Annotated in this window: 109 protein-coding genes, 2 pseudogenes, 1 riboswitch and 1 other annotated feature (1 of these 113 only partly in view); of the genes and pseudogenes, 38 read left to right on the plus strand and 73 right to left on the minus strand. The window is 43.7% G+C overall.

Translation table 11 applies throughout. The features are described from left to right. Positions 1-834: a sequence feature (16S ribosomal RNA rRNA prediction is too short), on the minus strand. A gap of 525 nt (positions 835-1,359) precedes the next feature. The 3 genes from perR to COP04_RS16540 form a co-directional block, all read right to left on the minus strand. Further along, positions 1,360-1,794, minus strand: a complete 435-nt coding sequence (perR, locus tag COP04_RS16530) for a peroxide-responsive transcriptional repressor PerR (RefSeq protein WP_420852795.1) — start codon at positions 1,792-1,794, stop codon at positions 1,360-1,362. Between the two features lie 454 nt (positions 1,795-2,248). Then, positions 2,249-2,716 carry a thioredoxin-dependent thiol peroxidase gene (bcp, locus tag COP04_RS16535; protein WP_100489021.1) on the minus strand — a complete coding sequence of 156 codons (468 nt, stop codon included), beginning with the start codon at positions 2,714-2,716 and terminating at the stop codon, positions 2,249-2,251. 78 nt (positions 2,717-2,794) lie between these two features. Then, positions 2,795-3,793, minus strand: coding sequence for a zinc-binding dehydrogenase (locus COP04_RS16540; RefSeq protein ID WP_100489022.1), 999 nt, complete (start codon positions 3,791-3,793; stop codon positions 2,795-2,797). Positions 3,794-3,900: 107 nt separating this feature from the next. On the opposite strand from COP04_RS16540, the gene COP04_RS16545 reads away from it, so the two are divergent. The 9 genes from COP04_RS16545 to COP04_RS16585 all read left to right on the plus strand — a co-directional run bounded on the left by COP04_RS16545 (position 3,901) and on the right by COP04_RS16585 (position 11,157). Continuing rightward, entirely contained in the window at positions 3,901-4,539 is a 639-nt protein-coding gene (locus COP04_RS16545; protein WP_239984909.1) for an NUDIX hydrolase, read from the plus strand. 151 nt (positions 4,540-4,690) lie between these two features. After that, positions 4,691-5,983 carry a glutamate-1-semialdehyde 2,1-aminomutase gene (locus COP04_RS16550; RefSeq protein WP_100489024.1) on the plus strand — a complete coding sequence of 431 codons (1,293 nt, stop codon included), beginning with the start codon at positions 4,691-4,693 and terminating at the stop codon, positions 5,981-5,983. A gap of 110 nt (positions 5,984-6,093) precedes the next feature. After that, positions 6,094-7,179: an FUSC family protein gene (locus COP04_RS16555; RefSeq protein WP_100489025.1), complete on the plus strand. Its 1,086-nt coding sequence runs from the start codon at positions 6,094-6,096 to the stop codon at positions 7,177-7,179. Positions 7,180-7,336: 157 nt separating this feature from the next. After that, positions 7,337-7,675: a lmo0954 family membrane protein gene (locus tag COP04_RS16560; protein ID WP_100489026.1), complete on the plus strand. Its 339-nt coding sequence runs from the start codon at positions 7,337-7,339 to the stop codon at positions 7,673-7,675. Positions 7,676-7,714: 39 nt separating this feature from the next. Continuing rightward, positions 7,715-8,356: a PspA/IM30 family protein gene (locus COP04_RS16565; RefSeq protein WP_100489027.1), complete on the plus strand. Its 642-nt coding sequence runs from the start codon at positions 7,715-7,717 to the stop codon at positions 8,354-8,356. Between the two features lie 110 nt (positions 8,357-8,466). Continuing rightward, positions 8,467-9,198: a cell wall-active antibiotics response protein LiaF gene (gene liaF, locus COP04_RS16570; RefSeq protein WP_100489028.1), complete on the plus strand. Its 732-nt coding sequence runs from the start codon at positions 8,467-8,469 to the stop codon at positions 9,196-9,198. Further along, positions 9,195-10,238, plus strand: coding sequence for a sensor histidine kinase (locus COP04_RS16575; RefSeq protein WP_100489029.1), 1,044 nt, complete (start codon positions 9,195-9,197; stop codon positions 10,236-10,238). Before liaF ends, COP04_RS16575 begins: the two co-directional genes overlap by 4 nt. Next, positions 10,231-10,863: a response regulator transcription factor gene (locus tag COP04_RS16580; protein WP_100489030.1), complete on the plus strand. Its 633-nt coding sequence runs from the start codon at positions 10,231-10,233 to the stop codon at positions 10,861-10,863. The genes COP04_RS16575 and COP04_RS16580 overlap by 8 nt, the downstream gene beginning before the upstream one ends. A gap of 15 nt (positions 10,864-10,878) precedes the next feature. Further along, a complete protein-coding gene (locus COP04_RS16585; RefSeq protein ID WP_162297118.1) occupies positions 10,879-11,157 on the plus strand; it encodes a hypothetical protein in 279 nt (92 codons plus the stop codon). A 118-nt stretch (positions 11,158-11,275) separates the two neighbouring features. Here the strand turns inward: COP04_RS16585 and COP04_RS16590 are convergent, their stop codons facing one another. The 7 genes from COP04_RS16590 to mutY all read right to left on the minus strand — a co-directional run bounded on the left by COP04_RS16590 (position 11,276) and on the right by mutY (position 18,383). After that, positions 11,276-12,880: an ABC transporter substrate-binding protein gene (locus COP04_RS16590; protein ID WP_100489032.1), complete on the minus strand. Its 1,605-nt coding sequence runs from the start codon at positions 12,878-12,880 to the stop codon at positions 11,276-11,278. A 114-nt stretch (positions 12,881-12,994) separates the two neighbouring features. Continuing rightward, positions 12,995-13,894 (minus strand): ABC transporter permease, encoded by a 900-nt coding sequence (locus tag COP04_RS16595; RefSeq protein WP_100489033.1) that lies wholly within the window; start codon positions 13,892-13,894, stop codon positions 12,995-12,997. Between the two features lie 18 nt (positions 13,895-13,912). Then, a complete protein-coding gene (locus COP04_RS16600; protein ID WP_100489034.1) occupies positions 13,913-14,917 on the minus strand; it encodes an ABC transporter permease in 1,005 nt (334 codons plus the stop codon). A 20-nt stretch (positions 14,918-14,937) separates the two neighbouring features. Next, positions 14,938-15,906, minus strand: a complete 969-nt coding sequence (locus COP04_RS16605) for an ABC transporter ATP-binding protein (RefSeq protein ID WP_100489035.1) — start codon at positions 15,904-15,906, stop codon at positions 14,938-14,940. A gap of 15 nt (positions 15,907-15,921) precedes the next feature. Beyond that, entirely contained in the window at positions 15,922-16,893 is a 972-nt protein-coding gene (locus COP04_RS16610) for an ABC transporter ATP-binding protein (RefSeq protein ID WP_100489036.1), read from the minus strand. A gap of 199 nt (positions 16,894-17,092) precedes the next feature. Further along, on the minus strand, positions 17,093-17,248 hold the full coding sequence (locus COP04_RS16615; RefSeq protein ID WP_100489037.1) for a gamma-type small acid-soluble spore protein: 156 nt from the start codon (positions 17,246-17,248) through the stop codon (positions 17,093-17,095). Positions 17,249-17,294: 46 nt separating this feature from the next. Then, the gene (gene mutY, locus COP04_RS16620) at positions 17,295-18,383 is read right to left on the minus strand and encodes an A/G-specific adenine glycosylase (protein WP_239984910.1); all 1,089 of its coding nucleotides are present in this window, start codon (positions 18,381-18,383) and stop codon (positions 17,295-17,297) included. A gap of 183 nt (positions 18,384-18,566) precedes the next feature. On the opposite strand from mutY, the gene COP04_RS16625 reads away from it, so the two are divergent. After that, a complete protein-coding gene (locus COP04_RS16625) occupies positions 18,567-19,553 on the plus strand; it encodes a metal-dependent hydrolase (RefSeq protein ID WP_100489039.1) in 987 nt (328 codons plus the stop codon). Between the two features lie 144 nt (positions 19,554-19,697). Here COP04_RS16625 and COP04_RS16630 read toward each other — a convergent pair whose 3' ends face one another. From COP04_RS16630 to COP04_RS16655, 6 genes are all read right to left on the minus strand, one after another. After that, positions 19,698-20,003, minus strand: a complete 306-nt coding sequence (locus tag COP04_RS16630) for a YfhH family protein (protein ID WP_100489040.1) — start codon at positions 20,001-20,003, stop codon at positions 19,698-19,700. Positions 20,004-20,065: 62 nt separating this feature from the next. Further along, positions 20,066-20,881 (minus strand): RecX family transcriptional regulator, encoded by an 816-nt coding sequence (locus tag COP04_RS16635; protein WP_100489041.1) that lies wholly within the window; start codon positions 20,879-20,881, stop codon positions 20,066-20,068. Positions 20,882-21,501: 620 nt separating this feature from the next. Further along, entirely contained in the window at positions 21,502-22,281 is a 780-nt protein-coding gene (gene pdaA, locus COP04_RS16640) for a delta-lactam-biosynthetic de-N-acetylase (RefSeq protein ID WP_193437430.1), read from the minus strand. A 51-nt stretch (positions 22,282-22,332) separates the two neighbouring features. After that, the gene (locus COP04_RS16645; RefSeq protein ID WP_100489042.1) at positions 22,333-22,536 is read right to left on the minus strand and encodes an SE1561 family protein; all 204 of its coding nucleotides are present in this window, start codon (positions 22,534-22,536) and stop codon (positions 22,333-22,335) included. A 122-nt stretch (positions 22,537-22,658) separates the two neighbouring features. After that, entirely contained in the window at positions 22,659-23,438 is a 780-nt protein-coding gene (locus COP04_RS16650) for a YfkD family protein (RefSeq protein WP_100489043.1), read from the minus strand. A gap of 113 nt (positions 23,439-23,551) precedes the next feature. Beyond that, entirely contained in the window at positions 23,552-24,727 is a 1,176-nt protein-coding gene (locus COP04_RS16655; protein ID WP_100489044.1) for a pyridoxal phosphate-dependent aminotransferase, read from the minus strand. 236 nt (positions 24,728-24,963) lie between these two features. Between COP04_RS16655 and COP04_RS16660 the strand changes: the two genes are divergently transcribed. The 3 genes from COP04_RS16660 to COP04_RS16670 all read left to right on the plus strand — a co-directional run bounded on the left by COP04_RS16660 (position 24,964) and on the right by COP04_RS16670 (position 27,581). Beyond that, positions 24,964-25,740: a carbon-nitrogen family hydrolase gene (locus COP04_RS16660; RefSeq protein ID WP_100489045.1), complete on the plus strand. Its 777-nt coding sequence runs from the start codon at positions 24,964-24,966 to the stop codon at positions 25,738-25,740. An 80-nt stretch (positions 25,741-25,820) separates the two neighbouring features. After that, complete coding sequence (locus COP04_RS16665) at positions 25,821-27,035, plus strand: MFS transporter (protein WP_100489046.1); 1,215 nt, start codon at positions 25,821-25,823, stop codon at positions 27,033-27,035. 105 nt (positions 27,036-27,140) lie between these two features. Continuing rightward, the gene (locus COP04_RS16670) at positions 27,141-27,581 is read left to right on the plus strand and encodes a TlpA family protein disulfide reductase (RefSeq protein ID WP_100489047.1); all 441 of its coding nucleotides are present in this window, start codon (positions 27,141-27,143) and stop codon (positions 27,579-27,581) included. Here the strand turns inward: COP04_RS16670 and COP04_RS16675 are convergent. The 4 genes from COP04_RS16675 to COP04_RS16690 form a co-directional block, all read right to left on the minus strand. Further along, positions 27,573-28,019: a VanZ family protein gene (locus tag COP04_RS16675; protein WP_100489048.1), complete on the minus strand. Its 447-nt coding sequence runs from the start codon at positions 28,017-28,019 to the stop codon at positions 27,573-27,575. The genes COP04_RS16670 and COP04_RS16675 overlap by 9 nt on opposite strands. 81 nt (positions 28,020-28,100) lie before the next feature. Further along, a complete protein-coding gene (locus COP04_RS16680; RefSeq protein WP_239984912.1) occupies positions 28,101-28,961 on the minus strand; it encodes a YihY/virulence factor BrkB family protein in 861 nt (286 codons plus the stop codon). A 33-nt stretch (positions 28,962-28,994) separates the two neighbouring features. Continuing rightward, positions 28,995-29,549 (minus strand): hypothetical protein, encoded by a 555-nt coding sequence (locus COP04_RS16685; protein ID WP_239984913.1) that lies wholly within the window; start codon positions 29,547-29,549, stop codon positions 28,995-28,997. A 108-nt stretch (positions 29,550-29,657) separates the two neighbouring features. Then, a complete protein-coding gene (locus COP04_RS16690) occupies positions 29,658-30,140 on the minus strand; it encodes a low molecular weight protein-tyrosine-phosphatase (protein WP_100489050.1) in 483 nt (160 codons plus the stop codon). A gap of 203 nt (positions 30,141-30,343) precedes the next feature. On the opposite strand from COP04_RS16690, the gene COP04_RS16695 reads away from it, so the two are divergent. The 6 genes from COP04_RS16695 to COP04_RS16720 all read left to right on the plus strand — a co-directional run bounded on the left by COP04_RS16695 (position 30,344) and on the right by COP04_RS16720 (position 39,218). Then, positions 30,344-32,131, plus strand: coding sequence for a M3 family oligoendopeptidase (locus COP04_RS16695; RefSeq protein WP_100489051.1), 1,788 nt, complete (start codon positions 30,344-30,346; stop codon positions 32,129-32,131). A 252-nt stretch (positions 32,132-32,383) separates the two neighbouring features. Next, positions 32,384-33,061, plus strand: a complete 678-nt coding sequence (locus tag COP04_RS16700) for a VIT1/CCC1 transporter family protein (RefSeq protein ID WP_100489052.1) — start codon at positions 32,384-32,386, stop codon at positions 33,059-33,061. Between the two features lie 388 nt (positions 33,062-33,449). Next, positions 33,450-35,192 carry an adenine deaminase gene (ade, locus tag COP04_RS16705; RefSeq protein ID WP_100489053.1) on the plus strand — a complete coding sequence of 581 codons (1,743 nt, stop codon included), beginning with the start codon at positions 33,450-33,452 and terminating at the stop codon, positions 35,190-35,192. A gap of 30 nt (positions 35,193-35,222) precedes the next feature. Then, on the plus strand, positions 35,223-36,599 hold the full coding sequence (locus COP04_RS16710; protein WP_100489054.1) for an RsmF rRNA methyltransferase first C-terminal domain-containing protein: 1,377 nt from the start codon (positions 35,223-35,225) through the stop codon (positions 36,597-36,599). Positions 36,600-36,620: 21 nt separating this feature from the next. Continuing rightward, positions 36,621-37,481, plus strand: coding sequence for an LD-carboxypeptidase (locus COP04_RS16715; protein ID WP_100489055.1), 861 nt, complete (start codon positions 36,621-36,623; stop codon positions 37,479-37,481). A 126-nt stretch (positions 37,482-37,607) separates the two neighbouring features. Then, positions 37,608-39,218 carry an MFS transporter gene (locus COP04_RS16720; protein WP_157800353.1) on the plus strand — a complete coding sequence of 537 codons (1,611 nt, stop codon included), beginning with the start codon at positions 37,608-37,610 and terminating at the stop codon, positions 39,216-39,218. A gap of 63 nt (positions 39,219-39,281) precedes the next feature. On the opposite strand, the gene COP04_RS16725 is transcribed toward COP04_RS16720, so the two are convergent. Together COP04_RS16725 and hypB are read right to left on the minus strand one after the other, a co-directional pair. Beyond that, positions 39,282-39,572 (minus strand): DUF5316 domain-containing protein, encoded by a 291-nt coding sequence (locus COP04_RS16725; RefSeq protein WP_100489057.1) that lies wholly within the window; start codon positions 39,570-39,572, stop codon positions 39,282-39,284. A 220-nt stretch (positions 39,573-39,792) separates the two neighbouring features. Then, the gene (gene hypB, locus COP04_RS16730) at positions 39,793-40,455 is read right to left on the minus strand and encodes a hydrogenase nickel incorporation protein HypB (protein ID WP_100489058.1); all 663 of its coding nucleotides are present in this window, start codon (positions 40,453-40,455) and stop codon (positions 39,793-39,795) included. 112 nt (positions 40,456-40,567) lie between these two features. Here hypB and COP04_RS16735 point away from each other — a divergent pair, with 112 nt between their 5' ends. Further along, complete coding sequence (locus COP04_RS16735; RefSeq protein WP_100489059.1) at positions 40,568-41,032, plus strand: DUF3842 family protein; 465 nt, start codon at positions 40,568-40,570, stop codon at positions 41,030-41,032. Positions 41,033-41,393: 361 nt separating this feature from the next. Here COP04_RS16735 and COP04_RS16740 read toward each other — a convergent pair whose 3' ends face one another. After that, complete coding sequence (locus tag COP04_RS16740) at positions 41,394-42,041, minus strand: pentapeptide repeat-containing protein (protein WP_100489060.1); 648 nt, start codon at positions 42,039-42,041, stop codon at positions 41,394-41,396. A 602-nt stretch (positions 42,042-42,643) separates the two neighbouring features. On the opposite strand from COP04_RS16740, the gene COP04_RS16745 reads away from it, so the two are divergent. Next, a complete protein-coding gene (locus tag COP04_RS16745) occupies positions 42,644-43,438 on the plus strand; it encodes an arginase family protein (protein WP_100489061.1) in 795 nt (264 codons plus the stop codon). Then, on the plus strand, positions 43,345-44,043 hold the full coding sequence (locus COP04_RS16750) for a hypothetical protein (RefSeq protein WP_162297119.1): 699 nt from the start codon (positions 43,345-43,347) through the stop codon (positions 44,041-44,043). The genes COP04_RS16745 and COP04_RS16750 overlap by 94 nt, the downstream gene beginning before the upstream one ends. Before the next feature lie 445 nt (positions 44,044-44,488). Here COP04_RS16750 and COP04_RS16755 read toward each other — a convergent pair whose 3' ends face one another. Then, complete coding sequence (locus tag COP04_RS16755) at positions 44,489-44,998, minus strand: type 1 glutamine amidotransferase domain-containing protein (RefSeq protein ID WP_100489063.1); 510 nt, start codon at positions 44,996-44,998, stop codon at positions 44,489-44,491. Positions 44,999-45,376: 378 nt separating this feature from the next. Here COP04_RS16755 and rplK point away from each other — a divergent pair, with 378 nt between their 5' ends. Then, entirely contained in the window at positions 45,377-45,829 is a 453-nt protein-coding gene (rplK, locus tag COP04_RS16760) for a 50S ribosomal protein L11 (RefSeq protein WP_100489064.1), read from the plus strand. Between the two features lie 84 nt (positions 45,830-45,913). Further along, a complete protein-coding gene (locus COP04_RS16765; protein ID WP_100489065.1) occupies positions 45,914-46,687 on the plus strand; it encodes a MerR family transcriptional regulator in 774 nt (257 codons plus the stop codon). A gap of 104 nt (positions 46,688-46,791) precedes the next feature. On the opposite strand, the gene COP04_RS16770 is transcribed toward COP04_RS16765, so the two are convergent. The 5 genes from COP04_RS16770 to COP04_RS16790 form a co-directional block, all read right to left on the minus strand. Continuing rightward, positions 46,792-47,568: a CAP domain-containing protein gene (locus tag COP04_RS16770; protein ID WP_100489066.1), complete on the minus strand. Its 777-nt coding sequence runs from the start codon at positions 47,566-47,568 to the stop codon at positions 46,792-46,794. Positions 47,569-47,618: 50 nt separating this feature from the next. Next, positions 47,619-47,704, minus strand: a riboswitch (cyclic di-GMP riboswitch). A gap of 419 nt (positions 47,705-48,123) precedes the next feature. Next, positions 48,124-48,480 (minus strand): DnaJ family domain-containing protein, encoded by a 357-nt coding sequence (locus tag COP04_RS16775; protein WP_193437487.1) that lies wholly within the window; start codon positions 48,478-48,480, stop codon positions 48,124-48,126. A gap of 32 nt (positions 48,481-48,512) precedes the next feature. Next, on the minus strand, positions 48,513-50,084 hold the full coding sequence (locus COP04_RS16780; protein ID WP_100489068.1) for an FAD-dependent oxidoreductase: 1,572 nt from the start codon (positions 50,082-50,084) through the stop codon (positions 48,513-48,515). Between the two features lie 142 nt (positions 50,085-50,226). Beyond that, on the minus strand, positions 50,227-50,478 hold the full coding sequence (locus COP04_RS16785; protein ID WP_100489069.1) for a hypothetical protein: 252 nt from the start codon (positions 50,476-50,478) through the stop codon (positions 50,227-50,229). Positions 50,479-50,498: 20 nt separating this feature from the next. Continuing rightward, entirely contained in the window at positions 50,499-51,968 is a 1,470-nt protein-coding gene (locus tag COP04_RS16790) for an MDR family MFS transporter (RefSeq protein ID WP_100489070.1), read from the minus strand. A gap of 204 nt (positions 51,969-52,172) precedes the next feature. Between COP04_RS16790 and COP04_RS16795 the strand changes: the two genes are divergently transcribed. Further along, the gene (locus COP04_RS16795; RefSeq protein WP_100489071.1) at positions 52,173-52,781 is read left to right on the plus strand and encodes a TetR/AcrR family transcriptional regulator; all 609 of its coding nucleotides are present in this window, start codon (positions 52,173-52,175) and stop codon (positions 52,779-52,781) included. Positions 52,782-53,287: 506 nt separating this feature from the next. On the opposite strand, the gene COP04_RS16805 is transcribed toward COP04_RS16795, so the two are convergent. From COP04_RS16805 to COP04_RS16825, 5 genes are all read right to left on the minus strand, one after another. Next, positions 53,288-54,232, minus strand: a complete 945-nt coding sequence (locus COP04_RS16805) for a DUF4097 family beta strand repeat-containing protein (protein ID WP_100489073.1) — start codon at positions 54,230-54,232, stop codon at positions 53,288-53,290. A 2-nt stretch (positions 54,233-54,234) separates the two neighbouring features. Next, the gene (locus tag COP04_RS16810; protein ID WP_100489074.1) at positions 54,235-54,786 is read right to left on the minus strand and encodes an HAAS signaling domain-containing protein; all 552 of its coding nucleotides are present in this window, start codon (positions 54,784-54,786) and stop codon (positions 54,235-54,237) included. Continuing rightward, positions 54,773-55,102 (minus strand): PadR family transcriptional regulator, encoded by a 330-nt coding sequence (locus COP04_RS16815; RefSeq protein WP_100489075.1) that lies wholly within the window; start codon positions 55,100-55,102, stop codon positions 54,773-54,775. Before COP04_RS16815 ends, COP04_RS16810 begins: the two co-directional genes overlap by 14 nt. Positions 55,103-55,279: 177 nt before the next feature. Continuing rightward, positions 55,280-56,146: a DUF4097 family beta strand repeat-containing protein gene (locus tag COP04_RS16820; RefSeq protein WP_100489076.1), complete on the minus strand. Its 867-nt coding sequence runs from the start codon at positions 56,144-56,146 to the stop codon at positions 55,280-55,282. A 147-nt stretch (positions 56,147-56,293) separates the two neighbouring features. After that, on the minus strand, positions 56,294-57,280 hold the full coding sequence (locus COP04_RS16825; protein ID WP_193437431.1) for a Gfo/Idh/MocA family protein: 987 nt from the start codon (positions 57,278-57,280) through the stop codon (positions 56,294-56,296). A gap of 283 nt (positions 57,281-57,563) precedes the next feature. Between COP04_RS16825 and COP04_RS16830 the strand changes: the two genes are divergently transcribed. The 4 genes from COP04_RS16830 to COP04_RS16845 all read left to right on the plus strand — a co-directional run bounded on the left by COP04_RS16830 (position 57,564) and on the right by COP04_RS16845 (position 64,774). After that, complete coding sequence (locus COP04_RS16830; protein WP_239984915.1) at positions 57,564-59,042, plus strand: O-antigen ligase family protein; 1,479 nt, start codon at positions 57,564-57,566, stop codon at positions 59,040-59,042. A gap of 125 nt (positions 59,043-59,167) precedes the next feature. Next, a complete protein-coding gene (gene proC, locus COP04_RS16835) occupies positions 59,168-59,989 on the plus strand; it encodes a pyrroline-5-carboxylate reductase (protein ID WP_157800356.1) in 822 nt (273 codons plus the stop codon). A gap of 475 nt (positions 59,990-60,464) precedes the next feature. Continuing rightward, positions 60,465-64,157, plus strand: a complete 3,693-nt coding sequence (locus COP04_RS16840; RefSeq protein WP_100489079.1) for a GH92 family glycosyl hydrolase — start codon at positions 60,465-60,467, stop codon at positions 64,155-64,157. 119 nt (positions 64,158-64,276) lie between these two features. After that, positions 64,277-64,774 carry a GNAT family N-acetyltransferase gene (locus COP04_RS16845; protein WP_100489738.1) on the plus strand — a complete coding sequence of 166 codons (498 nt, stop codon included), beginning with the start codon at positions 64,277-64,279 and terminating at the stop codon, positions 64,772-64,774. 99 nt (positions 64,775-64,873) lie between these two features. Here the strand turns inward: COP04_RS16845 and murB are convergent, their stop codons facing one another. The 10 genes from murB to COP04_RS16895 form a co-directional block, all read right to left on the minus strand. Next, positions 64,874-65,800 (minus strand): UDP-N-acetylmuramate dehydrogenase, encoded by a 927-nt coding sequence (gene murB / locus COP04_RS16850; RefSeq protein WP_100489080.1) that lies wholly within the window; start codon positions 65,798-65,800, stop codon positions 64,874-64,876. 168 nt (positions 65,801-65,968) lie between these two features. After that, on the minus strand, positions 65,969-66,886 hold the full coding sequence (locus tag COP04_RS16855) for a GGDEF domain-containing protein (protein WP_239984916.1): 918 nt from the start codon (positions 66,884-66,886) through the stop codon (positions 65,969-65,971). A gap of 5 nt (positions 66,887-66,891) precedes the next feature. Next, positions 66,892-67,518 (minus strand): chemotaxis protein CheC, encoded by a 627-nt coding sequence (locus tag COP04_RS16860; RefSeq protein WP_100489082.1) that lies wholly within the window; start codon positions 67,516-67,518, stop codon positions 66,892-66,894. After that, a complete protein-coding gene (locus tag COP04_RS16865; RefSeq protein WP_100489083.1) occupies positions 67,515-67,886 on the minus strand; it encodes a response regulator transcription factor in 372 nt (123 codons plus the stop codon). The genes COP04_RS16860 and COP04_RS16865 overlap by 4 nt, the downstream gene beginning before the upstream one ends. A 252-nt stretch (positions 67,887-68,138) precedes the next feature. After that, positions 68,139-69,233: a threonine aldolase family protein gene (locus COP04_RS16870; protein ID WP_100489084.1), complete on the minus strand. Its 1,095-nt coding sequence runs from the start codon at positions 69,231-69,233 to the stop codon at positions 68,139-68,141. A gap of 40 nt (positions 69,234-69,273) precedes the next feature. Next, a complete protein-coding gene (locus tag COP04_RS16875; RefSeq protein ID WP_100489085.1) occupies positions 69,274-69,639 on the minus strand; it encodes an MmcQ/YjbR family DNA-binding protein in 366 nt (121 codons plus the stop codon). A 62-nt stretch (positions 69,640-69,701) separates the two neighbouring features. Continuing rightward, positions 69,702-70,454, minus strand: a complete 753-nt coding sequence (locus tag COP04_RS16880) for an AAA family ATPase (protein ID WP_420852796.1) — start codon at positions 70,452-70,454, stop codon at positions 69,702-69,704. 85 nt (positions 70,455-70,539) lie between these two features. Continuing rightward, positions 70,540-71,418, minus strand: a complete 879-nt coding sequence (gene aguB, locus COP04_RS16885) for an N-carbamoylputrescine amidase (protein ID WP_100489087.1) — start codon at positions 71,416-71,418, stop codon at positions 70,540-70,542. Next, the gene (locus tag COP04_RS16890; RefSeq protein WP_100489088.1) at positions 71,415-72,458 is read right to left on the minus strand and encodes an agmatine deiminase family protein; all 1,044 of its coding nucleotides are present in this window, start codon (positions 72,456-72,458) and stop codon (positions 71,415-71,417) included. Before COP04_RS16890 ends, aguB begins: the two co-directional genes overlap by 4 nt. 431 nt (positions 72,459-72,889) lie before the next feature. Continuing rightward, complete coding sequence (locus COP04_RS16895; protein WP_100489089.1) at positions 72,890-73,291, minus strand: CopG family transcriptional regulator; 402 nt, start codon at positions 73,289-73,291, stop codon at positions 72,890-72,892. Positions 73,292-73,637: 346 nt separating this feature from the next. Here COP04_RS16895 and COP04_RS16900 point away from each other — a divergent pair, with 346 nt between their 5' ends. Beyond that, positions 73,638-73,946: a TM2 domain-containing protein gene (locus COP04_RS16900; RefSeq protein ID WP_239984917.1), complete on the plus strand. Its 309-nt coding sequence runs from the start codon at positions 73,638-73,640 to the stop codon at positions 73,944-73,946. 93 nt (positions 73,947-74,039) lie between these two features. Here the strand turns inward: COP04_RS16900 and COP04_RS16905 are convergent, their stop codons facing one another. After that, positions 74,040-74,558: a DNA-deoxyinosine glycosylase gene (locus COP04_RS16905; RefSeq protein ID WP_239984918.1), complete on the minus strand. Its 519-nt coding sequence runs from the start codon at positions 74,556-74,558 to the stop codon at positions 74,040-74,042. A gap of 288 nt (positions 74,559-74,846) precedes the next feature. On the opposite strand from COP04_RS16905, the gene COP04_RS16910 reads away from it, so the two are divergent. Next, positions 74,847-75,767 carry a VanW family protein gene (locus COP04_RS16910; RefSeq protein ID WP_100489092.1) on the plus strand — a complete coding sequence of 307 codons (921 nt, stop codon included), beginning with the start codon at positions 74,847-74,849 and terminating at the stop codon, positions 75,765-75,767. A 115-nt stretch (positions 75,768-75,882) separates the two neighbouring features. On the opposite strand, the gene COP04_RS16915 is transcribed toward COP04_RS16910, so the two are convergent. The 19 genes and pseudogenes from COP04_RS16915 to COP04_RS17000 form a co-directional block, all read right to left on the minus strand. Then, on the minus strand, positions 75,883-78,180 hold the full coding sequence (locus COP04_RS16915) for a tetratricopeptide repeat protein (protein ID WP_100489093.1): 2,298 nt from the start codon (positions 78,178-78,180) through the stop codon (positions 75,883-75,885). Between the two features lie 211 nt (positions 78,181-78,391). Next, the gene (locus tag COP04_RS16920) at positions 78,392-79,465 is read right to left on the minus strand and encodes a M42 family metallopeptidase (protein ID WP_100489094.1); all 1,074 of its coding nucleotides are present in this window, start codon (positions 79,463-79,465) and stop codon (positions 78,392-78,394) included. Positions 79,466-79,526: 61 nt separating this feature from the next. Continuing rightward, positions 79,527-79,652, minus strand: a complete 126-nt coding sequence (locus COP04_RS20620; protein ID WP_338062856.1) for a VOC family protein — start codon at positions 79,650-79,652, stop codon at positions 79,527-79,529. 59 nt (positions 79,653-79,711) lie between these two features. Further along, positions 79,712-79,915, minus strand: a pseudogene (locus COP04_RS20625) (VOC family protein); the annotation flags it as partial. A 161-nt stretch (positions 79,916-80,076) separates the two neighbouring features. Beyond that, positions 80,077-80,439, minus strand: a complete 363-nt coding sequence (locus COP04_RS16930; RefSeq protein ID WP_162297120.1) for a hypothetical protein — start codon at positions 80,437-80,439, stop codon at positions 80,077-80,079. After that, a complete protein-coding gene (locus tag COP04_RS16935; RefSeq protein ID WP_100489096.1) occupies positions 80,360-80,728 on the minus strand; it encodes a hypothetical protein in 369 nt (122 codons plus the stop codon). Before COP04_RS16935 ends, COP04_RS16930 begins: the two co-directional genes overlap by 80 nt. A gap of 33 nt (positions 80,729-80,761) precedes the next feature. Next, positions 80,762-81,598 carry a hypothetical protein gene (locus COP04_RS16940; RefSeq protein WP_204988048.1) on the minus strand — a complete coding sequence of 279 codons (837 nt, stop codon included), beginning with the start codon at positions 81,596-81,598 and terminating at the stop codon, positions 80,762-80,764. Positions 81,599-81,600: 2 nt separating this feature from the next. Further along, positions 81,601-82,062, minus strand: a complete 462-nt coding sequence (locus COP04_RS16945) for a MarR family winged helix-turn-helix transcriptional regulator (protein WP_100489098.1) — start codon at positions 82,060-82,062, stop codon at positions 81,601-81,603. A gap of 223 nt (positions 82,063-82,285) precedes the next feature. After that, entirely contained in the window at positions 82,286-83,143 is an 858-nt protein-coding gene (locus COP04_RS16950; RefSeq protein WP_239984920.1) for a MurR/RpiR family transcriptional regulator, read from the minus strand. A gap of 142 nt (positions 83,144-83,285) precedes the next feature. Then, the gene (locus tag COP04_RS16955; RefSeq protein ID WP_100489100.1) at positions 83,286-84,656 is read right to left on the minus strand and encodes an aspartate aminotransferase family protein; all 1,371 of its coding nucleotides are present in this window, start codon (positions 84,654-84,656) and stop codon (positions 83,286-83,288) included. Then, the gene (locus COP04_RS16960; protein WP_100489101.1) at positions 84,643-85,437 is read right to left on the minus strand and encodes a nitrilase-related carbon-nitrogen hydrolase; all 795 of its coding nucleotides are present in this window, start codon (positions 85,435-85,437) and stop codon (positions 84,643-84,645) included. The genes COP04_RS16955 and COP04_RS16960 overlap by 14 nt, the downstream gene beginning before the upstream one ends. Before the next feature lie 21 nt (positions 85,438-85,458). After that, positions 85,459-86,181, minus strand: coding sequence for an amino acid ABC transporter ATP-binding protein (locus tag COP04_RS16965; protein ID WP_100489739.1), 723 nt, complete (start codon positions 86,179-86,181; stop codon positions 85,459-85,461). Beyond that, the gene (locus COP04_RS16970; RefSeq protein ID WP_100489102.1) at positions 86,181-86,849 is read right to left on the minus strand and encodes an amino acid ABC transporter permease; all 669 of its coding nucleotides are present in this window, start codon (positions 86,847-86,849) and stop codon (positions 86,181-86,183) included. Before COP04_RS16970 ends, COP04_RS16965 begins: the two co-directional genes overlap by 1 nt. An 84-nt stretch (positions 86,850-86,933) precedes the next feature. Then, positions 86,934-87,737 (minus strand): glutamine ABC transporter substrate-binding protein GlnH, encoded by an 804-nt coding sequence (gene glnH, locus COP04_RS16975; RefSeq protein WP_100489103.1) that lies wholly within the window; start codon positions 87,735-87,737, stop codon positions 86,934-86,936. Positions 87,738-88,493: 756 nt separating this feature from the next. After that, positions 88,494-89,573 carry a serine hydrolase domain-containing protein gene (locus tag COP04_RS16980; protein WP_100489104.1) on the minus strand — a complete coding sequence of 360 codons (1,080 nt, stop codon included), beginning with the start codon at positions 89,571-89,573 and terminating at the stop codon, positions 88,494-88,496. A gap of 88 nt (positions 89,574-89,661) precedes the next feature. After that, positions 89,662-90,063 (minus strand): annotated as a pseudogene (locus COP04_RS16985) (RloB domain-containing protein); the annotation flags it as partial. 18 nt (positions 90,064-90,081) lie between these two features. Next, entirely contained in the window at positions 90,082-90,333 is a 252-nt protein-coding gene (locus COP04_RS16990) for a hypothetical protein (protein WP_100489106.1), read from the minus strand. Next, positions 90,320-91,600: an AAA family ATPase gene (locus tag COP04_RS16995; RefSeq protein ID WP_100489107.1), complete on the minus strand. Its 1,281-nt coding sequence runs from the start codon at positions 91,598-91,600 to the stop codon at positions 90,320-90,322. Before COP04_RS16995 ends, COP04_RS16990 begins: the two co-directional genes overlap by 14 nt. A 162-nt stretch (positions 91,601-91,762) precedes the next feature. Next, positions 91,763-92,674: an HNH endonuclease gene (locus tag COP04_RS17000; RefSeq protein WP_100489108.1), complete on the minus strand. Its 912-nt coding sequence runs from the start codon at positions 92,672-92,674 to the stop codon at positions 91,763-91,765. A 95-nt stretch (positions 92,675-92,769) separates the two neighbouring features. Between COP04_RS17000 and COP04_RS17005 the strand changes: the two genes are divergently transcribed. Further along, the gene (locus COP04_RS17005; protein ID WP_100489109.1) at positions 92,770-93,168 is read left to right on the plus strand and encodes a (deoxy)nucleoside triphosphate pyrophosphohydrolase; all 399 of its coding nucleotides are present in this window, start codon (positions 92,770-92,772) and stop codon (positions 93,166-93,168) included. A 229-nt stretch (positions 93,169-93,397) separates the two neighbouring features. On the opposite strand, the gene COP04_RS20350 is transcribed toward COP04_RS17005, so the two are convergent. The 9 genes from COP04_RS20350 to COP04_RS17045 form a co-directional block, all read right to left on the minus strand. Further along, positions 93,398-93,532 (minus strand): putative holin-like toxin, encoded by a 135-nt coding sequence (locus COP04_RS20350; RefSeq protein ID WP_239984922.1) that lies wholly within the window; start codon positions 93,530-93,532, stop codon positions 93,398-93,400. A 91-nt stretch (positions 93,533-93,623) separates the two neighbouring features. Then, the gene (locus COP04_RS17010) at positions 93,624-96,467 is read right to left on the minus strand and encodes a DEAD/DEAH box helicase (RefSeq protein WP_100489110.1); all 2,844 of its coding nucleotides are present in this window, start codon (positions 96,465-96,467) and stop codon (positions 93,624-93,626) included. A 20-nt stretch (positions 96,468-96,487) separates the two neighbouring features. Then, positions 96,488-97,432 (minus strand): 5'-nucleotidase, encoded by a 945-nt coding sequence (locus COP04_RS17015; RefSeq protein WP_100489111.1) that lies wholly within the window; start codon positions 97,430-97,432, stop codon positions 96,488-96,490. A gap of 36 nt (positions 97,433-97,468) precedes the next feature. Next, positions 97,469-101,620: an NACHT domain-containing protein gene (locus COP04_RS17020; protein ID WP_100489112.1), complete on the minus strand. Its 4,152-nt coding sequence runs from the start codon at positions 101,618-101,620 to the stop codon at positions 97,469-97,471. Positions 101,621-101,707: 87 nt separating this feature from the next. Beyond that, on the minus strand, positions 101,708-104,965 hold the full coding sequence (locus COP04_RS17025; protein WP_100489113.1) for a type I restriction endonuclease subunit R: 3,258 nt from the start codon (positions 104,963-104,965) through the stop codon (positions 101,708-101,710). Positions 104,966-104,988: 23 nt separating this feature from the next. Beyond that, positions 104,989-105,192 carry a hypothetical protein gene (locus COP04_RS17030; protein WP_100489114.1) on the minus strand — a complete coding sequence of 68 codons (204 nt, stop codon included), beginning with the start codon at positions 105,190-105,192 and terminating at the stop codon, positions 104,989-104,991. Beyond that, positions 105,189-106,442, minus strand: a complete 1,254-nt coding sequence (locus tag COP04_RS17035) for a restriction endonuclease subunit S (RefSeq protein ID WP_100489115.1) — start codon at positions 106,440-106,442, stop codon at positions 105,189-105,191. Before COP04_RS17035 ends, COP04_RS17030 begins: the two co-directional genes overlap by 4 nt. Beyond that, complete coding sequence (locus COP04_RS17040; RefSeq protein ID WP_100489116.1) at positions 106,432-107,955, minus strand: class I SAM-dependent DNA methyltransferase; 1,524 nt, start codon at positions 107,953-107,955, stop codon at positions 106,432-106,434. The genes COP04_RS17035 and COP04_RS17040 overlap by 11 nt, the downstream gene beginning before the upstream one ends. Before the next feature lie 14 nt (positions 107,956-107,969). Further along, positions 107,970-108,560 (minus strand): helix-turn-helix domain-containing protein, encoded by a 591-nt coding sequence (locus COP04_RS17045; protein ID WP_100489117.1) that lies wholly within the window; start codon positions 108,558-108,560, stop codon positions 107,970-107,972. Positions 108,561-108,923: 363 nt separating this feature from the next. On the opposite strand from COP04_RS17045, the gene COP04_RS17050 reads away from it, so the two are divergent. The 6 genes from COP04_RS17050 to COP04_RS17075 all read left to right on the plus strand — a co-directional run. After that, complete coding sequence (locus tag COP04_RS17050; protein WP_100489118.1) at positions 108,924-109,151, plus strand: hypothetical protein; 228 nt, start codon at positions 108,924-108,926, stop codon at positions 109,149-109,151. A gap of 346 nt (positions 109,152-109,497) precedes the next feature. Beyond that, positions 109,498-110,562: a sigma-70 family RNA polymerase sigma factor gene (locus COP04_RS17055; RefSeq protein WP_239984923.1), complete on the plus strand. Its 1,065-nt coding sequence runs from the start codon at positions 109,498-109,500 to the stop codon at positions 110,560-110,562. 5 nt (positions 110,563-110,567) lie between these two features. Then, positions 110,568-113,879, plus strand: a complete 3,312-nt coding sequence (locus COP04_RS17060; protein ID WP_100489120.1) for a DEAD/DEAH box helicase — start codon at positions 110,568-110,570, stop codon at positions 113,877-113,879. Positions 113,880-113,914: 35 nt separating this feature from the next. Then, entirely contained in the window at positions 113,915-114,301 is a 387-nt protein-coding gene (locus COP04_RS17065) for a MerR family transcriptional regulator (RefSeq protein ID WP_100489121.1), read from the plus strand. A gap of 142 nt (positions 114,302-114,443) precedes the next feature. After that, entirely contained in the window at positions 114,444-114,752 is a 309-nt protein-coding gene (locus COP04_RS17070) for a hypothetical protein (protein ID WP_157800359.1), read from the plus strand. 97 nt (positions 114,753-114,849) lie between these two features. Beyond that, positions 114,850-115,343, plus strand: partial view of a low temperature requirement protein A gene (locus COP04_RS17075; protein ID WP_100489123.1) — the 5' portion only. The gene runs 562 nt beyond the window's last position; 494 of the gene's 1,056 nt are visible here — the first part of the coding sequence; it begins with the start codon at positions 114,850-114,852; its stop codon lies off the right edge, out of view.

Genomic DNA, 115,343 nt, shown 5'->3' on the forward strand with positions numbered 1-115,343 from the left:
TAGCATTCATCGTTTACAGCGTGGACTACCAGGGTATCTAATCCTGTTTGCTCCCCACGCTTTCGCACCTCAGCGTCAGTAACAGACCAGAGAGCCGCCTTCGCCACCGGTATTCCTCCACATCTCTACGCATTTCACCGCTACACGTGGAATTCTACTCTCCTCTTCTGTACTCAAGCTCCCCAGTTTCCAATGGCCGCTTGCGGTTGAGCCGCAAGATTTCACATCAGACTTAGGAAGCCGCCTGCGCGCGCTTTACGCCCAATAATTCCGGACAACGCTTGCCACCTACGTATTACCGCGGCTGCTGGCACGTAGTTAGCCGTGGCTTTCTGGCCGGATACCGTCACTGCAAGAGCATTTCCTCTCTCACTCATTCTTCTCCGGCAACAGAGCTTTACGATCCGAAAACCTTCTTCGCTCACGCGGCGTTGCTCCATCAGACTTTCGTCCATTGTGGAAGATTCCCTACTGCTGCCTCCCGTAGGAGTTTGGGCCGTGTCTCAGTCCCAATGTGGCCGATCACCCTCTCAGGTCGGCTATGCATCGCGGTCTTGGTGGGCCGTTGCCCCGCCAACTAACTAATGCACCGCGGGCCCATCTGTAAGCGATGGCCGAAACCATCTTTCAACCCTGCACCATGCGGTGCAGCGTGTTACCCGGTATTAGCTCCCGTTTCCCGGAGTTATCCCCGTCTTACAGGCAGGTTGCCCACGTGTTACTCACCCATCCGCCGCTCACTTCCGGGGGCAAGCCCCCTTCCGTGCGCTCGACTTGCATGTATTAGGCACGCCGCCAGCGTTCGTCCTGAGCCAGGATCAAACTCTCCAAAAAATACTCTTTCAGGAAGCCGAAGCTTCCGCTTATTTCTTTTTCGTTCTGTCGATCCTCAGCAAAAATTTTGAATTGACTTAAGGGTTTCACCCTTTAAATCACGCTTGGCTTTTGTTCAGTTTTCAAGGAACATTCAAACAGCAACTTGAACATTATACTTCCAAATGAGAAAAACGTCAACCTCTTTTTTAAAACCAATAACTTCTTTGAAATTCACAGTATAGCAGTTAACAGCTTTTTCATCATTCGGCATTCAAAAAGACAAGAAATATGTTAACACTCATTTCCAGAAAAGTCAATCAAGTTCCGATCATTCAAGATTGTTGGAAACAAATACTGCTTTTCGAAAAATGCTTTTGCCTGCCCTCTTGTCCAAAGACAACGATATATAATTTATCATGCATTGATGAGAACGTCAACTACTATTAATAGCTTCTGGTTTTGGCTGCAAAAGAAAAAGAGGCCGTCTCATCGCCAAAAATAGGCGTTGAAACAGCCATAAATAATATTTGTTAAAATTTTTTATTAGTCACTCGTCACTTTAATTTTGCCTATGCTGTCCGTTTTCTTGTTCTGACAGTCCGGGCAGAGTCCGTAAACTTCCAGCCTGTGACTGTTAACCGTAAAGCCAGTAACCTGGGCAGCTAAAGCCTCTACCTCGTCCAGGCCGGGATAGTGAAAATCCACAATTTTTCCACAATTGGTACAAATAATGTGATAATGCTGCTTGGTTGAAAAGTCAAATCGGCTCGACGAATCGCCATATGTCAGTTCTTTAACCAGTCCCGTTTTTTTGAAGACACGCAGGTTATTGTATACAGTAGCTACGCTCATATTTGGAAACTTGTGTTCCAGGGCTTTATAAATTTCATCTGCAGTAGGGTGTGATTCAGAGACCACTAAATATTCAAGAATGGCATGGCGCTGAGGTGTGATCCGAACACCCGAATCCTTAAGCATGTCAATTGCTTTATCCACTTTATCAACATCTGTACTCACCTTCAGGCACCTCACTTTCAAACATAAAATCATAATTAAAACCAATTATCAAGTTAAAATGGTTATAATTATATTTTTAGTGTACCTTGTTCATCCTGATCCTGTCAATAATCTGCACTTCTCCGTAATATTTTGCCAAAGGTTCCCAAAGGTTATTCTGATATTGAAAATTAATGCCGTGCAGATTCTGGATGTCCATGCCCGGCCAAACTTAGCGATTTCTCAATTGGAACATATATTTCCCTATAATTGATTTTTTCGCCGCAGATGCACAGAAAAAAGACTGTCTCCTTGGCCATAGCTTGCCTGAAAGACAGTCTTATATTCTTTTTTCTTCTTTTTTGCATGCTTCAACACCGAGCCTGCTTCTATTGTTCCGTTTAACAATCTGCCGCCGGAAACAGTTCAAAAATTTTTATTCCAACTGTTCTTTAACAAACTGATAGACTTCTTCAACATGTCCTTTAACTCTGACTTTGGGCCAGACCTTCGCTATTTTTCCGCTTTTGTCGATGATGAATGTCGAACGGATAATGCCCATGTATTCTCTGCCGTAATTTTTCTTTAATTGCCAGCTGCCGTACAAATCCGATGCCGCATGGTCGGGATCGGAGAGAAGTGTGAAGGGAAGCCCGTGTTTCTCCGTAAATTTCTGATGCTTTTCAACCGGATCCGGACTGACGCCCAGAACCACTGTATCCAGCTCCTTAAACAAACTATTCTGATCTCTGAAATCACATGCCTCAATGGTGCAGCCTGGTGTCATATCTTTCGGATAAAAATAAAGGACTACATTTTTGCCGCGAAATTCCGAAAGTGTCACTTCATGTCCCTCAGTTGTTTTTAAAGTAAAGTCAGGGGCAGATATTCCTGCTTCAAGCATGTGTAAAATCTCCTTTTTCAAATGTTTTGAAATTTAACGGCTATTCTAATCGTAGCGCCGAATAAGAGAATTCACAAGTTAACTGATGACCAGTGCAATTTTTCCAAACTGACTGCCCTGCTCCAATCGCTGCAGAGCTTCGGCTGCATTTTTTAATTCAAAGGTCTGATCAACCACTGGATGAATTTTATATTTATTGAAAAAAACGAGCATCTTATGGAACTCTTCAATGCTGCCCATCGTCGTCCCGCACAAATTCCACTGCTTGTAAAAGAACTGCCTCAAGTCGAGGGAAATTTTGTCTCCCGACGATGCACCAAAGGCGACAATAGTTCCGCCCGGTTTAAGCAGGGCAAGTGAACGGTTGAAAGTTGCTACCCCGACACTTTCGATTACGAGGTCGACAGCTCCTCCTTCAAGCGCTTCGGTCCAGTTCTGGTCATTGTTAAGAGCAGCATCTGCACCAAGCTCTTTTGCCTTTTCAAGTTTCTCGGCGCTCCGTGAAGAGACAACAACCCTTGCACCGACTGCTTTAGCCATTTGCACCATGTAGGTGGCAACGCCGCTGCCAATACCAGGAATAAAAACAGTATCGCCTTTTTTTAATCCGCCTCTCGTGAACAATGCCCGGAAACCGGTCAGCGCGGCTAATGGAAGAACGCCTGCTTCAGCCCAGGACAAATAGGATGGTTTCGGCGCAATTTGTTTTTCAGCCACAACTATGTACTCGGCCAATGTCCCATTATCAGGGTAACCGAGAATGTCAAAGTCATCCGGCGGTGCTGCGGATTCCTTTTCCCACCTGAGACTTGGAATGATGAGCACTTCATCTCCGCGATGAACGCCTGTAACGCCGGCACCCGTTTCTGTCACAATGCCCGCACCGTCTGATCCAATGATGAGCGGTGCATCATCTGGTTTATGGCGCTTCTGTATAATAAAAAGATCCCGATGATTCAGCCCGGCTGCTTTCAGAGCAACCTTGACCTCTCCGGGCCCCGGCTCAGGGGCGGAAAAGTCAGCCCGGAAATCAAGTCCCTCAAAACCCGGATGTCCCTCGTGAACAATCGCCTTCATATCTATCACCTCTTCTTTTATTTTCTCAAAAGACGCTCGATAACTCAACCTATACGCCGTGTGAGCCGCTGAAATAATGTGCTAAAATGTAAAAGAGCAGTAAAATTGTGGGTGATACTATGGATTTAACAAGTATTCAAAGACGCATTGAAAATGATGGCGCGATTATCGGTGAGGACATGGCGAAAAAATCTTCAGTTTTTATCCCTTTGATTCCCGATCACGATACATGGACCATTTTGCTCGAGGTCCGCTCCGCGCAGCTAAAACGCCAGCCAGGAGATGTGTGCTTTCCAGGCGGGCGCAGTGAAAAAATTGATGCCTCTCTTCGGGAAACGGCAGTCCGCGAAACGTGTGAAGAACTGGGTGTGCCTAGAGAAGCGATCACAGTGATTGGAAGAATGGGTACCTGCATCGCGACATCCGACCTGTTTATCTATCCTTTTGTCGGTGTACTGGATCCTGACGTCCCGCTTCGGCCGAACCCCAGTGAAGTTGCTGAAACCTTCACCGTTCCACTTCCGTGGCTGATGAAGCAAATGCCTGAAAAATACACGCTCAATTTTCTGGCTGATAAAAATCAGGACTTTCCATTTGAACGGATTGTTTCCGGAAGGAGCTATCCATTCCGCGCACAAAAAGTAATTGAACCCTTTTTTGACTATCAGGGACGCACGGTCTGGGGACTGACCGCACGAATTCTGGAACACTTTGTTTCATTAATGAATCACAGAATGTTTGAATAGCTTTTTGCTTTTCAGCAAGGACGTCTGCTGTCAGGGTTGCCAATTTTACTCGGATAGCGGATACTGGAGCGGGCGGTAAATGATCGAATGGACGCCGGGTGCACGAATCGGGTGCCCCTTTTATCTACCAAGTTAGGGAGAGATTAAATTTATGAATATCAAGACATCGGAAAAGCTCTACGACGAAGCATTAGAAAATATTGTCGGCGGTGTGAACAGTCCGTCCCGGTCTTATTATGCAGTCGGCGGCGGAGCACCTGTATTTATGAAAAGCGGTAAGGGCGCGTATTTCTATGATGAAGACGGCAACCGCTATATTGATTACCTGGCGGCTTACGGCCCGATCATCACGGGTTTTGCGCATCCGCATATTACTGAAGCAATCAAAAAGCAGGCGGAACTGGGTGTTCTCTATGGCACGCCGACAAAGCTAGAGACAGAACTTGCAGGCATGCTGAAAAAAGCCATTCCTTCACTTGCCAAGGTCCGCTTCACAAACTCTGGAACGGAATCCGTGATGACCACAGTACGCGTCGCCCGTGCCTATACCGGCCGGAAAAAAATATTGAAATTCGCCGGCAGCTATCATGGACATTTCGACCTGGTTCTGGTTGCCGCCGGTTCAGGCCCGTCTACCCTCGGCTCACCGGATTCTGCCGGTGTAACGGAAAGTACGGCCCATGAAGTGATCACTGTGCCTTACAATAATGTAGAAACATTGCAGCAGGCTTTTGACAAATGGGGCGATGATATCGCCGGTGTTCTTGTTGAACCGATTGTCGGCAATTTCGGCATGGTTATGCCTCAGCCGGGATTTCTTGAAGCAATTAACCGGATTGCCCACAAAGCCGGTGCCGTTGTCATTTATGATGAAGTCATCACAAACTTCCGCTTCATGTACGGCGGTGCACAGAATTATCTCGGTGTGGTTCCCGACCTGACAGCAATGGGAAAAATCATCGGCGGTGGTCTTCCGATCGGCGCATACGGCGGCAAAAAAGAAATCATGGACGAAGTGGCACCCCTTGGTCCGGCCTATCAGGCGGGGACAATGGCAGGCAATCCTCTGTCCATGGCAAGCGGTATCGCTTGTCTGGAAGTTTTGCAGACACCGGGCATTTACGAAAAAATGGACCGGCTCGGCAAACAGCTGGAAGACGGCATTTTCTCCATTAATGAAAAATATCATCTGCCGATTGCTATTAACCGGATTGGCGGTTCAATGACCGTGTATTTTTCTGACCATGAAATCACAAACTATGAGGAAGCAAAAGCGACAGACAGTGACATGTTCGGGCGTTTCTTCAAACTGATGCTGAAAAAAGGTGTTAACCTGGCTCCTTCCAAGTACGAGGCATGGTTCCTGACAACTGAGCATACGGAAAAAGACGTTAGTGATACGCTTGACGCTGTGGACTACGCGCTGTCGGAACTTGCAAAATAAGGAAATAATAAATCAATAGCTTTTTCGAGGGCGGGTTCTGCCGCCCTTCTTTTATACCCGAAAATGCCCGATACCTTTTAATGAATTGTTTCTAAAAGGAGTTGTCAGCTTTGAGACTGGGTGCGAGAAGTCTGAAAACCGGCATGGCTGTAACTATAGCACTGACCATTGCCGTCTTTTTCAATCTAGTCCCGCCGATTATGGCCGGAGTAGCTGCAGCTGTCACCACGCAGCCTTCTGTCCGGCGCTCATTCCGGGCTATGATTCAAAATATATACGGCAATCTGATCGGAGCGGCTATAGCCATCCTTTTCGTTGTTTCATTCGGCGATAACCCGATTGTCGTTGGCCTCGCCGTTGTCATTGTCATTGCGATTCATTTAAAATTCCGGCTTTACGACACACTGACCCTTTCCATGGTGACCGTCATCTTCGTTATGTCCAGCGGCGAAACTAATACCGGTTTATTTATCCTGGCAGCGATGAAACGATTCGTGCTCGTTTGTATCGGTGTCGGATCGGCGACCTTGGTCAACACGCTGCTTCTTCCACCCAAGTATGAAGACCACTTATATGAAAGTATTCTCAATCAGACCACTGAACTTTTTAAATGGATCCGGCTTCTGGGCGAAGGTGCCTCTGACAATACGAAGATCAAAAGCGAGCGCTCAGCTTTTGACGTAAAGAAACTTAAGATCGAAAATTATTACCACTGGTACAGAGAAGAACGGGTATATTCGCGGAAGCTGCGTTATGTAAAACTTCGGCGTGTGGTCATTTTCAAAGAAATGATTACCGCAACCGGACTGCTTCACCGTATCCTGGACGAACTTGACCGCAACGAAAATGCTTATCGCCTGCTGCCTCCGGATTTTACAAAAACTTTGAAAGAGCAATTGTACGCGCTGATCGCTTATCATGAACGGGTGCTTCTGAAATTCGACGGCAAAGTCAGGCAAAAGCGACATGAAGAGCAGACAAAAAAAGATAATGGCTACAAGATGGCACTGGCGGCCGCCTTCACGGCCCACTTTGAGGTAATCGGAACCGAAGATTGGCTGGATCTCTTCCCGCTGATCGCCTCGATCATCGATTACAGCCGGCATATCGAACATCTGGACATGCTGGTCGATAGCTTCCAGACCTATCATAAGAAAGAGAATCGTATAAAATTCAGCCAGGAATGGGTAGAATAATTTCGCATCACCGGCTCATGGCGGACGGGTTATCCCCGTCCGCTTTTGGTGTAAACATTTGATTACGCCCTAAGCCTTAGTACAAAATACAGCTGCGGCTCATTATTCAGCCGGAGCTTTTTTTATATGATTGAATCAAGGAAAGGAGGACATCAACATGAAAAAATTTCTACTGTTCATTGCCGGAGCCATTTGTTTCATTGTCCTGCTCTCACACATCGGATTTATGGTTGGGCTGCTGGTAAGCCTGGCCATCCTCTGGTTCGCTTTCAGGCGGTTTGTACGCGCTGAATCAGCAGGCGGTAAAGTACTCTGGGCAATTGTCGGCATTATCGCCCTGGGCTTCTCAATCGGAAATATTCCGGCGATCTTCGGTATCATCGCCCTTGCCGCACTTTATTACGTGTACAAGGCCTGGAACAGCCATAAGACGTCTAAGCCGGAACCGGAAGACCCATTCGATAACTTTGACAAACAATGGAAAGAAATGATGTAGCAAAATCTCTGAATTCAACCTGCAAAGGAGCGTAAAAAAATGAGTAACCTTTTTACACGTCTGAAAGATTCGCTTTCATCAGACATCAATGAACTTCTGGATCAAAAGGAGCAGAAAAATCCAATTGCCATGCTAAATCAGCACTTGCGCCGCTGCGAAAAAGAGGTCACACGCGTGCGGGAACTGATTGACCGCCAGTATCTGCTTAAAGATACATTTATCAGGGAGTACCACCAGGCTTCCGAAATGGCTGAAAAGCGGCTGAAACAAGCGGAGATTGCCGAACGTGCGGGAGAGTCCGAACTGCATGAATTTGCGCTCAAAGAACAGGAAGATTATGCCTTGAAAGCAGAGCGCTTGAAATCTTCCTATGATAGCACGGCCAAACAACTGGATCAGCTCGAACAGAAATATGCGGAAATGCAACGCAAACTGAAGGATATGTATCTGAAGCGGATGGAGCTGATGAGCCGCGAAAACATCGCCAATGCTAACAACCGCATAGACCGGGTTGTGCATCCTGAGCAGGTGTTTGGACAGTCCTTTTCCAAATTTGAGGAAAGCGAAATGTACCTTGAACGTTTGGAAAAAAAGGTGAACGCAAATTACCACCATAACACGATTGACGCGCGGATCAGACAGCTTGAACGTGAGCTTGAGAAAAAAAGCGGGCAGGCCTGACCTATTTGAGTGTGGTAAGCTTGAAATCGGGATGATAAAATGGAAAAAGGCGTAAACGGCGCCTTTTTCTGCTGTACATAGAACACTTCACGAAGGGCAGGTGAACCCCCATGTTTGAATCATTCAAGTCTGACAAATACAGCTGGATGCTCATTGCCGGGCTTTTTCTGATTGTCATTCAGACACTGTTCGACGGCTGGGGGTTTCTCTTCCCCACAGTTTTATTCGGCGCCATGATTTACTATGGAAGGAAAAAACGGCCATCGGGGACTGGTAAAGTGCTTTTCTGGATTGGCATTGTCGGAATCACATTTACAATCCTGAATTTAATTATTTTTAAACTGGCCATCCTCGGGTTGTTCATTTTCCTTTTGATTGAGTTTATCCGTACCAAACGCCATCCGAGGCGCCTTACGCCGGATTTTGGGGACCCACAGACAACCGATGAAGACGATATCGTTTCACTTCCGGTCATTTTAAAAAACAAATGGTTCGGGAACCAGGAGACTCCCGGTCAGGATTACGAATGGCAGGACATTGACATTCAGACAGGCACCGGAGATACTCTGATCGACCTTAGCCATACCATTCTCCCGAAAAAAGAATCAGTCATTCTGATCCGCCATCTCGCCGGACGGGTGCGTATTTTAGTTCCCTACGGCGTTGAGACTTCGCTCAGATATTCCGTTGTCATCGGCCAGGCCGAATTTTTTGAACACAAAGAATCAAGGCTGTTTAACACCTCCGTCGCTTTCCGGACAGGCGGATATGAAACTGCGGAGCAAAGAGTGAGTATTGTCGTTTCCGCCGTGGCCGGGAATCTGGAGGTGCGGCGCGTATGACAGCACTCAGACGACAAATGATCACCGGCACTATTTTCGCAGCGGGATTTCTGATCATTTTTTCAATCCTTTTTTTCGCCACATTCCCGGTTCACGACTGGTCACTGCTCTGGACGCGGCAAATCTGGCACCTGCCATTTGTCTTTATCGTGCCGATTCTTTCATTATTTCTTGGTCTCGCAACAGGATTTATTTCCGGAAACTACTGGCGCGGCGTTCTCCGCTCGATCGATGATTCACTGACTGAACTAACGCCGGACAAGCCGGGCAATAAAGCCGATTCCATTCATCTTGAGGAAGCGCAGAGCATTTTGCAGCATCTGGAAAGGCTGCGAGGACAGATGGCAGAGCAGACTCAGCTCGCCCAGAAAATGGCCAGTGAAAAGTCTGCTATCGAGGAGAAAGCGATCCAAAAGATTGTTTCCGATGAACGCAACCGCCTCGCGCGAGAGCTTCATGATTCAGTCAGTCAGCAGCTTTTCGCCGCTTCGATGCTGATGTCGACGATCAATGAACTGCGGCCACCATCCGACGATACGGAGACGCGCCAGCTCAGGCTGGTTGAACAGACAATTCATCAGTCCCAGCTTGAAATGCGGGCGCTTTTTCTTCATCTGAGACCAGCCCAGCTCCACGGGAAACAGTTAAGAGAAGGCATAGAGGAACTGCTCAATGAGCTCAGACAAAAAGTGCCCATGACGATCAACTGGACGATCGAGCAAGTTAGTCTGGACAAAGGAATTGAAGACCAGATTTTCCGTATCCTGCAGGAATCTGTCTCCAACACACTGCGCCATGCTAAGGCCGAAACTCTTGATGTCATGTTGATCCGGCGGGAAAAAACGGTAATTATGCGCATTACCGATGACGGTATCGGATTTCATCCGGACACAGCGAAACCAGGCTCATACGGCCTTCAGAATATACGCGAACGCGCAGCACAGATTGGTGCCCAGCTTAAACTTGTCAGCGTTCCCGGAAAAGGAACAAGTCTTGAGATCAAGGTTCCAATACTCAAGGGGGATGAAAGCAATGATTAAGGTTGTTTTTGTAGACGATCACGAAATGGTGCGTATCGGGGTTTCTGCTTATTTGTCGGCTCAGCCCGACATTGATGTGATCGGAGAGGCATCCAATGGAAAGGATGCCGTTGATCTTGTGCTTAAACTCAGGCCGGATATCATTTTAATGGACCTGGTCATGGAGCAAATGGATGGCATTGAAGCAACGAAAAGGATTATCGAACAGTGGCCTCAGGCAAAAATTATCATTGTGACCAGTTTTCTCGATGATGATAAGGTTTATCCGGCAATTGAAGCCGGTGCGACCAGCTATCTTCTGAAAACCTCCAAAGCCGGCGAGATAGCCGAAGCAATTCGCGCGACCTACAGCGGCCAGTCAGTGCTGGAACCTGAAGTAACGGAAAAGGTCATGTCCCGGATGAAAAAGGGACAGTCTAAAGCGCCACATGAAGAGCTGACAAAACGTGAGATGGAAGTTCTGCTGTTGATGGCGGAAGGGAAAAGCAATCAGGAAATTGCCGACGAATTGTATATCGCGCTTAAAACAGTAAAGGTCCACGTCAGCAATATTTTAAGCAAACTTGCCGTACAGGATCGAACGCAGGCAGTGATTTACGCCTTCCAGCATGATCTATGTAAATAAATCAGTAAAGAATTAATGTTGCATTTGTTGATTTTTTCCAAGTTAATGTCGATTCTTGTTCTAGTTTTGGCGATTATTTCCTTGGTTTCGTCGATTCCTGCACTGGTCTCGTCGATTATTTCTCTGGTTCCGTCGACTCCTGTGCTGGTTTCGTCGATTATTTTCATTTCTGTGTTGATTCGTCACTTCGGCCCGCAAATCGTTGGTTATTTGGAAAGACAGTCTATGGTAAGTTCTCAGGAATTAAATGCAGCTGCCGCCGAACATAAATGCAGCTCCCCACTTCCGGAGTGACCCAAGACTTCGAATGCATTGAATTGACGATCCAGATCCCTCTTTAAAGTACTTTTTTTCAATGACAAAAAGCCGTCGAACCCAATTGGTTCGACGGCTTTTTAATGAAAGTGAAAAATTATTTAATGTTTACCGTATCAAGCGGTTCTGTGCCTGTAGGACTTGGCTTATAGCCTGTGATTGTGCTCTTGCCGACAAGGACAGGTTGTGCATAAACAAGCGGAACCCAAGGCGCGTCATTGTGAAGGATGACCTGAGCCTGATCATAAAGAGCAACACGTTTTGCATCATTTGTCTGCGATTGTGCCGCGATCAGAATATTGTGCAGCTGATTATTCGAATAGAACGAAAAGTTATTGGATCCGATTGCGTCTTTGTCAAGCAGTGTGTAAAGGAAGTTGTCAGGGTCTCCATTATCACCCGTCCAGCCCATCATGTACATCGGGGCGCCGCCTTTCATCAGCTTGTCAATATAAGACGACCATTCAACCGTGACAATTTTAACTTTCACCCCGATTTTTCCGAATGTCGACTGAATTGACTGAGCAACATTCTCAGGTTCCGGAATGTAGTCGCGAGGGTTCGACATCGTATAGAGTGTCGTTGAAAATCCGTGTGGATATCCAGCCTGAGCAAGCAATTTCTTTGCCTGGGTCAGATCATATGGATAAGGTTTGATGCTTTTGTCATATCCGAGCAGGCTTGGCGGCATCGGGTTCACGGCAGCCTGTGCCTGTCCGTTGTAGAACGCCTTAATAATGCCGCTCTTGTCAACGGCCATATTCAAAGCCTGGCGAACCTTTACGTTGTTAAAAGGTTTCATTGTTACATTAAAGCCCATATAGGCGATGTTCATCGGCGGACGATAATAAACCTGAAGCTGATTGTTGCCTTTTAATCCGGCGACATCACTCGGGTTAACGCCGTCCATCAAATCAATTTCACCGTTCTTCAGTGCGTTGAGACGTGCACTGTTATCCGGAATAACTTTAAAGATTAACGTGCTTATTTTCGGAAGTCCTTTTTTCCAATAGTTCTTATTCTTTACAAGAGTAATCGTGTCGTTTCTCTTCCATGACTTGAAAGTATAAGCACCTGTGCCAACCGCTGCAGTCGAACCATAATTATTGCCATATTTTTTGATGGCTGTAGGACTGGAGATCGCAAAAGGTGACATGGCCAGGTTTTTCAGGAACGGCGCAGACGGTCTCTTCAGAGTGAAAACAACCGTGTTCGCATTCGGTGCAGTTACGCTCTGAATAACAAGAGCGGAATCACCTTTGTACCCGCCAAACATCGATGGGAAATAAGCAAACTTACCAGATGCTTTGCCGTTCATCCAGCGATCAAAGTTATAGACAACTGCCTGAGCATTGAAAGGAGTGCCATCCTGGAACTTGACTCCCGTTCTCAGATTGAACGTATAAACTGTTCCACCGTTTGTGATTTTCCAGCTGGTAGCAAGGCTTGGAATAACGTTCGTGCTTTGCTTGCTGTAATCATAAGAAACCAAAGTGTCAAAAATATTCTGTGTGACGCGGAACGATTCACCGTCCGTAACCGTAGCAGGGTCAAGCGAAGTGGTATCTGCGCCGCGGCCAAAGATAAGTGTCTTGCCCGCACTTGCAGAAGAGCTGCTTGAACCGCCGGATGAACATCCGGCCAGAGCCATTGCCAGTACAACGAATACGGAAAGGATGAATATTAAAGGCTTTCTTCTCATTCTGATCCCCCTATTTCTCTTTTTTAAAATTCTTACTTATTGTACCCTATTCGAAAAAATAGGACAAATAACTTTTATGCATCTCACACATTTTGTGTAATAAAATATAACACATCAGTTTTTATTACGCGGATCAAGCGCATCGCGAAGGCCGTCCCCCATTAGATTAAAACCGATAACTACCAGAATAATCGCAAGACCTGGGAAAAGGACGGTCCAAGGCGCGTCTGTGATATACTGTCTGGAATCAGAAAGCATTGTCCCCCATTCCGGTTGGGGGGGCTGTGCCCCCATTCCCAGAAATCCCAAACCAGCCGCGTCAAGAATAGCCGTTGCAATATTTAGCGTTCCTTGAACAATAATCGGCGCAAAGCTGTTGGGAAGTATGTGATTCAAAATGATCCGCGTATTGCCCATGCCAACGGAGCGGGCAGCCACCACATACTCTTCTTCCTTGACCGTGAGCACACGCGAACGAACCAGGCGTCCAAAAACCGGAATATTGACAATAGCGATTGCTATCAGCGCATTATTCAGGGACGGACCAAGTACTGAAACAATGGCTATCGACAGCAATATACTCGGAAATGCCAGCAGAATATCAAAAAAGCGTGAGATGACGGTGTCTATAATCTTCCCGAAATATCCGGCAATTACTCCAAGAAATGTTCCGAAAATAATGGAACCAATCACGGCAAGGAATCCGACACGAAGCGACAATCTGGCACCAAAGACAATACGGCTGAGTATGTCTCGGCCAAAATCATCCGTCCCAAGCCAATGTTGCGCTGAGGGCGGCTCAAGTCGTATGTTGATATTCTGATCATTAATCCCCTGGGGAGCGATGAAATTGGCAAACACAGCAAGCAGAATAAAGAAGAGCACAATACACGCCCCAACGATCGCCGGCTTGTTCTTGCGGAAAGCTTTCCAGAAATCAGCCAAAGCGGTGACAAAAGGGCCTCTCTCTTTTACGAAATCCTGCTCAGCATGACTCTGTTCGGATTGAGACATCTTTTTACCCTTCTTTCTTTAACGGTATTTAATACGAGGGTCGAACAGACCATAGAGCAAATCGACGACAAAATTCACCATAACAAAAATAAAAGAAATGACCAGAATACCTGACTGGATTACAGGATAGTCCCGGTACTGTATGGCATTGTAAACATATAATCCGATACCGGGCCATCCAAAAATAGTTTCAGTCAGAATAGCTCCTCCAAGCAACATACCGGTTTGCAGGCCGATAACCGTCAGAATCGGAATAAAAGCATTTTTCAGCGCATATTTATAGACGATCCAGAACATATGCTCTCCTTTCGCTTTAGCCGTCCTGATGTAATCAGACTTCAATACTTCAAGCATGCTGGATCTTGTCATGCGCGCGATGATTGCAGTTGGTATTGTTGCCAGCGCGACAGCCGGAAGAATCAGATGCCGCAGAACCATCCAGAACTGTCCGATTTGTCCTTCCAGCAAAGTATCAATCAGATAAAGATTTGTAATTGGCTGAACAGTGGTGACAATGTCCGTCTGTCCTATTGAAGGCAGCCAGTTCAGTTTTACAGAAAAAGCCCACTGTTCCAGAAGTCCCAGCCAGAAGATCGGCATAGAGACGCCGACCAATGCCACAATCATGGCCACGTAATCGAATGCGGAGTTTTGTTTCCACGCGCTGATAATGCCGGCATTAATGCCAACTACTACAGCGATGACCATGGCAACAAAAGAGAGCTCAATAGTTGCGGCAAGGTGTGGCCAAATCTCGCTGGCGATCGGTGTATTGTCCTGAATCGACGTCCCCAGATTTCCGCTGAGAATATTTTTTAAATAGGTAAAATATTGAACATATAGAGGCTGGTCCAGACCCAATGACCGATCCAGATTTCGTATCGCTTCAGGGGTAGCTTTTGTCCCCAAAATGGTTAACGCCGGATTGCCGGGTATAGCATGAATAATTAAGAAAACAATTATTGTCATTCCAAGAAGTACCGGAATGAGCATCAACAGACGTTTGATGGAGTATGAAAGCATCTCGTTTCACCCCTTTCGTATCAGTCATATAAATGGCAGGAGACCCGTCTTCCGTCCTTCATCTTCTTCATTACCGGTTTTTCCCTGGAACAAATATCCATCGCCACCGGGCAACGGTCATGAAAAGCACAACCGGAAGGCGGATGAGCCGGACTTGGTACATCGCCTGACAGGATAATACGTTCCGTTCTATTGTCCGGATCAGGAATTGGTACGGCTGAAAGCAAGGCTTTTGTGTATGGATGGTCAGGATGATTGTACAGGTTTTCGCTTTCCGAGATTTCGACAATCTTCCCCAGATACATGACGCCGACACGATTACTGATATGTCGTACAACACTTAAATCGTGAGCTATAAATATATAGGTGAGGTTAAATTTTTTCTGGAGATCCTGAAGCAGATTGAGCACTTGAGACTGAACCGATACATCCAGTGCGGATACGGGTTCATCGGCAATAATCAGTTTAGGCCGGACAGCGAGCGCGCGGGCGATGCCGATCCTCTGCCGCTGGCCGCCGCTGAACTGATGCGGATAACGTTTGGCCTGATAGGCGCTCAGTCCGACCAGTTCAAGCAATTCCTCAACACGCTTCCGGCGCTGCTTCCGGTCACCCATTTTATGGACAATCATCGGCTCTTCAATAATACTGCCGACAGTCTGGCGCGGGTTAAGCGAAGCGAAAGGATCCTGAAAAATCATCTGGATGTCTTTTCTTGTTTTCCGCATTTCATTTTTTGAAAGATTTAAAATATCTTTGCCCTCAAAGTGAATGCTGCCTTCAGTAGGTTCGATCAACCGCATAATCATGCGGCCCGTGGTCGATTTGCCGCATCCTGATTCACCGACAATGCCGAGTGTTTCACCTTCATTAACAGTAAAACTGACGCCGTCAACAGCACGAACAGTCTCTGAAACCTTGCCTAAGATTCCACTTTTTATCGGGTAGTATTTTTTTAGATTCTCCACTTTCAAAAGCGGTTCATTCATGAATAGGACTCCTTTCTACGCCTGTTTCTGATGCAGAAAGCAGCGTGATTTGTGGCTGTCGCCAATCAGTTCCGGTGCACTTGTTCTGCACTTGTCCATCACATAGTCACAGCGCGGTGCAAACAGGCAGCCGCCTTTAATCGATCCAGGTCTCGGCACGCTACCCTTTATGGTGTAAAGCGTATCCTTCTTGGTGTACAGATCGGGTATCGACCGGATAAGTCCCTCAGTATAGGGGTGGCTCGGGTGGTTAAAAATGTCCCGTACATCCCCCTCCTCGACAACTTTGCCTGCATACATGACAACAACCCGTTTGCACACCTGGGCAACAACTCCCAGATCATGGGTAATTAGTATAATGGCCGTATGGGTCTCACGGTTCAGCTTGGCCATCAGATCCAGAATCTGAGCCTGAATTGTGACATCAAGCGCAGTAGTCGGTTCATCAGCAATCAGCACTTTCGGATCACACGACATCGCTATAGCAATCATTACACGCTGGCGCATCCCACCTGACAGTTCATGCGGATACTCCTTGAGCAACTCCCGCGCACGCGGAAGGCCGACCATTTTCAGCAGTTCCTCGGCACGCGACTCTAATTCCTTTTTAGGCAGATGATTATGTAAACGGATCGCTTCAGTCAGCTGTTCACCAATCGTAAAAACCGGATTAAGCGACGTCATAGGCTCCTGAAAAATCATCGCAATATCATTACCGCGCAGTTTCCGCATACGGGACTCTTTTGCATGACTGATATCTTCACCCTTGTAAATAATCTGTCCCCCCACTATTTTTCCGGGAGGCGAGGGCAGCAAACCCATGATGGACAGTGAAGTCACACTCTTCCCGCAGCCGGATTCACCGACAATACCAAGAATTTCTCCCTCTTTGACAGAAAAAGTAACACCATCGACCGCTGGCACCTCGCCGTCATCCGTAAAAAATGAGGTTTTCAGCCCCTTAACTTCCAAGATTGTTTCACTCAAATGGTTCACCTCCCTCATATGTCACGTATTATAACATTTTGCAACAAACAAAACGTTACATTTAATATTCAAGGGTGTCAACAAGTAAATTCAGTCAATTCAAGAATCTTGACTTTTTCCTTTTCAAATGCCAAAAAACGGATACAATAAAACGCCCTAACCTTTTTCCGGTTAGGGCGTTTTATTTCATGTAAGGTGATTACTGTTTATTTTGCTGCGACTTCTGATTTTGCTGACGTACTTCCTGAGCGTTGGTTTCGCTGCCGAATTCGCTGCCAAGCTGTCCGCTTTGGGACTGGGCATTTTGCTTTTTAACTTGTTCCAGATCCGTGCCCGCAGTTGTTTTCTTAACCATCGAGTATCACCTCCACGACCTTTAACTTTGCCATCTTTAACAAATTTTATGTGTCATTTCGTCGATTTTTTTTCAACCAGTCTATAATTTTCAGAAAAGGGACGGGGAATGGCCGCTTTTCAAACTCCGATACGGGCAGCCACTGCCATCCTTTTTCAGGGTTGTCCGTATCACCTTGGAACTCTCCCGAATACAATGACAAATTCCAGATCAGGTGTGAAAACCGATGCGTATATGTGAAAGATTCTTTTTTCAATTTGACAGACTGCCCGATTTTTTCACAAACTTTTTTCTGAAAAGCAGCTTTCCCCTCTACCGATCGATCAACCATTGGAAATTGCCAGAATCCGGCCAAAAGCCCTGAATCAGCACGTCGCTCAATCAGCAGTCTTCCCTTGCTGTCTTTCAGAAGGAGAACAGCATAATCAGCGGTCTTTACTTTAGTTTTCCCGCTTTTGAACGGATATTCCGTCTGAACGCCCTCATCGTATGCTCTGCAGTAGCACTGAACCGGGCATTCGGCACAATCGGGATTTTTCGGATGGCAGACCATTGCTCCAAGATCCATCAGGCACTGATTGAAAGATGACGGGTCCGCCTCAACAATCAGTTCCCGCACAACACTTTCAAATTTTTTCCTTGTTTTAACTTTGGCAATGTCGTCATCAATCAGAAAAATCCGTGACATGACGCGCATCACATTTCCATCAACAGCTGGCTCAGGCTCACCAAACGCAATGCTGAGCAGGGCGCCGGCGGTATAGGGACCGATGCCCCGAATCGAGAGCAGATCTTTTTTATTATCCGGCACCTGGCCACCGTAACTCGCAACTACTTCCCGCACACCTGTTTGAAGGTTTCTTACGCGGGAATAATAACCCAACCCCTCCCAGCTTTTCAGCGCACTCTCTTCAGAGGCATCCGCCAGAGCTTCAACAGTTGGAAAGTGCTTAATGAATTGATTGTAATAAGGGATTACCGTATCTACCTGAGTCTGCTGTAGCATAATTTCGGACACCCAAATATAATATGGATTATTTGTTTCACGCCATGGCAGACTGCGGCCATTTCTGTGAAACCAGTCCAGAAGATCATGATTAAATTGCTTGATTTGTCGCGGGGTCACTCGTTTCACTCACTCCTGCCATCGTGAAAGTTTGGCTTTATCTATGAAACATATACTATCACCATTAAAGAGTGAAGACACTTATGTAAATTTTTCCGTTTTTATTTCCGCATATATCTCTTTCATTATGACGCGATATGTGCAAAAATAAATGTGTGTAGGTGTAACTAACAAGGGGGATATTCACAAAGTATGGATACAGCCACTCATATTGTGATGGGTTTCGGCCTTGCAGGGCTGGCAACTCTTGATCCGGCAGTTGCCGGAGATCCAACAACGTTCCATGCGATCGTGCTGGGTGCAGTTGCAGGATCCGTCATTCCCGACATTGATACTGTTTTAAAATTAAAAAATAATGCGGCATATATTCGTAATCACCGGGGAATGACCCATTCCCTTCCGGCGACGCTGTTTTGGCCGTTTGCAATATCTGCGCTCGCACTGGTTCTTTCTCCAGACGTGAATGCCATTCACATTCTGCTCTGGACAATGCTTGCCGTTTCACTTCATGTGTTTGTAGATATTTTCAATGCCTATGGGACTCAGGCAATCCGCCCGCTGACCAGCCGCTGGATTGCACTCGGCACGATCAATATTTTCGATCCGTTCATTTTCAGCCTTCACTTAATGGGATTTGCAATCTGGCAGACGGTTGGCCATCCCGGTGTCACGTTTGCAACTATTTATGCAATACTTGCTGTCTATTATATACTCCGGGGCATTCAGCATCATCAGATGGTTCAGTATGTCAGACGCCAGCTTCCGGATCTGACCAAGGTTTACTTGTCTCCGACAATGCGCTGGACGCATTATCATGTGGCAGCGGAAAGTGCCGAACGTTTTTACGTCGGTAAGCTTGACGGCAAGAAGCTGGTATTAATTGATGCATTTGAACGTGAGCCGATCAATTTTGATAATAAAATGATTCGTCTGGCCAGCCGTGATAAAAATGTCCGCGCATTCCTGTCATTTTCACCCATCTATCGTTGGAGCACCTATGAAAGAAACGGACATTTCGTGATCCAGCTCACAGATCTCCGTTATTTTTCCAGAGGCATGTATCCCTTTACAGCAACAGTCTGGATTGGACAGAATATGAAAGTCCAGAGTTCATTCACCGGATGGGTTTACAGTGAGAAGAAACTGCAGAAGAAACTTGTGCTTGCCCGATCAAAATAATTGTTGATTTTAAAAGCGTGCCGGTTGTTGGCATGCTTTTTTTTGTACAGAAACTTATGAAGAATGAGGTTCAGCATTGGTGTTCTGTGAAAATCAGACGCCTTATCCCGGCTGTTCACCCGAATCTGGAATCGAACCGGGCATTCATTTTTTCTTTTTAAGCAGCGAAATCGGATAGGCGTACAGTTTTTCGGAGCCTTCAAATCCTCCCCAGGCTAAAATGCCTTTCATATGGTGAATTTTGAACGCAAGATCCCTTACAAAATAGGTCTGCCCGGATTTGAAATCTTCCGGATCCATGAGATACGCTCTTGCCATATCTATTTTGCGTTCATAAACAGCCAGCTCGCTGACCATGCCAAGCTGCTCCGATTTTCGTGCCTGATCAGTAAACGCCCCAATTTTTTGAGTCAGCTCAAAAGGAGTCATTTCACTAAAACGCTGTTCCATGCATGCCACCCCGTTTCATAATGGCACAACCATGATCAGAAGGTCACCCCTTTGAACAGGACCTACAAATTTCCTGTTGTCCGTTCTTCTATAAAAGACATGATTGCATCGGCTGGGAACCCTTTTCTATACAAATAGGCCTTCACCTTCTGAGTAAATTCGGATCCGTTAAATTTTTTGAATTTCTGCATTGCTTTTTCACCTTGATAAGCGAGTGCACTCTTTTCATTTTCTTCAAGAAATGACTCAAGCTCGCCGATCACCTGATCTGAAATTTTCCGGGAATAGCCTCTCTGCATCAACAACCGTGAAAGAACCTGTTTTGCTTCTACAGAAGATTTTTTATTTTTGACTGATGCGAGCTGCTTCGTCAGGTACTTTCTTGCATGATCAAGCTGATCGTCTTCCGGGAAAAGAGTATCCGATTCTGCGGCAATTTCCTGATCCACACCAGCCTGGAGTAATTCGCGATAAATCATTTGCGGTCCCTTTGTTGAAAGTTGGATTCTTGTCCGGATAAATGATTCGGCAAAAGCCTGATCATCCAGCAATTTTTCGTCTCTAAGCTGCTGAAGTGCAAAGGCAATCTGCCCCGGACTGAATTCTTTTTTCCCCAGATACTCTTTCATTTCATGAACGCTGCGCATACGATACGAAAGATAACGCAGTCCTGCGTGATAGGCGCGTATACCTTCCGCCTCCCGGCGAAGCCTGTTCAGCTGGCCGTCTGAAAGAGAAAGCCCCTTGCGCAGCTCATCGTGCACCAGAACATCCTCATGGATATTCAGCGTCATGGTCTGCCCATCATCTTGAGCAATATCAATGTTATAAAATCCGCTCTCTTTTTCATCCGCTCTGATCTGGATGATCACCGGCATCGTTCTCATCCTCTCGCCCTTTATAGAGGTGTTCCAAAAGCTACCTTTTCGAACAGGCTCTTACACATAGTAATCATAACATATCTTTGAAAAAAAATAGGACATCTATGGACGTTCGGACTCTATTGTATCATTTCGCCTATAGAATACTTGGATCGGAACTGCTTTCTCCAAACCGTTCATTAATTCTGGATTGGGGCTCTGGAAAGTTTCTTATATTATAATCGATTTTATCGGCATATGTGGAAAAAAGAAAAAAGTAATTTACTTTTCTGAATTTGTTAGGTCAACTCATTTCTGATTGTCAATAACTTTGTGGGTAAGTGGATAACTCTGTTCATACTGTGCTGCATATAAAGTCGAATTGTGATTTATTTTGTAGACAACTTTCAGACGTTCTGTGGATCATGTGGACAACCCAGTGAAAATCCATAAAATGCGCTACGAAAATATGTCAAGTCTGTGGATAACTCTGTGGATGGTGTTCCTAACTTTTTTATAAAAAATATACAAAAATAAGGTTGTTTTTTTACGATTCTTAACATATTATTCTTATTTCGCCCCAATGTAGAAAAAAATCCTTCCGTTGAATCACGCAAGTTCCGATTGGAAGGATTTTTTTACCATATCCCAGGAGACAGAATTCTTTCTACCATTAGATCGTCAAGACTTTTGAAGTGATAGCCCTGTTGTTTCAGTTCTTTGATGACGCGGGGAAGTGCCTCTGCATTATCGCGTGAAACTGTATGAAGCAGTAAAATGGCTCCGGGATGAATCCGTTTCATGATATGATCATACGCATAGTCTGCACCATGTTGCTCATCACGTAGCCAGTCCTTGTAGGCGGCCGACCAGAAAACGCTGATATATCCTTCATCTTTGGCCAGCTTTAGCGAACGCTCGCTAAACGTACCACGCGGCGGACGCAGGTAAGTCATTGTTTTTTTACCCGTCAGTTTCGAGTAGGCTTGCTTCAGTTTCTGAAGCTCCTGCTCATATTTTTCATCGCTGATTTTCGACAAATCCGGATGTCCCCAGGAATGATTGCCGATGATGTGCCCTTCGCGAACCATTCTTTTGACAAGTTCCGGTTGGTCATTGATATAGTGACCGGTGATAAAAAAGGCTGCCGGTACTTTTTCTTTTTTCAGTGTATCAAGAATTTTTGCCGTATAGCCGGCCTCATACCCGTTATCAAACGTGAAATAAATATTTTTGCCCGCTGAGTTTCCAATATAGATTCCATCGTATTTTTTAAGCAGTGCTTCATATTCCGGTTCTGTTGTTGCCGGATGGTTGTTTTTTGCCGGTTTAAAGTACCAGTCTTCCGCTGAGCCCGCATCCGGATGCCAGACGAATCCGGATGCGGCCAGAAGCACCGCAAGAATTATTTTTTTCAAAACTAATCACCTCTCAATTAGGGTGACCCGATTCTTCATGTTTTATGTGGTTTATTTGGTGCCCAATCCTTCCTCCCAGTCATCGCAAAAACGTTTGACTTTGATTTCAAGGTCATCCAGCATACCAAGCAGCTTGTTTAAATCCTCCGGTCCCGCAGAATCTGATTCCAGTGCATTTATCATGTAAGAAAGCAGTCTGATTCTGTTTTTCAGATAGGCCACCTGATCGGATTTTGAGTCTGTTGCTCTTCCCATAAATATGCCCCCTGCAAATGTGTCACTTCATTTCTTATCTACTTTAGCACATTGCCGGGCACAGTTTTCCTCCTGGGCTCATTTGAGCGGAACATATTAGCAAAAGCCAAATCATGCGAATTTTACTGTGCCAAATAACGCAGCGACAAATGATCCTGAATCGGCATCCAGGCACCGATGCCTTGCTGCATAATGTTCTTCACTTCGAGGTTCGCATTGCCGGCTTTGAGCACCAAATACACTTCTCCGTAAGTGATTTTCCCTTTTTCATTGACGGCCGGCACATACCCGTACAAATGACCGATCTGTTTTGCCTGTACCTGGTATGGGCGATCAATCCTTGTTCCGCTGCCGATGATGGTTGAAAAGGAGATCGGCAAATGTGTTTTCTGCATAGCTTTTGCCATAATCAATTGATTGACTTCGTCTTCTTTAGGCACCTCGGCTGTCAGCCCGCCGGTAATCTTTGCCTGAACTTTTTGTACATAGACCAGCTTCTGCCCGCTTTCACTGCCGCGGGCGTCCACAGCGTTATCATTGATTTTCTTGTATTCCCAGTTTACGGAGGTTTCTTTTGACTTATAATTCAACGGCCACTCGCCCAGATATATTTTTGCCGAATAGCCGATCGACCACTTAGAAGGATGGATAGACGACTCATTCAGAAGCCGGATCAATGTCGGATTCTCTATCGGAACATTCGCTGTTTCTAACAATGATTTTGTGCGGCCCCCGGGCACGAGTTCCGATGTATCATGCGACGGATTCGGATACGTGTTCTCCTTGGAAATGTCGACCACAGATTCAGGTAATTTGTCCGGCAGAGGCCCTTTTGCATCAGCGGTCTGAAAACAACAGAGAAGAGCGGCAATACAGCAAAGAAAAGGCAGGATTTTTTTCATATCGGATCGCTCCTTTTTTCCTTATTTTCTTCACGGGGGATGAAAATTATCCGGAATACAAAAAAGCGCCGGCACGGATGTGCACGACGCAAAAAGGCAGAAATAGAGGCCGGTCAGTTAAAAAGGTGCAGCTCCCCGATCCGTTCCGCTGCTTCAGCCAGGCGCTCCGGTTCCGTCAGCAACCCGACACGGATATAATTTTCCCCCAGGGATCCGAAACCGATTCCCGGAGCAACCACGACATGCGCCTTATCCAGCAGATACTCAAAAAACGATTCAGAAGTGTACCCCTTTGGTACCGGAAGCCAGCCGAAGAAAGACCCTTTTGAAGGTACAGCATCCCATCCGATTTTATGAGCGGCATCAAAGAATGCATTGCGCCGCGTTTCATAGCGGCGGACCAGATCGCGGACACAATCCTGCGGTCCAAGCAGCGCTTCGGCACTTGCCTCCTGAATCCCTCCGAACAGGCTGACATAATAGTGATCCTGAATCAGTTCAATCGCCTCAATCACGCTTTTATTCCCTAATGCGAAACCAACCCGCCATCCTGCCATATTATAGGTTTTCGAGAGAGTATACATCTCAACACCGACGTCTTTCGCTCCCGCAGTCTGCAGGAAACTGCGCGGACGGACTCCGTCAAAGCCAAGTGCTCCGTAAGCGAAATCATGAACAACACAAATATGATGTCTGGCTGCAGTCTCGACCGTCTGCTCAAAGAAATCCGCCGGTGCTGTGGCGGCAGTCGGGTTGTTCGGATAATTGAGGAACATCAGTTTCGCCTGATCAAGCACCCGTTCAGACATCGAAGCGTAATCCGGCAAAAAAGCATTTTCTCTTAGCAGCGGCATCTTCTCAACATGAAGATTAGCGAGAGCGAATCCGGACAGATAATCCGGATACCCCGGATCAGGCATCAGCACTGTATCGCCGCTATTCAGCAGGCATTCACCGATCTCAACAAGCCCCGTTTTCGAACCAAACAGAATGGCAACCTCTGTTTTTGGATCAAGATCAACATCGTACTCGCGCTTATAGAAAGCGGCAATTGCTTCCTTAAGAAAGTCATAACCCCGGAATGGTGAATATTTATGATACAGCGGATTCTCCGAAGCCTTCTGCAGCGCACGCACAATATGTCCCGGCGTCGGCTGATCCGGGTTGCCCTGCCCGAGATTGATGACATCGTAGCCCTTGGCGACTGCCGCATTTGTTTTCACCACAAGATGCGCAAAAAATTGTTTAGGAAGCCGGTTTAAAGCGTTTGATTTTGGATAGTTAACCATAAAAGTCCACCTCACTAACTGATAAAGATCATTTTCAAACCGATATAACAACAGATATAATAATAAAGAAACAATTACTGTCATTGTCGAAGAAAAAAATGAATTTGTAAAGCATATTCAGATTTTAATCTTTTTTTATAAAGAATCTCGTGAAGCGAAAAGCAGCAGACAGCTTAACAGAGCCATAAAGAAACCCGTCAACAGTTTTGAACTGAACGCCGATTGGAGGAGAAAAAATGAAAATGGTGCTGATGCAATTAGACATCGCTTTCGGGGAACCGGAAAAAAATATTCGGCACGCTGAAAAACTGATGCGTGAAACGCTCAGAGAAAAAACAGATGTCATGATCCTGCCCGAGCTGTGGACCACAGGCTATGATCTGAAAAATTTGGATCATACTGCGGACGCAGAGGGTGAAAAAATAAAAAAAATCGCCGGTGCATGGGCAAGAAATATGAATGCCAATGTCATAGCCGGATCGATTGCCCAAAAAACGGAGTCCGGCATATTCAATACGCTATTTGTTTTCAACAGGGAGGGCACCCGTATCAAAGAGTACAGTAAAGCCCATCTTTTCCGGTTAATGAACGAAGAAAAGTTTCTGGAGGCCGGCAAACAGGACGGGCTGTTTATGATTGACGATATTCCGGCAGCCGGTTTTGTTTGTTATGACATCCGCTTTCCGGAGTGGATCCGGAAGCATGTCCTGTCGGGAGCCCGGTTGCTTTTTATCCCAGCCGAGTGGCCAAAACCGCGACTGGATCACTGGCGTACCCTGCTTACCTGCCGCGCAATTGAAAACCAGGCTTATGTGATCGCCTGTAACCGCGCAGGCAGTGATCCGGATAATGTATTTGCGGGACACTCGATGGTGATCAGCCCGTGGGGAGAAATTCTTGCCGAGGCGGGTGAAGAGGAGACCGTGCTTACGGTGGATATAGATCTTTCAGCTGTCGATACTATACGGTCGCGCATTCCGATATTCGAAGACCGCAGGCCCGAGCTTTATTAAACCCGGACAAATCCAGATGACGGCAGATCGCTTTTTTGATGCTTGTTGAGCGCTTATTTCACATGTGAAAGGATATCAGAATGGATTCCCGTTTTTATCACTCATTTCGATTTTCGTTATTAATTGGCTCAGTATTTATCTGCGGCACTGCAGAAGGCATGCTACTTCCACTGATCGCATCCCTGCTGGAAAAAGAAGGTGTTCCGCCGATAGTCAACGGTGCGGGGACAACCGCGCTTTATCTCGGGATGCTGCTGTCTCTTCCCTTTATGGAAAAACCTATGCAGAAACTCGGCTACAAAACATTCCTGTTCACAGGATTGATGTTGATCACCCTGTCACTTTTTCTTTTCCCGCTTTGGTTTAATCTAGGGTTCTGGTTCATTTTGCGGCTTGCAGTCGGCATTGGCGACAGTATGCTTCATTTTGCCGCACAAACCTGGATCACGATCAGAAGCCCCAGCAAAAAAAGGGGACAAAATATTGCGATGTATGGTTTGTCTTTCGGGCTTGGATTTGCCGCCGGCCCTCTGCTTGTTCGTTTGCTCGTTTTCGGCACAGCCGTTCCTTTTATAACCAGTGCCGTGCTCTGTCTTGTCTTTCTCCTCCCGCTTCTTCTTTTGAAAAATGAATATCCGGAGAAAACCGCTCCGAAGGGGCATTCGCTCAAATACGGATTACTGCGGTACAAGCAAGCCATCGCCGCTGTATGGTCCGGCCTGGTCGCCACTTTCGGGTACGGATTTATGGAAGCTTCGCTCAATAACAGCTTCCCTGTTTTTGCTTTAAGAAGCGGATTTGGACTGGATGACGTTTCTTCACTGCTCCCGATTTTTGTTGCCGGAGGACTGCTGACGCAGTTTCCAATCGGCATGATCGGGGATCGGATTGGCCGGAAAATTCTCCTTCCTCTGCTTTCTTTACTTGGTGCGGCAGCATTCGCTCTCTCAGGAGTGATGTCCGCAAGCTACTACGGGCTTTTTTTTACATTCCTTGCAGCAGGTATGCTGATCGGTTCACTCTACTCGCTCAGCATGAGCTATGTCAGTGACATGCTTGATCGGCCGCTGATTCCGCTTGGCAACATCCTGATGAGCTTCTGCTACAGCATCGGATGCATGGCCGGGCCGGTTGCAAGCAACTCATTGATCAGACCTTTTCCAAGAGGCGGCCTTTTTTTCGGCATCTCATTCATCCTGCTCATTGTCTCTCTCAGCTCAAGTCTCCAGCGAAAACGCCACACAGGAAAGAAACAGCCGGCCGTGACTCAGAGTACGGAGACTGCCCGCTCATGAGAGAAAAGCGGTCGATCAATCGAATCCACCGGTACGCCTTCCGGTCAGACGCATACCCTGTTAAGGCAGGGCACTGAACAGGGCTGCCCCAAGGAGGAGTGTCTTTTGAAAAAAATTCTGATACTGCCTGACCTGGCATTAGCGACTCATTGGATGAACCGGCCTGTTACGCGGGAAGAACTGATCGGCAAACCGCTGCTGATTCATTTCTGGTCGGTCAGCTGCCATAAATGCAAGCAAGCCCTGCCGGTCATCCAGGCGATCCGTGACCGGTACGCGGGCACCTTGAATACTGTCGCAATTCACCTGCCTCTTTCCGAAAGTGATCGCGATATTAATGAAGTGGCTCGCATTTGCGCGATGTACGGAATCAGTGAGCCTCTCTTGATTGACAACACCCGTCAGATTGCCGGTGCATTTGACAATCGCTATGTTCCGGCTTACTACCTGTTTGATAGTTGGGGAAATCTGGCTGAATACCATCTTGGCGAGCGCGGGGCGCTGAGAATCCAGGGCGCTGCTGACCGCCTGCTGACGTCATTTTGAAAAGAAAATGAACACCTTATTCTTGAAAAAACGTACCATACTAAAAAGCACATGGCCAATTAACGCGCCGGTCACATTCAGCAATATGTCGTCAATATCAAAAATCCGTGCGGCAAACAGATATTGTGCCGTTTCGATAAATAAGCTGAGCACGAACCCAAGCAATAGCGTCAGAAGAAAAAAACGCACTTTGAAAAATAGAAGCGGGAACAGCACGCCCATGGGAATAAAGAGGATCACATTCCCCAACACATTTTTCAGTATCAATTCTGGTTCTCTGCTCTTCAGCATAAGCTGGATGCTGCTGAAAATTTCTAAATTAACGGACTGTCCGTAAGTATAGTAATTATGCGTGAACAGTGTAAGGATGAGCAGTGTCGTTAGATAACAGACGAACAGTACAATAAACAGCGGTCGTTTCTTTGTTATTTTCAGCAACCGGCACGCCCCCCTGTACTGCTATAAATATGAGGCACAGCCGTTTCTCATGACCAGCTTGTTCCGTCATCTGACTGCCTCTTATTTTTCATTTTGGAAGCCTGTTTTCTTGTCCGTGACCAAGTGATAACAGATCGCATTAATCTGGCCGCCAAGAATCACCGTGAAAGCGGTCAGATAAAACCAGACCATCAATATAATAATTCCGCCGAGTGTGCCATAGGTGGACGTATAGTGCCCAAAATAGCGTACGTAGAAAGAAAAAGCGTAGGATGCCAGCTGCCAGCCAAGTCCTGCGACCACGGCGCCAATCATGACGTCTTTCAATTTCAAACGCATGTTAGGTCCGAGGCTATAGAGAAATGCGAAGATGATAATGATCACGGCAAAAGTGACAAAAGTGCTGATCACCGACCACAAATCGGTGAATGTATCAGGCATGCCCAGCTGGTGAAAAAGCGTCTCCGCCCACGCTACCGAAGCGACGTTTACAGCCAGTGTCATCGCAATCGCAAAAACCATGGCTACAGTTAAACATACCGCCAAAACCTGTATTACGATAAAAGAGCGCGTTTCCCTGACATGATAAGCCCGGTTCAGCGTGCGGATTAGGGCATTCACCGCACCTGACGCGGGCCAGAGGGTAGCGATCACACCAATTGAAAGCAGGCCCCCGCTTTTTGTAAACACGCTGCCAAGGTTCTGCCTGATCAGCGACATGACTTCTCCCGGCAGGTACTGACCGAGAAACAGAATCAGCTGCTCCTGTGTCAGCCCGAGATATGGGAGAATGGCAAATAAAAAAATCACAAGCGGAAAAAGTGACAACAAAAAATAATAGGCCAATGTTGCCGCCAGATCCACTGTGTGATCTTCAACAAAACGTTTGCTGAGAAACTTAACAAATATCTCTATTTCTTTGAGCTTTCTTCTCTTCCCCACGTTTCTCATCCCCAAATTATTCCCTTTTCTCTATTAGGGATTGAATGACGAATGGCTGCTGTGATTTTTCCTGGAGCCGTTGTTTCCTGATGCCTTAATCTTTCGGTCCGTCGCAGGCTGTTTCGGCATTGTTCCGGGATTCGGCACCGAAGTTTCATTCTCGAGACGCTGCAGTGCATCTTGTTCCGAATCAACCAGAACAGGATCATCAAAACGGGCAATATTCTGTCCGGCACGCCTGATTTTTCCAGCCATTTCCGTGATTTCATTACCGGCTTCCATCACGTATTGGTAAGTGTTTCCTGTGCTGGTTCTGGCCTTGCCTGCACAATCGACCATCTGCTGGAAATCTTCTGAGACTTCGCGTGCAAGCCCTTTGATCCGCGTTCCGGTTACTGTCAGATATCGGCCAACCTGATCCGGATGCCTGTAAACGGTCTGAATCAGCTTGCCGCTGTTTGTCGCCGCTGTTGACAGACGGTTTCCCCATACCGACCGGGTTTCACGGCCAAACAGAGACAAACTGCAACCGATCACGCCTCCGATCAGCATAAACATGCCCATCCGGCTTCTGCCATAAATGCTCATCAGACTCTGCCTCCTTGCAGTTTAAATAATCCTTAAAGGATTACATGTTTAGTCTGCGCAGTGGTTCTGATTAATATAGAGGAAAAAGAAGCCTGGGTCTGTAAAAATTTAGAACGGCGGTGTCCATCCCCTCAAGAGTTCTTCGAGCAACACGTTAGTCCCCTTGTCGATCAACCGATAAACTTCATCAAACCTGCCGGTATAATAAGGGTCAGGTACATCCCTTCCACCACGGTCATCCAGCAGCTGCATAAAGCGGCTGATTTTCTTATTTGTCGATGGATCAATTCCTGCCATCCGAAATAGATCCTGTTCATTCATCCGATCCATGGCGATAATCTGGTCAAATCGCAGCAGATCATCAGCAGTAACCGTACGCGCCTGAATGCCACTGAATGTAATTCCGGCTCTGTTCAATATTTTTCTTGTCCCGGGATGCGGTACATCACCGGTATGCCAATTTCCTGTCCCTGCTGAATCCACTTGGATTCTGTCCGCGGCACCACACTTATTGACTTTGTCGCGAAAGACAGCCTCTGCCATCGGCGATCGGCAAATATTGCCGAGGCAAACGAAAAGTACGCGAATCATTTTACATCATCCTTATTTTAACGCTGAATAGCCAGGTCTGAAAACGATTGCTTTTGTAAATGCTATCCTTGATGCTGAATCATTTATCCTCAACCTTTATCTTAATGATAACAATTAATTTTCTGAACAACAAAAACGGAGAATGATTACAAATTGTTTTCTTATGCTACAATGATGAGTAAAAAAACAGTAAGGAGATAAAAATGAAAACACTGAATCAGCAGTGGAATCTGGATCCGATTTTCAAAGGCGGAAGCAACTCTGCCGATTATAAAGAGTTTCTGGATCAGTTGGAAAATGACATTGCGGACTACAAAAAAGGCCTGAAAGTAAGAACCCATCCTTTCACTGCAGACAGCGCCAATGATTTTCGCAAGTGTGTGCTCAATTATGAAAACCTGGATCAAAGACTGGGCGAGGCGGCTGCGTTTTCCGAATGCCTGAACGCTCAAAATATGAAGGACGAGAAGGCAACATCACTCAGCAACCGCATACAAAGTTTATCCGCAGACTTCAATTCATGCAGCACACTGCTGAATACAATACTTCGTACGATTTCGGACGAGGACTGGAAGATTCTGACCGGGGCAGGAATGGAAGAGATACGCTTCGCTCTTCAGGAGAGAAGAAACCTTTCAAAAAAGAAACTTCCTTCCGAGCAGGAAGAATTGATCGGCAGCCTTTCCGTCGATGGTTATCACGCCTGGGGCAATCTATACTATGCACTGGTGGGAAAAATCAAAATCCCATTGGATCATCCGGAAAAGGGAAAAGAAGTACTTTCAGTCAGCCAGGTAAACAATCTGCTTGACGATGCTGATCGCAGCATCCGTAAATCAGCATTCGAAGTGCTTGAATCTTCATGGTCAGATAGCGGGGACTTGTTTGCCGCGACACTGAACCACGTCGCAGGCTACCGCCTTTCGGCTTATAAAGCCAGAGGCTGGGATGATGTTCTGGACGAACCGCTGGACTACAACCGCATGTCCCGCGAGACTCTGGATATGATGTGGCAGACCACAAACGAATATAAACCTGAATTGGTAAAATTTCTTGACCGGAAAGCTCAGCTGCTCGGACTGAAAAAACTATCCTGGTTCGATGTCGATGCTCCACTCACCCGCAGCAGTAAAAAAATTTCATATGAAGAAGCTGCAGGCTTTGTCGTTGACAACTTCAAAACGTTCAACCCGAAAATGGCGGATTTTGCGAAAAATGCACTGGAAAACCGCTGGATTGAAGCGGAAAACCGCAGCAACAAGCGGCCGGGCGGTTTCTGCACGAGTTTTCCGATCACCGGCCAGTCACGCATCTTCATGACGTTCAGTGGAACAGCAGCGAACACTTCAACCATTGCCCATGAACTCGGCCATGCTTACCATCAGTCAGTTATGAATAACCTGCCCTATCTCTCCCAGCATTACGCGATGAATGTGGCAGAGACCGCATCGACATTTTCAGAAATGATCGTCGGCGATGCTGCGGCATCGGCAGCCAAAACTAAAGATGAGAAGCTGGCATTCCTAAGCAATAAACTGGAACGCAGCATCGCACTGCTGATGAATATCCATGCACGTTTTCTTTTTGAAACGCGTTTTTATGGCGAACGGAAAAAGGGCATGGTCAGTGTGGAGCGTCTGAATGACTTAATGCTTCAAGCGCAAAAAGAAGCTTATTTGGACTCGCTCGATGTCTATCATCCGACATTCTGGGCATCCAAACTCCACTTTTATATCACAGATTGGCCTTTCTACAACTTTCCTTATACTTTCGGCTTCCTCTTCAGTACAGGCATTTACGTACGCGCCTTGAAAGAAGGAAAATCATTTGCTGAAAAATATGATGCGCTGCTTCGCGATACGGGCAGAATGACTACCGAACAACTGGCTGAAAAACATCTCGGTGCAGATCTTACTTCACCTGATTTCTGGCGTACGGCGCTCGACTACTGCCTTCGGGATGTGAATGAATTCTTAGCTTTAACTGAGTGATGTGCAAGACGGATCAGGAAATTCGTCAAGATAAACTCTCTGCATGGACAAAAAACCCTTTTGATTATAGAATGATGAAGTGGTAATCAATAATAATTTTAATTAATAATTCATGCTGTCACCTAACGGATGACAGCATGTTCCGTTTTAAGAGCTATGAAGATGATTACCATTATCAATTAGAGATATTTTTTTCACTCTTCAACTGTAAGAAAGTTAGCAAATGCCAACAATGAAAAGAGGTTATCTGTCATGGGACAAGGAAAGAGCGGAATGAATCAGAAATTGAATGTACTTCGGGCCGGCGTTCTTGGAGCAAATGACGGCATTGTATCAACAGCCGGAATCGTTATCGGTGTTGCCGGGGCAACTACAAACACGATGACGCTGGTTATTTCAGGCTTGGCCGGTCTTGTTTCCGGTGCCCTTTCCATGGGCGGGGGTGAATATGTTTCAGTCAGCACACAGAAGGACACAGAAAAAGCAGTTGTCGCTGCAGAGGAAGCCGAACTTAAAGATGACTATGAAGGTGAAATCAACGAACTCGCAAAAATTTATGAAAAAAACGGGCTTTCTGAAGAACTTTCTAGAAAAGTTGCCATTGAACTGATGAGTAAAGATGCGCTCGGCGCACACGCTGCAGCAGAACTGGGTGTGAACCCGGCTGATCTTGTCAATCCATGGCATGCCGCATTTTCATCAATGATTTCTTTTGCGATCGGAGCGATTCTTCCTTTTCTGTTCATTGTCCTGATGCCGATTTCCGTGCGTGTTATTTTTACGGTCATAGCAGTTCTGCTTGCTCTGGCGCTGACGGGATTCGTCAGCGCTAAACTGGGTGGAGCGGCGAGCCGGCCGGCAATTGCCAGGAATGTGATTGTCGGTGCGCTGACCATGACCATTACTTACACCGTCGGTCATCTTTTATAAAATAACCGCAGAATAGAATCATCGGCAATTTCCTTCGCCCGCGGGGAAATTGCTTTTTTGTCTCTATAAAAAAGCACAAAATTTTAACTGATTTGATTATAGTATAAGCGGCCGAACAGACATCGGATCTTCGACTAAGAACGTGCATGTCCTGTGCACAACGTCGAAGTCACCGCATCCTGCTGAAGTACGTCCTCCTGTGGCATGTTCGGCATTAGGCCGTCACAACTAAGGCTCAGCCTGCGCCAGAGGTTTGGTTTTGCCAAGTTTTCTTTATGAGGAACCTACTCTTCCCCCTTCCGCAAATTTTTCAGCTATAATGACTATATATTGCATAAAGGACAGCCAACAATTCAGGATGGAAAAGTTGTGCATCTCAGAGAGGAGAATGGTTTTGAATTTGGAGGGCGAAGACTTGATTCACCGTATCCGCACGGCTTCTAAAAAAGAGCCGGCAGATTTAGTGATAAAAAATGGAAAGGTGGTCGACGTTTTCAGCGGGAAACTGATTGAGGCTGATATCGCGATTACAGGCGGCACCATTATCGGACTGGGAAGTTACGAGGGAAAAAGGATTTTGAATGCGGAAGGAAAGATCGTCAGCCCCGCCCTGATTGACGGGCACGTGCATATTGAGTCCTCAATGCTGACGCCGGGAGCGTTCGCCGGCGTACTTGCCGCTCATGGAGTTACATCAGCGGTGACCGATCCGCATGAAATTGCCAATGTACTTGGTGCAGACGGAATCCGTTTTATGCTGGAACGTGCGGCGGACAGCCTGATCGATATCTATGTCATGCTGCCCTCTTCGGTACCGGCTACTTCGTTTGAACACAACGGTGCCACGCTTCACGCTGAAGATCTCGAACCGCTTTTTGAAAATGATCATGTGCTTGGGCTTGCCGAAGTGATGGATTTTCCGGCCGTTCTGAACGCCGATCCGCTGATGGTCGAAAAGCTGCTGATGACCCGCAGACATTCATGGAGGATCGACGGTCATGCGGCCGGACTGGATGCGGACGGGGTGAATGTATATAAAGCTGCCGGCATCCGAACCGACCATGAGTGCGTAAACATTGATGAAGCGAAAGATCGCCTGTCGCGCGGCATGTACATCATGATCCGCCAGGGCACGGTGGCCAAGGATCTGCCGCAGCTGATCGGGCTTGTCGATGAAACGAACAGCAGGCGCTTCCTGTTCTGCACGGATGACAAATACACAGACGATTTGATCTCAGAAGGCAGTGTCGACTACAACGTCCGAATGGCGATCCGCAGCGGGCTCGACCCGATTACCTGCATCAAAATGGCTTCCCTCAACGCTGCGGAATGCTACGGGCTGCGCACAAAAGGGGCAATTGCACCGGGCTACGAAGCGAATTTTCTGCTGCTTGACGACCTGGACAGCTTCTCCATAGATAAAGTCTACGTCCGTGGCGTACTTGTCTCTGAAAACGGGAAAGCAGTCATGAAACATTCAGCGCACACTGTAAAAGCTGAGGATCATCCTTTGATCCTGCCCGAGCTGACACCGGAAAAATTCCGGATTAAAATCGGTCCAACGCAAAAAGCGCACGTGATTGAGATCATCCCGAACAGTCTGGTTACTCGTGACACTGTTGAAAAAGTGCCTGTTCAGGACGGCAATTTTTCTTCTTCTGAAAGAGAAGATTTGCTGAAAATGGCCGTCATTGAACGCCACAAGGGCCTCGGAACAATCGGATTGGGCATTGTCAAAGGCTTTGGATTGAAATCCGGAGCAATTGCCACAACTATCGCCCATGATTCCCATAACCTGGTCGTCACCGGATATAGTGATTCGGATATGATCGCAGCTGCTGAAAGACTTAAGGCGCTAAAAGGCGGCATGGTGGTCATTAACAAGGGAAAAGTGACGGCGGAACTGGCCCTGCCGATTGCCGGATTAATGACCGACGCAGCTGCTGAAGAGGTGGCGGAAAAACTGGCGGTGTTAAGACAGGCGGCCGCGGCACTGGGGGCCTCTGAATCATTCAACCCGTTCCTGACCTTGTCCTTTCTCAGCCTTCCGGTCATTCCCGATCTGAAGCTGACAGACACCGGACTGTTTGATGTGCGCACCTTCTGCCACATTCCGGTTTCCGCCGGCTGACGGCTTTTAATATCAAGGAGGTTTCTGTTTTTGTCACTGCCTGAATTGTTCATCAAAAAAATGTCTCATTTGCTGGGTCGTGAGTCAGAAACTTTTTTTAAAACTTATGACCAGAAACGCACATTTGGATTGCGTGCGAACCTGCTGAAGATCACAGCAGATCAATTGAAAAATATTTCAAGATTTCATCTTCGGTCCGTCCCGTTTTGCTCTGCAGGTTTTTACTATACAGAATCGGATGAGCCTGGGAAGCACCCTTTTCATCAGGCTGGACTGTATTACATACAGGAGCCCAGTGCAATGTTTGTCGCAGAAACTTTGGATGCGAAACCCGGAGAGCGCGTGCTTGACCTCTGCGCCGCACCTGGGGGAAAATCGACGCAGATCGCTGTTTCGATGCACAACCAAGGCTTGCTCGTCAGCAATGAAATCTATCCGAAACGCGCCAGAGCGCTTTCTGAGAACATAGAACGCATGGGAATTACAAATACACTGGTCACGAACGAAACACCGGAACATCTGGCCGATTATTTCCCGGGCAATTTCGACAAAATTCTCGTTGATGCGCCCTGTTCCGGAGAGGGCATGTTCCGAAAAGATCCGGATGCTATGCGGTACTGGAGCCCGGATCACGTCAGAGCATGTGCCGCGCTCCAGAGTCAGATCCTTGACCATGCATACAGCATGCTGCGGGAAGAGGGTATTCTTGTTTATTCCACATGCACCTTTTCTCCCGAAGAAGACGAGCGGGCGATTGAGCAGTTTTTGGAAAAACATCCAGATCTGGCACTCCTGCCTATTGAAAAAAACAGGGGCATCACAGACGGACAACCGCAATGGATAGATCCAGTAGATCCGGAACTTAGCAAAGCAGCCCGGCTCTGGCCGCACCATCTTGATGGAGAAGGACATTTCGTTGCAAAGCTTCAGAAACACGGTACCGCGCCCACACGAAAAATTAGACTGATGCCGTCTGAAAAAGAAGTGCTGCTTAAAGATTACCGCACGTTTGAGCATCAGACTTTGACAGAAAAATTAAGTGGTGTATTTCACTTTATGGGTAATCAGCTCTTTCTTATTCCTGAAAATTGTCCGGATTTCAGCAAACTGAAAGTGATCCGTGCCGGGCTGCACCTTGGCGAACAAAAGAAAAATCGGTTCGAACCAAATCATGCACTTGCACTGGCTTTGCCGACTAGTTCTTTTCAATTTGTCTTTCCACTGGACACGACAGGCAGCGACTGGGATCATTATCTGCGTGGGGAAACATTGTCATCTCCTACCACCTTGAAAGGTTGGACGGCGGTCACTATTGACAGATTTCCACTGGGCTGGGGAAAAGCTTCAAGCGGCACGCTGAAAAATTTTTACCCGAAAGGGCTGCGCCGTAGAGGTTTAAATCATTGATATTACGGAGGAATTTTTGCCATGCCATTGTTAAAAAGCGGAGAAACCATCGGGCTGATTTCCTGCTCGGACGGATTGCGCCCGGAAGAGCGGCCACTTGTGGAAAATGTGATCCGCGTGCTGACTTCTATGGGACTGAAAGTAAACATGGCCGAGACGATTTATCGACTGGCCGATACCCCATTCAGCGGTTCGCCCGCCCATCGCGCTGGGGAACTGATGCGTCTATTTAAAGATCCAAGTATTAAAGTCATTTTTGATCTATCCGGTGGGGACAGTGCCAACCAGATCCTGCCCTATCTTGATTATGATTCCATTTGTACATCGGATGCCGTATTTGTCGGTATCAGCGATTTATCTGTGCTTAATAATGCCATTTTTACCCGATGCGGAAAAATTTCCTACCATTATCGGATCAAAAACCTGACTGAAACATTTGCCACAGAGCAGAAAACCTTCTTTTTAAATTATTTTATGAAAGATTCTGTTGCTCCTTCTTTCAAGTATCGATGGCTGCGCGGCCATCACATGAACGGTACGGTGATCGGCGGCAATATCCGCTGTCTTCTCAAGCTGGCCGGTACCCGTTTTTTCCCGGATGCAGCGGAAAAAGTCATTTTTCTTGAATCACTGGGCGGCGGTCCCGCACGCATGGCATCACTTCTGGCACAGCTTGATCAGCTCTCTGTGTTCAGCAAATGCAGCGGTATTCTGCTTGGAACTTTTTCAACCTTGCAGCAAAAAGGTTTGACACCTTCGATCGAACGGCTCGTCCTTGAGATCACTGAAAAATACGGTTTGCCAGTGGCTAAGACAGAACAGCTGGGCCACGGTGAAAATGCGGGCTGCCTTCCGATCGGCCGACAGCTTTCTATAGATTGAAACGGCCTCTGAAAACTCTATACCTGTTTATTCACAATATGCCCTCGTAACTGTCCAACTGTCCGTAGACGAAGAATGACTGAACTCTTGTATTCAATCAGCAACATTAGGAGAGGATCACTCAGAATGACAGCAAATGCAGCAATAAATGAAAAAATAAATCATAAATGGTGGGCACTGACAGCCGTCTGCTTCGGGTTGTTCATGTCGCTTCTTGATGTGACTATTGTGAATGTCGCGCTTCCAGCGATACAGCATGATCTGAACGCCAGCTTTTCAAGCCTGGAATGGGTCATCAGCGCCTATACCCTTGTTTTTGCCGTGGTTCTGGTGACCGTCGCAAGGCTTGGCGATATCTTGGGAAGAAAAACTGTATTCATCACGGGGCTGACAATATTTACGGTCGGATCGCTTTTTTGCGGCCTGTCCAGCGAATTCACAATCGGTGGATTATCGCACATGACCACGCTGAACATTTTCCGCGCCGTGCAAGGTCTTGGTGCATCTGCGCTCATGCCTCTTTCGCTAGCTATTCTCTCGGCTACTTTTTCAGGAAAGCAAAGGGGGATTGCGATCGGTATATGGGGCGGCATCAGCGGGCTTGCCACAGCGATCGGCCCGCTCGTCGGCGGATTGCTTGTCGACACGCTGAACTGGCAATCCATTTTTTATGTCAACGTTCCGATTGGATTGATCGGGATCCTTCTGTCCTTATGGGCCATTCGTCAAACCCGTGACGAGAGTGCCACAAGGAAAATCGATATATTCGGATTTGTCACATTCACCGTTTTCATGTTTTGCCTGATCTATGGATTAATAAAAGTCAATGACGCCAGCCTCGGGTGGACATCGCCGTACATCCTGACACTGTGGGCAATCGGGGCTGTCTCGCTCATTGTTTTCATTATCGGCGAATACAGAATTAAGAACCCTATGATTGATCCGCGTTTGTTCAAAATTCCGAGTTTTACAGGATCAGCGATTGCCGGTTTCTGTTTAAGTGCCGGCATGTATGCGCTGCTCCTCTACGTCTCGCTTTATTTACAGAACATCCTGGGATATGACGCACTTCAGGCAGGTTCAAGGCTGATTACATTCAGTGCGCTTTCTCTTCTCCTCGGTCCGGTCGCCGGGATACTGATGGGCAAGATCAGCCCAAAGTGGTTGATTGTTGCCGCCATGGCCTTTTTGGCCTTGGGTGTGTGGCTCATGGGCGGGATCTCCGCGAACGACACGAAAAGCGACTGGATCATTCTGCTGCCTGGATTTATCATTGCCGGCATAGGAAATGGCCTTGTCAACCCGCCAATCTCAAATCTGGCGGTCGGAACTGTCTCCCGCCAGCGAAGTGGCATGGCTTCCGGTGTCAGCAATGTCGCCAGACAAATGGGGATCGCCTTCGGAACCGCGCTTTTCGGTGCTGTTCTTTCAAATCGTTATACAGCATTAATCAAGGAAAAAATAAACAATCTGCATGTTCCGCACCTGACAGATGCTTTGAAGCACACAATCAGCCACGGTATTAGCAATGCCGGCCCCATTGCAGGAAGCACAGGGCTGAGCGGTCCTCAGGCCGCGGCGTTTCGGTTCAATCCTTTATTTAGCACACTGAGAGGAATCGCCCGCTCAGCTTTTGTTGAAGGAACAGTAAGCTTAATTCATATCGCAGCCGTCATCCTTTTCGCAGGCTGCCTTCTCTCACTGATTCTGATCCGAAAGAAAGATTTAACACACTGAAAACCTGTTTGAAAAAAATTCTTTGCTTGTCTCTCTCCGTACATTCGGAGAGTTTTTTCATTTTCAATGATAAATGGCATATAAAATGATGCATACAGCAAGCAGAGGGCTACCGAAAAGGAAGAGCCTGAAGCTGATACCTGCCCGCTGCCCCCTTTCTTGTTGATTCTCGGTCCAATAGTTGGCCCTGTTCTGGTCTCCGTTGACAAATGTTCCGGAAAAAATTCCGGAGATCAGCAGGCTGACAACTGCAATGATTCCTGCGGCTCCGGAAAAAAACAGATGAAAAGGCGTTACTGCACCGATGATCAGCAATAGCACACCTAAACCGATTCCGTAGAGAAAAAATTTCATGCGCATCATCTCCAATACCACAATCATATCAGGAAATTAAAGGATAAAAAAGGAAAAGCTTGCATGTTTAAGCAATATTCAGACTTATATTACTTTTCTTTCATCATTGCCGCATTATGAATATATGTATTCCGTTTACAGGAGGATAGCAACGTGCCAGCAAAATGATTTTGGCCATACCGGTCTTAATGGGTTCCACGGGAAATGAAAAAGGAATTTTTCACGCTGTCACTTTATGGCCCACCCTACCCGCAATTTCTTCATACAGGGCATCAACCCCATCAGCCACCTGGCAGGATGTGCGGAACACCTTAGCCTGCGGATTCAGTGTTTGTACATCTCTTTCCACCTGCTGATCATCGAAATCGAAGAACTGCATCATATCAAATTTATTCAGAACCACCAGGTCCGCTTTGGAAAACAGCAGCGGATACTTGACAACTTTATCGTCACCTTCCGGAATACTGACCAAGCCGATTTTCAGGTCTTCTCCGACTTCAAATTCTGCCGGGCAGACAAGATTGCCGACATTTTCAATGAAAAGCACATCCGTGTCATCCAGATCAAAATAGCCCAGCATCTTCTTCATCGACATAGCCTCGATATGGCACGCACCGCTGGTATTCAGCTGTACAACCGGTACGCCAAGCTGATCCAGTTTTTCCGCATCGACCTGCCCCGCAATGTCGCCTTCGATCACCGCGACTTTGTAACGTGGCTGCAGCTTCTCAATCAGTTTAATAATCAGGCTCGTCTTCCCGGCACCAGGAGCGGCCATGATGTTAATGGCGAACACTTTTTTCTTATTCAGAATCTCTTTAACGTCATTGCTGCAGTCTTCGTTCCAATCCAAGAGCTGTTTGACCACTTTAATCGTGTTCATTACCTTTGCCTCCAAAAAATCTAATGAGGAAATCAACTGTCTATTATTATATAATATTAGAAGCAAGCCGGGTAAAGAATTTTGACATCCGGTTTTCGGAGAGGAACAGATCATGAAAATTGCAGTACTGGATGGTCAGGGCGCCGGACTCGGCCAATCATTGATAAAAAAAATCCGTCAGGAACTACCGCAAAACCTAACGATCATTGCATTGGGCGCCAATACCTTCGCCACGTCGAAAATGGTGCGCGCAGGGGCGGATATAGGTATAAGCGGTGAAAAAGGCTTTTGCTCTTTCTGCCGCCGTGAATCCATTGACTGCATCATTGCACCGATCGGAATGATGCAACCAGGATCGATCCATGGTGAAATTACAAAATCGATGGTTCATGCTTTTTCAGATCTGTCCTGCTGTAAATACCTGATACCCCTCCGTCACCCAAAGATCTGCATCCCGGGCACAGCGAATATTCCAATTAAAGACTGCATGGAAGACATCATCATAGCGATCCGTCATCAGATGAAGCAGTCACTCCTTGAGAAAGTCATTCAGTCCAGCCATATTGATTTTACCTGAATTACCCAAGACATTGAATATAAACAAGGTAATCGGAGAAACAATTTGTGTAATTATTGCACTCCAGTTGGAAAGACAGAAATATATATCGACAACCTCCACACGTTCTCTGGAAAAATCTAAATGCGCGAGTGTATGCGATGAACGGTTCTAATAAAATATAATGAGGATACCTTTGGCTCATATTCCTTCTCTATTTCACCCCACCAAAGTGCAGGGATTTTTTTTGCAGGAATCTTGCACATGTCGAAATAACTTATCGCAGTCATCCAATATCTAATTTCCTCCCTAATAAGACATTAGAGAGCAGATCCCGGTTCAGATCCCCATAGCACCGAACTACAAGAGATTGGGCTGAAACTTACGGTTTGATCACCAAACCGAGCAGACGGGCAAATCCGATTGCCTGCTGCGGTGAAACAATGCAGCCGGCAAGATGCTTCAGATCAACGTTAATCCGGTCGTAGGTGCAGCTGCTGATATCAATCCCTTTAAGTGGACATTCACCAAAGTAAACATCGTCAAGATCGCATGCATTAAATACAGGGGTTTTGAATTTGCAGTCAGCAAAATTAGCGCCTTTCAGTGAGGTGTGATCGAAAGTCACTGTTTTAAACGCTGTATCAACAAAATTACATAAGCCCGCCTGGCAGTTTTCAAAGCTGACATTGCCAAGGCCGGCTTGGGAAAAATCAACTCCAAGCAGTTTACATTCCTTGAAACTTACTCTGTACACTAGCCCATTCTGGAGGCTGGCGTTGGAAAGATTGCAGTTTTCAAAAATCACATCGGTCATGTCAATCTTATACAATTGAGCATTTATCAGGGAAACATTTTTAAAGATTACTTTAGAGAGGACCAAATGATCCACGTGTTCGTCATCCAAGCATGTTCCAGCAACCATACCGTTTCCAAGCGATGGTTCTTCCTGCCCATTGATCTCCTGAAACTCTATCAGTGGCAAATTCGCCGGAAGATCAGGCTTTTTAATTTTCTTTATTTGTTTCATATGAATCGGATCTCCTTCTGAGTGTATATACTTCTCAGTCCAATCATATCGAATGTGTGTTCCCTATTCAATGCTAAATGAATCAAAGGTATAATCAAATAAAATATTATCAGCATTTTGCATGTTTTGCGTACTATTTAATAAATCTCGCAATTTTTTTGCGTGATCCGTGCAAAAAGTTTTCGGTGAAAGAGTAGTAAGAAAAAGTTATGATGAGGATGTCATAAGGCTTTATGCAACAACGGGCTGGAGGAAACTTCGCAACCTATGTCATTCAGCACATACGAAGTTATCAATAAGTAAAACAGCTAAGAGAATCGGCAACAATTTAACTATTATGGTGTTAGTAATGCCTAAATTCCGAAAATCTTTCAACGGAAGCAGTTGTGCAAGGGAATCGTTTTTATTTAGTCAGCAAGTCTTATTTAGGGCTGTACGCAGTTCCCACTGTTATTCGAATTTTATCTACACTCAGCAAAAACCACCACTGCCGTTTGTCTTTTTCAGTTCAGGCAGTAAAATGGAAGGTGAAAGCGATTAAATGACTTTTATTCAACCTTGGAACCATCATGCGAACAGCGATCGAATCAGAGGTGAGTGTCATGACATTGCTGCATCATGGGATCACATTTTTAAACTTCGACAGAACTTATGAACATCAAGAGAGACTGACCGCAGCGTTCCCCCATCAGTGGATTGATTTTACCGAGCTGCGGGGAACCAGCCTGTATTGCTCTCCGGAAGCTTTTCAGTCCATTTCTGAAAAACTCTCTGCTTTGCCTGATAAGGGGCTCACCTTTATCGGCAGCGGAAATTATCATTATGTCGCACTGGCATTAATGCGCGAAATCCATAAGCCGTTCACACTGGTTTTATTCGACCACCACACAGATTTGAACGAGGGTCAGATCGGATCGCTTTTATCATGTGGCTCGTGGGTGCATCACGCGATTACCGGCGTTCCAAATTTGGAAAAAGTAATCATAATCGGTCCGAATCCGCTTGCTGACCGATCAGTGCCCGAATCAGTCCGGCGGCAAACAGTCATTCTACCAGATGACCGGCCGCCGTCAGAGCAACAGCTGCTGTCACTCATTCCGACGGATACGATCCAAATCAGCATTGATAAAGATGTCTTTGCATCCAGATATGCCAAAACGAACTGGAGCCATGGGAAATTGACTTTTGATGTCTTCCAACAGCTGGTTCAGGCTCTTTCTGTCAGCAAAGGTGTCGAAAGTACAGATGTGTGCGGCGAATGGCCGATCAGGCCTCATGAGCATTTCAATCCGAAGACGCGGCAATGGCTGAGTCTGAACGAACAGACCAATATGAAGATTGCCCGCTTTATTCTTCAGAGGAAAAATCGTCAGCCAAACCTTACGATCGGAGCTTAAAGCAAGGAATAGATTTCACAACTTTGAAAACCGGGGGATGGCAAATGCAAAAGATCAAGATCATTTTTCTTTTATTATTTAGTCTGCTGCTCATGGGCTGCCAAAGTAATAGCGGGCAACCGGATAAGTTGGACACCACGCATTTGGAAAAGGATCAGGCCATTGGATTGGATGGCTTGACAAAAAGTCAGCGCAACAGTATTCCAATAAGCTATACAGCTCGTTCAACCGAGATTGCTCTTAAGGCCCTGCCGTTTAAAATGTCCGTTCCACAAAAGCTGCCGTTTGTTTCCAAAGGATTTACCAATATTTCGATAGAAGACTATAAACATAATGGTAAAGAGATTGATGTGAAATTTATAGCCTTCTCGAAAAATCCGGAAATTTTTTTAATGCTTGACGCGAATAACCATAACGCTGAGTATGTGGGGCCAAACCAGACTGTAAAACTTAAAAATGGGGTCAAGGGAAAGTATGGAGTCCGTGCTATTATATTCAGAAAAACAGGAATAAATTATGGTATCACTTTGCAAGATCCGGCTCTCACGCCTTCAAAGCTGAAAAGAGCACTCATTGATTTGGCAAATCAAATGATCATCGACTGATTAATATAATTGTGGCAGTGCCGGCTGGCTGGTGATAAAATTTTTTAGTTTAACAATAAAAATGTGTCAGTTTGTTAATGCGCAGTTTATACAGACTGCGCATCAGATACGTATATCACATTTGTCCGTTTGGGCGAAATTTGTCTGAATAAAGCTTGGTTTTGTCTTATTCAATGCTGATTGTCCGATTCGATCAAGTTTTTGTCCCATTCCACCGCGGTATCGTCTCAATCATGACCGCAGTTGTCCCATTCAAACTTCTTGTTTTCCGCATCGGCGACTCCTCGCAATTTTCGTCCACTTCTCAATATGGGCACCTGACTGGATCCCCGCGGTCAAAAGCAGCCAAAATAGAAAAAGCTTTTATTTTTGTCATAATAACAGAACCGCCGTCCAATTTGCGGGACAGCGGTTTTGTTATTTCTGTTCTATTAAAACGCAGCCTTCAGGCAAGAACCTTCAGGCTTTCGCGGTTGAATGCAGGAATATCGCCAGGCGTACGGCTTGTTACAAGATTATGGCAGACAACAACTTCCTCGTCCTTATACTTGCCGCCGGCATTCTTCAGATCAACAGCAATCGACTTGTAGCCGGTAATGTTGCGATCCTTGACTGCTCCAGCCGTGATCAGCAGCTGAGGGCCATGGCAGATCGCGAAAACACCCTTGTCTTCATCCATGAATGCTTTTGTGAAGGCAACGAAACGATCATCGTCCCTTAGATTATCCGGAGAATAGCCGCCTGCGATCAGCAATGCATCGAAATCTTCAGGTTTGACTTCATCAATGGACGCATCTGCCGTCACCTTGGCACCATGTTTGCCGGAAACCGTTGCGCCCTTTTCTTTGCCGATCACAACAACCGTGTGTCCGGCCTCCTTGTACGCTTTTGCCGGTCCGGTGAATTCAACATCCTCAAAATCATCGGCCAGTACTGCAGCAATCTTTTTTGCCATTTTTTAAAATCCTCCTCAAACGTCATTTGATACTAACTTTCCCGTCCGCAAACAATCCATACTTTGAGCAAAAACGGATGGTTAACAGCAATAATGTATTTTTATCGATCACTTTAATTTTAAAAAGAGTGATAAAAATGGTCAAACATCTTGCTCATTGGATGAAATAAATTTTCCTCCCCGACTTGTCGATACTTTCTCCATGCATGGGGTACTCTGGTTTCGGGATCATCTGCCGCTTGCTAAGTTTAGGGTACATACCTGTCCGTAAAAGTGTATCTGTGCCTTTGATTTTACCTAATCTTGACATTGACGTAACGTCATCCTCTATAATCACCTTTATCAAAACAAGATTTAGCAAAAGGATGGTTAGAAACGATGAATAAAAAGATAATGAAGACCATGAAAATAGACCTGGAAGCCGGAAAAACAAATCCTGCGAAGGTCGGGAAAGATTTGGCGCCCTCAGGCATTAATCTTCTGGGATTCTGCAATGCGTACAACGAAAGGACGAAAAAACAAACGGGACAAATTATCCCGGCAGAAATTACAGTATATGAAGACCGCAGTTTCGATTTCATATTGAAAACGCCGCCGACATCTTTTTTGTTGAAAAAGTATGCCGGAGTTGGCAAAGGCGCTGCAAGACCTGGAAAGGAAACAGTTGGTACCATTACTCAAAAACAATTGCGGTTAATTGCCGAAATTAAGCTGCCTGATTTAAATACGACCAGAATAGAAAGTGCCATGAGTATGATTGAGGGTACAGCCAAAAATATGGGAATCATTATTGAAGAGGAAAGCCTTGAAACCAAACAGACGAATCTATAGATCGTGAGTGTATTTTTCACATAAAAAAACTTGACGTTGACGCAACGTCATAGTATAAGATAGGTTTTGTCAGGGGGACGTCAGATGAATTACACAGTGAAGCAGCTCAGCGAACTGGCCGGAGTGAGTCCGCGAACACTGCGTTTCTACGATAAAATGAATCTATTGAGACCCGATAGAATCAATAGTTCCGGATACCGCATTTATGGCACAAAACAGGTAGATCTGCTGCAGCAGATCCTTTTCTTTAGAGAACTTGGGTTCAGCCTCAAAGATATCCGCCAAATCATATATGCGGATACTTTTGATATCGTGCACGCCCTGACCGGCCAGTACAATAAATTGTTAGCAGAAAAAGAGCGCTTGAATCGGCTGATCGCGACAGTTGAAAAAACGCTGGCCTCTAAAAAAGGAGAGATCGCGATGAGTGATCATGAAAAGTTTGAAGGATTTAAGAAAGATATGATCGATGCAAACGAAAAAAAATATGGCAAAGAAATCCGGGAAAAATATGGTAAAGAAAACGTCGAACAATCCTATAAAAAGTTTGACAGTCTGAGCCAGGAAGACTATGAACAGTCGGTCAAAATTCAGGAAGAAATGTTTTCCGAATTGAAAAAAGCGCTTCTTGACGGATCGGATCCTCAAAGCGCAGCGGCACAGAAAGCAGCCGATCTCCACAGGCAATGGCTCAGCTATTTCTGGGCTTCATACTCAAAAGAAGCGCACGCCGGCCTTGCCGAAATGTACGTCAGTGATCCGCGCTTTACAGCTTATTATGACATTGGCGCCGGAAAAAATGCGGCTAAGCTCTTGCGGGACGCGATCGCTATTTATACCGGACTTTCAAAAAGTTAACGGTTGCTATGCAAGCGAGGCACAGTCGACAATCAGACTGCACCTCGCTTGACTATTTATATAAATTAGGGGGGAGACATTTTTAAAATTCTTTTAATTTCCAGTTAGTTCGCAAAATCCTGAGTAAAGAAAACCCAGCCATTTGCAGCTTTCTGTCCATAGACAACGCCGACGCCGGTATACTTGTAACTTGGCTTCAGAATATTGGCCCTGTGTTCCGGGGAATGCATCCATGCGTCTACGGTTGCTGAAGCGCTCCAGATCTGGTTCCACCCAAAGTAACTCACATTACCCTCTGCATAAGCCACATTCTGCCCGCCAACTGTGTTAAATGAGAAGCCCAGCATTCCGTGGGACATCCTACCATTATCATACTGCTGAAGGCTCCACTGGCGTGAAAAATTTATCAGATCGGATCTGACCTGCAGCAGATGCAGCCCTCTGCTCGTCCTTTGTTTATTGATTAAGCTTACAATCTGCTGTTCCACAGAAGCATTGAAATGAGCGCTGGAATTAGGCCGGGCCTCCGGAGCTGCTTTAAGCACTACCCGCTTGGACACAGGTTTTTTCACTGCCTTATGTACAACTGCTTTTTTCTTAGGTGCTTTCGAAGCAACTTTTTTTACTACTTTCTTATAAGAAATTTTCTTAGACGCCACTCGCTTTTTCGCTGATGTCTTTGCCGTCCTTCTTACATAATGTCTGTTAACGGTTTTACCTTCAACATCTCTGGTGACAGGGTTCCGGGGAACCGCTGTTTTAATGAGTGTTGATGGTGAACCGAAGTTGGCCTGCGCCTGAGAACCATTGAGGAATAAAACAGAAGCGAAGCTGACACTAAGCACAATAAAGGCCGAAAACAGCAACTTAAAAAAATGCATAATAAAAAATCCCCCTCATTTACGTTTTTCACTCAAAGTGAATGAAAAAATACGGCGGCCCAGCCATCATAGCGAAATTCGCCTTAGACCCGTGACTTTGCGTCACTGTTTTTCAACAGTTTTGCCCTTTAGAAAAAAGAGATTTTCCTAAAGTTTTATGATATTGTTCTTTAGAATTATAGTTCCACTGTAATCCAGTATTTTGAAAAAATCAAGAATACTGCTATTTTATTCCAATGCAGATGTCTGTCAAAAACACCTTCACTATTTATATCGGTTCATTCAACTATATGTTGAGTAAAAAATTTTTCTCTTCCGGCTGAACAAATCCGTTCTGGGCCGGCCACACTCAGATTTCAACAAGTAAAGATTGCTCAGCCGGCGATGGTTATCCGGACGGACATTTCTGTGACACACAAACAAAAAACTGCTCCATTGAAAACATCTCAAAAGCCAGCAAACCCGATCCCATATACGGCAATACGGGGCCACAGAATCCATGAGAAAACAGAGGGCTTTCAAAAAAACGTGCAAATAGGGACCTTTTTTTAATGGCTACATGTGCAGATGGTTAAAAATTTTATCACGGTAATTCCGGAATGCGCGTGTTTTTTGAATCGAACGCTTTTCTGCCAGCTGGTTGAAGCGCAATCTTTTGATTCTCAGCTGAGCGTTCAGGCGGCCGAGTTCATGGTCATCATCGCAGCAGCGGATCAAGTCATTCAGTGTCACAATGTCTTTGCGGATTTGGATCTCTTCAGGCAAATAGCCGGCATTCTTCAATACTTTGTAGCTCACGCGCAAATCTTTGGGCACAGCCGTCAAATCTTCAAATTGCTGTGGTTTCCCGCTGCCGGGCAGATTGTCAAAAAGACCATCTTTCAGACCTTCTTGTATTTTTTCCTCTGCCATAATATCAATAATGCTCAACTGACAACACCTCCTTATAAGGAAGTCTCCTGCTCGCCATTATGTTTTTCTTCTTCTGAATATAATTGCTGCAGTGGTTCCCGGGCCGGGCCGTCAATCACTTCTCCATTTGCCCGGAAACGTGATCCGTGGCATGGGCAATCCCACGTCCGCTCGCCTTGATTCCAGTTTACCTCGCAGCCCATATGCGGGCAAGTTGTATCCACCATGATGATTTTTCCGTTTTTATTCTTATAGGCGCCTGCCCTTTTGCCATTCAGAGAAATAATTGCACCCTGATCGTTTCCAAGATCGGCGACTGACTTTTGCCCTTTCCCCAGCTTACCTTTGATCAGGTTCCCGGCAATTTCGCTATTCTCGATAAAAAAGTTTTTGATCATCGGATCGGCTTCAAATCGTGATGGACTGAAAAGATCGGCATAGGGATTTTCACGTTCAAGAATTTGATCAGTTAGCAGCGCGGCCGCGATTGTTCCAGTGGTCATTCCCCATTTCCGATAACCCGCCGCAATATAGAGATGCGGCTGGTTCATCGCTATCGTCCCGATATAGGGTACTTTATCCAATGTTGTATAATCCTGGGCCGACCACTGGCTGATTCGGTGATTTTCACCAAGAACCGCATTGGCAAAACCGATGAGTCTTTGAAAATGACTAGCCGTATCCTCACCCCGGCCGGTTTTATGGTTTTCTCCGCCAATGAGAGCCATCATTTTACCGGATAAGGACAGTCCTCTTACCGAACGTTTGGGATCGCCCGCACTAATGTACATACCCTCGGGAACTACGCTGTCCGTCTCACACGCCATTAAATAGGAACGTTCCGGCACCATTCTGGCAAAATAGAACCGGTTGTCATAAAAAGGAAAATGGGAGCAGATCAGTACATCACGGCAGTGAATTCGATATCCCTGCTTTGTAAGAACAACCGGTGGCTCACCCTTTTCTATAGCAACTGCCATTGTCTCTTCATAGATCGGAACATCCAGCTTTACAAGTTCAGCTACAAGATAGTGAAGATACATCAGTGGATGGAATTGGGCCTGATCCGGCAGCAGCAGCGCATTTTTTACCGGCAGCGGCAAATCCAGCGTATAGATGAGGCGGCCCGGGATTCCAAGCCTGTCATAAGTTTCCTTTTCTTGTTCGACTGACTTTGCTTCCTGATCCGTTGCCGCATAAACAATTGCCGGCTGTTCTTCAAAATCACAGGACACATCATTTTCTCTGATCAGCCGTCTGATCCAGCCCAACGCTTCCTGATTCGCCTGATAGTAAAGCTGCGCTTTCTCAAGGCCGAAGTGGGCAATCAATTCATTATAAATCAGCCCATGCTGCGCTGTAATTTTTGCCGTTGTAAATCCCGTTGTCCCGCTTGCGAGCCGTGAAGCTTCAATCAGCACCACTTTCATTCCCGCACTGGCCAAAAGATATGCCGCCGTGATTCCGGTGATTCCTCCGCCGACAATGACTGCCTCTGTCTCGATATCGGTTTCCAGCGGCTTAAAGGCCGGCAAATGCACTGTATCACGCCATAAAGATGAGGTTTCACCAGAAAAAACATGATTCTTTCTATTCTCGCCCATAGAGATCAACCCTTCTCTGCATCATTGTTGAAGATTTATAGCTGCAAAATTCGTCTATATTCAGTTTCTCCAATCATAAAACGCAGTATGTACAGCGATTCATTGATTTGTGTTCATTGTTATTTATAGCTGCGCCTTTCCGTCAGGCAGAAGCAAAGCCGCGATCTGGAAAAACAGCTAAAAGAAGGCTGGCCGAATATCCCAAGCTGACGGCAGCTACTGTTTCCCATTGTTTGGAAATGTTCAGAAAAACCGGATTTGTTATAGATAAAAAAGTATTTCCGCTTAAATCATGAAGCGCTGGGCGCTTTTTTTGGAAAAGCTCACCATTTATCAAAGAATCATGAAAATTAAAAATGCCCGCTTCCAATTGGGAAGTGAGCATTTTTTCCAAAAAACAGGCCACATGCTTAATTAACGCCCAGCCATAACTGGGACTTTTGTCTTTTCATCTGTTTCTTTCACTTTTTTGGGCCGCTTAAGCAGGAGGCTCAGAATCATCCCGATAATGGCAATACCCATAAGCACAAAAAACGTATCGCCGAAGGAAGAAGATAAGGCCTGAAGCGGTTTGCTGCCATTCTGCATATGTTCTTTGAGCCTATCAGACAGAATCGTCGACAAACCCGCCACCGCAAAGGACATCATGACCTGCTGAGCAGAGTTTGTCAACGATGTCACCCTGCTGACAATATTTCGCGGTGCCGATTGAATGATGTGTGTATTTAATGGCATCATCGACAGGCCCATACCCGCACCCAACAGCGCCAGTGGAAGAATGAGCTTCTCCGCTCCGTCCTGAGCTGAAATTCCGGATAATAAGAACGCCGAACTGGTGACAAACACCAGACCGGTGGCTACCACGGGTCTCGCGCCGAACCGGTCATATAATCTGCCTCCGACAGGCATAAAAATGCCGGCAGCAATCGCCTGAGGCAGTGTCGTTAATCCTGAATGAAATGCACTGAAACCCTTTCCCTGCTGAAGAAAAAGCGGAATAAGAAACATCGTTCCGAACAGTGCAATCTGCGTGATCCACTGTACAATAATCCCCCGTGTGAAATCACCGGAACGGAAGACGCGAAGTTCCAGAAGAGGCTGCTTTTTTTGCCGGAGTTCATTAATGACGAAAAGAATTAATGCTGCTGCGCCGACAATCAAGCCGGCAAGCGTCTTAAATGAAGTCCAGCTGGTTCCACCTTCGCTTACACCATATGTAATTGAGGCAAAAGCAATCGGTGCAAGCAGTATTCCGAGAAAATCCAATGCGGGAACCGATTGACGTGCAAGATTCGGGAGCGTACGGATTCCCACCAGAATGGCAATAACCCCAATCGGTAAATTGATCAGGAAAATCCAGTGCCAGCTGGCATAATCGACCAGCCAGCCGGACAAAACCGGCCCCAGTGCCGGAGCGAGAAGCATCGGGATCCCGATCATTCCCATTACGGCGCCTACTTTTTCCGGCGGACTCAGTCGATAAGTAAAGGCCATTGCAATAGGGGCGACCATCCCGCCGCCCAGGCCCTGAATAATCCTGAAAAAGATGAGTTGGTCTATGCCTGCTGCCAGTGCACACAAACCGGATCCGATGGTAAACATCATTACAGAAAAGAGAAAAACCCTTTTTGCTCCAAAACGATCGGAAAGCCAGCCGGCAAGAGGAATGACAGCCGCCTGCGCCAGCGCGTACCCCGTTACCGCCCATTGGACGACAGAGATTTTGCTATGAAAATCAGTGACCAGGCCGGGTAAGGCAACATTCATCGCCGTTCCATCCAGAATAACCATAAACATGCCCACGATAATGGCCAAAAGCGGTGCGATTAATTTTCTTAATGATGTGACCTGATCCTGCTCTTTTTCGGTCGTTTCTAAAGACATTCTAAGCCCTCCATTTGTTTTCCGTATCTTATCGCTGCCCATGCATTGACCTGATTCGAGCAAGGCTTTAAAATAAGAGTAAAGATTTGCGGACAATTGTCCGTTACTTGAAAATAGTAACGGACAGCTGTCCGCCTGTCAACTGATTGACTCTGCTCAGAAAAAAGCACTTTTCTTAAATAGGATTTGAAAGGGAGAAAAAGCATGTCTGATCGTACATTGCGGAGAGATGATGACAAGATTAGCGCATCAATTTTACAAACAACCGAATCGTTGTTTTCCAAATACGGGGTTGAGAATGTCAGCATGCATCAAATTGCCAAGACTGCGAAAGTCGGGCAGGGAACCATGTATCGCCGTTATGCCAACAAGGGAGATCTCTGCATGGATCTGATGAAAGAGAACTTTCAGGATCTTCAGGACAGTGTGCGCCAATATTTGGAAAATGCGGGATCGATTCCCGTAAAAGAAAGGCTTTTCGCTGTGTTTAAAAAGCAGCTTTATTTTCTGGAGAGGCATTCGCGTTTATTTGAAACGATTCAATCCTTTTCAACTTCAACGTGTGAAAATGCAAAGACAAATTTTTATGAGGCACCACCCTATGTTTTCATGCACACAGTTATTCGTTCACTGCTTGAAGAAGCGATCAGTGCGGAAGCGGCGCGACCGGTCAACGCAGATTTTACCGCGCACACGCTGATGGCTTCAATGAACACGAAAGTCTACATTTTTCTAAAGAAAGAAAAAGGATATACAACCGATGAGATTGTGGACAATTTCAACAGGACTTTCCTCGAACCTCTGTTTTTCTAATCGGGCGTCCGGATTTAAAATACAGGAGACCTAATTTAGACAACTGGATGTTATTTGCCCCCCGCCTGCATCATGTTTTTATGGACACATTTCGACTGATAGCGCTGTTTTAAAGATTTCTTTGACTTAAACTTGGGAAAGCCTTTGCGTTCTTTAAAGAAATTTTTGTATCCTTCAATGACATCATGATTGGTTGCTTGAAGGCTGGTACTTTCTACATCTTTTAACCAAGGAAATTCTTTGTTAATTACAGAGCATACGTTCTCTTTTCGGCCATTCAAATGGTTTCTTAGAACGGAGACCCAAGGCGTTGATTCATCTCGGCAATGAATTGTCGAGTTTTCTCAACTGATGATCTCCTTTATAAATACAGAGCAGTTCGTTAAGAGGTACGGATACGAACTGCTCTGCATGTCTATATCATCGATTGATCTTGCCCTTTATACATTAATTGTCCACGGCGGAACTCTTAGATCATTTATTAATCTCTGATTCAAAAAGTTCACTCATTTTAAACTAAAGTCCCCGGAATCTGTCCGCGCTCTAATCTGATATGCGCCGCTGCCCTTTTTGCCGATCAGCGTGTGCTCTGTCTTTTCTTCATAGAGCAGCCCGTCGATCTGAACGGTCCCCATGCCGGAACTGCCGCTGTAATCAAGCGAAAACGAGGCTGGTTTCTTCGCAAAATCAATGTTAAGGTTGCCGCTCGTTGTTTCCGCGGAAATATTCCCGGCAAGGCTGTCATTTTTAATCTGAATATCTCCTGAGTCTGCTTGAGCCGCCAGATTGCCTGTAGCGTTCTGAACAGTGATTTCACCGGCCGTCGTTTCAATCTGTGAGGATTTAGCGGTCAGGCCGTCGATCACGACATCGCCGCTGTTTGCACTCACGACAGCGTTGTTCTTTATTTGAGTATGTTTCAAGGTGATATCCCCGCTTGTTGTCTGCAGCGATAAACGATCTGCCGCCTGATTGTTTTCGGAGACAACGTTTCCCGAATCCGCAGCCAAAGACAGTTGTTTTGCACTCAGCGACCGAACCGAAAGATCACCGGATGCGGACTGCGCGCGAACCGAGTCATAAAGTTGATCCGGCACCTTGACAACCAATTTCATCTTGCCGAATGTAAAGGAGATAAACGGTCCTTTTCTTCCGACATTAATGTTCAAAATTTGTCCCTCCTTCTTAACGTTCAGTTTAATACTCTGTGTCACATGCTTATTTCCCCAGCCCTGTAATTCTGCACTCAACGACCGGCCATCTGTTTTTTCGACCTGAACATCCACAGTGGACGTGTCGATCTTAATATCCTTGACCCCGTCGATCAGCATTGTTTTTTTCTGCGGCTGCACTTCAGCTGAATGAAAAGTATCTGTGGTCTGATAAATAATTAAGGTTCCTATGATTCCGGTCAGAATCAGGATTAAAGCCACATATAATATTTTTTTCAAAATTACTTCCTCCCCATAATGACACTGATATTAAAGCGAATGTAGCCGACCAGAAACTGCCACAGAATCTTTCCGGTATAGATCATCGCAATGCCGAGCAACAGTCCCAGTCCGCAAAGAATGAAAGATGAGAAGAATACAAAGAGAAACGCTACGAAATTGGATTCCATTAAGACGACAAGCGATAGCAACGGACTGATGATAAAACTGAATGATACAGCGCAAAATGAGACATAAATTGAAAAGATCGCTGCCACCGGGCCCAGAACAACGATCAGGTTGAAAAAGAACATGCCGATGCCGGCAAGAATGCAGCGCGTGATGTTCACAGCCGGTTGCGGGTTCAGCGTCCGGGTTGACTGGTAATCCACCAGGGCCTCCGCTGCAATCGTCTTCGGATCGCCCAGCTCCCGGATGATCTCCTCTTCCGTTTTTCCTTCATTAAAGCCGATCGTAAAATGCTCTTCAAAATCGGAAAGTATATCCTGACGGTCCCTTTTCGGAATTTCTTTTAACAAGTGATTGAGTTTCCCGAGAAATTCATTTGTCACCATGCTTCACCCCTTCCTTAATAAATTGATCGACCGCACTGGAAAATTGTCGCCATTCGTAAATGAGCTTCTCCATGTAAGACTTGCCTTTCTCTGTTATTGCGTAATACTTTCTGGGCGGCCCTTCTGTTGATTCCCCAAGGTAAGTCGACAAATAGCCTTCTTTTGTCAGCCTTCTGAGCAGTGGGTAAAGCGTCCCTTCCGCAACCTCAATCTTATCTGAGATATTCTGGGCCAACTCATAGCCATACTGATCTTTATCGGCTATGAGAATAAGGACGCACAATTCAAGAACGCCTTTTTTAAATTGCACATTCAAGCCGATCACTTCCTTGTTTTTGACATGATTAATGCCTATTACTGATTAATGTTCAATAGTGGTAAAGAAACATCTAAACATTGCTTCATAAGCTTTCTAGATAAGAATAATACACAGTACTGATTAATACAAGGTAGTTTAACAAAAAAACACATATATATTTGAATGCGTCCTCTTTCAATTCAGTACAAAATCACCCGAACCTGTGTGGACATCAATCATGTATTGCCCGTCGCCTTTCTGCCCAAGCATTCGATGCTCATTTTTTTCTTTATAGAGAATTCCTTCGATATGGACACTCCCCTCACCTGATGACCCCTGATAATTTATCGCAAAAGATTCAGGATCCTTGCGAAAAGAAATACTGACATCTCCGCTTTGGGCATACGCCCTAAGATCTCCCGTAAGCTGATCGTTCTCCAGCTCAATATCGCCCGAACTGACCTCTGCTGCCAGCGTTCCACGAAAATCCGAAACAGTCACATCGCCGGAACGCGCAGCTGCATCCAAAAAATCAGACGCCAGATTGCGCAGCACAACGTCTCCGCTGGACGCACGCGCAGAAACTTTTTCCTTTGCAAGCAGGCCGGTAATTCTGATATCTCCGCTGGTTGATGCAGCAATTAATTCTTTTTTCGCTTCACAGTCTTCGACAATGATATCTCCAGATTTGCTGGAAAGTGACAGCGTTTCCGCAATAATCCGGCGTACACTGATATCTCCAGATTGCCCGCCTATCTCAACCCTTTCATAAATCCTTGCCGGCACATGGACGACAACCTTCACCCACCGGTTCCACGTTATCCCCATGATGCCGAACAGCAGCCGATGTTCGTCCATCTTTGCGCGTATGATCGCTGCATCGCCCTCAGCATGAACATCCAGTTCAATTTTTTCCACCGGATCATCCGTCCACTCACCTTGAATCTCAGCCTTCAGCAATTGATCCTCCGTCTGAACCAGTTCGACATCCAGTGGTGAAACAGTTACAACCACTGCATGCAACCCGTCAGCATTCAATGCCTTCTTCTGATAAATTTTCATCTGCACCCGGCCCTCTTTCAGACTGCATGAAAAATCCGCATATATCTCTGTCTGATGCTTCCATTATAAAGAACAAATTTAGGAAGATAATCCGTCTCCAGTCTGATTACACTTCATCCTGGAAACGGATATAAGCATAGCTCATGATTACACTCTGTCATTTGGAAAAAGAATACCATTCTGCTTTCTTGCTTTTTCCATTACGCGGAGCACTTCGCGACTCAGTTCTTTCATTCGCTGATACTCCTCCACATCCCGGTTTTCAATCACATCCGCAAAATGGGCAATTTCGTAAATCATATCATTATCCGCAATATTTTCTGCGATAAGCTTTTTTTCTTTTGAATGGGCATCTGTCCAGTATAGTCCGGAAATATTGGATGGATTATTGATGCTGAAAGTTCCTTTTTCACCATGAATTTCAGATGGTGCATCAGAATGGGCAATCTTCGAGCATAAAACAGTGCAGACGAAGCCATCATACCGTAATATTAGCGTCCCGCTACCGTCGATGCCATTGGGCAGTTTGACCGGATAATAGGCCGCATCATCTGGGGCGCCAAACAAGGTGACAGCAACATAGAGCGGATATACGCCGATATCCTCCAGCGCCCCGCCGGCAAACTCGGGGGAAAAAATATTGGTGACATGTCCCTGAAGAAACAAATCATAGCGGGATGAATACTGGATCAGCTGCAAAACGGCCGACCGGATTTTTCCTGCCCTTAGGAGCTCTTCTTTCAGCCTCTTGAAAATCGGAGTTTGGATATTACGAATTGCTTCAAAAAGAAAAACATGATGTTGCTCCGAAAGCCTAAAAGCCTGATTCAGCTCATTCATGGTTGAAAAAATCGGTTTTTCACAAATGACGTGCTTGCCGCCTGCCAGCAGTGCCTTGACCTGTTCAAAATGCAGACCGTTTGGGGTGGCAACATAGACAACATCAATTTCATTACTCAGAGCCAGTTCACTGATTGAAGTAAACCATAGCTTTCCTCCGTGCCGCTCAGAAAAACTTTTTGCTTTCTCCTCAACCCTTGAATAAGCGGCCTCATAAGTCATTCTTCCTGTTTCTTTTACGGCTTCTAAAAAAGAATCCGTGATTTTGCTTGTCCCGATCGTTGCCAGTTTCATACAGTCCAGCTCCCTTCAAATGTGTAGACGGTCCTATTTAATTATAATCAAACGAAGCATTTATGGAAACCCTTCCATGTTGGAGGGTTTGTTATACAAGTTCTGGCATCCGCGATACTGAGAATGCGTCATTGTAAATTTTTCTTCCTCTTTTTGTGAAGCATTTTTTACAGTGTTACATTATATAAATTTACTCACAACTTATCCTGTCTTGTTCGCACTGTGGTAGAATAATAGAACTGAAATCATCAAAGCGGTTTCTTTATTCGGAGGGCAGTTAAAGATGAACTTATTGATAAATATTAAAAAGCGGCCTGTAGAATTTGGCTATGCAATGCTTTTTATTCTGCCGCCGCTTGGCATGGCGGTGCTCGCTTGGTTTGGATGTAAAGAATGGGTTGCAATTATTCGCAGAAGAAGTGTTCTGTCTACCGATCCTGTCAGCATTCTCTTTATGCTCGTGACCCTTGCTTCAGTCGGTGCAGCAATTGCCAACCGTCAAGTCACTGACTTGTTGTCTACGGCTATGCTTGCCGGATATTATGGCATTTATCTCTATTTACTGAACAATCCGGGCCGTCTGCGTCTCGCAAAATACTTATGGATTACGATACTGGGCGGTGTTTACCTCTATTTCTCCAATCAGTTTTATGACGTGCTTTCGCACTTCATCACTATTCCGCCAGACGTTAACCTGATGACCGGGCATCTGCTGATGGGTTTCTCTAAGCAGAACCGGCTGTACGGATCTGCTTACAACCCCAATTATGCCTGCTATCTGCTCATTCTTGCATTGTCCCTGCTGCTGGTCGAACTGCTCAGATCGATTAAACTTAGAAGCATGCAGAAAATAGCGGCAGAGTTAGTCGCGCTTCCGATCCTCGGGTTCTCCATATATGAGACGGGATCACGCGCGGGGTTTGTGATCATGATTCTTCTCCTGTTGCTCTTCACATATAATTGGAACAAAAAAATATTTATTTCAGTTTCAATCTTAGCGGTGGCCTGTACCCCGTTTATTTTCAATGCAATGCCAAGAACAGATTCCACCGGTTTTTCCATGCAGCAACGTTTGAATATTTGGAAAAACAGTTTTAAGCTTTTTACCGATCATCCGCTGTTTGGAACAACGTCACTCGGATTTCCGGACGCTTACCATCGGTTGACCGGGCACACCATTGCCCACGCGCATAATCTTCTTCTCTCAGTTTTTGCTTCTTCAGGAGTAGTATGCGGCATCTTCTTTACGTGGCTGCTCATTGCCGGATCCATTTCACTGATCTGGTCTCTGAAAAAAGAAAAAGGTTATCTGCGGACCACATTGTTTTTTTTCTCGTTGCCGACAATAATCGCGTACGGTCTGCTGGACTTTACCCTTTCTTCGCCCCAAGTTATGCTGGTCGTTATCGCCCTCGTATCGTTCTGGGTCAGAGATCAAAAGCAGCAAAGAGGTTCCGGCCGCCATCACTTTCTGATGCTGCATTATTTCCGGTCCACGGCTGAGAGTCGCAGGGCGAACAAGGAGACAGGTATAGCCGATCCGGTTTCCCTCTCTGAAGCCAGCGAATTAGCTGAAGTAACGGATCACCCTATTTCGAAAAAAATAGAGTCCGGCACTGTTAATGAGTGGATTCGTACGCTCGCTCTCCATTTTCGCCTATTTGATAAAAAAACGGACCGTGAATCGAAAATTGCACTTATACCCCGCAGCTTAACAATGTATAATAGAAAGAGTCCGAAAAAACCGGACGGAAAAGCGTAAATTTTTTCAACCGGGATCAGAAACAGATTGTGTGTAGAATTAGGCAATCGATGTTTTTTTATTGTCTTCTCCACTTTAACAATTTCTTTTTCTGAATGGCCGATTTTACTGGGGGGAATTACAGCATGTTGAAAAAAATAGCCTTCATCGGTTCGGGCGAGCTGGCTGAGTCACTTCTGAAGGGATTTCTGGCAAAAAATTTTATTTCCAGCGACCGTGTCTGGATGAATAATAAATCAAACAATGACCGGCTCAGTTACCTTGCAAAGACTTATCAAGTCCATACGACCAAGGATAAGAAACTTGCGGTCGAAGGGGCGGAAGCTGTAATTCTTGCTTTTAGACCTGGGAACACCAGCGAAGCCATGGAAAGCATTAAAGATTTTCTTGCGGAAGATCAGTTGATTGTTTCTCTGATGGTTGGCGTTCCTTCATCATTTATCAATCATGCGGCAGGAAAAAAGCTGCAAATTGTCCGCGTGATGCCCAATACATCGGCTTCGATCGGTTTGTCGGCAACTGGTCTCGCGCCGGGCGAATTTGTTTCTGACAAACTGTTGCATACAGCTGTGCATTTATTTGAAACTGTTGGCACTGTAACTGTTGTAAAGGAAAGCGATATCGACGTGATTGCCGGTTTGTCCGGGAGCGGTCCGGCCTATCTCTATTATCTTGCCGAGGCCATGCAGGAGGCCGGCATCCGGGAAGGCATCTCATCCGAAGCTTCAGCCCAACTCGTACTTCAGACACTTAAAGGTGCCACACAATTGCTGAATCTGTCCGGTAAAACCTCCGGAGAACTTCTGAAAGCCGTTGCGACTCCCGGTGGAACAACACAAGCCGGAATTGATACGCTAGATCGGCATAGAGTCCGGGATGCTGTTGCTGAGTGTGTCCATCAGGCTATTATCAGGGCCGGTGAGATGAGTGAACCGTTTTCCAAATAAGGCTGTATTGTTGTCACGGTTTTCGATGCTATCATTGGATTATTCAGGTTTTGTTGCTTCGATGTTAGATTTCAGGCAATTTATTGTTTTTTTACTTTTTCGAATGCAGGTTGACAAAATATTATGTCAGATTTTATAACACAAACATTGAACACTTCCAGCAAAATGCTATGATAAATGAGTAAGTTTTAACACACCTTCTGTTGCAGTTAACCTTAAGTTGAGATATCCGATCTTAATTTAGGAAACCATCATTTACTCGTTTGCGATGGAGTGCTCACCGGCATTCCTTCGCATATTTTTTTGCTTTTTTTTAGCATTTTTTATGCATATCCGGTATTTAAATACTTACTTTTTAGTGGCAATTGACTTAGGATACTCTTGGAGAGAAGCCGGATAATACCGCCAAGTCACGGAAAACGGGCTGAGCGCTTCAATGCCTGTAAACATCAAGATTTGAAGAGGTGTCTCGTCAATGCGGACAAAGATCTTATCAAAAATGCTTGTCGGTTTTCTTTGCCTGATTCTGGCGTTGCCGACTCTTCCTGAATCTTTTAGCCGTATGGCATCTGCACAAGCCATTTCGTCCTCCTCTTTTTTCACTTCATTTGAGAAGGGAAATCCCGTTCCGTCCTGGAAAAATACGGCTGAGACATCAAATAGTGGTAAAGTGCTGGCTTCAGGTATTACATCAGCAGTCGGTGGCAGAAAAATTAACACAATGCGAACGGAAGTCACTACAGGACCTGCGCATTTATACGCCTCTCCTGACAAAGCAGGCTGGACAGGCAGTCACGTTCTGACCTATTCCGGTAAAGTCAGCGGGAGAAAGGGCAGCTATGCCTTCAATAAGTTGTTCCAGGTTCATATTCCGGTACGCTCAGATACCCAGCTTTCCTATTTCGTTGCACCCATCTCAGATGCTAAAAATCAATTGGCGGATGCCTCTGCTTATATCTCTGTCGATCTGGCTTTTTCCGATGGTACCTATCTCCATCAGCTCCGCAAGGCAACGGATGAAGACGGCATTCAAATGACCCCATCCGCACAAGGCAGTTCCGGAACACTTATGCCCGATCAGTGGAATCACAAACAGTCAGATATCGGTCAAGTCGCCGCCGGCAAAACGATTACCCGCATTCTGATCGCTTACTCCGCACCTGAAACCGGAATATCTTTTCAAGGCGCGATTGATGATATCGAAATCGGGAGTTCGGCAAAAACAATCAGTGGCTCAACCCCTGTTGACGAAGTAAACATTCTGAGGGGAACGGCTTCAAACAATTCCTTTCCCCGCGGCGAAACCGTTCCAGCAGTTGGTGTGCCCAATGGTTTTGCCTACTGGTCTCCGGCACTGAACAGCAGCTCGCCTAATCACCCCTATCCGTACAGAGAAAACAATGATCCGGAAAATTCGCCTGAGATCCAGTCATTTTCGCTCAGCCATTCGCCAAACGACCAGAACGGAGACAGACAGTCTTTTCAGGTTATGCCTTCAGATTTAGCCGGTACGCCGGCAGCGAACCGGCTAAACCGCGGACTCGCCTTCAGCCACAAAAACGAGACGGCAAAACCAGATGAATACAGCGTGACTTTCAATAATGGAATGAAGGCAGAATTGACAGCGCTCAGTCATTCAGCCATTCTCCGTTTTACTTTCAAGGGCAATTCGGGGAATTTGATTTTCGATAATATTGATAATAATGGCGGTCTGACGCTCAATCCGTCGAAGAACACCATTGAAGGCTACTCGGATGTTCAGAATGGAACAACAGGAAACAGCAGCCGGCTTTTTTTCTATGGCTATACGGACAGCGCCGTAACCGATTCCGGACGGCTCTATGGTGAAGGCCGGGATAAAGTGACTGCTTTTTATAAATTCGATACATCCAAACAAAAAACTGTTACACTGCGCATCGCAACTTCTCTGATCAGCATTGAACAGGCCCAAAAAAACCTGAGTCAGGAAATAAGTGATAAAACGTCATTTGAGACTGTCATGAATGAGGCAAAGGACGCATGGAACAAGCAACTTTCAAAAGTCACTGTTCAAGGGGCAAGCCCGGTGCAGAGAACGACCCTCTATTCCAATCTTTACAGGCTCTTTCTCTATCCAAATGCCGGTTTTGAAAACACCGGAACAGATAAGAAACCGGATTACAGCTACGCCGCGATCGGCGGGGCACCCCAGTCTGATAATACGCAGGACAGTACGGGCGCTTCGATTAAACAAGGAAAGATTTATGTAAACAGCGACTTTGCTTATAGCGCTCAAACCGTCTGGCCAGCTTATAGTCTGCTTGATCCAAATTTAGCGGGACAAATGGTCAATGGCTTCCTCACCAATGAAGAAAATGGCGGAGGAAGCATTGCCCCTTCAGAAATTCCTTATGCTGATGAAGCGTTTGCCGATACCTATCTCAGGGGGGCACAGGGTATCAATACGGACGAGCTGTACAGCACATTGCTGCAAGATGCCACCGTTGCCGACGACGGAGAAGGGGAGACAACTTCGAGCTCCTCCGAAAGCGGCGGTAGCCTGGACAGTATATTGGCGGACAGCCTGAGAGATTTTTCGCTCGCCAATCTGGCGTCCAAACTGGCTGGTCAAGGTGCTAAGGGAGAAAATTATAGCGATGAAAGTACATATTTTCTTCAGCGTTCACAAAGTTATTTAAATGCCTTTGATCCTTCAGCTGACCTTTTTAATCAGAAGACAGCGAGCGGAAAATGGGAACAGAATTCCAGCACAACGGGTCCTGACCGTTTTAATCCACAGGCAGCTCCCAACCGCTGGCGGTTTTCTTTTGATGCACCGCAGGATGGACAGGGATTGGCTAATTTGTATGGAGGACGCGGTGGACTCGGTAAAAAAATTAATCAGTTTCTTGCTTCAGGTCCGACAGCATCGGCATTGAAAACAAGTCCGGAAGCCAGACAGGCCGCGGCAGGGAAGCTTGGCATGTTTACACTGGACAGCCCTACTGCCCCCTCCATTCCTTATATGTATCTGTTCGCCGCGGCACCATGGAAAACCCAGGATACCGTCCGTAACATTCTAAATCGTTTCTATACAGGCAGCGATATCGGGCAGGGTTTTCTGGGCAGTGACCAGGGATCAATGCTGTCGGGATTCTATTTTTTCGGTTCGGCAGGAATCTTTCCCTTGCAGAAGGGAACTGCTGACTATGTTCTTAGTGCACCCTATTTCAGCAAAATGACCATCCATCTCGCAGGCGGGCATAATCTGGTTATCCGGGCGCCTGGGGTCAGCAATCAAAACAGATACATCCAAAGCGTCACATTCAATGGGCGACGCCTAACCGGAGTGACTCTGACGCAGGACCAGCTGGCAGGCGGTGGGACTCTGTCGTTTCAGATGGGGCCAAAGCCTTCACCATGGGGCAGCAAGGTTAACAGCCTGCCTGATTCGCTGACTCCACCGTCAACTGACGGTTCATCTTTTTATCCCAAACCGCTGGTCAACCTGATCGACAGATCTGCTAAAGAAGCTACATTGTCGATCAGTGACGGTACATCGCCCGACGATTTGGCCAATGACGGGCAAGGAATAATGACCATTTTCTCAAGTGAGTACCCATCGCTGAATGTAAATTTCACAACGGGGAACGCCCGTATCAAAATGTACACACTGAGTTCCTCATCAAGTGTCCGGAACAGCGACCCGGAGGACTGGACGCTTTTTGCATCTAATGATGGAAAGACCTGGGATACCATTGACCACCGTTCTGGTGAAATTTTCAAGTGGCGATCAATGACCCGCCCCTTTGTCATTAAAAATCCGAAAGCCTACAAATATTACCGCCTGGATATCACGAAAACAAGTAATTCAGGTCCGCTTGCTCTCAATGGGTTTGAACTGCTTGGATATACTGGGATCGGTTCCGGATTTAACGCAATACGAAGCAAACTGCTTGATCAATTCGGGCAAAATACGCTTTCGGAGACGGAGACGGCATCGCTGTCTTATGCACTGAATCAGGCACAGAACGCGTTCAATACGGGGAATATCTCAACGTCCATTTATTATCTACAGTCTTACGTACAGCTGATCAATTCTTTCACTTATGACGCTTCTACCCCAGGTAATATCAGAGAGCAGCTATCAGCGGATGCACATGCACTGATTGATCTTCTCTCTGAATGATTGGAATAGCTGCCAGAATTCGACAGTTCATGAAATGTGTACTCAAATAGGGGCAGGGACATGTATTAAAAACAATCTTCTTTAAAAAAGGAAAAGGTGACCTTACTGTGTTAGAAAAAATGATCCTGCGTGACGCGGTTGAAGCAGACCTCCCGGCTATTGTCGCCATCTATAATGCAACAATCCCTGGAAGAATGGTCACTGCAGATACGTCAGAAGTCTCAATTGACGAGAGGAAGCCATGGTTTGAAGCCCATCTTGCGAATAAGAACCGGCCGCTCTGGGTAGCCGTGCTGGACGGGAAAGTATGCGGCTGGCTCAGTCTGAGTTCTTTTTATGGACGGCCTGCCTATCACTCAACGGCGGAAATCAGTATTTATCTGGCTGAGTCTTGCCGCAGAAGGGGGTTGGGCTCATTTCTTGTCAGGCAGTCTCTTGAAAAATCAGCTGAATTTGGAATCAAAACTGTGCTGGCTTTCATCTTCGGCCACAATGAACCAAGTCTTCGCTTATTTGAGAGCCTGGGTTTTGAAAGATGGGGAGTACTCCCGAAGATTGCTGAACTGGACAGCATTGAGCATGACCTGGTCATTCTTGGAAAACGTTTAGCCAAATAATGAAGATGTTACGTAAAAAACGAAGCGGTAAAATTGACCCGCTTCGTTTTTTTGTGTCTTTGACTGCGCTTTGCGTAGCCGCTGGATTATTAAAAAAAATCACTCAGCACTTGTATCTTCGCCAATAATCCGGACTTCAGTATGCAGATCCACATCGAATTTTTCTTTCACTTTTTTCTGTACATAGTGAATCAGCATAATATAATCTGTGGCTGTTCCATGGTCGACATTGACCATGAAGCCGGCATGCTTGGTCGACACTTCTACTCCGCCGATCCGGACGCCCTGAAGGCCGCTGTCTTGGATCAGTTTGCCCGCATAATAACCTGGCGGACGTTTAAATACACTGCCGCATGACGGATATTCAAGCGGTTGTTTCAGCTCACGCAGATAGGTCAGATGTTCCATTTTCTCCTTAATCTCCGCTTTATCTCCGGGGCAGAGGGAAAATGTCCCCTCCAATGCAATATACTCGTTTTCAGAGATTGCACTGCTCCGGTACCCCATGCTCAGCTTCTCCCTGCTCAAGTTTAAAAGATGCCCAGAAAGGTCGGCCACAACAGCCTGATCAAGGACATCTGAAGTTTCTCCTCCGTACGCTCCGGCGTTCATAAACAGAGCGCCCCCGACCGATCCAGGAATACCGCAGGCGAACTCAAGCCCGGTCAGGCCGTGTGCCAGGGCAAAACGTGAAACATCAATAATTGCAGCCCCGCATTGAGCGACCACACTGTTTCCTTCAAGACGTATCGCATCCAGATGCAGTAAGTTAATAACAATGCCGCGAATCCCGCCATCACGGATAATGACGTTGGATCCCTTCCCGAGAATGGTCACCGGCATCGCTTGATCCTTTGCAAAGTGCAATATTTTGCAGATTTCTTCATAACTTTCGGGCAGAACGAGAATGTCCGCCTCTCCGCCTGTCTTTGTAAATGTGTAGGCACTCAAGGTCTCATTGCATTTCACCCGATCTGTGTCCCCCACAATTTCCTTTAGATGTTCATAAATATTAATTTTTTGCATGCCGATCCTCTATCATTAATTTGGCTTTGTTACTTAAGACAGATCCCGTGCAGGAGATCTGTAATTATTATTTATGCCATTCAGCCATTCATATGTCAACTGTCTTCCAATATCATCCAACGCACTTGAAACAGACGGTCCGGCAAGAAGTGGATCAAATTCAATGCCTTAATTTTGACGTGATCCATGTTTGTCTGCATACATGATTTCATCCGCTTTTGCAATCAGGTCGTCAATCGTCTCTCCATCATCCGGATAAAAGCTTACCCCGGTACTTAAAGAGAGGCTGATTCGATAACCGTCCTGAATAATATGCTTCTTCTTATTGCGGCTGATCTGCTTCGCTACTCTCTGATAGTCAGCATAACTCGTAATATCTGGCATTAGGACGAGAAACTCATCGCCTCCGTATCGGCAAACAATATCGTTCTTCCGTGTCGATTCAGTTAGAAGGCTTGCCACACGAGTCATCACCTTGTCGCCCGTATTATGACCAAATGTGTCATTGATTGCTTTGAACTCATTGACATCGACAAACATCAGCCCAAGCACATGGCCGCTCCGTTTTGCCAGATTCAAATATTTGTCCGCAAATTTATCAAAAAGCGCTCGATTGGCAACACCGGTCAGCTTATCATAATAGGCAAGTTTTTCGATGACTTTCTCTTTTTGCTGAAGCTTGATGTTCAGATGTGAAAGTTGCCTGACGTAATCGCGGAGCTGGCTGATCTGATAGAACTGATTGGTCACATCGATAAATTCAAGCAATATAGCAGCCCCATCACGATTCGAGACGCGATTCATTTTCAGATTCACCTTATGATTTTCACTGATCATGCGCCGGTGCATCGCCGCGGAGAAAAAGACCGGTGTACCTCCGGCAATCACCTTATCCACCGCACTATGGAAAAAGTTTCGATTCAAATAAGGCAACGCTTCTTCAATCTTCGTATCCTTAACTTCATCCTGCTTTTTCTTTGTCAGCTTCTCCATGAACGGGTTCCAGTAAATGATGCTTAAGTCTTCAGCAAGAATCACAATACCTTCATTTATGCAATTCAATATATTGGGCAGAAAAGAATCCATGTCGCTCATCTTCCATCATACATTCTATCAATGGTATTCAAAATATCATCCAATGATTTCAGTGTCATGTTGATGACGATTGCTCCTTCGATATGCGTCCCCTCAATATTGAAGGTAATATACATCATCAAAATAAGGTGGTACGCCTCATCGGTAACAAAAAGATCTGCACGGGCGCGGTCCAGAACATTGACCTCGGGGAGCGTATATTCAACAGGTATACTGACCGTATTGCTTAGCTCGCCAATGATCGCATTCAAAACAATATTGCCAATCTCCTTGACAGTATCGAAATCGATGTCCGTAAACTCCATTGTAGCTTCCTCGCCGCGATCCTCATGGAGACAAAGATCAATAAATTGATGCATTTTGTCAGCAGGAAAAATCAGGCTTACAGTGCCCTCCAGCTGTCTGTCAAATGAAATGGAGGAAACCATGACCGCTCCCTCAGCCACTTGATTCAAAAATTTGTCCAGTTCAACCTTTCCACGTTCAACACTGAGGATTTTTACATCCGGGACATCAAGAATTATTTTTTTATCAATAATTTCGGATAGTGTGCCGGCAGCTTGTCCGACACCGATATTAAATAGTTCTTTAAGTATGTCCTCTCGGTTGATCTTTCCGGTCACTGGGCATCCTTCCTTATAATGTCGGCTATTTCTTCCGCCTTCTCATCATTGAGCGGTTTGTTGATAAAGGACAAGACACCCATTTTTTCTATAACATCACGCACACGTTTCTGGACATCGGCTGAGACAACGATAATCTTAGCATCAAAGTCAATCTGTCTGACTTCTTCAATCAGATCCTGTCCTCTCAATTTTGGCATCAACAGGTCAATGAGCAGATAATCCGGACGAATTTTTCTGAATTGTTCCAGACCCTCTTCACCGTCATCCGCATAATCGAATGTGACACCTTTCAGATGCTTTCCCACGAGCGTGGATGTTATTTTCTGAGAGAATTTTGAGTCGTCAACGATCAGTACTTTTGTCATTATCAACAGTCCCCTTCGTCACTCTTTAAAAATTATATCAGAAAAATTGAAACAAAAGGTGCATAATTTACGCATCCACTTTAAAGACTTTCTAGTTGTCCACCGCATATAGTTCTTTAGTCTCTTTTTTTGTATGAGTCTAAAGTCGTGCTATTTCTTCTATTATACGAATCTATGAGAAAAAAACAACAACTTATTCCTCTAATCGTCCAAATTTCCGATCTTTTTCTAACGACCATTGGCTGTATCTCTTTAGATGACTTTCAAGAGCATCTGATCCAGTATCCGAAATGCTGATCTGATTTTATCATCAGATACGCCTTCGTACAAATCTCCAATATTTGTTTCAAAAGAACAGCCACCGTTGTCCGTCTTCTTCAAATATCCGGTCAGGCCGATATCAGTAGATTGATAGAAATCAATCAGCAAAGGCCTGAGTTTCTCTTCCGGGACATTAATATAGACGTGAAACATGTTGGAAACTGGAACTTCAGGTAATGTCAAAACGCCATGGCAGGAGTTAAAGAATCCGGCAAACTCCTTCGCCTCTTCATAATACTGGGCCATCTTCCCGATCCGCCGGTCAAAATAGTAATCTGAGCTGATGATGTAGGGATAAAGGCTGATCAGATCACCGCCGTAGCGCCTTTTCCATACTTTTGATTCTTCTGTGAAATCAGTATCACCGGCGAGAATCGCTCCGGCAATACCTCCAATTCCTTTGTAAAATGAGACGTAGACACTGTCAAAGAGGCCGCAGATTTCGGCGGCCGATTTTTGATAGTAAGGAAGCACTTCAAACAGTCTTGCCCCATCGAGATGAAGCCGGATACCGTTTTCCCGGCAATAAGCTGAAATCCGCATCAGTTCACCGTAATCCGGCAGCTGACCGCCGATCTCGCGTTGTGGTAATTCCAGAAGCAAACAGGAAATATCCTCTTTAAGGTTAGTAATGTCCTGCAGCTGTATCAACCGATCCTTGTCAGCCAGCAATAGCGGCCGGATGTGGTGCAATTCTTTCAAACCGCCATTCTCGTGAATTTCCAGGTGACAGGTCGGATGATAAGCGACCGTTTTAATCCCTTTCCGATCACACCAGATGCGGAGTGCAATCTGCTGCGCCATCACGCCACTCGGGAAAAACACGGCAGACTCCTTGCCAAGAAAATCAGCCATTTTTTTCTGGAAATCTTCAATCAGTTTGCCATTGCCGTAAAAATCGCTTTCCGTCGCGTCATCCACCTCGCTAAAAGCTTTGTTTAATACCTGAATGGTTCGCGGTCCATTGCCGCCGAGCTTATATCCCGTATTTCTGAACGCTTTTAAAAGATCATTTTCTTCACTCACCGCGATCGTTCCCCTTTCTTCATCTATTCAGCTCTCAGGTTCAGCTCTCAGGATAAATGATTTCTTCCCGCACTTTTTTGCTCAATCTGTTCAGCACGATACTGTGTGCCTGATCCAGCATGCCTTTCAGCACACTCTCTGGCACATCTCCTTCAAGGTAGAGAGAATTCCAGTGGACTTTATTCATATGATAGCCCGGTATAATATCGGGATACTCCTCTCTGAGCTGCGCGCCTGTCGACGGAGCCAGTTTCACGGTAATAATCGGACGTCCGTTTTTATCCCCGCCCATCATCGCAAATATTTTGCCCCGAATCATATAGCGGGTGGCTTGCCACTCCACCTTATAATCCTGCTCCACTCCTTTTTTTGAAAGGCAGTATTCATCAATCCATTCGTATTTCATTTACCGGTTCCTTCTTTCTGTTCAGTTTGCCGGGCCTGTGTCAGGGGAAGCCAGAAAGGAGATTATGGTGCCCCATCAAACAAATAATGAAGCATTTTACCCGGATTTTCCAGGAAGCTCCGGGTAACCATGTAATGTTCCGTTTCCTCATAGGGTGTTCTTTTCAGACCCTGATCGGATAAAATAAAAATATCCGCGTCCGGGTAGGCCATCAGAAGCGGAGAATGTGTAGCAATAATAAACTGGGAATCCTGTTCCACCAGTTCATGGATACGTACCATCATAGTCAGCTGCCTGGACGGTGAAAGTGCCGCCTCCGGTTCATCCAGTATGTATACACCATGCCCGCGGAACCGATTGAGCATCAGCGCGAGAAAGCTCTCCCCATGGGACTGCTCATGCAGCGATTTACCCCCATAACCTTTCAAAAAAGCCGCGCCACCGACCTCCTTCGCCAACTCATCAATATTTGATGCCACGTTATAAAAACTCTCAGCACGCAGAAAAAAACCGTCACTCGGATAATCACTGCCCCTGACGATTCTTATGGAACGATACAGCTCGGAATAGCTATCATTGATTGAAAAGTTGAAGTTCTTTGAGCCGCCCTCCGGATTAAATCCCCAGCAGACAGCCAAAGCTTCAAGAAGCGTTGATTTTCCCGTACCGTTTTCACCGACGAAGAACGTGACCTTCTTTCGAAATTCAAATTCATCAAGATGCTGCAATATCTGAAGGCTGGATAAATAGCTGTCCGTATAAGTCGTGTCGGAGTGATCAATCGAGAAGTTGCGGATGAATAAATGATTCATAATAACGATCAGCTCCCGATGCTGAAATGGAAATGAAGATTTTTTATCGCCATATTCATAGCCTTTTTCATGTAAGCAACCGCAACTGTCATCGAAACTTTACTTTCCCGTCATAGGACGTGATCACGCCATACAAATCCGGCCGCCGGTCACGGAAAATGCCCCACTCAAATCTCTGGGTCTGAAGCTGATCCAGATCGAATTCAGCGGTCAGCACGGTTTCGCTTGTTCTGTCCGCCTCGACTATTTTGCTGCCCTGCGGACCGGCGATAAACGATGAGCCGTAAAATGTGATTTTGGAGTCTTCATCAGTCTCTGTGCCGATCCTGTTTGACGCAATCACGGGCATGAGATTAGCCGCCGCATGGCCAAGCATGCATGCCTGCCAGTGATCTTTTGAATCAATCGACGCATCGTACGGTTCGGAGCCGATTGCCGTCGGATAGAAAAGCAGTTCGGCACCCATCAGCGCCATGCATCTCGCCGATTCCGGAAACCATTGATCCCAGCAGATGCCCGCGCCGATTTTCCCATACCGGGTTTGCCAGACTTTAAATCCGGTATCTCCGGGATTGAAATAAAACTTTTCTTCATAGCCCGGCCCGTCCGGAATATGGCTTTTCCGATATGTTCCAAGCACTGTTCCGTCCGCATCAATCATGGCCAATGCATTATAGAGCGCGTTGTTTTTCTTTTCATAAAAACTGAGTGGAAGAACGACCCGAAGCTCCCGGGCGATCCGGCTGAAGTGATTCACTGCCCGGTTTTTTTCCAATTCCTCCGCCAGCGCATAATAATCAACCTTTTCCTTTTGGCAAAAATAAGGAGTCTCAAATAATTCCTGAAGTAAAATGACTTGAGCACCCTTTTTGGCGGCTGCACGTACAAGCGACTCGGCTTTAGCGATATTTTCATCAAGCGTCCAAGAACAACTCATCTGCGTAGCCGCCACTTTAACTTTTCTCATGTGTGTCCACCTCTTTGTACGGCCGGCATCTGCTGTGTTGAGCAGTGTATATTGCCGCCTTCTTTAATGATCGCCATACCGTCTATGGTCTTGATCCTGCGATCCGGAAATGCCCGGCTCAGAATTTTTTCTGCCTCATGATCTGTCTTTTCGGCCTCTCTGCCAAAGACCGGGAGAATAACTCCATCGTTGCAGAGATAAAAATTCAAATAACTCAGTGTCAGTCTGCTGTCCTGAAATTTTCTTTCAGGAGGCTGAGGAATTGGGATTACTTCTATTTTTCGTCCGGCCGCATCCGTCTCCTGTTCCAGTATCCCGAGATTTTCACGGGTAATCGCACAATTATCATCGCACGGATCATCACAAACCTGGATGAGCACTTTCCCGGGAGCGGCAAAACAGGCGATATTGTCCACATGGCCATCTGTTTCATCCCCACTCAGACCGTTTTTCAACCAGATCACTTTTTGTATATTTAGAAATTTTTTGAGTTCGTTCTCAATCCGCTCACGGTCAAGCTGCGGATTACGGTTTGGATTGAGCAGGCATTGCTCTGTCGTAAGCAGTGTTCCTGCTCCGTCGACGTGAATCGATCCACCCTCAAGTACGAGCGGTGAATCAAACTGGCGTACGTGAAAATGTTCCAGTACGGCTGCAGCGACCCGATCGTCCAGATCCCATGGTCTGTATTTTTCCCCCCAGGCATTGAACCGCCAGTTGATCCCCGACCGGCTCCCTTTACTGTCAATCAGAAAAGTCGGACCGTTGTCACGGATCCAGGAGTCATCGTGCGGAATCGGAAGCACCGTGATATCCGAACAGCTGAACAAATCCTCGACCTGCTCCGCTTCGTTTGGATTAACAATAATCGTGACCGGCTCAAATTCAGCCACTGCACGCGCAAAATTGGCATAACCACTGCAGACGCGCTCATAATTTTCGGGATAACACATGGACTCGCGAACCGGCCATGAAATGAATGTGCGCTCATGCACCTCCCACTCTGCCGGCATCCGGAAGCCAAATTCTGCTGGATACATCGTATTGTTTACCTCACATTTTTCTTATTATGTTTATTTGACTTACTTCGCTGATCCATAAAGGATACTAATCGCCCACATTTAGTAAAAAAATTGCTCAATGACCGTGTTAACCGATTACACGGATTACCTGAACCTCCGTAATCGACTCTAACGTGTATGTTACCATAAAAATATTGGTGTAAAAACGCTGAAACTCGGTTTATTCCACCGGGGTGATTTTATTCCGGTGCTCTTTTGGCTTTGGATGCAGATCCCTTGCCAAAAATGCGATCTCTTAGCCCATGTTTCTTCTTGCATAGCGGAAGCAAACTGTACAACAGTTAATTAAAATCGAATTGAGACAGAAGAAGGACTGAACCGGACAATAAAGGTTTGGAATCAGACATAATCTCGGTGCGAATCGGAACAAGTAACACAGAAAAAGATTTCTACCTCTCATCTACATCCCATATCCCGCTCTTTAATACCTCTTTGAATTCGGGATTTGCTCTAAGCACACCAAAAGCCTTAACAGATTTAATGGCTTTAAGTGCCAGCTCACTGTCAATGTCATCGCTGAAAATCAGCAACCCCACATTTGTGATCTTCAGCTTTTTGCTCTCCGCCACAGCTTTTTCAAGAGTTCTTCTATTGAAGTACGCTACACCGATCGTAAAAGACGATTGGGTGACTACTTGATCAATATCTCTGGCATGGACAGAGATCTGATTTCGGATCGCAGTCTTTATAAAATCCGTCCTGTTAGAATAGAAACCCTGATCAATCAGCAAATCCATTTTCCCCAAATCAACAACATTCATATTAACGGTTATCTTTTCTGTATCAGCCATTCACTCACCATCTCCCAACCATCTGTTTCAGGTCATTATAGCAGCATCTTCACCATCCGTACAGATGGTGAAGAAAATCTATATGGATGCTATCTGGTAAACTTCATCTATTGAAATCCCGTTCCAGCCAAATATGGTATAATTAGAAAAAAATGGCTCCACTAATTCCCGATTTTCAAGGTGCCTCTTTTATACAGCACAAGGGAGTTCAACGAGTGACTTGTATCTCCATGCATTCACTCTTATGCAATGACATTAATATTATTGTCTCTTTTCGATCCAATACGGCGACCTCACGCCTGCTTTCTTATGCAATGACATTAATATTATTGTCTGGGAAGTTATGATGATCCATTTGAATTTGTCAAATGAAGAACAGCTGCTCGTGAACAGTGAATCAGAGAAGCGTGGCAAAAATATTGTCGTTGCTTATCTGCTCTGTATCTTCTTGGGTGACCTGGGCATTCATCGTTTTTATCTTGGGCGCAAAGGTTCAGCCATTGCTCAACTCATTCTGACAATTACCGTTATGGGCCTTATTGTTTCCGTTGTCTGGAAAATTGTCGATCTCTTTCTGATTCCTGAAATCATCCATGAAAATAACGATCAACTTGAAGAACAGATTGTGCAAGAAGTGATCAGTAAAAGATCATGATTATTGCATTTTTATACCGCTGCGGCGGTTTTTTTAGTTTTGCCCGTCAATTTCCGGAAATCAACTTATTTTCCGCATCATTCAGATGCAAATTTATTTCAAATAGTCTTTTATGATTTGCCAGACCGCCAGTTTTTCACCAAATGTTTTCGAATATCTGCCCGGAGTCGGACTGGTCGAAGGTAAGCAAACCAAATCCCGATTACCTATTGGGATTGTTTTAAAATATTTCCGGAATACCGCAAAAGATTTCGTGCCGTTAAAGGCAATCAGACGGACCTCCGGATACTCCTGTAAAAGGCCGAAAATCTTATTTGGTTCCTCATCTCGGATTGCCGAATCCAGGCTCCCTTCCCTCGTACACTGATGAATCGTATCCCAAAGTGCAATCCGTTGACGCTTAAGAAAAGCGCATTTATCGTCATAATCAATAAACTCCGCCTCTCTGCCAAGGAGAGTGCGCATGATTCGCCAGAACTGATTTCGCGGGTTCGCATAATACTGCTGTTTCACTAAAGAAATGTGGCCGGGCATCGAACCTAAAATAAGGACACGGGCGCCTGCCCCGATAATGGGTTTCATAGAAAAATGAAGCTTTGATTTGTTCCCCAATGGATTCATTCCCCGCTTTTTTCTTACAATCTCATGTCTTTTCTTATTATCTTCGGAAATTTGGTATGAAACAAGAAATTGATTGACGGAAAAAGGCGTGCCAGATCAACTTCCGCCTGAAAACTGGCTTCAGCAAGTGCATTTGATCCTGTTTTGAACTGAAAGTCCGATCAATTAGCCTTTATCAATCCAATCTTCAAAATCTCAGACATAATCAACCCACTCAATAAAAGTAGTGCTAAGGGAGAAAAAATTGCCCATACTAAAAACCTGGAGGTGTGACGATTGATGATTCAATGGATAATGGCCGGATTTATACTGCTTGCCCAGCCCGCCACCCTTCCGGACAGCCTGACCATAACCGAACAGGGACACGTGGTGACACAAGTCAACCGTAAGGATTTTACAACATTCTTCCCCGGTACCCCAATGATTGACAGCAGAAAATATCAGCAGTTTATCTGCACCCTTGACCGGAAAATTGATCAGTCCCCGGTAAATGCCCGGATCGACGACCAGGGAACCATCATTCCTGGAAGAAAAGGCCGCAGACTACACAGACAGGCATTCAGAGATCAGTTCAACAGCTACTTTTTCGGCCGTGGCGCAGCCGAAATTGAAGTACCTGTCCTTGAGACTTATCCTAAAGTCGACAGCGAGCTGCTCGCCCATATCCGGGTGCGGCAGATCAGCCATTATGCCACTTCTTTTAATCCCGGCAATAAAAGCCGTTCACATAATATCGCTCTTGCAGTCCGGTCGATTGACAACTACGTGGTCTTTCCAAATGAGACGTTCTCGTTCAATCGGGTCGTGGGAAGGAGGACAACCCAAAAAGGGTATCTGCCTGCCCCCATTATCGTCAAAGGTGAGTACTCTGAGGGCGTAGGTGGCGGCATCTGTCAGGTTTCATCCACCCTTTTCAATGCGGCCGACAGTGCAGGACTGCGCATCATCCAGCGCTATTCCCACAGCAAGCGTGTCGCCTACGTTCCGCCCGGACGTGACGCCACTGTCAGCTGGTACGGTCCCGACTTCCGTTTTCAGAACAAATATAACCAACCGGTTCTGATCCGCGCAAAGACATACGGCGGGAGCATCCTTTTTACACTGTACTCTTCTGATGTGATTAATGTCAGACCCAGGAAAGTTCCCAACACCTCAGAAGTTCAGCCAGATGAAATGCAAGCGGCTCATTCGAATACATGAAGAACCATGTGACCAGCCACAAGATACGCAAAACCAACTTTCAACAGCTATAAATGCTGCATCAAAAAAGACATCCTCCATCCAGGTTTGGAACGGAAAATGTCTCTTGATCAGACTACTTGTTTTTCTGTATCGCTGCCGCCGCTTCACCGTTACTGACAGATACAGATGCCTGCTGGTTGTTAGCTGGGAACTCCGCTTTTTCCATCATGTCTTTCAACCAGAGCTCTGATTCTTCAGGCAGAGATCCGTCAGAGTAGAATTTTTGAATGCGCGCGCAGGCCGGCGGATAACCAAGTTCCGCCGAAAGCAGTAAATAATGAATGCCCTCTTCCGAGTCCTGTTTCACAGCTTCTCCATCGAATTCCCCTTTGCTCCGCATCTCCGCTAATGTGTACATCGCTTCAGGATTATGAAGTGAAACGGCCTTCCCAATCAATTCGATCCCGCGTTTCGGATTTCTGTCAACGCCGAGTCCTTTGCCATAGGCCATCCCCACCTGGTAAATAGCGGGGCTGTAATTCTGAGCCGCACTGCGGAAAAGATAGTCCATAGCATCCTGTGCCGGAATATCCAAATCGGCATTTTCCTCGCTGTTCCCAAGCACCCAAATCTCGTACTGTGCCTCCGGAGAAGACTGGGCTGCCTTCAGAAGCCATTTATAAGCCCGTTCCCTGTTCGGTTGTACATTTTTTAAGGATTTATAGCCTGAAACATAATACTGGTAAAGAGCGAACTGCGCTTCCGGAAATCCATTGCCTGCCGCTTCATCCAGCAATTTTTTTGCTTTGTTTGTATCCGGACGCACGTAGAATCCATCCAGCAATACATTGGCTAGTCTGTACATAGCCGGTGCATAACCGCTCCCTGCGGAGTTTTCCAGATAGCGGATTACTTCCCGATGTTCCATCAGCATCTGATTCCCATGTTCATACTTGTCCACAATCAGAAGGCATGCTTTCGGATTACCGGCTTCAGCATATTTTCTGAGCAGGCTAAATGCCTGATCATGGTCCTTTTCAAACAAAACGTCCTTATAAAATCCATGATTATAGCATTGATAAATCTTCAACTGCGCATCCCAGTTATTATGGTCGGCAGCTTTGCTCATGTAGGAGAAACCCTCTTCGTTATCCTTTACTACACCTTTGCCATCAATGTAAAGATCCCCGATTCGCTCTTCTGCGGCCGGAAAACCATGGTCGGCCGCCAGTTTCAGCCATTCCCACGCATCTTTCGGGTCAGTCAGAAACTGATTTCCGTGTTCATAAGCCTCCCACAGGTCATATGCCGCTTCGATGCTGCCATCTTCTGCTGCGGCGCGCAGCATGGAATGAGCGCGCTTTTTATCTTTTTGAATGCTCTGGCCCAGGCAGAGTCCGTCGTTATAGATTTGATAAAGCAAATATTCAGCCAGCGGCTGCTTCGTATCTGCGGCTTTTCTTAACACCGACAGATAATCTTCCGCGTGCTCTTTAGAAATGAATCCATAATTCTTTTGAAAAGCTTCAGCCAGGACGCGGACCGCCCGTTGCACGCCGTCTTCGGCAGCAGATTTTAGCCAGGAAAAAGCCAGATCTCTGTTGTACGATTGACCCTGCGGCGAACAACTGAATATGTAAAGAAGCCATTTAGCCTCCGGATAACCCGCTTCAGCCAGCTGTTCACATTTTTCAAGTGAAGCGTCATCGATAATCTTTTCCGGAATAGCTACAGGCCCTTTTTCTCCGATCGAAAGCGCTGAATCTCTTTTGATCTGTTCCAGGCACTGAAGCCACTTGCCCGATTCATTTTTATCCTTGGAAACAAGGCGGCCATCATTATATAGCTCGTGCAATTTTCCGGCCGCATTGGCCGAACCTTTCTCAGCAAGTTCTTTCAAGAGTCTAATACTGCGCTCCAGCGATGTTTTTCGACCGGCATTGATTCCCATCCAATACCAAATCTTCTGAATCAGTTCTTCTTCAGGTATACCGCTTCTCAGGTATTCCTCCATCAGCATGACATTATTCTGAACCAGTTTTCCTGCTTTCGTCCCGATCAAAGAGAGACTCGCGAAGGCGGCAATAGCACCTGTAGTTGAATTTTCCAGATTAATGCGCATAGCAATCAGGTCACCAAAGTGAAAAGGTGCGAAAAGAGTATAAGGGATTGAGACATCCATATTGTTCTTGCGCAGCGCCAGAGAATAATCAAATTCCCCTTCACCGTTCTGATAAGTGTCCTTTTTCAGCACATCCTGAACATGAAGCGGACGATTTCCCGGTTCACTGAAAAACTGAATGAAAACTCTTCGGTGAAACCTTTTCCTAAAGGATACGGGCGAACCATCCACAGCAATAGAAAACGCCAGTTCCGAATCACTATCGACCAAAGTTACTTTCAGCGTGCTGTCAATCATTAAATCTTCCATTCGATCCCTCTTCTTGACCCGGAAAGAGTGATGCTAAGTTTTCCGAGAAAAAATATTTCCTACACTACATAATTAATTTTAAGCGAATTTCTGTGGAAGTCTACTAAATGAAGCATGGATAATTTTTCTAACGCGGGATGGGATCATCTGCCTATTTGCGCGAATAACGTGATAAAAAAGTATGGTTTTATATAATCACGGATCCTCTTCCTCAAAACTTATTAATCCTATCTGCATCAAGAGATTTAAGAATCTCAGTCACCAAATTTAAGGCGGATACATAATCCTCAAAAGCTACGTAGCAATATGGCGTATGCGCATATCTGACCGGAATACCGATCACAACCGTTGGGGTCCCCTGATACAGATTAATCGCCGCGCCGTCATTCCCGCCTCCCGTTCTTACCGCCCTCTGAGCTTTGATTCCTTTTTGTTTCGCGAGATTCAGACAGTACGCCTGAAATCCGGGATTCACAATAATAGACCGGTCATAGTCGCGAAGCATCGGTCCCCTTCTCATTCCGGTTTGAATCATATAATTCTCAACGACTGTATCATCAGCAGGCGGACCTTCGAGAACAATAGACAAGTCCGGCTTAATTCTCCTGACCGTAATCTGCGCCCCCCGATCGCCAACCTCTTCCTGAGCGGACAGAGAAGCGACCACATCGACATCAAGTGCTTGACCGTTCAGTTCCTGTAATGTATCGACGAGGCAAGCCGTGCCGATCCGATTGTCAAAAGCTTTACCCATTAACAGATCCTTATCTTTTAGATAGTCAAAGGCAACGTCAGGGACCACCGGCGCTCCGATATCAATTTTAAAATCATTCATCACTTCTTCAGCCGAAGTAGCGCCGACATCTATGGACATATCGGCAACCTGCGGCAGCTTTTTGCGATCCTCAACCGTCATAAAATGGGGCGGTGTACTCGTGATCACTGCCGGGATATACTCTCCATCCCGATTGCGAACCCTGACTTTTTGAGCCGGAATAGTGATTGCGGACCAGCCGCCAATGGTCACAAATCTCAATGTTCCATTCGGTTTGATGGCCTGGACCATAAAACCGACTTCATCGCTGTGCGCGTCGACTTGAACAACCGGTTTGTTTCCACTGTTCCCGCCGCGTTCAACAATAACATTGCGCATATGATCTTCACTGACTTTTCCAAAATCCTGTACAGCTTTTGAAAAGATGCTTGTTACTTCATTCTCGAAGCCTGAAACACCGTTCGCGTTTGATAATGCTTCAATTAATCTTAAAGACTTCTGCTTGTCCAATTTTCTGCCCCCTCCAGGAACGATCCTGGATTTATCCACTTGAACGTATTATAAACTTCGCTTAACCCGGCAAATTTCCGTCAGCAAATCGATTATCATGGCAGATTAATTGCCATGAAATACCGAACTGATCCTGAACCCAGCCAAATTTTTTGCTAAAAAAATAATCAGCCAGCTCCACGAACACTCCTCAGCTATCTGATAACTTCTCAAATCAATCTCATTTTCCGTATCACAATTCATAGAAAATGAAAGTGCAAACGAAAAATTATGTTTTACGCTACTGTCATTACACATGAATTTCTGTCCTTTTAATGAAAAGGCGACCGCTTCCATATTATCCTTTTCTCCAAAATCATCAGCGGCGTAATGATTCAGACTGAGGGCCCTGGAATCTTCAATGAGAGACGTGTACAAATTCAGTGCCTCTTCGCGATGGATTGGGAACATCCGTTTTTCATTTCAGATTACCTCCTACAGGGTGTGAAATGGCTATATACCATTTTCCAACTTTTGTAGAAACTTCATTTCCGTTAATTTATTCAATCCAACGATCTTTTACCCTAGCTGCACGTCAATTGATCTTTAACGCATACGTGTCTCAGGAAAGTTCACTTGATTTTACTCAATTCATCGATGAAAGCTGGCCGACGTATGTACTCCTCTTTCAGCTTCCCGATTAATAAACCGGCCGCCGGTTTACCGCACGCCGTTTTGAACGTTCTGATTTTATGGCAGACTTGCCGATAATGGCTGCGGTTGCTGCTGTGTTCTGCTTCATTCTCAATGTATGCTGTAAAAATCCGTTTAACCTCAGCCGGATAGGGCTTCACAGGATAAGGATGGAGCGTTTCAATCTCGTAAAGATGATTCTTGCAATAATCCAGAAGCTTTTCATACTTTTTCTCTTGAATCAGGATCTGAACATAAGTATTTGACGGACTGGCTTTCATCTTCAGCAGTGAAAACGGCATCCTCGAGCATGTCCAGGCTCTGATTGATGACCTCTCCGGGTCCGCCGTCTGATTCATCACAGTATTGCAGCATGGCAACAACTTCCGGAAGAACAGCCAAGCACAATGAAGCAGCCAACCCGCTGTTTCCCTTGTCCAGTTCGGTCCGGGCGTTTCCCAGAACCGTATCCGCACCTTCAAGTGCCTGATCCACCCGATTCCAGTCAATAAAACCGAAGTCTCCCTCTGCCCGTCGGATGGAGCCGGCAATTAATTTGCGGCTTTCTTTGAGCAGTGATTCTGGAACCAATCTTAAAAAAATTATGCTGAACGCATAAAAAAATTAATCTTCCTCTACTTTTCTTAAATGTCGAAACATCTGCCACATGAATAAAAAACAAACCATGGTAAAAACAACAAAAACAATAATCGTTGGCCAAGTGTTCGAAACCATAATTACCATAGAAGCAATCAGCAGCAAAATGATATTGATATTGGTCATAACCGCAAAAACGATCATCATCGGAGCAAGCAAATAACCCAGCGATTTCTTTTTCAGCAGCATAATCGCTGAAATAAATATAAGCGGCAGGTAGAAAGATAAATCCAGTGCGTGAACCGGATTCGTCAATAACCCGTCTTTCGTGATACTCTCCGGGGCCTGATTGATCAGCGCTGCCGGCAGTGACTGAGACAGCCATAGCAAAGTGAACAGTGCGGCAATCACAATCAGAAAAATGCCGACAGCCTTTACCGGTACTCGATCTGTAAACCAGCTTTTAAAATCCACGGTCAAATTTTTTATAAAAAAATAAATGACCGAGTAAATCGACAATCCGAGGATGGCGCAATAAACATGAAACAGGAAATTGAAATGCAGGGCAAAGCTGTAGATCACAAACGCGTATACATTAGTGATCATGACCCCGGTCCAAATGATCTTGCCAACTCTATTGCCTTTTGAAGCAAAAAAAGCGGACAGGATCAAGGCAGGCACCGTGACAAATAAGTTTGAAAAGTCCTGGCCGATTGTCTGGGAAAACCAGTCAATCGTTTCTCTCGAATAGATTCCCTGATAGAAAATACCGATGCTGCTTGTCACAGCCATGAGGATAACAATGGGCAATGTAAAATAGATAAAACTTTTGTCAGTTTTAAGTGCATTTGTTTTATGGGCCACCTTCATTCTCCTTTATCCATAAATCTAATATTCTCCAGCACCTTCTGCATTGCTCGCCTCGCCGCACTCAGATCGTCTTGATTGACGTCTCTGAACAAAGCCTGAGTAAAGGCCGTTCCTTCTTCTCTCAGTTTCCCCCAGAAATCCTTGCTCCGTTCAGTCAGTTTGATCCGGATGGCGCGCCCATCGTTTTTGTCTCTTTCAAGAAGCAGCAATCCCTTTTGTTCCAGTTTTAAAGCGATCTGTTTCACATTCTGATGGGAGCTCCCCATCTCCTTCGCCGCGTCTTTGATTGTTGGCGGTTCATCAAACAGATTGTCAATCACAATCGACAGAAACCACTGCTTTGTCGTTACGTCAAACTTTTTGAATTCCCGCTCAAGCAGCGTATCCATGCGATTCGCCGCGACAAAAATAAAGCCAAAAAGAAATTGCTGATCTGACATCAGGTCGAGTTTGTTCAATTCATTTCCTCCATGCAAAAAGTAATGTATTACCTATGTAGATAATAGATTACCTTTTTTATAAAAAATATCAAGTTTTTTTGTGCATTCGAATTTGTTTTATCGTGTTTTTTTTATAGATGCCACTTAATCCTTCTTGCTCAATCAATGAGGACTATTTGATACTCTCTTCTAGCCTACGCTTCCATTTTCAAGAAGTCTTCCAACAGAAAATCTCATTTGATTATCCATGATAAAAAACATTTAATTCTTGCCAAGTTTTCTCCAATGCTTCTAACCGTTCATAGAAATGGTTTCCTTTTTCCTTCCCTATACTGATAATGAGAGCATTGATCAAGCTAAGTGGTGCGACAAATGAATCAATAAATGATGGAATCCGGCTGGGTGCAGTCAAGGCGACATCTGCATAAGGAATCAGCGGTGATAATAAATTATCTGTAATAGCTATCGTTGTTGCCCCGTTTGTTTTTGCATACGAAAATATCTTAATAGTTGTATTTGTATAACGTGAAAAACTTATCGCAATTATCACATCCATTTTTGAAAGGTGATTTAGCTTTTCAGCATTTTTCTCAACGGACTGTATTAATTCAACATTATCTAACATGATATTTAAATAATATTGTAGAAATAATCCTAATGATACCGCACTTCGATTTGCTATAATATAGATACGCTTTGCTTTTAGCAATGTATCCACCGTTTTCTGGAAAGCATCAACGTCAATGCGATCAATTAACAATTTAATGTTGTCTATATCATCTTTCATTATTTCACGGATACCCAAATCTTTTTCATCATAAACATCGTTAGTCATGCGCAATCTCTCTGTTGTAGTCAATTGTTCCTGAACAGAAGTCTGCATGGCTTGTTGTAGTTCAACATACCCTGAAAAGTGCAAATAATTTGCAAAACGCACGATCGTTGCATCGCTAACATTGGCAAGTTTGGCTAACTTTTTCACGGTCAAAAAAGGTACTGTATTAGGATTTTCTAAAATATAGCGAGCTATTTTAAGATGTGCTTTGCTCATTTTGGGGATATTCTCAGCAATATATTGGTATACGTTCAATTTTGTCAAAGAACTTCTCCTCCAGTTGCCCATAAATGAAACCTCAAATTACACTTTATTTTATAGCAATCTATCTTATAAAACTAGGGGGGCAAAAGAATTTACCCCCCTAGTGTATCATGCTGTTTAGAAATAATGCGGTTATCAATGGTTACGAAAAATATGATAAAGCAATCTCATGAGCTTCAACTGTTTTATTAATATCATCAATATCGTGGACGCAGGACACAGAATATCGAGTTAGCGGTTTTACATAAATTCCCAATTCTAACAGTTTATAATCAATTTCTTTTCTCAAGTTCATGTTTGCATAGGCCATATCTCGATAGTTATGGACAGGATGATCCGTTAAAACAACATTGAATATGCTGCCCATCCCAATGGTTTGCATAGGGATGTCGTGTTTTCGATAGACTGCCTCAAGTTTTTTGCGCAACAGCATTGTATGATCTATGAGATTTTTCATGACATCCTTTTCTCCCAATTCTGTAATGGTTGCTAAGCCGGCTTTAAGTACAACTGGATGGCCATTATAGGTTCCGCTGTGAAACAAAATATCCGTTTTATTCTTACTTTTGGACTCACCGGCAAGAATGTCCGCCCCATTAGTCGGCGATAGCATGTTCATTATTTCTTTTTTCCCACCGACTGCACCGATTGGAAATCCGCCACCCAAGACCTTGCCTAGTGTTGTAATATCGGGCTTGATATTAAATTCCCCTTGCACACTACCTGAAAGCATACGAAAACCAGTCTTTACCTCATCCATGATAAGCACAATATTCAATTGATTTGTTAATACGCGTAATTTTTCCATAAACAACTTGTCAGCAGGAATAAAACCACCAAGTATGGGTTCCATGATCAAAGCCCCGATTTCATCTGAGTGTTCCCGAAGAATCTTCTCAGTAGCCTCATAATCATTGAAGGGCAGGATTACAGTATTTTTAACATAATAGTCAGGTATACCTTTTGAATCTGGAATTGCATTTGGTGATGATTCTTGCCCTGCTTCTGAAATATCTGGGTTTACACTGATCAAGACACGATCAAAGCCGCCGTGATAATGACCTTCGAATTTAGCTATTTTTGGTTTCCCTGTATAAGCGAACGCGAGTCGAGTGGCCAACAGAGTTGCTTCTGTACCAGAATTAGTAAACCTGACACTTTCTATACTCGGAAAAAAATCAATAATTTTCTCAGCCATCTGAGCTTCCAAACAGTGAGGTGTCCCAAAAATTGTCGTTCCTGTTGTCTCCATTTGCGCTTCAACAGCTGAAATAATTTCAGGGTATCCATGGCCAAAAATCAGTGCCCCATTGCAAAGCAGGTAGTCAATATATTCATTACCATCAAGATCATACAACTTACTGCCATGCCCCTTCTCCATCGTGATTGGATATGGAGGAAAATACTTGATATTTGCAGCTACTCCTCCGGGGATGACTTTACGTGCACGTTCAAAATAGGCTCTAGATTTTTTTGTTTTATTTATTAACTCTGATGTTTCATTCTCCAACATTAATATTACCTCCAGGTGTTAACGATCGGTCATATTCCTCAAGGTAGGGAATCATTTTTCTGGTCTCTTGTATTTTGTCAAAATCTATATTAAAAATTAATATATCTTCCGTATCGCCAGGCGATTCACAAAGAATATTGCCCAATGGAGAAACAAACTTTGACTTACCACAACTGCCTTCGTTTATGGTATTTACACCCAAGACAAATACTGTGTTATCTAATGCTCTGGCAGGGAGCTGGATATCCCATCTTGATTGTGCTGGGATACTCCAGACTGAAGGGACGATAATAATTTGAGCGCCTTGGAGTGTAAGTAGACGGCTGGGTTCGGGAAATTCGATATCATAACAAATTAATACACCTATCCTTCCAATTGATGTATCAACGGGAACGTACTGCCTCTTTCCAGCCGTAAAGATTTTTTGCTCACGACCCCAAAGAAAAGATTTTCGATATGTTTTTAAAATCAGCCCTGTTTTCTCAATGACAGCAAGTGATATAAACAATGAACCTTTTTCACTTTCAACAAAGGGAACAATCAATACAACTTGCCATTCAAAGGCTATTTTTTGAAACTGCTCAATAGTATCTTTTGTAGATGCCGCTAGGGAGGCAAAAGTCTGTTTATCCAGGTAGTAACCTGTTGACCAGAGCTCAGGAAGAATTATAAATTCTGCTCCCTGCCGCCTTGCACGTTTCATCATATCCACGGCATGTATAAAGTTTTGCTCGACTTGTCCGGGGACAGAATGAATCTGAATAGCTGCAGCCTTAATCAAGAGGAGTCCTCCTTTCTCAGGTTAAAGTATTTTTTGTAAAAATTTCTGGGTTCTCTGATGCTTGGGATGAGTAAAAATTTCTTCAGGGGTTTCGTCTTCCAACAATTGACCCTGATCCATGAAAACCACTCGATCAGCAACTTCCCGAGCAAAGCCCATTTCGTGTGTTACAACGACCATTGTCATGCCGTCATTCGCCAACTCTTTCATAACATCCAACACATCCTTTACTAATTCAGGATCAAGAGCAGATGTTGGTTCGTCAAATAACATGATCTTCGGATTCATAGCTAATGCTCTGGCTATTGCTACGCGCTGTTTTTGTCCTCCAGACAAACTATCCGGATAAAATTCAGCTTTATCTTTCAACCCAACTTTGTCCAGCAAATCGTATGCGGCATCACGAGCTTTATTTTTCTTGTCCTTTCGAACAAGAATGGGAGCAAGTGTAATATTATCAATAACTTTTTTCTGAGGAAAAAGATTAAAATGCTGAAAAACCATACCTACTTCCGTTCTTACTTTATTGATATTTGTACCTTTTTGATTGAGATGGATGCCATTGATCACAACTTGACCTTCATCAGGAGTTTCGAGTTTGTTTAGACACCTTAGTAGTGTACTTTTCCCTGATCCGGAAGGACCAATAATACAAACGACTTCCTTCTCCTCAACTTGAATATTTGTTCCTTTCAGGACTTCGTTGTTACCAAATTTTTTATGAATATCTTTCACTTGAATCATCATGAACTTTGAAGTCTCCTCTCGAGCAATCTCATCATGATTGAAATAGATAAATTCATGACTAAATACAGTAAAGCAACTGAAGTATAGATTTCAACTGCCCGAAAGCTTGTGGCAACTGCCATTGTTCCTTGTCTTGTGAGCTCACCGACGCCAATAACATTTAATAATGATGTATCTTTTAAACTTATAATGAACTGATTTCCAAGACTGGGAATCATTCTTTTAAAAGCTTGTGGCCAGACAATATGGAATAATGTCTGAAAATGGGTTAAACCTAATGATCTTCCAGCCTCGGTTTGTCCAATATCAATAGATTGTATAGCTCCTCTGACAATTTCAGCAATGTACGCACCAGCGTTTAGTGAAATAGCTAAAACACCTGCAAATAAGGGATCGATTTTTATACTAAGTATTAATGGTAGAGCAAAATAAATGTACAAAGCCTGAACCATGATAGGCGTTCCACGAATTACTTCGACGTAAACTGTTGATAATCCAAACAATATTTTATTTTTTGAGACCCTACCTAATCCAGCGACTGCCCCTATAAGAAATCCCGCCAATAAACCAACTATGGCAATCAGGACTGTATACTTCACACCCTGAAGAAGAAAGGGAAGTACTTGTATGGCATAACCCCATTCTGGATGAAACCCACTACTCATAACTCGTTCACCTCTTTAACCGCTAAAAATAATAATCTATAAAAAATTTATACGAAGCATTACCAAATCGTTTTTTTAGAAAACTTATTTAATTTTAGGGGGCTCCGTTCCAAACCATTTCTTATAAATTTTGCTATATGTTCCGTTATCCATTAATGCTTTTAAAGCAACATCCATTTTTTTGGTCAACTTGCTATTCTTTGGATAAGCAATACCATATTGCTGTCCATCAAGAAGTTCCCCTACTTTCTTAACTTGATTATTTCCTTCAGTTTTTATGTAATAATCGATGTTTGGTGCATCAAAAATTACAGCATCGGCTGAGCCATTTAGAAGGTCCATGTAGGCCTGATCAATATTCGGGAATGGTACGATCTTCTTTGCGTCTTTCAAGTTGGTATTTATATAATCTAATGCAGATGTTCCTTGCTTCGTCGCAACAACTTTACCTTTGAGGCTTTTGAAGTTCGTAATATTTTTTTCATTTTTTCTAACTAGAATATAAAATCCTGAATTATAGTATGGCGTTGAAAAATCAATTGTCTTTTTTCTTTCGTTTGTAATGGTCACTCCAGCAATAACCATATCCAGTTTCCCAGTTTGTAATGCAGGAAGCAGTCCATTGAAATCCATTGTGCTTAGTTGATATTTCACTTTTGACTGTTTTGAGAGTGCCTTCAGCAAATCCATGTCGAATCCAACATATTTGTTAGTTTTCTGATCAAGATACTCAAACGGGACAAAGCTCGTATCCGTGCCAACATTAATTGTTTCTGCTTCCTGTTTACTGCTCGAACTGCTGCTGCCTGAATTGCTGCACCCAACGATCCCGGTTAATACAACAATAGAAAGTAGACATAAGGTAATCTTTTTTAAGTGCCGGTTCATCAATTTAATCACTCCTATATAATTTTGTAAAAAATGTAATAATTCACAGATGTTTGTTAGATATCGCAACGATGAGATTATTATGCTCAATTCAACATTAATAATGAGGAATTGACTTTAAGCACCAATTTGGTAGCTTTTCATGACAGGAATCTTATCATTAGTCGGTATAAAATCTAACGTTTATTACATTTATAATATATCATAGAATAAATATTACATGCAATAGAAAATTAATTGTTTTTTGAAAAATTAAAATGGTCTTTTGGGTGATTGCTTTCTGGCGATAATAGAGTTTAATCCAAATCTTTTCTCGAAATATTTTTGAAAAACCAACATTTCAAAAACCTATTGTTTTTTATGGGGGATAAGCTTATAGAAAAAGTTTCTTTATGTAGAGTACTCTGAAAGTGGATAGGCAAAAAAATGCTAGATTGATGGTGAAAGATATGCTCAATGATGTCATCGTGCCACACGTCAACGGATATCGACTTTGGTATATTTCTTCATGAATTTTAAAGACCGTTCCCAGTAAACCGGATATTCGTTATTCCCACACTTATCCAGCTGAACAACCTCCGGAAAAAGAATCACCAGCCTCCGCCGATGCCGTCAAGGATCGGAAAATCGGGTCCATACTCATCTTTCCAGCAAGGGATCTCCATCATGTTCAAATCTCTGGTGGAGGAAAGCCAAAGATCCGCGTCCAAAGGAATATAATGACTTCTCTTGATCGTTGTGATCAAGCCTTTTATTTCAGATAGAGTATGCCGTATATAAAACAGTCTGCATCCGCCGGTGCATCTCCCATATATTGCAGTCCTGATTGCTCAGAATCACAATCGAAGCATCCGTTTCAGGGTAATAGGAAAGCATTGCAGCTACACCATCATTCATGCCGTCTTTTCGCACGCAAAAAATTTTCTGATCAAATTCCACGAACTTAAACCCGTATCCCGTTCGAATTGTCGCGTAAGGAACCGGCTTCCACTTCGTAAAAGGACGTGTGAACAGGCAATGCGGCTGAAAGAGGAGAGTCCCGTACGGTTTGGATAAATGGTTCCCCGCCTTTAAATAGCGAAGAAATTTATCCAAGTCCTCCACAGTGGAGTAAATTCCTCTGTCAGGTGTCCCGATCGGGGGATATGAGTAAATATTCTTCTTCCATCCTGTTAAATGGCCATCCGCATCCTCACAGGTTGTATACCCTTCCACCGCATTCTCACTCACTTCGTCCATGGCGCAGAAACGGGTATTGTTGAGCCCGCAAGGTTTGACGATGTTCTCCATAACAAATGTACGATAATCCGTGCCGGCCAGCTTCTCAATCGCCAGCCCAAGCAAGACAAACGCACAATTATTGTACCGCACACCCGTGCCCGCTTTGAATAAAGGCTTCTTATGGACAAACTGGGGAAGCAGGTCAACTGTTTTTCGAATTGAATAATTGGGTTTGTCCACGAATAGATCCGAATAATTCTCGCCTGCTTCCTCGTCCGCATCATCAGCAATGCCGGACGTGTGCGTCAGCGAATGTTCAATTGTCACATCTGATGGTATCTCTGTTCCCTCAAGATTGATAATATCAGTAATCCTGGCATCCAGCTTTAGTTTTCCATTTTCGACGAGCAGCAAAATCGCTGTCGCTGTAAACAGTTTGGTCACCGAGGCCGTATCAAATTTAGTATCCAAGCGATTGGGAATCTGAAAGCCGCGATGAGCAAAACCATGGGCACACGAAAACAGAACCGTGTCGCCCTTCTTAACCAGGCAGGTTCCGGAAAAATCGTGATTCTGGTAAAACTCGTCTGCTATTTGTTGAAATGGGTTGTTCATGTGATCTCCTGTCTTTGAGTTCTGTTCAGATTAATGACCTATAAAGAAAAATATATCATATCTTCATCGGTATAATTTTTCGGGAAATTTAAAAATTGTTTCCCATAGACTGGGTATTCATTGCTGTCATGCTTTTAATGAGTATATAAATATTTGTATACGGGTTCATTTTATTAATGTTTGAATCTATTCTCTTGCCCACCGCAGAATAGCTGTTAGCCAACTTTTTAGCATTATCTATTGCTTCTTCGATATTACCTTTATTTATAATCTCACGGATAATACCCGGATCTGCTTTTTTATAAGGGCTATTTAGATAGCTGCTTAAGTGTTGATAGATAGCCCTTTTATGCATTTTTACTGTAATCAGCTCAAAATGCATCAGCAGCCAAAGTTCGAATAGTAAATTAGATACTCGAAGAGAATACTCTTTATCTGAACTTTTCATATCCAGAATGACCTGCTGGATATCCGTGGGATCATCACAATCAAAGACTAGATATTTTTGCTAGTTGCTATATCTTTGATTATGACCCTCCTGCTCCAGATATCTTTCTGCAAAATGATAGACAGTTCGTGAATTACCATCTGCTGTTTGTGTTTCTATTTGTATATCAGTATATTTATTTTCATTAATAATATCGGCAAAATAATCCAGGTACAGTTTCTCGGTCATCCCTTCACAAAAAATAAGGACATGGCCTATGTTCACCCGTTTGATTTCCGTCAGACGCTGCGGAGAAAGCTTAATTCTTCCCATGTTCAGCACCGCTAATAATATTCTCAAAATGAAATACAGGTATCCCGCCATATTTGCCCTGTAAATAGGATTTATTGAAAGTAGCGTCTTCACGCACGTTCAAATCGGACAGTGCATGCAGTGTCGATTCACCTTTTTCATTTTTTTCTACAAAAAAGATCTCATCTCTACGGAATTGTTCTTTATTCATTAATGAAATATCATGTGTCGTAAAAATCAGTTGTGCCTTTTTATTTTGGCTGGACTGAAAGATATCCACAATCAATTTTGTTAAAAGAGGATGGAGGCGGGCGGAAATTTCATCCACAATAAACACGCAGCCCTGCTCAGTCATCTCAATCACATTTTGGATATAGGAAAGAAAGCGCAGTGTCCCTGTGGATTCCTGCAATAGGTCAAAGCTTCGTTGACCAACAATATCCCCGTCAGCATTAAAAACATTGTGAATCGTTTTTATGACTTTTTTCTTTTTCTCTTTACCACTATCTTCATCCATTATTGTTTTTATTTGAACATCAAGTCCGCAAATGCCAACATCGATCTTGCACAAATAGTTTTCCACTTTAGAGCGAAACTCTTTACTGGTGACTAGTTTCTTGTTTATATGGATCGCTCCAGCGACCTTTTTTACACTTGATTCGAACAAAATTTCAAGATATACATTATATTCATTTGTAAAAAAATCAATAAAATCGTTCAGAACCCGTTCTTTTCCCTCGTCTTCCAAGAAATATTCAAGGACCGAAAGATACAGACGCTCAGAAGGAACTTTTGTATATGGTTTCAGAATCTTGGTGTAGTTTTTTCCGAAAGAGACCGTCCCTTTTTCACGTTCAAAGACTTTTTTATCGTCAATAAAATACCATTCATTCAAGACTTCCTTAGCTGAGCACTCAAACCCATACTGAATTTGCTTCCCGTTGTGGAAAAAGATAATATCAAACTCTGAAGCATCATTGACTTGATCAGTTAACAGAAAAGGCTCCATCTTGATCTTTAATTTTTTCTCTGCAAAATCAATGTTTTCATTTTCTTGCTTATTAATGAATTGTTCAAAAATGTATTGTTCAAAAAAGAACATCGCTGAAACCAAATTAGATTTTCCCGAGGCATTCGCGCCGTATATAGCAGCTGTTTTTAAAAGCTTTAAATTTTCTGATACATCCAAAACATGATTTGGGTGCTGTTTGTATGAAGTAGCTCGAAGGTCCAGAATGACTTCATCTTTGAACGAGGTATAATTTTTAGCTTTAAACATGATAAGCATGCTAAAACCCCCATAGTTAAATACTTTTCATAAACAGTATATCCATTAACATAAGAAAAAGACAATGATAATTTACATAAATTCGTAAATCTAAGGCTTATTGATGCATATAAATTGAACAATTTAGTACAAATTACGATTAAATCAAAATAATGTACTGTTTTATCCAATATACACATGCTCGTTATGCCACTGTAGAAATTCATGAGATGGTCTATCCGAGATAGCATCGGGAATATTCATTAAGCGTTTCCCATGAAAGGCATAATAGACCTTCCCATTGTCATAAATCTCTTTGATCTTTCCGCTCACCTCAACAATATCGTCTTCATCAATCGTGATATAGCCTCGGTCAAACAGTGTATGTATGTCCTCACGAAGTAGCAATCCGTTGCTCACCACATGAGGGCCCTCCTTTGAGTAGGGCTTGATGTGTGACGCATTCAACACAGGTAGAGTTCTTTCTCCCGAAATAGCACAGCGTCTGTGATAAGCCTCCGTGACTGCTACTCTGAAACCGCCCTGACCGAGTCTCGGTTTGATCAGTTGTGGTGCCCCGTATCGTTCTTTTTCTTCTTGGATTCCGGATTTAAGCGCGATTCTGCTCTGAACAGCGTCAAATAATATTTTTCCCTCTATTGAATCTGTGGTATAGGTTTTTCCTTGGACAATATTAGGGGACCAATTTTGAGGTACAGGTATCCATTCGTTCTCATCAAAGAAAAACGGCTCTGAAAGAATCAAAGAGCCGATGACAGGATCAGGATCACTGTGGCTATTGGTTCGGCGATATTGGTAGATGGCGTCAATAAAATCGTCCAATGAAGAAGTTCCGTTCTCCTTACCAAAGGTATCCCATGTTAACGAAGTCGGCAGAAAGGCTTGCCTGATAAAAATCCCACCACCGACAATATAGTTATTTGGCACATGAAGTTTGAACAAAAACAATTCGCCTGGCTGGATCGCTTTAAAACGTCGTCCACTGCCCGGCTGCCAAAAATTCACCTCATTGGGATTTAGATTTTTCAAATATTGAAACCAATGATAATCTGTTAGTCCCACATAGACTTTCATTAACCAATCGCCCCTCAAGGCTGCATATTTGCGTAAATTATATCACTATAAAGCTGTATAATTGTACATGTGCTATATTTATTTGGAGTGATGAGATGAGAAAAACACTATCTGTAGTCGCAGCAATTATTGAAAATGAAAAGCGGGAAATTTTATGCGCATTGCGCTCGCCAAAAATGTCGATCCCGAACCATTGGGAATTTCCCGGAGGCAAGATTCAAGATGGCGAAAGCCCCGTCAAAGCGATCGAACGGGAGATCAATGAGGAATTAAAGTGTACGATCAAGGCTGAAGAACAATTTTTTAAGAGTCATTATGACTATGAAACCTTTTCAATCGATTTGACAGCCATTAAATGCACTTTAGAAACGGGTTTCCCAACTGCGCATGAACATTCAACACTCATATGGCTGAAAAGAGAGAACCTGGATTCCTTAAAATGGGCACCCGCCGATGTTGAAACTATGGAATGTCTTGCAAAAGAAGCCCTTTGAATTGTTTTTTATTTTTATTTAAATTGTGTATACTGAAGACAGTAAGAACGTAAAATAAAGCCGTCCGATCTGAGTGCAAATCATACCGGGCGGCTTGGAACAGGCAATATCCGCATACAGCGGAATCAGTGCTTTAACTAAATCATTTGAGGATGATCTGTCTCAGCCTGTGTGAGGATATGAGACGGATCATTTTTTATACTATAATAACTTCTTAAATATCAGCGGATTATAGTATAAGTGCAACTAAGCCTCTGGCTTCGCCTAAAGGCTTGCCAATCGGCAAGTTTTCTTTATCTTTCGACAACATCAGCACTAACATTCCGAAAGAAATCATGAGTGTCAGTACCTGAAATGTTGTCACTCGCGCCACCCCCAATCTTCAGGGCATCACCGATCCGCTCATATACATCATCTATTTACTTTCCAGATTATAACAGATTTTAATCTACTAATTACACTTTTGTAATAAATTCAAGATACAAAGACATGGGCACTTCGTGATGCAAAGCAATTTCTGTCGTGATTGGTTTATTACCATGATATTCGGTCACATCACCCTTACCAATATAAATAAATGGTTCCGACTGTTGATCGATCGTTCGATACTTTCGAATAAACAGATGAAGGTTAATGCCGTCTTCCCTATTATGAATAATGTGGTGGCCTTGAGCAGAATCCTGGCTCTTCGTATTTGGCGATTCCCATTGAAATAATGTCTGATCAATAAAGTGGTCCTGGTAATTGATGCTGTCCTTTATATCTTTTTCTTTATGTAAGTCTATGAACAAAAAATAATCATTGCCATTTACGAGCAAACCTGATCCACGAAAAGAGCTTAACGTTTTTTGATAATTTGATAGCAAAGCAACTTCCACCATCGTATACTGCTCATACAGCTTAAAGAATGGCACCCCATAATTTTTATGACCAAAAGCCTTCTCATAACGATAGAGTCCATAATTCAATACGTCCAGGACGTATGATTTTTGCTGAGCGTCTTTGCAAACATTACTAAAAGTTTGTGATCTGATCAAGCTATTCTCAGCTTGATTGATCGTGCAAAGCTTGAGATCACGCGCGATTTGCCCTTTATCATCGTACGTTTGATTCAGGTGTTCAAAGGCATGATGCAGTGTTTCTTCCGTTAGGGTCACCATCACTTTGAGCAGCTCATTTTTCGCGGCGTCCCAAGTGACTGTCTCATGTGAGACCATATAACGTAAAATACTAAATTCATAGGGCCTTTTTATCGGCAACGCCGAAGACAACTGCCGCAGCAATTGACCAAACGGTTCAGTTTGATCCAAGTTCTTTAATTCCTCAGTCTTCTCAACCGATGCCAGAAACGCAAGATAGGTTTTCTTGTTATCAATAAATTTGATAGGATCCGGCGCATTTTCAAACTTGGCATAGTCCATCAAATAATAAGGAATGTCGCGATGCTCAGTCTCCGAAACAAACTGCTTCTTAAATTCCAGATACTCTTCTTTCAAGTATTTCATCGCTCGGAAATTTTCTTGATCCAGCTGTTTTAAAATTTGCTGCTGAGAGATCTTGTCCATCTGAATATGCGTGGCTCCTGGCAGATCAGGAAAGCCTCGATCAACAGCAACTTTCAAACTATCCTTATCATAAAAGCGTTTGCCACTGAGTGCGATGGCAATGAGAAAAGTCTTACTGTGGTTGCCAATAAAGTCAAGTACAGTCAGAAAAGACTGCCCCTCATATTTACGCAAACCACGACCAAGCTGCTGCATGAAAATAATCGGCGAATTAGTCGGCCTAAGCATCAGCACTAGATTGACTGAAGGAATATCCACACCTTCATTGAAAATATCCACCGTGAAAATCACTTGAAGCGGATCCAGATCATCTTCAAGTCGACGGATCATTTCTTGCCGACGCTGCTGAGAATCATCGCCTGTAAGATAAGTGCTAACGATCCCCCGTTTATTAAATTCTTCAGCCATGTATCGCGCATGATCAATCGTGACGCAATAACCAAGGCACTTGCACTTCTCCCCATCATAACCGTAGAAATTCATCTTTTGAATAATGAAATCAACCCGCTGATTAACCTTCAGCCGTTTCGCCACTTCTGCGACATCATCAATGGAGATATCCGAAAGATCAATTTCATCCACATCCGTGATCCCAAAATAATGAAACGGGAGAACCAGATCCTCTTCCAAAGCTTCATTCAAGCGGACTTCGATCGCAATATTGTTATCGAACAAGCCAAATATATCCCCACGATCACAGCGTTCCGGCGTCGCGGTCATTCCTAATAAAAATTTTGGCTCGAAATAATCCAGTACTCGTGTATAGCTAGGACTCGTCGCGTGGTGTGCTTCATCGACAATGATGTATTCAAAATAAGTTGGCGGAAAGTCACTGAAATGATCTTTAATCGTTTGGATGGTTGTAAAAATATAATGCTTATTCTGATAGTCTTTCACATTGCCTGTAAAAAGACCCATGTTGCCCCGGCCAAGTAATCGCTCAAAAGTTTCTTTTGCTTTTGTCAAAATCTCTTCGCGATGAACAATAAACAGCATTGTCTTAGGATGCATTTGCTGAACATCAAATGCTGACATGTAGGTTTTCCCTGTACCTGTAGCCGAAATCACCAGTGCGCGATTTTCGCCGTGATCACGTAATCGCTGCAAATTCTCGATCGCCTTCTGCTGCATCTTATTCGGCACGATGTGCTGCATCGCCGCATTACCATAACTAAAAGATCGTTCGTGCGCAACCGCTGTATGTGACCTCAATTCTTCTATAAACGCCTGATATCTCTTCAAGAAAAGATCATCAGCGACTGTACTTTGATCCCATAACTCACGGTATTCCTTAATGATTTTCGCTAAGAATGGGCTATTATCTTTCGATGCAGTTTCAACATTCCATTCCACATTACTCTTCAGCGCACTTTGCGTGATGTTAGATGAGCCGATCATAATCGTATAATCATCTTTATTTTCAAAGATATATACCTTGGTGTGAAATCCTCTAACCTGATCTGCTTCAAACACTCTGAGCGCCACATTATCAAAAGTCTTAATTTTTCTGAGCGCCTTAGGCTCAGTAAAATTAAGATAAGTGGACGTCATGATCTTACCTTCAACACCGCGGTCCCGCATATCTTTCAAGTTATCAAGCAGCAATTGAAGCCCGCTATAGTTAATAAAAGCAACACCAAAATAGAACCGCTCGCATCTGGAAAAGGCCTGCTGCAATTCGTAAAGAAATGTTTGTCCGTTTGAGTTAGTGATGAGTTTACCTGAATTAATCATAATATTTAGTCCCAATCCTATTAGATTGTTAATGTATCAGTCTCTCTGTTTTTAATTCCATAAGGAACATGAACTGAAGGAAAGGATTGTTCAACATTTTGAATGTTATCCATCATGTCATCAAAAAAGATATGAGGTCGATAAATATTTAGCACGTCCATTTTATTAATTCCACCAAGAAAAAAAGCTTCGTCAATTCTTATCCTCCAGTCCCTGAAAGTTTTGATAGTTCTTTCATGTGCTGGAGAATTTCTTGCCGTGCAAATAGCAATTCTAATTAATGGTTTAAAATTAGCATCATCTTTTTGCCTTTGAAGTTCCTCGTTTTGAATAGCTGAAATTTTCTTTAAAAAATCGTATAAGGGTCCAATAGGTAATGGCTCCTCTGCATGATCTCGTTCATGTTTCTGATAGTTTGAAAGCCCACCTCCATTTTGTAATACTTGTTCAGCTGAATCGTCGGCTATAACACCGTCAAAATCAAATGCTAACCTTAGTTCTTTATCATCGCTATCATCAGCAAAATTTGTATTGTGAACATGACCTGCAGGATAGCCATTTCTTACGGCCTCTTTTACATCCTCAAGATTACCAGATAAAAATAACGAAGCATTTATAGCTTTCATGTATTTAAATGGATTCCTACCTGTAACAAAAATAGCTCTGGAAATATTTAGGCTGTAATGTTCTATCGATTTAAAAACTCTCAATCCAGTATCCGGATCATTCCGCGATAATAATATAACTTCAACTACCGTTTTATTTAGTTCCTCATTAACATCTAATAATCTCTTTATAAGTGGAAATGCCACACCTTTTTCAAGAGTCTTATCTTCATTCTTTCTCTGATATTTTCTGTATTCCTCCTCACCTTTTTCTCTAAACACCTTATCGGATTCCTTCAAATCAAAAAGTGCGCTTGAGGCAATGGCGACAACAAGTTTATCTTCCAATTTATAAGACATTTTATTACATCTCCGTCTATAAAAATATAACAATTATTAATATCTGACATCCAGTACAAAACTTTTTATTACTTTATGATCATCGGAAAGCGAAAGAGCTTGTTTTTCAAAAAAATCTTTTGCCTTCTCTAAAGTCATCTGATCTTTCCTTTTCTTTCTATCCTCATCTATCCATTTTTTGCAATCAAACCATCCAACAAGATATAAACCACAATCGGTTTTATTATTTCTTAAATAGCGATTTACTAGTTGCTCTTCCATCGCAGTCATCAATCCAGGATTCCAGTTGCCTTTTATCTCAATTACTACACTAACTTCACCAAGATCATCATTCTGATGATTTTTTATTACCGCATTAACTAGAATATCAGTTCGTTCTCCTTGATTTGAGCCTTGGGTTCTCCTTATCTCCACTTCTCTGTTTAAAATTATTCCCCTGTTCTGAAGATCATCCTCAAGGTGTCCCTTAATGAAATCCGAAAACTCTACTTCTTTACGAGGTTTGTATTTTCCATCTCCAGCATCTATCCATAATAAGAAAGTTCTTGGAGTCTCACCATGTAATTTTTGTTCTAGACGGTACAATGAATCAATAATTACATTAAGAAGTTGCTCACTACTGCCAACTAATCTATTATTATTGTTAGCTAATAGCTGTACTACCTCTTTGGGTCTAGGCGGAATCCACGTTCTTTTCCGTGTATTGAATTGAGAAGTTAATAACATCCATTTTAATGAGGGCAGTTGAGGTAAAGTTCTTACAATTATTTTGACTGATTGTAACGATTTTATCGTCCCCATCTCACTAAGATTTCTGATAATAGAATCTCTAAAAGTAGCAACATTCTCACGAGGAGTAACAAAATGTGCTCCTAAATCATTGTCGTGATTCGGATCCTCATCCATTGGGAACTCATTAGATAACCAGATATAAAGATCTGCTAACTGTTTCTCTTCAAGTTTTAAAGTTTGCCCCAAATGAGCTATCCTAGTTGAGAATCTTTCAAATAACTGCTTTCCAAAATTAGTTTGACTTTGGATCTTTCCCCATATTACCGCCCAATATTCTCCTGGTTGAAAAATAAGAAGTTCACTAATTATTGCCGACGTTCTTGACCAGTCTACTTTATCTTCAGGTGTATTCAATGGTAGAAGACACGATATTATAAACTCACCGGTACTTTTAATATTATGTGTAAATAATTCGTGTAATAGTGTCGCCATAGTTTCAAGCTCTAAATCATTCAGCCTCAATTTGTTAAAAATTGCATTAACCAGCTTTTGATCCCAGCATTTATCAACAGTTCGTATAATAAATGTGTTTTTTAATTTTTTATCCTCGTCATCTATGAATGACAATAAATAGCGAATAATTTCATTTGGTACGATATGATAAGCTTGCGTTATCAATAAGATTTCATCCTTTTCTTCATCACTTCCTGTAGAAACTGGATAGCCTAATATAATAGGTATCCATTTCATCCACAAGTCTTTGGATAAACTCGATATAAATTCTGGATCCATTAATATCAATAGTCTGAAAGCACGAAATTGAGAGATCTGTTCGATACCAAAACGCTTTGTTTTCAACCAATTTACTACATCAATATTCTTAGTGTTAATATATAACTTTGATGCATCCATTATCTCTTTTTTAATTGATGAATTTACTAGCTGCCATATGGGTAAATTGGCCAAATTTGAATCTAAATTGCTGATATCATTGTTTGCCATGTATATATTAAGCTGCAACCAATTGTCTACCTCCCCCTTTCTAATTCTCTCCAGATACCTTGTGACTCCTTCTGCCGAGTTTTTTCTTTCTGTACTTCTTAATGATGTTTGCTCCCTATTACGTTGATAGATATCTTTTTGTTCTTTAGCTTGAACGGAATTCAATGAAACCGCATTATAAATATAACCACATTCACTTTTAATAATGGGCTGATTGATCACGATTTTATAAAGTTTGATAACTTGGGCTGGTATATTGGCATCAAATGCAGAGTGGATCAATTTTGCTAATAGGATTTGCTTTTCTTGATCTTTTTCTTTTAAAAATTCATCTATTAACCAAAAAAAGTCATTTTTAATAGTTAGATTTGTAAATATGAGATTTCTCATATTTTGTTCATTTGGCCCTAAGTCAATTAATTTCAAAAGTAGTTTTCTTCTTTTTTCACTCTCATTTAAAAGACTGGAAGAGAAAGGTAGAGCATTAAATTGTTTAATTCTCGATAAGACTGCTGCAGCAAAGGGGGTAAAGATATCAGGTGAATAAAAATTATCCCAGGCTTTTTGTAATATTGCGTTAATAAAGTCTCTGAACGGATAATCTAATTGTTCTTGAGTGGGTTGCATTTCAACCCATTTAAGTCCATCAGAAAGATGTTTAATATCCATCCTTTCTATGATGCCATGGGCGATAAACATTCTGTATGTTCCCAAAAAATTGTGTCTCTTTGGATTTTTTAATAACGAGAACATGTCTTTAGTAGCCAAATAATCCGGCCAAAGTATCCGAAGAGCTATTCCCTTTAATTCATCATCTGGATCATCACCAAGTTCTGATTTTGCGAGAGGTAATAACTTTAACTTTTGATCATCATTTCCCAACTTTTCAATAAATAGTTCGGCATATTTTCTTATTTGTATTGGCTCACTTTTATCTAGACTGATTTTTAAAATTGAATCCCCAAATTCTTTTAATCCGCATGCCTCTGCTATTTGAATGGCATTTTCTCTCACTATTACTTTCTCATTATGATCGACAATAATTGGAAATATCAATTCCCCTATTCCTGGGAAATCTAGTTTTTCATATTGTTTAGAGATGCCAAACCAGTCCCAATAAACAACCTTGTCATTTTCAAATTGTTTGAGTATTCCTAGGATTAACTGCTTTTTATCTTCATAACAAATATGTGTCAAATCCCCATGAAGCAGTATTATAGGATTAATCGCTGATATTCTTTTAAAGATATCATTCCTTATTGATGCGACCCAAGACATAACTTCATAAAGTTGTGGCACTAACGCTCCGTTTTCAAAGGGATGCTCCAATAAACTCATTATTTGATTAGTTGTAGCCTCATTACTTAGTATAAATTGTACTGCTAAAAAATCAGCGTATGTCTGATGTGCCCAACCCAAACAGTGCATATCTCTTGCAGAAAACAAACCAGTAGATAAAACTTCTTTAATCTGGCTTTCATTTAGTATAAATTTATCGTTGTTATCACCACATGCTTTGATGATTTCCGCAATACTTACGTCTTCCTCAGGAATATCTCCGTAATCGAGCTCAGTCCAAATAGCAAATTTATTTGAAAAAACTGTAATTGCAGCTATCAATGTAGCGATTATATATCTCTGTTCCGAAGATAATTTTCCTGTTCTTCTGGAATCAATTCGACTCTCATTATTTTCACTACAAAGCAATTTGCATCCATCTTTATATAAATCAAATTGATCATTAGAAAATTCTCCATATCGTTTAAAGCGATTCAAAAGAAATTTTAAAGTAATTGGTTTAATAGATAATGAAACTGCTTTTTTTGATAAGAGTTCTTTGATAAAACGATTCGGATCGATATTGTTCATTTTTGCAGCTTGTTCTATATCTGATTTTCGTAATGGCACTAGTTCATATATACCAATGTTTTCTTTTCCCCAAAGATCCGACAAACTTATTTCAAAGGATTTGGCCCAATCGCCTGTTCTGCAAGCAATTTTTAAGTACAAACGATCGATAGGACACTTCTTTAATTCTTCTATTAATAATTCTGCTACATTATCCATACGTAATAAGCATTCATCCAAACTGTCAAAAATGAGAATCAGACTTTCTTTGCTTTTTCTCCAGGCAATAAAGTCTGGATTATCAAATAGATTACGATATAAACTTGTCTCACTTCCAAATGCTTTAAGATCAATAAAAAGTGTCTTATCTTTAGCTTTATGTAATTTCTGTATTTCTTTATTTAGAGCACTGGTTTTACCTATGCCTGGTTCACCCAGTAATATTAAACATTTAAAATGTGATATTTGATCAAAAGGAACTACATCAGGATTATTAATGTTCCCATACTTTGACTCTGAGTTACTTAGAAAACCTTCACTAGTGAAATTAAGGCGTCCATCACGAGTACACCAAAATCGTTTCCAAGGATATATTAGATTTGTCAATGCAATCCCTCCTCAATTAATTAATAAAGTTAGTAGGTAATTGTTTACAATATGTGTATGAAATTGGAAAATCAAATAATTTTTTTGTCAGATCTCGTAGCTAGTTTTATCCTCCGCCGCCATCTGCGCCCCAAGCATCCCATCATACGTCGAATTCTCTGCCTTCGACATAAGGTTGACCTGCCGCATGACAATTTCCAGTGCTTCTTTGGCCTGATCTGGTGGATAATTGTACTTCTTCAGGAGTCGACGAACGGTTCGACGCATCATTGCCTGTGCCTGGGTTCGCACATTGAAATCGACAGTGACATTTCGCCGGATGGAACTGGTCAACTCTTGGGCGATTTTCTTCAAGGTGTCGTCATCATAGAATTCTTTGGCCGCTTTGTTATCGGAAAGGGCATAATAGAAGGCAATTTCATCCTTGTTCAGACCCAATTTCTCTTCATCAGCACTCATTTGGCGGATCTGTTTGGCCATTTTAATCAGTTCTTCAATGACTTCGGCGTTAGTGATTGATTGGTTTCTGTATTTATTGAGCGACTTCTTCAGCTTTTCCGAGAAGAGTTCGGACTTCACCAGATTGGTTCGTTCCATCACTTTGATCTCGCCTTCGAGCAGCTTTTTCAACATTTCTCTGGCGAGGTTTTTCGTTTTCATCGATTGGACTTCCTTCAGGAACTGTTCATCCAACAGAGAGATTTCCGGCTGCTTCAGGCCCATCGTTTCAAAGACATCGATAACTTCTTCGGAGATAATCGACCGCTCTAGCATTTGACTGACGCGCTGCTCGATCGCTTTTTTGCCAATCCCACTTTTCCCCTTGTTTTGCAGCTTAACCAAGCTCGCCTTAACCGCTTTGAAATAGCCGACTTCCAGAGTCACAGCCTTACCGGGTTCGGTTGCAGAGCAAAGTCCATGCGCTTTGCCTAATTCCGTGGCAAACTGAATGAAGTTTTTTTGTTCCGTTTCGTCTTTTCCCAAGACAAAGTCCATACCAGCTGTGATGGCCCGGATTCGTTTGACCTGAGACTTTCCAAAATAATCGCTGTAATCCAGGCCATGGAATATATCTCTGACAATTTCCAGCTTCTCCTGCATCACTGCAATGGCTGCCGGCATATCGATTCCCGTATTTTTCTTGTCGCTATCCGTGTATTGGTTCAACGCCTTTTTCAGGCTTTCAAGGATACCAATGTAGTCGACAACGACGCCACCTTCCTTATCCTTGAAAACACGGTTGACGCGGGCGATGGCCTGCATCAGGTTGTGTCCCTTCATCGGTTTGTCGATATACATCGTATTGAGTGAAGGCACATCAAATCCGGTCAGCCACATGTCGCGGACAATCACAATCTTGAGCGGATCGTTGTTGTCTTTCATCCGCTTCGACAGCGTATCGCGGCGCTGTTTGCCACCAACATGCTTCTGCAGCCGCTCATCATCGGCGGCGCTTCCCGTCATGACGACTTTAATTTTGCCTTTGTCGACAGCGTCACTATGCCACTCCGGCCGCAGCACCACAATCGCATCATAGAGTGCAACGCAGATTTTCCGACTCATGCAGACAATCATGGCTTTGCCGTTCATCACTTTTTCCTTTGCTTCAAAGTGCTGGACAATATCTTTAGCCAGCTTTTTGATCCGGTTGGGCGAACCGACCACCGATTCCAGCCGGGACCATTTGGCCTTATTCTTTTCCCGTTCCGCCTCTTCCTGGCCTTCCGTAATCTCGTCAAATTCCTCGTCCAGTTCCTTCAAGACATCGTCATCCGCTTCGAGTTTTATAATCCGGTTTTCATAATATATCTTAACCGTTGCTTTGTCCTCGACTGAGCGGGTCATATCGTATATATCAATGTAATCCCCAAAAACAGCCGGTGTTGACTTATCCTCAAACTCAATCGGCGTTCCGGTAAAGCCAATATAGGAGGCATTGGGCAGCGTATCACGCATGTATTTGGCATAGCCAAATTTCACATTCCCGGTCTTTATGTTCGTTTTCGCACTCAGTCCGTACTGGCTGCGATGCGCTTCATCTGCGATAATAATCACATTGCGGCGATCAGTTAAAACCGGCATCTCGCCATCATCCGGTTTGAACTTCTGAATGGTTGTAAAAATGATGCCGCCGGAAACGCGATCATTGAGCAGATCATAAAGTCCGTTGATCTCCATAGAATGATCACTCGCCTGTGTTTTCTTCTGTTCGTCGCTCAGTTTTCGAATGTCCGCCTGCTTAGGTTCCTGCCGCAGAATTTCTTCCGATCTGACAAAAGTCGTATAGAGTTGATCGTCCAGATCATTGCGATCGGTAATTACGACAATCGTCGGGTTGTTCAGTTGACGGACAAGCGCCGCAGCGTAGAAGACCATTGAGAAACTCTTCCCTGATCCCTGAGTATGCCAGACCACACCGATTTTTCGGTTGCCAGTTATACTCGTTGCCATTTTTGTTTTCTCGATTGCCTTTTTCACCGCAAAATATTGATGATAGGCCGCCAAAATTTTTGTCAGTGTTTTCTTGGCCCCGAGCTTTTTACCTTGTTGATCATAGTTCTCAGAACTGGATGTTTGGAAAAGGATGAAGTGCGTTATGATGTCAAGAATGTGCGGCCGGGACAACATACCCCGAAACAGTGTTTCATACTGCGGCATGGAAAGAGGGGCCACAGTCTCGCCATCCTCACTTCGCCAATTCATGAAACGTTCGAAGTTTGAGGTGAGGGTTCCCGCCTTGGCATTGATGCCGTCAGAAATGATGCAAAAGGCATTGTAATAGAAGAGACTTTCGATATCCTTCTTGTAGGTCTGAATCTGATTGTAGGCATTTTCGATCCCGACATTGTCATCAGAGGCCGATTTCAACTCGACCACAACAAGCGGCAGACCGTTGATGAAGAGAATCAGGTCCGGTCGCCTTTTTTCCTGGCCAATAATCGTAAACTGGTTCACAACAAGAAAATTATTCTGTTCCGGATGAGCTAAGTTAATCAAATAGACACGCTTTGTGCGAATCAGATCATTCTCCTTAAAGGAAACCTCGATTCCTTCCGTCAGCAGCTTATGGAAATAGTGATTATTCTCAGCCAAAGAAGGACTGTTGAACGTGACCAACTGACGAAAGGCATCATCTAGAGCCTCTCTCGGAATATCCGGATTAATCCGGAAGAGCGCGTCTTTAACGCGATTCTCAAGAATAATCCCTTTATAATCCTGGCGCTCAGGGTCCTTGCCATCGCAGGCAATATCCGGCCCAAACTGATACTCATAACCTAGTTCCTCCAAAATTTCAATCGCAGCCTTTTCAAGAAAGTCTTCCGTAAAATTTTCCGCCCGACCCATTGGTGCTTCCCCCTTTCCCAGCCCTATTTGAACAATTTCTTCAGCAAAGAAAAAATATCAAAAGTCGTTCTATGGTAAACCTTGTTATAAAAATACTTCTTCGGATTCCGAACCCAGCCATAACCTCTCGGCATCTTAAGGCCTGCCCTCTGGACAATCTGGCGTTTGATGCTTGTCCGTGCCGCAATTCTTTTCTTCAAACTCGGTTTTCTCATTCCGAACTTCATTGAACCACACCCTCTTTTTCAAGGGATACCCTGATCTCGCCGGACATCAGTTTGGGGAGGAGGGCGTTTCGTAAATTCATGAGGTAAGCTTTTTCATTGTTATTACAGCTCATCCTGTCCATAAATTTATCCATGATGTTTTCAAATTTTATTAATAATGTATCTTCACAAATGATTAATCTTAACTTCTTCAACGAAGCAATTGTTAAAGCTTTTTGAGTAGAACCTATTTTGATAGAATCTAGACTTTTCTTTCCTTCCGAAGATACAAGCCATGAATAGATATAATTACTAAATTCTTTTTTAGCGTAATTCCTAAACCAAGTAAGGTTCCCATCTTTAAAATAAAATTTTTCATTTGTCACTCTAAAAGGGACACCAAGTGTTCCAACAGATGTCAACAAAATATCACCTTTCACAGGTACTGAATGTTTCTCTTTAATTTCATTATATTTTTCTAGGCTGATATACAATTCAGTAGAAATTATAGAGCCTTTACTTTTTTCAATTATTTCCTTTCCTCTATAAAATGGAATTCCTTCATTTACATATTCATTCATAAAAATTCTTTTGCTTGAACTGATGTCACATATATCGTCTAGTTCTTCTACTTTCCACCCTTCCGGAATCATCCCAAGTTCACTCTCAACCATTTCACCGCCACTAGATTGATACGGTTCGCCGTTTTCATTTGGAAACTCAAAATCCACAAACCAATGTTTGAAAATCTCCTGAGCCATCATTTCCAGTGTTTTGTTGATTTGAGTGTTGACTTCGATTTTATCATCTAAAGTTGAGAGAATGTTTGCAATGGAGTCTTGTAACTCCAAGGAGGGCAATTTCACTTCATAATTTAAGATGTGTTTTTTATCTCCCCTTGGCATTTTGGTTCCCTTAGCACCTGCCATAACATAATCAAAAAAATTGTCACTTACCAAATTATAATAGAGATAAGAAGCATTGACTTCACTATTTGCTCTTATAACTAACACATCATTTGAGCAACCACCGTTTCGATCTGCTAACCAAATTTTTTTGAAATATGGTCTTATGTTAGATATTAATATATCTCGTTCACCAAAACTTGTAACCTTTTTAACTTCAGGCAATTTACTTGCTAATTCCACTCCTCCAATATTGGATACAAGGTTCTCAGTTGACACATAATTAGTTAAATCGATACTGTTAATGCTAACTTTTTCGTCAACATATTCGGCTATTTTCCCCAATCTCACTTGACTATATTCCATACCCAATCCCCCTAAGATTCTTCTTTATCTCGTCTTCAAGTTTATGAGATTGGGCGAAGAGTTCGGTAAGTTCACCGGTCAACTGATCCATTTTTTCATCAAACGGAATGCCGTCATCTTTTTCTTCTTCAATACCGACATATCGACCGGGCGTCAGGATATAATCATTAGCCTTAACTTCGTCCAGTGCAGCCGATTTGCAGAAGCCTTTGATATCTTCATACTCCCCGTCTTTGTCTCTCCACTGATGATAGGTACCGGCGATTTTCTTAATATCCTCCGGTTTGAGTTCGCGGTGACGGCGGTCAATCATGTCGCCAAGGTGACGAGCATCGAGGAACAGGATCTCATTTTCTCTGCTGCGCTGTTTGGCATTGCCCTTTTTATTGCGGTTGAGAATCCAAAGGGATACGGGAATGCTGACGGAATAAAACAGTCTGTCTGGCATGGCCACAATGCAATCAACCAAGTCGCTCTCGAGTAGATTTTTACGGATTTCCCCTTCATTGGATGTGCTGGTGCTGAGTGAACCGTTGGCGAGTACGACACCTGCCACCCCGCGCGGAGAGAGGTGGTAAATCATATGTTCCAGCCATGCATAGTTGGCGTTACCCTTTGGTGGTACGCCATAAGCCCAGCGGACATCCTCGGTCAGTTGTTCGCCGCCCCAATCACTGATATTGAACGGCGGATTAGCGAGTACGAAATCGGCCTTCAAGTTTTTGTGAAGATCATTATGGAATGTGTCGTCATGATGCGGTCCAATATCGCCTGCCAGACCGCGAATCGCTAGATTCATTTTGCAGATTTTCCAGGTGGTTGCGTTCAATTCCTGGCCGTAAATGGCCAGATCCGCGAGTCGCCCTTGATTTTCTGCAACAAATTTTTCGCTTTGGACAAACATGCCACCTGAACCGCAGCAAGGATCATAGACACGGCCTTTGAAGGGCTCGATCATTGAAACCAGCGTTTTAACGACACCTGATGGCGTATAGAATTCACCGCCGCCCTTGCCTTCCGCTTCGGCAAACTTGCCAAGAAAATACTCATATACTCTGCCGAGTAGATCCTTTTCTTCATTCGTATACAGCTTAATCGTTGAGACGAGATCAACGAGTTCGCCGAGCCTTCGTTTGTCAATCTCTGGACGGGCGTAACGTTTTTCAAGTACATTTTTCAAAGTTTCATTGTCTTTCTCGATCAAGATCATCGCATCGTCGATGATCTGACCAATTTTTTCACTCTTGGCATTGTCCCGGATATGGCTCCATCGGGCTTCTTTTGGTACCCAGAAAATGTTCTCAGCGAGATACTCATCAATCTCTTCTTCAAAACCCTCGCCTTCAGCAACGAGCGCATTGAATTTCATCTCAAATTTATCCGATATGTATTTTAAAAAGATCAATCCCAGTACAACATGCTTGTACTCGCTGGCATCCATACTGCCGCGCAGTTTGTCCGCTGCCTTCCATAGTGTTTCTTCAAAACCGATGTTTGCGGTTGATTCTGTCATGATGATGTCTCTCCTCAATAGTTGTGATCATCCAGTACTTCAAAGAGTGCTGCTTCGAATTCTTCCTGCTCTGATCCGGTTGTGATGTCTCCCGGCAACACGTTCAGATAATGGGCCAGACCTTGAATCGTCTTTTGCAAAATAATTTCGGATTCCGCCTGCTCCAAAAGCTCAATGATGATCCGGTAAGTGTCCATGTAAGGGTGCTTGTCGACCTGCTCCAGCGTTTCTTTAAACCTCTGGATCAGTTTTTCTTTTTCAATGCTTCGTTCGATCTTATTGATCTCTTCTTTATCATAGATCGGCACGGATTCCAGTTTATCAGCGCCTCGCCTGAGGACGTGTTCATGCCGTTCAATGATTGGCTGAAGCTCTTTTTTCAGTTTTTCTTTCTGAATCTCCAGCTTTTCAATTTCATTGAGTTCCTTGGAAAAATAGCTGCTATCGATATGAAAAAATTTCTCAAGCGTCGGCAGATATTTTTTCGGTATATTTTGCTTGCCTTTAAGCCACAGATTTATATTTTGTTTCTTTATGCCTAATTGATCAGCCAGCTCAAGCTGCTGCATGTTGTAGAGCCCAAGCATATATTCCAAGCCTATCAATCCATCACCACCCACGTGGGCATCACATATTGTCTCGGTTAATATTATTTTAAAACCGATTATTGACCGAGTCAATATTTTCTGCTATTTTAATGTTGTTGTGTTGTTACACATTTCATTTTTTATCGCGGCACTGGAATGCTTGTCGAAGAAACTCACTTACTCTGCTCCGAATGATCCTTTATCTTTTTCTATTATGGTCAAATTACTGGCAAGACTCAACAAAACGGACGTAACTTTTTGTTTATTCATCTGGAATGTTTTTTAATATTCATTCCATCCATTTCAGAGAAAAGGTGGATGCTAACGTTTCAGATTATTAAATTGAACATGAACATCTAATATTTCAAAGGAGGCATTACCATGCAATTATCCATCGTTCCACTCAATAAATGCGATCATATTTCCGAACTTACCGACCGTTCAAAAGAAGATCTGTTAAAAGCAATTGAGCATATGCAGCTCGAAATTGATCGTCTCAAAGAATCAAAACTGGCTATCGATACCGCGAAGAGGATTATCATCTCTGAGCAATTGGAAGGCATGAAACAAGCACTTGCTCTTACAGGTCATGCTTTGATTTATAAATAAAATTTACCGATAAAAGGACAAATATAGAGTGATTTTTATCCATGAACGAAAAATTAAAAAGAAATTTTCAATGTTTATTTTAAATAGTAACTATTATGTCATTTTGAAAGGATATTTCGAGCAATTTGACGAAATATCTTTATTGATACTTTCCGATCATGCCTGTTTTCCAATGAAATTTCCAATCCTTCTGACTGAATAAATTCTGTTACCAGCTGAGGAGTGTTGCTTTACGATAACACAATATAAATTCAATCTAAAAAGCATCCTTTCAAAAGTTTTCGTAAATAAAGTATTGCCTTATGATCTTGATGAAACATTAGACACTCTCGTAAAAGCACACTATTTGTTAAGTAAGGACCAGTTTTTAAAGTTCTATGCAAATCAACCAAATCAATTTTGGAAGGATATTCAATCATTAGGTTTTGTACGTGATAAAAAGAGCACCGAAGGAACAGCAAGCATAGACGAAGAAAAAGATTTTGACGATGATGATTTTGATATAGATGATTTCTTGGAATCAGATGAATTTAAAAAAAGATCTGAGATTGAAAAAATTGAAGATAATACATTCCGCAGGAACTCGGAATTCATCAAGGATTATCAACAGTTTGGACACGGTGATTCTAAACAAATAGAGCGTCTAAACACCATTTTTGTGATCAACCAAAGACTCGTAAATAAAATTGCTCTGCGATATAAACAAATGATTCAAGGTACATGTCTTGATTATGATGATTTGATTTCATTTGGAAATGCTGGACTCTTTAAAGCAATAGATAGATTTGTGCCAGATATGGGGTATCAATTTTCCACCTATGCAACTTGGTGGATCAGGCAATCTATCACAAGAGGTATTGCAGATGAATCCAGGCTCATACGGTTACCTGTCCACCTGCATGAAAAGATCATGAAAGTGAAAAATGTAGAGATGCGTTATGAAAATGAACATGGCGGAATTGACGTGGAAGATCTATGCAAATCTCTAGATATGAGTCAAACTGATTACTGGAAACTTAAGCGTATCACCTATCAATTTGACCATATGCCTCGCTTAGAAACACTAGTTGGCAGTGACGGGGAAACAGAACTTCAGGATCTACTACCAATAAATTTGACTTTGGGATCTCAAATCACCCCCCCGGAATTTATGCTTACTCCAGACGAACAATTTGAAAAGAAGGAACTTCATCATGAAATTGAAAAGCTTATGGATTGTCTAAAACCAAGAGAAATTGATGTGATAAAGTTACGGTTTGGAATTGATCATCCTGAAATGATGACCTTAGAGGAGATTGGAAAGATGTTTCATTTGACCCGTGAAAGAATTCGTCAGATAGAAGCGAAAGCTTTAGGCAAGTTAAGATATAAAATGAGAAAAAATAATTTGAAAGAATTTATTAAAGGGTGAATTTAATGTCTCTCATTCAAACAAAAAGTGAAGAAATACACAAATATACGGATAACACAAAATCAACTTTGATTGTTTTTGAAGGCTTTTCAACTGAAGAACTTGTTCAAGAACCGAAAAAACTATTTTCAGTTCCTTTAACTGCTAAAATCAATGATCTAATTGGTATAAAAAAAGAGATGTTGATTGAAGTCATTGACCAGAGAAATCAATTAGACAATGTCTTGTGGTGCACATTCGAGGAATATATCACAGTCAATAATGATGTGTCGCTTGATAACTTTTATTCAGTTATTCTTATAAAAAACAATTTATATGACTCTTTATTTCCATATAATGGTACAATGCAGGACGTGTTCACTTCATATAAAGAACTTTATGAATATGATGATGACGAGTTAACAGAGGCTCAGCAAGAGCAATTAAACATCATCTCAAGGTATTATGGAAAGATTTATTATAATGAATTAAATGATAGATACTACATTACCTATATTACTCTTGATCTTGAAAATGCCCATCAAGTTTTGTATTACGATCCTTCAAATCTTGCTCCCATCAAGTATCAAGAAGATCCAGAAATAGACGACAATACATATGTTTTCGAACTTACTGATAGTGAAGATTCTTTTTTGTCTTTTACAGCTAAAGTGCAAACTGAATTTAATTATAAGAATGTTTGTGTCTACTTCGTGGATGACCGAAACAATTTACCTCATCACTACGATCAAAGATTATCTATGATTTATCAAATACTGAATGAAAAAGTAAACATCATTCTTTCTAGTAAGAAGATGGAAATTCGACAAATACCTAATTTAATTAACTATCTGGATCTACTTAATAAATATTGGGGTTATGAAAGTTTCAGATTATTAAAGACGTATAAAGATGTTGAGAGTTCAGGAAATGAAACTGTTAACGTCAGTCAGGCACAAATTATTGATGACATCGTCGAACAAGCATCCATTGCTATGACGGCTCAAGAAGATAAAACGGCAAGGGATATTTATGTGACATCACCTACAGGGGCTGGGAAATCGATCATGTTTCAAATTCCTGCCCTCTATCTAGCTGAAAAATACAGAGAACAAGGCTTTTTAACCATTGTTATATCCCCTCTTATTGGACTAATGGATGATCAGGTTAAGAGTCTTGAGAAGAAGAATATTAAAAACGCGAAAACGATAAACTCAGGCATCTCACCAGTTGAAAAGGAAGAAATAAGAGACCGTGTTCAAAATGGCGAAATAGATATTTTATATATTTCCACTGAAACGCTCTTAAGTCGATCTGATATTGAGATGTTGATTGGAAAAAGGAGATTAGGACTTTTTGTCATTGACGAAGCACATATCGTTACGACTTGGGGCAAATCTTTCCGAGCCGATTATTGGTATTTAGGTTCATATCTTTCGAAACTAAGGAAGAAACAAAAATTTCCGATAGCCACTTTTACGGCTACTGCGATATATGGCGGCCCTGAAGATATGTATTCTGAGACACGGGATAGTCTTCATATGGTGAACCCTATTGCCTACTTTGGTTATGTAAAACGTGATGATCTCATGTTGCACGTTCAATCATCAAGAAAAGAATTTGAAAAATACTCTAATGACTATCGAAAAGCAAAATTTGATTTATTAAGCAGAAGGTTAAGAGGCTACAGTCACAAAGGTGAAAAAACACTGGTTTATTTTCCAACAGTCCGTTTGTTAAATGGTTTTTACTATCACTTACAACAGTTTGAAGAAAAACTAATCACAAAAACAGTACGTTACTACGGCCCTCTGGATAAGGATGAAAAGAAAGGTAATTTTGAAGCCTTTCTGAATGGTGATGCGAGAGTCATGCTCGCTACCAAGGCATTTGGAATGGGAATAGATATTCCTGATATAAATAATGTTTACCATTATGCACCGACTGGAAATGTCATTGACTATGTTCAGGAAATCGGACGTGCTGCTAGAGATCAACAATTAACAGGCCATGCCTATTTTGATTATTTAAACAAAGATTTTACCGAAGTCAAACGACTTTACGGATTATCAGCTGTAAAAAAGAGCGAAGTGATTGAAGTCATGAAGAAAATTCTTGATCTTTACTTTTCGAAAAAATCGAGAAATATAGTCGTTAGTGCGGATGATTTTTCCTATATTTTTAATCGAGGAAATCATAATGATGATGATATCGATAATAGGCTAAAAATCACATTGCTGACAATTGAAAAGGGATTCGAGAAGCAGATGGAATATTCGCCAATTGTGGCGCGCCCTAGAGCCATATTCGCTCAAGAAACAGTTATGCTCAGTCAAGAGGGTAAGAAGTTGGCTGAGACTTCAAATTATAAGCCTTACTTGGAACCAATTATGTTGTTGGATGACAAGAATTATTTTTCTGGTATCTATAAATTTGATATTAAATCGCTCTGGGAAAAGCGATACAGCAAGTATTCATTTGCAAAATTTAAATTCTTGATGTTTTCAGATCCAGACTCCTTGAGGGATAACAAATTATTTCAGCAAATCAATCCCGCATTGAAAATAACGATTGACCTCAAAAATAAAGATGTATCTACAGTGATGTCTGATTTTAATAATTTTTTACAAACTATCGAAGGATTTTTAAGAACCCAAGCTTATTCTGGAGACTTTTTTAATGAAAATCAACTTGGTGGATTTTTAAATGAACATTTCGGCATTTCAAATAAATATAAAGCGATTGGTCTAGCAAATGTATTTTTAAATGGAATGGTTCGTATTACATCATTAATGAACCAGCAAAATAGCAGGTTCATAGTGACAAGAGCAGATCAGGAGACCTCGTACAAAGTAAACTCAAACTATATCAACTACTTAAACTTACTTGAGGAAGTACAAAAGAGGCTATATAAAAACCAGTCATTTTTTCAGCAACAAGATAGCAACTTTACTTTTTACAGAGCTCGCTCTAAAAATGACATCAATTTTGAGGAATTTCTTATTGTTCTGGGCTTATCTGAATCACTGGATTTGATTAATTACGAAATTGCTGGTGGGAACAATCCTCAGATCTATATACGCATCAACAGTGTTTACCCAATAGACCGAGCAATTCATTCACCCCAGAAGTATACAAATGCAATTATGAGTGAAGTTTATCTGAAACACAAAATCAGTATGGTGATGCTCAACTATCTGTTTACTCTACCCAAAGAACCTGAAAATGGTCCCAAAAAAGAACAGATAAAAAACTATACAAAAAAGTTTTGGGATATTATTGAAGACTACTTTCTTGGCAGACTTCCTGATGTTGTGAAACAAAATTTAAGAAGTTGATGCTCGTTCAAATATCTAAAGGAATGAGGATTCCTATGTCCAAATCGATAAAAGAAGTTTCCGAATCACTGCACATACCGGAGTCGTCCATCCGCTATTACGATCAGCAGAGGCTTCTGCCTTTTGTGGCCAGAGATAAGAACGGCTACAGACAATTTAAAGAAGAAGATCTTTTCTGGCTTGAACTTGTTCGCTGCATGCGTTCGACGGGTATGTCAATCAGTACGCTCAGGCATATTGCGCAGCTACATATGGAGGGGCCGGATACACTTGAAGAAAGAGAGCAGATTTTTATTGAGCAAAAACAGCGTTTGTTCAATGAAAAGCAACGGATCGATGAAGCCGTTGCCAAGGTGGATAAGAAGCTGGACATGCTGAAAGAGATGAAGAAAAAAGAAGCTGCTAAAGTCAGTCATGCGTAAGCGCTGAGGCTTGCCTTAAAGCGAGGTTTAAGGAATATAATGATTCTACTTTATGGAAGGGAATGATCACGCCATGGCATCTTTAATTGACTGCCAAACGATCCAAAAAAATTTTAACCGAAGTGTTTCGGCAGGCTTAGCATTGCCCGAAACAGCACCAGAAGGAACAAAAGTCTTGGTCGAAAGCGGGCCAATTAAAATTAAGCTGACGGTTTCAAACGGAGAAGTTGAAAAGATTGTTATCTATTCCGCGAAAGCGCAGACACCAGAGTTTGATGAAACGTTTGAAGGTTTTGAAGGCGGGTTGAACATTTCTAATATCAAATTATTTTATGCCTACCAGGAATCGGTTAAAAATGCTTCAACGACAACAACTGTTTCAAAAAATGTCAAAGTGACTTATGTCACAAAAAGTGCCGATGATCTGACCGCAACCTTTGAAGTTAAATAAGTTTCGTTTGCCAATGCGAGTCCGTATTGGCTTTTCTTATCAAGTTATGGTGAAATGAAGATGTTCTGGACAAGCCAGTGAGTGGGAGGTTGAGAAAGTGGCAGAGAGAATAATCGGGAAAAAAGAAGTCAGCAATCATACGATCCCCCTGGTCAATCTGGCAGAGTACTTAATGATGATGCTCGTATTCTGGACCATCTGGACTTATCAGACCGTCTATGCGAATCGCTTCCTGAAAGAGGATCTCGTCAACTCTCTGTTTCTGATTTTCGATATGTTCTGGGTTGTGATCCTTTCGCAATCTCTAAACGAACATTTTGCATCCACTCATTTCACCTTCGCCGGATCAACGTCCATTCTGTTTTTAAGCATCGCCTTTCAGTACTATCTGCAGGTGAAGCGTGCTGATTCTCCGGAACGGAAAAAACTAGCCTTACAATTATCCGTGCTGCTTACAGTGATTAGCCTGATCGGCTTTGTGACCATTCTCCCCTTTCCGGCTCCCTATCCCATGCGTTTTGCCATTTATGCTGTGTCGATCTTCACTGTCGCTTTCTATCCGCTGTTCATGAAACAGACACTGACTGATTT

Source organism: Sporolactobacillus pectinivorans, from assembly GCF_002802965.1.
GTDB classification, from domain to species: domain Bacteria; phylum Bacillota; class Bacilli; order Bacillales; family Sporolactobacillaceae; genus Sporolactobacillus; species Sporolactobacillus pectinivorans.

Bases quoted from the DNA above. Each gene is read 5' to 3' on its own strand.
- COP04_RS16930 (WP_162297120.1), bottom strand. From the start codon at position 80,439: ATGCCGTTTTCACTGCTGAAGATGAAAGCCAGTCCGTCAAATACTTAT.
- rplK (WP_100489064.1), top strand. From the start codon at position 45,377: ATGAATAAAAAGATAATGAAGACCATGAAAATAGACCTGGAAGCCGGA.
- COP04_RS16865 (WP_100489083.1), bottom strand. From the start codon at position 67,886: ATGACAAAAGTACTGATCGTTGACGACTCAAAATTCTCTCAGAAAATA.
- COP04_RS16585 (WP_162297118.1), top strand. From the start codon at position 10,879: ATGTTGCATTTGTTGATTTTTTCCAAGTTAATGTCGATTCTTGTTCTA.
- COP04_RS16590 (WP_100489032.1), bottom strand. From the start codon at position 12,880: ATGAGAAGAAAGCCTTTAATATTCATCCTTTCCGTATTCGTTGTACTG.
- COP04_RS16695 (WP_100489051.1), top strand. From the start codon at position 30,344: ATGAAAACACTGAATCAGCAGTGGAATCTGGATCCGATTTTCAAAGGC.
- COP04_RS16790 (WP_100489070.1), bottom strand. From the start codon at position 51,968: ATGTCTTTAGAAACGACCGAAAAAGAGCAGGATCAGGTCACATCATTA.
- COP04_RS16990 (WP_100489106.1), bottom strand. From the start codon at position 90,333: ATGGGAAGAATTAAGCTTTCTCCGCAGCGTCTGACGGAAATCAAACGG.
- COP04_RS16780 (WP_100489068.1), bottom strand. From the start codon at position 50,084: ATGGGCGAGAATAGAAAGAATCATGTTTTTTCTGGTGAAACCTCATCT.
- COP04_RS16770 (WP_100489066.1), bottom strand. From the start codon at position 47,568: ATGCATTTTTTTAAGTTGCTGTTTTCGGCCTTTATTGTGCTTAGTGTC.
- COP04_RS16875 (WP_100489085.1), bottom strand. From the start codon at position 69,639: ATGAAATACGAATGGATTGATGAATACTGCCTTTCAAAAAAAGGAGTG.
- COP04_RS16600 (WP_100489034.1), bottom strand. From the start codon at position 14,917: ATGCTTTCATACTCCATCAAACGTCTGTTGATGCTCATTCCGGTACTT.
- COP04_RS16750 (WP_162297119.1), top strand. From the start codon at position 43,345: ATGGCTGAGTCTGAACGAACAGACCAATATGAAGATTGCCCGCTTTAT.
- COP04_RS16660 (WP_100489045.1), top strand. From the start codon at position 24,964: ATGAAAATGGTGCTGATGCAATTAGACATCGCTTTCGGGGAACCGGAA.
- COP04_RS16890 (WP_100489088.1), bottom strand. From the start codon at position 72,458: ATGTATCCAGCAGAATTTGGCTTCCGGATGCCGGCAGAGTGGGAGGTG.
- COP04_RS16565 (WP_100489027.1), top strand. From the start codon at position 7,715: ATGAGTAACCTTTTTACACGTCTGAAAGATTCGCTTTCATCAGACATC.
- COP04_RS16665 (WP_100489046.1), top strand. From the start codon at position 25,821: ATGGATTCCCGTTTTTATCACTCATTTCGATTTTCGTTATTAATTGGC.
- COP04_RS16745 (WP_100489061.1), top strand. From the start codon at position 42,644: ATGACATTGCTGCATCATGGGATCACATTTTTAAACTTCGACAGAACT.
- COP04_RS16550 (WP_100489024.1), top strand. From the start codon at position 4,691: ATGAATATCAAGACATCGGAAAAGCTCTACGACGAAGCATTAGAAAAT.
- COP04_RS16965 (WP_100489739.1), bottom strand. From the start codon at position 86,181: ATGATTCAAGTGAAAGATATTCATAAAAAATTTGGTAACAACGAAGTC.
- COP04_RS16795 (WP_100489071.1), top strand. From the start codon at position 52,173: ATGTCTGATCGTACATTGCGGAGAGATGATGACAAGATTAGCGCATCA.
- COP04_RS16720 (WP_157800353.1), top strand. From the start codon at position 37,608: ATGACAGCAAATGCAGCAATAAATGAAAAAATAAATCATAAATGGTGG.
- COP04_RS16830 (WP_239984915.1), top strand. From the start codon at position 57,564: ATGAACTTATTGATAAATATTAAAAAGCGGCCTGTAGAATTTGGCTAT.
- COP04_RS17040 (WP_100489116.1), bottom strand. From the start codon at position 107,955: ATGACAGAATCAACCGCAAACATCGGTTTTGAAGAAACACTATGGAAG.
- COP04_RS17010 (WP_100489110.1), bottom strand. From the start codon at position 96,467: ATGATTAATTCAGGTAAACTCATCACTAACTCAAACGGACAAACATTT.
- COP04_RS16650 (WP_100489043.1), bottom strand. From the start codon at position 23,438: ATGAAAAAAATCCTGCCTTTTCTTTGCTGTATTGCCGCTCTTCTCTGT.
- COP04_RS16825 (WP_193437431.1), bottom strand. From the start codon at position 57,280: ATGAAACTGGCAACGATCGGGACAAGCAAAATCACGGATTCTTTTTTA.
- ade (WP_100489053.1), top strand. From the start codon at position 33,450: ATGGTTTTGAATTTGGAGGGCGAAGACTTGATTCACCGTATCCGCACG.
- COP04_RS16995 (WP_100489107.1), bottom strand. From the start codon at position 91,600: ATGCTTATCATGTTTAAAGCTAAAAATTATACCTCGTTCAAAGATGAA.
- aguB (WP_100489087.1), bottom strand. From the start codon at position 71,418: ATGAGAAAAGTTAAAGTGGCGGCTACGCAGATGAGTTGTTCTTGGACG.
- COP04_RS16740 (WP_100489060.1), bottom strand. From the start codon at position 42,041: ATGAAACAAATAAAGAAAATTAAAAAGCCTGATCTTCCGGCGAATTTG.
- COP04_RS17015 (WP_100489111.1), bottom strand. From the start codon at position 97,432: ATGTCTTATAAATTGGAAGATAAACTTGTTGTCGCCATTGCCTCAAGC.
- COP04_RS16595 (WP_100489033.1), bottom strand. From the start codon at position 13,894: ATGTCTCAATCCGAACAGAGTCATGCTGAGCAGGATTTCGTAAAAGAG.
- COP04_RS16575 (WP_100489029.1), top strand. From the start codon at position 9,195: ATGACAGCACTCAGACGACAAATGATCACCGGCACTATTTTCGCAGCG.
- COP04_RS16605 (WP_100489035.1), bottom strand. From the start codon at position 15,906: ATGAATGAACCGCTTTTGAAAGTGGAGAATCTAAAAAAATACTACCCG.
- COP04_RS17065 (WP_100489121.1), top strand. From the start codon at position 113,915: ATGTCCAAATCGATAAAAGAAGTTTCCGAATCACTGCACATACCGGAG.
- COP04_RS16630 (WP_100489040.1), bottom strand. From the start codon at position 20,003: ATGGAACAGCGTTTTAGTGAAATGACTCCTTTTGAGCTGACTCAAAAA.
- COP04_RS16845 (WP_100489738.1), top strand. From the start codon at position 64,277: ATGATCCTGCGTGACGCGGTTGAAGCAGACCTCCCGGCTATTGTCGCC.
- COP04_RS16810 (WP_100489074.1), bottom strand. From the start codon at position 54,786: ATGGTGACAAATGAATTTCTCGGGAAACTCAATCACTTGTTAAAAGAA.
- COP04_RS16645 (WP_100489042.1), bottom strand. From the start codon at position 22,536: ATGGGAAGAGCAACAGACTCAAAATCCGATCAGGTGGCCTATCTGAAA.
- COP04_RS16690 (WP_100489050.1), bottom strand. From the start codon at position 30,140: ATGATTCGCGTACTTTTCGTTTGCCTCGGCAATATTTGCCGATCGCCG.
- COP04_RS17060 (WP_100489120.1), top strand. From the start codon at position 110,568: ATGTCTCTCATTCAAACAAAAAGTGAAGAAATACACAAATATACGGAT.
- COP04_RS16970 (WP_100489102.1), bottom strand. From the start codon at position 86,849: ATGAGTAGTGGGTTTCATCCAGAATGGGGTTATGCCATACAAGTACTT.
- COP04_RS16700 (WP_100489052.1), top strand. From the start codon at position 32,384: ATGGGACAAGGAAAGAGCGGAATGAATCAGAAATTGAATGTACTTCGG.
- proC (WP_157800356.1), top strand. From the start codon at position 59,168: ATGTTGAAAAAAATAGCCTTCATCGGTTCGGGCGAGCTGGCTGAGTCA.
- COP04_RS16625 (WP_100489039.1), top strand. From the start codon at position 18,567: ATGGATACAGCCACTCATATTGTGATGGGTTTCGGCCTTGCAGGGCTG.
- COP04_RS16560 (WP_100489026.1), top strand. From the start codon at position 7,337: ATGAAAAAATTTCTACTGTTCATTGCCGGAGCCATTTGTTTCATTGTC.
- COP04_RS16955 (WP_100489100.1), bottom strand. From the start codon at position 84,656: ATGTTGGAGAATGAAACATCAGAGTTAATAAATAAAACAAAAAAATCT.
- murB (WP_100489080.1), bottom strand. From the start codon at position 65,800: ATGCAAAAAATTAATATTTATGAACATCTAAAGGAAATTGTGGGGGAC.
- COP04_RS16755 (WP_100489063.1), bottom strand. From the start codon at position 44,998: ATGGCAAAAAAGATTGCTGCAGTACTGGCCGATGATTTTGAGGATGTT.
- COP04_RS17050 (WP_100489118.1), top strand. From the start codon at position 108,924: ATGCAATTATCCATCGTTCCACTCAATAAATGCGATCATATTTCCGAA.
- COP04_RS17005 (WP_100489109.1), top strand. From the start codon at position 92,770: ATGAGAAAAACACTATCTGTAGTCGCAGCAATTATTGAAAATGAAAAG.
- glnH (WP_100489103.1), bottom strand. From the start codon at position 87,737: ATGAACCGGCACTTAAAAAAGATTACCTTATGTCTACTTTCTATTGTT.
- COP04_RS16840 (WP_100489079.1), top strand. From the start codon at position 60,465: ATGCGGACAAAGATCTTATCAAAAATGCTTGTCGGTTTTCTTTGCCTG.
- perR (WP_420852795.1), bottom strand. From the start codon at position 1,794: ATGCTTAAGGATTCGGGTGTTCGGATCACACCTCAGCGCCATGCCATT.
- COP04_RS16580 (WP_100489030.1), top strand. From the start codon at position 10,231: ATGATTAAGGTTGTTTTTGTAGACGATCACGAAATGGTGCGTATCGGG.
- COP04_RS16765 (WP_100489065.1), top strand. From the start codon at position 45,914: ATGAATTACACAGTGAAGCAGCTCAGCGAACTGGCCGGAGTGAGTCCG.
- COP04_RS16715 (WP_100489055.1), top strand. From the start codon at position 36,621: ATGCCATTGTTAAAAAGCGGAGAAACCATCGGGCTGATTTCCTGCTCG.
- COP04_RS16685 (WP_239984913.1), bottom strand. From the start codon at position 29,549: ATGAGCATTTATGGCAGAAGCCGGATGGGCATGTTTATGCTGATCGGA.
- COP04_RS16725 (WP_100489057.1), bottom strand. From the start codon at position 39,572: ATGAAATTTTTTCTCTACGGAATCGGTTTAGGTGTGCTATTGCTGATC.
- COP04_RS16910 (WP_100489092.1), top strand. From the start codon at position 74,847: ATGATTCAATGGATAATGGCCGGATTTATACTGCTTGCCCAGCCCGCC.
- COP04_RS17025 (WP_100489113.1), bottom strand. From the start codon at position 104,965: ATGGGTCGGGCGGAAAATTTTACGGAAGACTTTCTTGAAAAGGCTGCG.
- COP04_RS16855 (WP_239984916.1), bottom strand. From the start codon at position 66,886: ATGGATTCTTTTCTGCCCAATATATTGAATTGCATAAATGAAGGTATT.
- liaF (WP_100489028.1), top strand. From the start codon at position 8,467: ATGTTTGAATCATTCAAGTCTGACAAATACAGCTGGATGCTCATTGCC.
- COP04_RS16540 (WP_100489022.1), bottom strand. From the start codon at position 3,793: ATGAAGGCGATTGTTCACGAGGGACATCCGGGTTTTGAGGGACTTGAT.
- COP04_RS16775 (WP_193437487.1), bottom strand. From the start codon at position 48,480: ATGGCAGAGGAAAAAATACAAGAAGGTCTGAAAGATGGTCTTTTTGAC.
- COP04_RS16980 (WP_100489104.1), bottom strand. From the start codon at position 89,573: ATGAACAACCCATTTCAACAAATAGCAGACGAGTTTTACCAGAATCAC.
- bcp (WP_100489021.1), bottom strand. From the start codon at position 2,716: ATGCTTGAAGCAGGAATATCTGCCCCTGACTTTACTTTAAAAACAACT.
- hypB (WP_100489058.1), bottom strand. From the start codon at position 40,455: ATGAACACGATTAAAGTGGTCAAACAGCTCTTGGATTGGAACGAAGAC.
- COP04_RS16915 (WP_100489093.1), bottom strand. From the start codon at position 78,180: ATGGAAGATTTAATGATTGACAGCACGCTGAAAGTAACTTTGGTCGAT.
- COP04_RS16655 (WP_100489044.1), bottom strand. From the start codon at position 24,727: ATGGTTAACTATCCAAAATCAAACGCTTTAAACCGGCTTCCTAAACAA.
- COP04_RS16735 (WP_100489059.1), top strand. From the start codon at position 40,568: ATGAAAATTGCAGTACTGGATGGTCAGGGCGCCGGACTCGGCCAATCA.
- COP04_RS16615 (WP_100489037.1), bottom strand. From the start codon at position 17,248: ATGGTTAAGAAAACAACTGCGGGCACGGATCTGGAACAAGTTAAAAAG.
- COP04_RS16900 (WP_239984917.1), top strand. From the start codon at position 73,638: ATGATCCATTTGAATTTGTCAAATGAAGAACAGCTGCTCGTGAACAGT.
- COP04_RS17030 (WP_100489114.1), bottom strand. From the start codon at position 105,192: ATGAAGTTCGGAATGAGAAAACCGAGTTTGAAGAAAAGAATTGCGGCA.
- COP04_RS16635 (WP_100489041.1), bottom strand. From the start codon at position 20,881: ATGCCGGTGATCATCCAGATCAGAGCGGATGAAAAAGAGAGCGGATTT.
- COP04_RS16820 (WP_100489076.1), bottom strand. From the start codon at position 56,146: ATGAAAATTTATCAGAAGAAGGCATTGAATGCTGACGGGTTGCATGCA.
- COP04_RS17035 (WP_100489115.1), bottom strand. From the start codon at position 106,442: ATGGAATATAGTCAAGTGAGATTGGGGAAAATAGCCGAATATGTTGAC.
- COP04_RS16895 (WP_100489089.1), bottom strand. From the start codon at position 73,291: ATGGCTGATACAGAAAAGATAACCGTTAATATGAATGTTGTTGATTTG.
- COP04_RS17000 (WP_100489108.1), bottom strand. From the start codon at position 92,674: ATGAAAGTCTATGTGGGACTAACAGATTATCATTGGTTTCAATATTTG.